This is a genomic window from Desulfonispora thiosulfatigenes DSM 11270, from assembly GCF_900176035.1.
Classification (GTDB): domain Bacteria; phylum Bacillota; class Peptococcia; order Peptococcales; family Desulfonisporaceae; genus Desulfonispora; species Desulfonispora thiosulfatigenes.
The window spans coordinates 57,672-173,014 of the sequence record NZ_FWWT01000008.1 but is presented as its reverse complement, the minus strand read 5'-3'; the positions used below and the strand labels follow the sequence as shown (position 1 = coordinate 173,014).

118 protein-coding genes, 1 pseudogene and 2 riboswitches (1 of these 121 only partly in view) are annotated in these 115,343 nt (G+C 32.3%); of the genes and pseudogenes, 102 read left to right on the top strand and 17 right to left on the bottom strand.

The features are described 5' to 3' along the window. The 15 genes from map to rpsI all read left to right on the top strand — a co-directional run. Positions 1-726, top strand: the 3' portion of a protein-coding gene (gene map, locus B8965_RS02650) for a type I methionyl aminopeptidase (protein WP_084052321.1). Its footprint begins 21 nt before the window's first position; the window shows 726 of its 747 coding nt (coding positions 22-747); the start codon falls outside the window, past its left edge; its stop codon occupies positions 724-726. Positions 727-735: 9 nt separating this feature from the next. Then, positions 736-999, top strand: a complete 264-nt coding sequence (locus B8965_RS02645; RefSeq protein WP_084052320.1) for a KOW domain-containing RNA-binding protein — start codon at positions 736-738, stop codon at positions 997-999. Between the two features lie 15 nt (positions 1,000-1,014). After that, the gene (gene infA / locus B8965_RS02640; protein WP_084052319.1) at positions 1,015-1,230 is read left to right on the top strand and encodes a translation initiation factor IF-1; all 216 of its coding nucleotides are present in this window, start codon (positions 1,015-1,017) and stop codon (positions 1,228-1,230) included. Positions 1,231-1,256: 26 nt separating this feature from the next. Continuing rightward, positions 1,257-1,370 carry a 50S ribosomal protein L36 gene (gene rpmJ, locus B8965_RS02635; protein WP_084052318.1) on the top strand — a complete coding sequence of 38 codons (114 nt, stop codon included), beginning with the start codon at positions 1,257-1,259 and terminating at the stop codon, positions 1,368-1,370. Positions 1,371-1,403: 33 nt separating this feature from the next. Then, positions 1,404-1,766 carry a 30S ribosomal protein S13 gene (gene rpsM / locus B8965_RS02630; RefSeq protein ID WP_084052317.1) on the top strand — a complete coding sequence of 121 codons (363 nt, stop codon included), beginning with the start codon at positions 1,404-1,406 and terminating at the stop codon, positions 1,764-1,766. Between the two features lie 16 nt (positions 1,767-1,782). After that, on the top strand, positions 1,783-2,181 hold the full coding sequence (rpsK, locus tag B8965_RS02625) for a 30S ribosomal protein S11 (protein ID WP_084052316.1): 399 nt from the start codon (positions 1,783-1,785) through the stop codon (positions 2,179-2,181). Between the two features lie 13 nt (positions 2,182-2,194). Then, the gene (rpsD, locus tag B8965_RS02620; protein WP_084052315.1) at positions 2,195-2,821 is read left to right on the top strand and encodes a 30S ribosomal protein S4; all 627 of its coding nucleotides are present in this window, start codon (positions 2,195-2,197) and stop codon (positions 2,819-2,821) included. Positions 2,822-2,878: 57 nt separating this feature from the next. Continuing rightward, positions 2,879-3,826, top strand: coding sequence for a DNA-directed RNA polymerase subunit alpha (locus B8965_RS02615; RefSeq protein WP_084052314.1), 948 nt, complete (start codon positions 2,879-2,881; stop codon positions 3,824-3,826). A 34-nt stretch (positions 3,827-3,860) separates the two neighbouring features. Next, positions 3,861-4,202 carry a 50S ribosomal protein L17 gene (gene rplQ, locus B8965_RS02610; protein ID WP_084052313.1) on the top strand — a complete coding sequence of 114 codons (342 nt, stop codon included), beginning with the start codon at positions 3,861-3,863 and terminating at the stop codon, positions 4,200-4,202. 119 nt (positions 4,203-4,321) lie between these two features. After that, positions 4,322-5,146 carry an energy-coupling factor transporter ATPase gene (locus tag B8965_RS02605; protein ID WP_084052312.1) on the top strand — a complete coding sequence of 275 codons (825 nt, stop codon included), beginning with the start codon at positions 4,322-4,324 and terminating at the stop codon, positions 5,144-5,146. Then, complete coding sequence (locus B8965_RS02600) at positions 5,137-6,006, top strand: energy-coupling factor transporter ATPase (protein ID WP_084052311.1); 870 nt, start codon at positions 5,137-5,139, stop codon at positions 6,004-6,006. Before B8965_RS02605 ends, B8965_RS02600 begins: the two co-directional genes overlap by 10 nt. After that, a complete protein-coding gene (locus B8965_RS02595; RefSeq protein WP_084052310.1) occupies positions 5,999-6,796 on the top strand; it encodes an energy-coupling factor transporter transmembrane component T family protein in 798 nt (265 codons plus the stop codon). Before B8965_RS02600 ends, B8965_RS02595 begins: the two co-directional genes overlap by 8 nt. 8 nt (positions 6,797-6,804) lie before the next feature. After that, complete coding sequence (gene truA, locus B8965_RS02590; protein ID WP_084052309.1) at positions 6,805-7,569, top strand: tRNA pseudouridine(38-40) synthase TruA; 765 nt, start codon at positions 6,805-6,807, stop codon at positions 7,567-7,569. Between the two features lie 130 nt (positions 7,570-7,699). Continuing rightward, positions 7,700-8,128 (top strand): 50S ribosomal protein L13, encoded by a 429-nt coding sequence (rplM, locus tag B8965_RS02585; protein WP_278336318.1) that lies wholly within the window; start codon positions 7,700-7,702, stop codon positions 8,126-8,128. Positions 8,129-8,145: 17 nt separating this feature from the next. Beyond that, complete coding sequence (gene rpsI, locus B8965_RS02580; protein ID WP_084052308.1) at positions 8,146-8,538, top strand: 30S ribosomal protein S9; 393 nt, start codon at positions 8,146-8,148, stop codon at positions 8,536-8,538. Positions 8,539-8,718: 180 nt separating this feature from the next. Here the strand turns inward: rpsI and B8965_RS02575 are convergent, their stop codons facing one another. Then, complete coding sequence (locus B8965_RS02575) at positions 8,719-9,462, bottom strand: N-acetylmuramoyl-L-alanine amidase (RefSeq protein WP_084052307.1); 744 nt, start codon at positions 9,460-9,462, stop codon at positions 8,719-8,721. A 134-nt stretch (positions 9,463-9,596) separates the two neighbouring features. On the opposite strand from B8965_RS02575, the gene B8965_RS02570 reads away from it, so the two are divergent. The 5 genes from B8965_RS02570 (at position 9,597) to carB (ending at position 17,128) form a co-directional block, all read left to right on the top strand. After that, complete coding sequence (locus tag B8965_RS02570; protein ID WP_084052306.1) at positions 9,597-10,142, top strand: hypothetical protein; 546 nt, start codon at positions 9,597-9,599, stop codon at positions 10,140-10,142. Between the two features lie 287 nt (positions 10,143-10,429). Beyond that, entirely contained in the window at positions 10,430-11,638 is a 1,209-nt protein-coding gene (gene argJ, locus B8965_RS02565; protein WP_479723336.1) for a bifunctional glutamate N-acetyltransferase/amino-acid acetyltransferase ArgJ, read from the top strand. 24 nt (positions 11,639-11,662) lie between these two features. Continuing rightward, complete coding sequence (locus B8965_RS02560) at positions 11,663-12,832, top strand: aspartate aminotransferase family protein (protein WP_341451572.1); 1,170 nt, start codon at positions 11,663-11,665, stop codon at positions 12,830-12,832. A gap of 1 nt (position 12,833) precedes the next feature. Beyond that, positions 12,834-13,901, top strand: coding sequence for a glutamine-hydrolyzing carbamoyl-phosphate synthase small subunit (carA, locus tag B8965_RS02555; protein ID WP_084052304.1), 1,068 nt, complete (start codon positions 12,834-12,836; stop codon positions 13,899-13,901). Positions 13,902-13,912: 11 nt separating this feature from the next. After that, entirely contained in the window at positions 13,913-17,128 is a 3,216-nt protein-coding gene (gene carB / locus B8965_RS02550) for a carbamoyl-phosphate synthase large subunit (protein ID WP_084052303.1), read from the top strand. A gap of 101 nt (positions 17,129-17,229) precedes the next feature. Here the strand turns inward: carB and glpK are convergent, their stop codons facing one another. Together glpK and B8965_RS12650 are read right to left on the bottom strand one after the other, a co-directional pair. Next, positions 17,230-18,732, bottom strand: coding sequence for a glycerol kinase GlpK (glpK, locus tag B8965_RS02545; RefSeq protein ID WP_084052302.1), 1,503 nt, complete (start codon positions 18,730-18,732; stop codon positions 17,230-17,232). A gap of 56 nt (positions 18,733-18,788) precedes the next feature. Continuing rightward, a complete protein-coding gene (locus tag B8965_RS12650) occupies positions 18,789-19,145 on the bottom strand; it encodes a DUF5658 family protein (RefSeq protein ID WP_084052301.1) in 357 nt (118 codons plus the stop codon). 328 nt (positions 19,146-19,473) lie between these two features. On the opposite strand from B8965_RS12650, the gene B8965_RS02535 reads away from it, so the two are divergent. Then, the gene (locus B8965_RS02535; protein WP_084052300.1) at positions 19,474-21,021 is read left to right on the top strand and encodes a BCCT family transporter; all 1,548 of its coding nucleotides are present in this window, start codon (positions 19,474-19,476) and stop codon (positions 21,019-21,021) included. 64 nt (positions 21,022-21,085) lie between these two features. Further along, positions 21,086-23,134, top strand: a complete 2,049-nt coding sequence (locus B8965_RS02530; RefSeq protein ID WP_084052299.1) for a CocE/NonD family hydrolase — start codon at positions 21,086-21,088, stop codon at positions 23,132-23,134. Positions 23,135-23,257: 123 nt separating this feature from the next. On the opposite strand, the gene B8965_RS02525 is transcribed toward B8965_RS02530, so the two are convergent. Then, positions 23,258-23,797, bottom strand: a complete 540-nt coding sequence (locus tag B8965_RS02525) for a hypothetical protein (RefSeq protein WP_084052298.1) — start codon at positions 23,795-23,797, stop codon at positions 23,258-23,260. A gap of 140 nt (positions 23,798-23,937) precedes the next feature. On the opposite strand from B8965_RS02525, the gene B8965_RS02520 reads away from it, so the two are divergent. The 4 genes from B8965_RS02520 to B8965_RS02505 all read left to right on the top strand — a co-directional run bounded on the left by B8965_RS02520 (position 23,938) and on the right by B8965_RS02505 (position 26,233). After that, on the top strand, positions 23,938-24,330 hold the full coding sequence (locus tag B8965_RS02520; RefSeq protein ID WP_207651162.1) for a YcxB family protein: 393 nt from the start codon (positions 23,938-23,940) through the stop codon (positions 24,328-24,330). A gap of 96 nt (positions 24,331-24,426) precedes the next feature. Then, positions 24,427-25,008, top strand: a complete 582-nt coding sequence (locus tag B8965_RS02515; protein WP_159446253.1) for a phospholipase D-like domain-containing protein — start codon at positions 24,427-24,429, stop codon at positions 25,006-25,008. A gap of 11 nt (positions 25,009-25,019) precedes the next feature. Next, the gene (locus B8965_RS02510; RefSeq protein ID WP_084052295.1) at positions 25,020-25,412 is read left to right on the top strand and encodes a phospholipase D-like domain-containing protein; all 393 of its coding nucleotides are present in this window, start codon (positions 25,020-25,022) and stop codon (positions 25,410-25,412) included. Positions 25,413-25,627: 215 nt separating this feature from the next. Next, complete coding sequence (locus tag B8965_RS02505) at positions 25,628-26,233, top strand: hypothetical protein (RefSeq protein WP_084052294.1); 606 nt, start codon at positions 25,628-25,630, stop codon at positions 26,231-26,233. A 5-nt stretch (positions 26,234-26,238) separates the two neighbouring features. Here B8965_RS02505 and B8965_RS02500 read toward each other — a convergent pair whose 3' ends face one another. Next, a complete protein-coding gene (locus B8965_RS02500) occupies positions 26,239-26,451 on the bottom strand; it encodes a transcriptional regulator (protein ID WP_084052293.1) in 213 nt (70 codons plus the stop codon). 237 nt (positions 26,452-26,688) lie between these two features. Between B8965_RS02500 and B8965_RS02495 the strand changes: the two genes are divergently transcribed. From B8965_RS02495 to B8965_RS02425, 15 genes and pseudogenes are all read left to right on the top strand, one after another. Further along, positions 26,689-26,901, top strand: coding sequence for a 4Fe-4S binding protein (locus B8965_RS02495; RefSeq protein ID WP_084052292.1), 213 nt, complete (start codon positions 26,689-26,691; stop codon positions 26,899-26,901). Positions 26,902-27,005: 104 nt separating this feature from the next. Then, a complete protein-coding gene (locus tag B8965_RS02490; RefSeq protein ID WP_159446252.1) occupies positions 27,006-28,637 on the top strand; it encodes a stalk domain-containing protein in 1,632 nt (543 codons plus the stop codon). Positions 28,638-28,697: 60 nt separating this feature from the next. After that, the gene (locus B8965_RS02485) at positions 28,698-29,627 is read left to right on the top strand and encodes a VgrG-related protein (protein WP_084052290.1); all 930 of its coding nucleotides are present in this window, start codon (positions 28,698-28,700) and stop codon (positions 29,625-29,627) included. A 169-nt stretch (positions 29,628-29,796) separates the two neighbouring features. After that, complete coding sequence (locus B8965_RS12905; RefSeq protein ID WP_084052289.1) at positions 29,797-30,960, top strand: LTA synthase family protein; 1,164 nt, start codon at positions 29,797-29,799, stop codon at positions 30,958-30,960. Further along, positions 30,948-31,607 carry a sulfatase-like hydrolase/transferase gene (locus B8965_RS12900; protein ID WP_084052288.1) on the top strand — a complete coding sequence of 220 codons (660 nt, stop codon included), beginning with the start codon at positions 30,948-30,950 and terminating at the stop codon, positions 31,605-31,607. Before B8965_RS12905 ends, B8965_RS12900 begins: the two co-directional genes overlap by 13 nt. A gap of 94 nt (positions 31,608-31,701) precedes the next feature. Continuing rightward, positions 31,702-35,133: a pyruvate carboxylase gene (locus B8965_RS02470; protein ID WP_084052287.1), complete on the top strand. Its 3,432-nt coding sequence runs from the start codon at positions 31,702-31,704 to the stop codon at positions 35,131-35,133. A gap of 216 nt (positions 35,134-35,349) precedes the next feature. Then, entirely contained in the window at positions 35,350-35,583 is a 234-nt protein-coding gene (locus tag B8965_RS02465) for a hypothetical protein (protein WP_084052286.1), read from the top strand. A gap of 27 nt (positions 35,584-35,610) precedes the next feature. After that, the gene (locus tag B8965_RS02460) at positions 35,611-36,276 is read left to right on the top strand and encodes a DUF975 family protein (protein WP_084052285.1); all 666 of its coding nucleotides are present in this window, start codon (positions 35,611-35,613) and stop codon (positions 36,274-36,276) included. A 63-nt stretch (positions 36,277-36,339) separates the two neighbouring features. After that, the gene (locus B8965_RS02455; RefSeq protein ID WP_084052284.1) at positions 36,340-36,846 is read left to right on the top strand and encodes a hypothetical protein; all 507 of its coding nucleotides are present in this window, start codon (positions 36,340-36,342) and stop codon (positions 36,844-36,846) included. A 189-nt stretch (positions 36,847-37,035) separates the two neighbouring features. Then, positions 37,036-39,215, top strand: a pseudogene (locus B8965_RS02450) (DNA topoisomerase III). Between the two features lie 75 nt (positions 39,216-39,290). Then, positions 39,291-40,097 (top strand): histidinol-phosphatase HisJ family protein, encoded by an 807-nt coding sequence (locus B8965_RS02445; RefSeq protein ID WP_084052283.1) that lies wholly within the window; start codon positions 39,291-39,293, stop codon positions 40,095-40,097. A gap of 95 nt (positions 40,098-40,192) precedes the next feature. Next, positions 40,193-40,618, top strand: a complete 426-nt coding sequence (locus B8965_RS02440) for a Fur family transcriptional regulator (RefSeq protein WP_242941911.1) — start codon at positions 40,193-40,195, stop codon at positions 40,616-40,618. 25 nt (positions 40,619-40,643) lie between these two features. After that, positions 40,644-41,192, top strand: coding sequence for an NADH peroxidase (locus B8965_RS02435; protein ID WP_084052282.1), 549 nt, complete (start codon positions 40,644-40,646; stop codon positions 41,190-41,192). A 286-nt stretch (positions 41,193-41,478) separates the two neighbouring features. Further along, on the top strand, positions 41,479-42,393 hold the full coding sequence (locus B8965_RS02430; protein ID WP_084052281.1) for a TIGR01777 family oxidoreductase: 915 nt from the start codon (positions 41,479-41,481) through the stop codon (positions 42,391-42,393). 59 nt (positions 42,394-42,452) lie between these two features. After that, on the top strand, positions 42,453-43,619 hold the full coding sequence (locus B8965_RS02425) for an AI-2E family transporter (RefSeq protein ID WP_159446251.1): 1,167 nt from the start codon (positions 42,453-42,455) through the stop codon (positions 43,617-43,619). Positions 43,620-43,768: 149 nt separating this feature from the next. Here the strand turns inward: B8965_RS02425 and B8965_RS02420 are convergent, their stop codons facing one another. The 4 genes from B8965_RS02420 to B8965_RS02405 form a co-directional block, all read right to left on the bottom strand. After that, positions 43,769-44,431, bottom strand: a complete 663-nt coding sequence (locus B8965_RS02420) for a B3/B4 domain-containing protein (protein WP_084052279.1) — start codon at positions 44,429-44,431, stop codon at positions 43,769-43,771. A gap of 96 nt (positions 44,432-44,527) precedes the next feature. Then, positions 44,528-45,358, bottom strand: coding sequence for a MetQ/NlpA family ABC transporter substrate-binding protein (locus B8965_RS02415; RefSeq protein WP_084052278.1), 831 nt, complete (start codon positions 45,356-45,358; stop codon positions 44,528-44,530). A 12-nt stretch (positions 45,359-45,370) separates the two neighbouring features. After that, a complete protein-coding gene (locus B8965_RS02410) occupies positions 45,371-46,039 on the bottom strand; it encodes a methionine ABC transporter permease (RefSeq protein WP_084052277.1) in 669 nt (222 codons plus the stop codon). After that, complete coding sequence (locus tag B8965_RS02405; RefSeq protein WP_084052276.1) at positions 46,032-47,039, bottom strand: methionine ABC transporter ATP-binding protein; 1,008 nt, start codon at positions 47,037-47,039, stop codon at positions 46,032-46,034. The genes B8965_RS02410 and B8965_RS02405 overlap by 8 nt, the downstream gene beginning before the upstream one ends. A gap of 69 nt (positions 47,040-47,108) precedes the next feature. After that, positions 47,109-47,211, bottom strand: a riboswitch (SAM riboswitch). 166 nt (positions 47,212-47,377) lie between these two features. On the opposite strand from B8965_RS02405, the gene B8965_RS02400 reads away from it, so the two are divergent. Beyond that, positions 47,378-47,686: a YerC/YecD family TrpR-related protein gene (locus B8965_RS02400; RefSeq protein ID WP_084052275.1), complete on the top strand. Its 309-nt coding sequence runs from the start codon at positions 47,378-47,380 to the stop codon at positions 47,684-47,686. A 106-nt stretch (positions 47,687-47,792) separates the two neighbouring features. Here B8965_RS02400 and B8965_RS02395 read toward each other — a convergent pair whose 3' ends face one another. Further along, positions 47,793-48,473 carry a heparan-alpha-glucosaminide N-acetyltransferase gene (locus B8965_RS02395; RefSeq protein ID WP_159446250.1) on the bottom strand — a complete coding sequence of 227 codons (681 nt, stop codon included), beginning with the start codon at positions 48,471-48,473 and terminating at the stop codon, positions 47,793-47,795. 332 nt (positions 48,474-48,805) lie between these two features. Between B8965_RS02395 and nifJ the strand changes: the two genes are divergently transcribed. From nifJ to B8965_RS02370, 5 genes are all read left to right on the top strand, one after another. Further along, positions 48,806-52,324, top strand: coding sequence for a pyruvate:ferredoxin (flavodoxin) oxidoreductase (nifJ, locus tag B8965_RS02390; protein WP_084052273.1), 3,519 nt, complete (start codon positions 48,806-48,808; stop codon positions 52,322-52,324). A gap of 115 nt (positions 52,325-52,439) precedes the next feature. Next, positions 52,440-53,057, top strand: a complete 618-nt coding sequence (locus B8965_RS02385; protein WP_084052272.1) for a DUF3298 and DUF4163 domain-containing protein — start codon at positions 52,440-52,442, stop codon at positions 53,055-53,057. Positions 53,058-53,136: 79 nt separating this feature from the next. Then, on the top strand, positions 53,137-53,808 hold the full coding sequence (locus tag B8965_RS02380) for an undecaprenyl diphosphate synthase family protein (RefSeq protein WP_084052271.1): 672 nt from the start codon (positions 53,137-53,139) through the stop codon (positions 53,806-53,808). Between the two features lie 75 nt (positions 53,809-53,883). Continuing rightward, positions 53,884-54,270 carry a CoA-binding protein gene (locus B8965_RS02375; RefSeq protein WP_084052270.1) on the top strand — a complete coding sequence of 129 codons (387 nt, stop codon included), beginning with the start codon at positions 53,884-53,886 and terminating at the stop codon, positions 54,268-54,270. Between the two features lie 46 nt (positions 54,271-54,316). Next, the gene (locus tag B8965_RS02370; protein ID WP_084052269.1) at positions 54,317-54,895 is read left to right on the top strand and encodes a 2'-5' RNA ligase family protein; all 579 of its coding nucleotides are present in this window, start codon (positions 54,317-54,319) and stop codon (positions 54,893-54,895) included. 35 nt (positions 54,896-54,930) lie between these two features. Here the strand turns inward: B8965_RS02370 and B8965_RS02365 are convergent, their stop codons facing one another. After that, entirely contained in the window at positions 54,931-55,203 is a 273-nt protein-coding gene (locus B8965_RS02365; RefSeq protein ID WP_084052268.1) for a zinc-ribbon domain containing protein, read from the bottom strand. Between the two features lie 220 nt (positions 55,204-55,423). Between B8965_RS02365 and tatA the strand changes: the two genes are divergently transcribed. From tatA to B8965_RS02340, 5 genes are all read left to right on the top strand, one after another. Next, on the top strand, positions 55,424-55,594 hold the full coding sequence (gene tatA, locus B8965_RS02360) for a twin-arginine translocase TatA/TatE family subunit (RefSeq protein ID WP_084052267.1): 171 nt from the start codon (positions 55,424-55,426) through the stop codon (positions 55,592-55,594). A 3-nt stretch (positions 55,595-55,597) separates the two neighbouring features. Further along, a complete protein-coding gene (locus tag B8965_RS02355; protein ID WP_084052266.1) occupies positions 55,598-55,807 on the top strand; it encodes a Sec-independent protein translocase subunit TatA/TatB in 210 nt (69 codons plus the stop codon). Between the two features lie 71 nt (positions 55,808-55,878). Further along, entirely contained in the window at positions 55,879-56,370 is a 492-nt protein-coding gene (locus tag B8965_RS02350; protein WP_084052265.1) for a YajQ family cyclic di-GMP-binding protein, read from the top strand. Between the two features lie 243 nt (positions 56,371-56,613). Next, on the top strand, positions 56,614-58,290 hold the full coding sequence (locus B8965_RS02345) for a nucleoside kinase (RefSeq protein ID WP_084052264.1): 1,677 nt from the start codon (positions 56,614-56,616) through the stop codon (positions 58,288-58,290). 93 nt (positions 58,291-58,383) lie between these two features. Continuing rightward, positions 58,384-59,070, top strand: a complete 687-nt coding sequence (locus tag B8965_RS02340) for a hypothetical protein (protein ID WP_084052263.1) — start codon at positions 58,384-58,386, stop codon at positions 59,068-59,070. Positions 59,071-59,193: 123 nt separating this feature from the next. Here the strand turns inward: B8965_RS02340 and B8965_RS02335 are convergent, their stop codons facing one another. Continuing rightward, positions 59,194-59,466, bottom strand: coding sequence for a YgaP family membrane protein (locus B8965_RS02335; protein ID WP_084052262.1), 273 nt, complete (start codon positions 59,464-59,466; stop codon positions 59,194-59,196). Between the two features lie 144 nt (positions 59,467-59,610). Here B8965_RS02335 and B8965_RS02330 point away from each other — a divergent pair, with 144 nt between their 5' ends. The 7 genes from B8965_RS02330 to nth all read left to right on the top strand — a co-directional run bounded on the left by B8965_RS02330 (position 59,611) and on the right by nth (position 63,698). Further along, complete coding sequence (locus B8965_RS02330; protein ID WP_084052261.1) at positions 59,611-59,838, top strand: DUF3892 domain-containing protein; 228 nt, start codon at positions 59,611-59,613, stop codon at positions 59,836-59,838. 12 nt (positions 59,839-59,850) lie between these two features. Continuing rightward, on the top strand, positions 59,851-60,282 hold the full coding sequence (locus tag B8965_RS02325) for a CBS domain-containing protein (RefSeq protein WP_084052260.1): 432 nt from the start codon (positions 59,851-59,853) through the stop codon (positions 60,280-60,282). 293 nt (positions 60,283-60,575) lie between these two features. Then, positions 60,576-61,316, top strand: a complete 741-nt coding sequence (locus B8965_RS02320) for a flavin reductase (protein WP_084052259.1) — start codon at positions 60,576-60,578, stop codon at positions 61,314-61,316. Positions 61,317-61,383: 67 nt separating this feature from the next. Next, on the top strand, positions 61,384-61,569 hold the full coding sequence (locus B8965_RS02315) for a ferredoxin (RefSeq protein ID WP_084052258.1): 186 nt from the start codon (positions 61,384-61,386) through the stop codon (positions 61,567-61,569). A 169-nt stretch (positions 61,570-61,738) separates the two neighbouring features. Then, a complete protein-coding gene (locus B8965_RS02310) occupies positions 61,739-62,251 on the top strand; it encodes a transcription repressor NadR (RefSeq protein ID WP_084052257.1) in 513 nt (170 codons plus the stop codon). A gap of 99 nt (positions 62,252-62,350) precedes the next feature. After that, positions 62,351-63,007: an adaptor protein MecA gene (locus B8965_RS02305; protein WP_084052256.1), complete on the top strand. Its 657-nt coding sequence runs from the start codon at positions 62,351-62,353 to the stop codon at positions 63,005-63,007. Between the two features lie 70 nt (positions 63,008-63,077). Continuing rightward, positions 63,078-63,698 carry an endonuclease III gene (nth, locus tag B8965_RS02300; RefSeq protein ID WP_084052255.1) on the top strand — a complete coding sequence of 207 codons (621 nt, stop codon included), beginning with the start codon at positions 63,078-63,080 and terminating at the stop codon, positions 63,696-63,698. Between the two features lie 73 nt (positions 63,699-63,771). Here the strand turns inward: nth and B8965_RS02295 are convergent, their stop codons facing one another. Next, the gene (locus B8965_RS02295) at positions 63,772-64,500 is read right to left on the bottom strand and encodes a tRNA 2-thiocytidine biosynthesis TtcA family protein (protein WP_242941910.1); all 729 of its coding nucleotides are present in this window, start codon (positions 64,498-64,500) and stop codon (positions 63,772-63,774) included. 42 nt (positions 64,501-64,542) lie between these two features. Between B8965_RS02295 and B8965_RS02290 the strand changes: the two genes are divergently transcribed. From B8965_RS02290 to B8965_RS02270, 5 genes are all read left to right on the top strand, one after another. Beyond that, complete coding sequence (locus B8965_RS02290; protein ID WP_084052254.1) at positions 64,543-65,658, top strand: MGDG synthase family glycosyltransferase; 1,116 nt, start codon at positions 64,543-64,545, stop codon at positions 65,656-65,658. 52 nt (positions 65,659-65,710) lie between these two features. Then, positions 65,711-65,992, top strand: a complete 282-nt coding sequence (locus B8965_RS02285) for a DUF503 domain-containing protein (protein ID WP_084052253.1) — start codon at positions 65,711-65,713, stop codon at positions 65,990-65,992. 11 nt (positions 65,993-66,003) lie between these two features. Continuing rightward, positions 66,004-66,849, top strand: a complete 846-nt coding sequence (gene folD / locus B8965_RS02280) for a bifunctional methylenetetrahydrofolate dehydrogenase/methenyltetrahydrofolate cyclohydrolase FolD (protein WP_084052252.1) — start codon at positions 66,004-66,006, stop codon at positions 66,847-66,849. A gap of 89 nt (positions 66,850-66,938) precedes the next feature. After that, complete coding sequence (locus B8965_RS02275) at positions 66,939-67,658, top strand: SIMPL domain-containing protein (RefSeq protein WP_084052251.1); 720 nt, start codon at positions 66,939-66,941, stop codon at positions 67,656-67,658. A gap of 174 nt (positions 67,659-67,832) precedes the next feature. Continuing rightward, entirely contained in the window at positions 67,833-69,101 is a 1,269-nt protein-coding gene (locus B8965_RS02270; RefSeq protein WP_084052250.1) for a polysaccharide deacetylase family protein, read from the top strand. 406 nt (positions 69,102-69,507) lie between these two features. Here B8965_RS02270 and B8965_RS02265 read toward each other — a convergent pair whose 3' ends face one another. Further along, on the bottom strand, positions 69,508-69,714 hold the full coding sequence (locus tag B8965_RS02265) for a DUF378 domain-containing protein (RefSeq protein WP_341451571.1): 207 nt from the start codon (positions 69,712-69,714) through the stop codon (positions 69,508-69,510). A gap of 198 nt (positions 69,715-69,912) precedes the next feature. Between B8965_RS02265 and B8965_RS02260 the strand changes: the two genes are divergently transcribed. Both B8965_RS02260 and B8965_RS02255 read left to right on the top strand, forming a co-directional pair. Further along, positions 69,913-70,083, top strand: coding sequence for an alpha/beta-type small acid-soluble spore protein (locus B8965_RS02260; RefSeq protein WP_084052248.1), 171 nt, complete (start codon positions 69,913-69,915; stop codon positions 70,081-70,083). 91 nt (positions 70,084-70,174) lie between these two features. Then, complete coding sequence (locus B8965_RS02255) at positions 70,175-71,491, top strand: DRTGG domain-containing protein (protein WP_084052247.1); 1,317 nt, start codon at positions 70,175-70,177, stop codon at positions 71,489-71,491. A 66-nt stretch (positions 71,492-71,557) separates the two neighbouring features. Here B8965_RS02255 and B8965_RS02250 read toward each other — a convergent pair whose 3' ends face one another. Further along, the gene (locus B8965_RS02250; RefSeq protein WP_084052246.1) at positions 71,558-72,067 is read right to left on the bottom strand and encodes a sporulation membrane protein YtrI; all 510 of its coding nucleotides are present in this window, start codon (positions 72,065-72,067) and stop codon (positions 71,558-71,560) included. Then, complete coding sequence (locus B8965_RS02245) at positions 72,068-72,391, bottom strand: YtrH family sporulation protein (protein WP_084052245.1); 324 nt, start codon at positions 72,389-72,391, stop codon at positions 72,068-72,070. It abuts the gene before it with no gap. A gap of 88 nt (positions 72,392-72,479) precedes the next feature. On the opposite strand from B8965_RS02245, the gene B8965_RS02240 reads away from it, so the two are divergent. From B8965_RS02240 to B8965_RS02135, 22 genes are all read left to right on the top strand, one after another. After that, on the top strand, positions 72,480-75,914 hold the full coding sequence (locus B8965_RS02240; RefSeq protein ID WP_084052244.1) for a DNA polymerase III subunit alpha: 3,435 nt from the start codon (positions 72,480-72,482) through the stop codon (positions 75,912-75,914). Positions 75,915-76,039: 125 nt separating this feature from the next. Continuing rightward, positions 76,040-76,513, top strand: coding sequence for a phosphatidylglycerophosphatase A family protein (locus tag B8965_RS02235; protein ID WP_084052243.1), 474 nt, complete (start codon positions 76,040-76,042; stop codon positions 76,511-76,513). Positions 76,514-76,631: 118 nt separating this feature from the next. Continuing rightward, positions 76,632-77,150, top strand: a complete 519-nt coding sequence (gene coaD, locus B8965_RS02230) for a pantetheine-phosphate adenylyltransferase (RefSeq protein WP_084052242.1) — start codon at positions 76,632-76,634, stop codon at positions 77,148-77,150. After that, positions 77,137-77,367, top strand: coding sequence for a trp RNA-binding attenuation protein MtrB (gene mtrB / locus B8965_RS02225; RefSeq protein ID WP_084052241.1), 231 nt, complete (start codon positions 77,137-77,139; stop codon positions 77,365-77,367). Before coaD ends, mtrB begins: the two co-directional genes overlap by 14 nt. 19 nt (positions 77,368-77,386) lie before the next feature. Then, positions 77,387-77,587 (top strand): glutamate decarboxylase, encoded by a 201-nt coding sequence (locus B8965_RS02220; protein WP_084052240.1) that lies wholly within the window; start codon positions 77,387-77,389, stop codon positions 77,585-77,587. Between the two features lie 20 nt (positions 77,588-77,607). After that, complete coding sequence (pfkA, locus tag B8965_RS02215) at positions 77,608-78,567, top strand: 6-phosphofructokinase (protein ID WP_084052239.1); 960 nt, start codon at positions 77,608-77,610, stop codon at positions 78,565-78,567. 24 nt (positions 78,568-78,591) lie between these two features. After that, positions 78,592-80,340: a pyruvate kinase gene (gene pyk / locus B8965_RS02210; protein WP_084052238.1), complete on the top strand. Its 1,749-nt coding sequence runs from the start codon at positions 78,592-78,594 to the stop codon at positions 80,338-80,340. Between the two features lie 34 nt (positions 80,341-80,374). Then, a complete protein-coding gene (locus B8965_RS02205) occupies positions 80,375-80,995 on the top strand; it encodes a uracil-DNA glycosylase family protein (RefSeq protein WP_084052237.1) in 621 nt (206 codons plus the stop codon). A gap of 288 nt (positions 80,996-81,283) precedes the next feature. Continuing rightward, complete coding sequence (glmS, locus tag B8965_RS02200; RefSeq protein WP_084052236.1) at positions 81,284-82,390, top strand: glutamine--fructose-6-phosphate transaminase (isomerizing); 1,107 nt, start codon at positions 81,284-81,286, stop codon at positions 82,388-82,390. Positions 82,391-82,690: 300 nt separating this feature from the next. Continuing rightward, positions 82,691-84,580, top strand: coding sequence for a sensor domain-containing diguanylate cyclase/phosphohydrolase (locus B8965_RS02195; protein WP_084052235.1), 1,890 nt, complete (start codon positions 82,691-82,693; stop codon positions 84,578-84,580). Positions 84,581-84,708: 128 nt separating this feature from the next. After that, positions 84,709-85,803 (top strand): NAD(P)/FAD-dependent oxidoreductase, encoded by a 1,095-nt coding sequence (locus tag B8965_RS02190; protein ID WP_084052234.1) that lies wholly within the window; start codon positions 84,709-84,711, stop codon positions 85,801-85,803. A 14-nt stretch (positions 85,804-85,817) separates the two neighbouring features. Further along, the gene (locus tag B8965_RS02185; protein WP_159446249.1) at positions 85,818-87,161 is read left to right on the top strand and encodes a GGDEF domain-containing protein; all 1,344 of its coding nucleotides are present in this window, start codon (positions 85,818-85,820) and stop codon (positions 87,159-87,161) included. Positions 87,162-87,187: 26 nt separating this feature from the next. After that, complete coding sequence (locus B8965_RS02180) at positions 87,188-87,454, top strand: late competence development ComFB family protein (protein ID WP_278336315.1); 267 nt, start codon at positions 87,188-87,190, stop codon at positions 87,452-87,454. A 90-nt stretch (positions 87,455-87,544) separates the two neighbouring features. Continuing rightward, positions 87,545-87,750: riboswitch (cobalamin riboswitch) on the top strand. A gap of 201 nt (positions 87,751-87,951) precedes the next feature. Next, positions 87,952-91,536: a DUF4430 domain-containing protein gene (locus B8965_RS02175; protein WP_084052231.1), complete on the top strand. Its 3,585-nt coding sequence runs from the start codon at positions 87,952-87,954 to the stop codon at positions 91,534-91,536. A gap of 197 nt (positions 91,537-91,733) precedes the next feature. Next, the gene (locus tag B8965_RS02170; RefSeq protein WP_084052230.1) at positions 91,734-92,639 is read left to right on the top strand and encodes a DUF4430 domain-containing protein; all 906 of its coding nucleotides are present in this window, start codon (positions 91,734-91,736) and stop codon (positions 92,637-92,639) included. Beyond that, on the top strand, positions 92,639-93,523 hold the full coding sequence (locus tag B8965_RS02165) for an energy-coupling factor transporter transmembrane component T (RefSeq protein WP_159446248.1): 885 nt from the start codon (positions 92,639-92,641) through the stop codon (positions 93,521-93,523). The genes B8965_RS02170 and B8965_RS02165 overlap by 1 nt, the downstream gene beginning before the upstream one ends. Further along, positions 93,496-95,400, top strand: coding sequence for an ABC transporter ATP-binding protein (locus B8965_RS02160; protein ID WP_084052228.1), 1,905 nt, complete (start codon positions 93,496-93,498; stop codon positions 95,398-95,400). Before B8965_RS02165 ends, B8965_RS02160 begins: the two co-directional genes overlap by 28 nt. Then, positions 95,390-96,040, top strand: coding sequence for an ECF transporter S component (locus tag B8965_RS02155; RefSeq protein WP_084052227.1), 651 nt, complete (start codon positions 95,390-95,392; stop codon positions 96,038-96,040). Before B8965_RS02160 ends, B8965_RS02155 begins: the two co-directional genes overlap by 11 nt. 81 nt (positions 96,041-96,121) lie before the next feature. Further along, positions 96,122-96,574 carry a hypothetical protein gene (locus B8965_RS02150; RefSeq protein ID WP_084052226.1) on the top strand — a complete coding sequence of 151 codons (453 nt, stop codon included), beginning with the start codon at positions 96,122-96,124 and terminating at the stop codon, positions 96,572-96,574. 156 nt (positions 96,575-96,730) lie between these two features. After that, entirely contained in the window at positions 96,731-97,420 is a 690-nt protein-coding gene (locus B8965_RS02145; RefSeq protein WP_084052225.1) for a response regulator transcription factor, read from the top strand. Then, entirely contained in the window at positions 97,404-98,837 is a 1,434-nt protein-coding gene (locus tag B8965_RS02140) for a HAMP domain-containing sensor histidine kinase (protein WP_084052224.1), read from the top strand. The genes B8965_RS02145 and B8965_RS02140 overlap by 17 nt, the downstream gene beginning before the upstream one ends. A 262-nt stretch (positions 98,838-99,099) precedes the next feature. Then, positions 99,100-100,566 (top strand): copper amine oxidase N-terminal domain-containing protein, encoded by a 1,467-nt coding sequence (locus B8965_RS02135; RefSeq protein ID WP_084052223.1) that lies wholly within the window; start codon positions 99,100-99,102, stop codon positions 100,564-100,566. Positions 100,567-100,794: 228 nt separating this feature from the next. Here the strand turns inward: B8965_RS02135 and B8965_RS02130 are convergent, their stop codons facing one another. Continuing rightward, complete coding sequence (locus B8965_RS02130; protein ID WP_084052222.1) at positions 100,795-102,042, bottom strand: hemolysin family protein; 1,248 nt, start codon at positions 102,040-102,042, stop codon at positions 100,795-100,797. Positions 102,043-102,315: 273 nt separating this feature from the next. On the opposite strand from B8965_RS02130, the gene B8965_RS02125 reads away from it, so the two are divergent. From B8965_RS02125 to B8965_RS02060, 14 genes are all read left to right on the top strand, one after another. Continuing rightward, complete coding sequence (locus B8965_RS02125; protein ID WP_159446247.1) at positions 102,316-103,395, top strand: protein-glutamate methylesterase/protein-glutamine glutaminase; 1,080 nt, start codon at positions 102,316-102,318, stop codon at positions 103,393-103,395. Between the two features lie 179 nt (positions 103,396-103,574). Beyond that, a complete protein-coding gene (locus B8965_RS02120) occupies positions 103,575-105,002 on the top strand; it encodes an alanine/glycine:cation symporter family protein (RefSeq protein ID WP_084052220.1) in 1,428 nt (475 codons plus the stop codon). A gap of 163 nt (positions 105,003-105,165) precedes the next feature. Next, positions 105,166-105,447, top strand: a complete 282-nt coding sequence (gene flgM, locus B8965_RS02115; protein WP_084052219.1) for a flagellar biosynthesis anti-sigma factor FlgM — start codon at positions 105,166-105,168, stop codon at positions 105,445-105,447. A 10-nt stretch (positions 105,448-105,457) separates the two neighbouring features. Beyond that, positions 105,458-105,943, top strand: a complete 486-nt coding sequence (gene flgN, locus B8965_RS02110; RefSeq protein ID WP_084052218.1) for a flagellar export chaperone FlgN — start codon at positions 105,458-105,460, stop codon at positions 105,941-105,943. A 15-nt stretch (positions 105,944-105,958) separates the two neighbouring features. Next, positions 105,959-107,452 carry a flagellar hook-associated protein FlgK gene (gene flgK / locus B8965_RS02105; protein WP_084052217.1) on the top strand — a complete coding sequence of 498 codons (1,494 nt, stop codon included), beginning with the start codon at positions 105,959-105,961 and terminating at the stop codon, positions 107,450-107,452. A 9-nt stretch (positions 107,453-107,461) separates the two neighbouring features. Then, positions 107,462-108,409 carry a flagellar hook-associated protein FlgL gene (flgL, locus tag B8965_RS02100; RefSeq protein WP_084052216.1) on the top strand — a complete coding sequence of 316 codons (948 nt, stop codon included), beginning with the start codon at positions 107,462-107,464 and terminating at the stop codon, positions 108,407-108,409. Between the two features lie 12 nt (positions 108,410-108,421). Further along, the gene (gene fliW, locus B8965_RS02095; protein WP_084052215.1) at positions 108,422-108,877 is read left to right on the top strand and encodes a flagellar assembly protein FliW; all 456 of its coding nucleotides are present in this window, start codon (positions 108,422-108,424) and stop codon (positions 108,875-108,877) included. 2 nt (positions 108,878-108,879) lie between these two features. Further along, positions 108,880-109,125 carry a carbon storage regulator CsrA gene (csrA, locus tag B8965_RS02090; RefSeq protein ID WP_084052214.1) on the top strand — a complete coding sequence of 82 codons (246 nt, stop codon included), beginning with the start codon at positions 108,880-108,882 and terminating at the stop codon, positions 109,123-109,125. After that, positions 109,122-109,499 carry a flagellar protein FlaG gene (locus tag B8965_RS02085; protein ID WP_084052213.1) on the top strand — a complete coding sequence of 126 codons (378 nt, stop codon included), beginning with the start codon at positions 109,122-109,124 and terminating at the stop codon, positions 109,497-109,499. Before csrA ends, B8965_RS02085 begins: the two co-directional genes overlap by 4 nt. Before the next feature lie 104 nt (positions 109,500-109,603). Next, positions 109,604-111,415 carry a flagellar filament capping protein FliD gene (fliD, locus tag B8965_RS02080; RefSeq protein WP_084052212.1) on the top strand — a complete coding sequence of 604 codons (1,812 nt, stop codon included), beginning with the start codon at positions 109,604-109,606 and terminating at the stop codon, positions 111,413-111,415. Positions 111,416-111,418: 3 nt separating this feature from the next. Next, the gene (gene fliT, locus B8965_RS02075; protein WP_084052211.1) at positions 111,419-111,823 is read left to right on the top strand and encodes a flagellar protein FliT; all 405 of its coding nucleotides are present in this window, start codon (positions 111,419-111,421) and stop codon (positions 111,821-111,823) included. Positions 111,824-111,837: 14 nt separating this feature from the next. After that, entirely contained in the window at positions 111,838-112,236 is a 399-nt protein-coding gene (fliS, locus tag B8965_RS02070) for a flagellar export chaperone FliS (protein ID WP_084052210.1), read from the top strand. A gap of 271 nt (positions 112,237-112,507) precedes the next feature. Next, the gene (locus B8965_RS12895; protein WP_084052209.1) at positions 112,508-114,211 is read left to right on the top strand and encodes a flagellin N-terminal helical domain-containing protein; all 1,704 of its coding nucleotides are present in this window, start codon (positions 112,508-112,510) and stop codon (positions 114,209-114,211) included. A 489-nt stretch (positions 114,212-114,700) separates the two neighbouring features. Then, entirely contained in the window at positions 114,701-115,288 is a 588-nt protein-coding gene (locus B8965_RS02060; RefSeq protein ID WP_084052208.1) for a hypothetical protein, read from the top strand. The last annotated feature ends 55 nt before the right edge of the window (positions 115,289-115,343 follow it).

Genomic DNA, 115,343 nt, shown 5'->3' with positions numbered 1-115,343 from the left:
CGAGAAATTGCCTATATGCAAGATGCAGGGAAAATTGTTGCCGAAACGTTGGAGGAGTTAAGAAAAGCTGTAGCTCCAAATGTATCAACTAAAGATTTAGATATAATCGCTGAAGATTATATAACTTCTAAAGGAGCAGTTCCTGCCTTTAAAGGGTATTGTGGTTTTCCGGCTACAATATGTGCATCAATAAATGAACAAGTCGTGCATGGAATTCCTGGATTAAGGTCATTAGAACTTGGAGATATTATAAGTATTGATTGTGGTGCTGTTATTAATGGATACTATGGTGATGCGGCAAAGACTTTTGCTGTTGGTGATATATCTGAAGAAGTTAGTTCTTTATTAAACGTAACTGAAGAAAGCCTTTATAAAGGCATTGAAGAAGCTAAGATAGGAAATAGACTGTCAGATATATCAAATAGTATTCAATCTTATGTTGAATATAACGGATTTTCTATTGTGCGCGATTTTGTAGGTCATGGTATTGGATCAAGAATGCATGAAGAGCCACAAGTGCCGAACTTCGGAAATCCTGGGCATGGACCTCGTTTGAAAGCTGGTATGTGCTTGGCTATTGAACCCATGGTTAACATAGGAACCTATGAAGTAGAAGTTTTAGAAGACAATTGGACTGTTGTGACAAAGGATCATAAATTTTCGGCTCATTTTGAACACTCAATTGCAATAACGGAAAAAGGTCCGTTAATTTTAACTAAGTTATAGGTGATTATTATGACCTATAACTTACAAAGAGGGCAACTAGTTAAGTCAAATGCTGGTCGAGATAAAGGACGTTATTTCCTAGTTTATGATTGGGATTATGAATATGTTTATGTTGTCGACGGTGTTTTGCGTAAAGTTCAAAAACCAAAAAAGAAGAATCTTTGTCACCTCAGCTTTATAAAACAATATTCTGAATTAATACAATCAAGGTTTCAAAGTGGTGTTCCTATCACCAATGCTGATATACGTAAAGCTTTAAACAATTTTGAATAACGAGGGGGATAATGAATGTCAAAGGATGTAATTGAAGTTGAAGGTACTGTGCTTGAACCATTGCCAAATGCAATGTTTAAAGTAGAATTAGATAATGGGCATAAAATTCTTGCTCATGTTTCTGGTAAAATTAGAATGAACTTTATTAAAATATTACCAGGAGATAAAGTTACTATTGAACTTTCACCATATGATTTAACAAGAGGACGTATAACTTATCGTTTTAAATAAGCTCCGATAGTAGGGAGGAATAAATTATGAAAGTGAGAGCTTCTGTAAAACCTATTTGTGAAAAGTGTAAAGTTATTAAAAGACATGGTAAAATAATGGTTATTTGCCAAAATCCTAAACACAAACAAACACAAGGTTAAGATATTATTAAAGCAAGTGGGAGGTGCAACTAGATGGCAAGAATAGCGGGTGTTGACCTGCCTAGGGAAAAAAGGGTAATAATTGGTCTTACCTATATTTTTGGAATTGGAAATACTCAATCTAAAAGAATAGTGACTGAAGCAGGTGTGAATGCTGATACAAGAGTAAGAGATTTAACTGAAGAAGAAGTTAACAAATTACGTGAGATTATTGGTAGAATGTCTGTAGAAGGAGATCTTCGTAGACAAGTATCTTTAAATATTAAGCGCTTAGTCGAAATTGGTTGTTTTAGAGGGGTAAGACATCGTAGAGGTTTACCAGTAAGAGGACAACGTACAAAAACTAATGCAAGAACACGTAAAGGTAAAGTTAAAGCTGTTACTAAAAAGAAATAAGGGGTGATACTAGTAAATGGCTAAACCACGTAAAGCTACCTCAAGGGTAAAACGTAGGGAGCGTAAAAATATTGAAAAAGGTATGGCACATATAAAATCTACCTTTAACAATACACTTATAACTATTAGTGATGTAAACGGAAATGTTATTTCATGGGCAAGTGCTGGAGGAATGGGTTTTAAGGGCTCAAGAAAAAGCACTCCATTTGCAGCACAAATGGCTGCGGAGCAAGCAGCTAAAGCAGCTATGGAACATGGAATGAAAGAAGTAGAATGCTTAGTTAAAGGACCGGGTGCAGGAAGAGAAGCAGCTATTCGTTCTCTACAAGCCGCAGGGCTTGAAGTAAATATGATTAAAGATGTTACTCCAATTCCTCACAATGGGTGTCGTCCACCTAAAAGAAGAAGGGTTTAGGAGGTGTAATTAAATGGCAAGATATACAGGACCAGTTTGTCGTCTTTGTAGAAGAGAAGGCGTAAAGTTATACTTAAAAGGTGAACGTTGTTACTCGGATAAGTGTGCTATTGACAGAAGAACATATCCGCCTGGCCAACATGGTCAACGTCGTATAAAGCTAACTGAATATGGTATGCAATTAAGAGAAAAACAAAAAGCACGTCGTTCATATGGTGTACTTGAAGGTCAGTTCAGAAATTACTTTAAAAAAGCTGATAGACAGTCAGGTGTTACTGGTGAAAACTTATTAAAATTGCTTGAAAGAAGACTAGATAACGTAGTTTATCGTTTAGGATTTGCTGATTCAAGAGCACAAGCAAGACAATTAGTTCTTCATAACCACTTTACATTAAATGGAAACAAAGCCAACATTGCTTCAATGCAAGTAAAAGTTGGAGATGTTATTAAGTTAAAGGATAAAAGCAAGAAATCCCCTATCATTAATCAATTAGTTGAAAATTTAGGACAAAAAACTCCTCCAGTTTGGTTAGAGTTAGATACAAACAATCTTTCTGGTAAAGTTGTTAAATTACCTAACAGAGATGAGATTGACCTACCTATTCAAGAACAATTGATTATTGAATTGTACTCTCGGTAGTTAACAGTTACCTGGACTGTAATTGGGGTTATGCCAGGTATGACTAGGAGGGTTATTATGATTGAAATTGAAAAGCCCAAGGTTGAACGTATTGATGGAAAGCAAGATAGAAATTATGGTAAGTTTGTTATAGAACCTTTAGAAAGAGGTTTTGGAACTACTTTAGCTAATTCTTTGCGTCGTGTATTGTTGTCATCATTACCTGGTGCTGCTATAACATCAATAAAAATTGATGGAGTACTTCATGAGTTCTCTACTGTACCAGGTGTTGTAGAAGACGTAACAGATATAATTTTAAATTTAAAATCATTAGGATTTAGAATACATTCTGATGAGTCTCACGTATTGCATATAGAAGCAGAAGGTGAAGGTAAAATAACTGCAGCAGATATTAAAACAAATGCTGAGGTTGAAGTACTAGATCCTGATCTTCATATAGCTACTTTAGACACTAATGGTGTGTTGAATATGGAGTTAGTAGTTGAACGTGGAAGAGGTTACGTATCTGCTGAAAAGAATAAAAAAGAAAATCAGCAAATCGGAATAATTCCAATAGACTCGATATTTTCACCAGTTAAAAAGGTTAACTTTGCTATTGAACCAACTCGAGTAGGTCAAGATGCTAACTATGATAAACTTATTTTAGAAGTATGGACCAATGGTAGTATTGATCCAGATGAAGCAATAAGTTTAGCTGCCAAAGTTTTAAATGACCATTTAAACTTATTTATAGGTTTAACAGATAATATGGATGAAGTTGAAACAATGGTTGAAAAAGAAGAAGAAGAAAAAGATAAAGTTTTAGACATGACAATAGAAGAGCTTGATTTATCAGTGAGATCATATAATTGCTTAAAAAGAGCTGGAATTAACTCAGTATTAGAGTTAACTCAAAAGTCAGAAGATGATATGATGAAGGTTCGTAATTTAGGTAAGAAATCTCTAGAGGAAGTTGATGAAAAACTTCTTGAACTAGGATTAAGTTTGCGTTCAACAGATGAATAGACTTTCAATTCTTGGCGCAAAGGAGGTTAGGTAAATGGGATACAGAAAATTAAATCGTAATAGTAGTCAACGTAGAGCAATGTTAAGAAACTTAACAACATCTTTACTAAAAAGTGGACGTATTGAAACCACAGAACCAAAGGCTAAAGAGTTAAAAAGAATAGCTGAAAAAATGATTACTTTAGGTAAGCGTGGAGACCTAGCTGCCCGTCGACAAGCTTTAGCTTATATGACAGATGAGACAGTAGTTACAAACTTATTTGAAGAAATCGCTCCTAAGTTTGCTGAGAGACAGGGTGGATATACTCGTATTTTAAAAATAGGACCACGTCGCGGAGATGCAGCTCCAATGGCAATTATTGAATTGGTTGAATAGTTATGAATTAAGAGGTCAGGAGCATTTTCCTGGCTTCTGTTACTATAGAGCCAAATAATAATGCCTTTATAGGTTAGTAATTATCAAGAATAAGATATTTATTTTTAAAAGGTGATAATATGATTGAAATCAGAAACCTTACTCATAAATATATATCTGTTAATGATCACACGACAACCGCTGTTGATAATATGGATATAAGTATCAAATCTGGTGAATTTGTTGTTATTTTAGGACATAATGGTTCTGGTAAATCAACATTATCTAAGCATTTGAATGCTTTATTATTACCATCAGAGGGACAGGTTTTAATTAACAGTTTAAACACATCAGATGAATCAAAACTATGGGATATCAGACAGCAAGTAGGCATGGTTTTTCAAAACCCAGATAACCAGATAATTGCAACCATTGTGGAGGAAGATGTAGCTTTTGGTCCAGAAAATCTAGGAATTGAACCAATAAAAATTAGACAAAGAGTAGATGAAGCTTTAAAGATGGTAGATATGTATGAGTTCAGAGATAAGGCTCCTCATTTATTATCTGGTGGACAAAAACAAAGGATAGCTATAGCTGGTATTATTGCAATGCGTCCAAAGTGTTTAGTGTTAGATGAGCCAACTGCAATGCTTGATCCCTCAGGTAGAAAAGAAGTTATGGAAACTATCGTAAAACTCAATAAAGAAGAAGGTTTAACTATTGTTCATATAACTCATTATATGGAAGAAGCTGTTTTGGCTGATAGGGTTATTGTGATGGAGGCAGGCAAAGTAGTTTTAGAAGGAAAGCCAAAAGATGTATTTTTGGAAATTGAAACTTTAAAAGATTTAAGATTAGATGTTCCTCCAATTACAGAGTTAGCAGTTTTATTAAACAAAGAGCTACCAAATATATCAAGAGACATACTAACAATAGATGAAATGGTGAATGCTTTATGTCCATAAAAATTGAAAATTTATTCTATACATACCAGCCAGGTACTCCTTTTGAGACTCATGCTTTAAAGGATGTAAATATAGAAATAGAAGATGGAGAATTTTTAGCTGTTATTGGTCATACAGGTTCGGGTAAATCTACACTTATTCAACATTTAAATGGGTTAATTAAACCTACACAAGGGAAAATTTGTATTGATGGTTCGGAGTTATGGACAAAAAATACAAGTATTAAAACAGTTAGAAGTAAGGTAGGTTTAGTTTTTCAATATCCAGAACATCAACTTTTTGAAGAGACTGTATTAAAAGATGTCTCTTTTGGGCCAAGTAATTTAGGCATTTCACAAGATGAAGTAGAAAAAAGGGCACAAGAATCATTAAACGTAGTAAATCTAGATTTTGAAGCGATAAAAGATAAATCCCCTTTTGATCTTAGTGGTGGACAGAAGCGAAGAGTAGCTATAGCTGGGGTATTGGCTATGAAGCCAAGTTATTTAGTGCTAGATGAGCCAACAGCCGGTTTAGATCCAAAAAGTAGAGATGAAATTTTAGAGCAAATTAAATATTTACATGAAAAACTGAAAATAACCATTATCTTAGTTTCCCATAGCATGGATGATGTAGCTAAATATGCAGACCGAATACTAGTTATGCATAAAAGTGAAGTTAAAATGTTGGGTACACCACAAGAGGTGTTTAAACAACATAAAGAGTTACAAATGATAGGACTCGACATACCTACTGTAACTAAATTGCTATATAAGTTAAAAGAAAAAGGGTTAAATGTTAATACAGATATCATTAATACCATTGAAGCTAAAGATGAAATTGTTCGTGTTCTAATGAAGGGAAGTGTGACTAATGCTTAAAAATATAACTATTGGTCAATATTTCCCAGGTAATTCGCCTATTCATAAATTAGACCCTCGAACTAAAATCTTGTCAATCGTATTTTATATGATCTCTTTGTTTATAATTAATAATTTTACTGGATATTTGTATACAGTTGTCTTTTCAATTATTATTATTTTGCTTTCACAGATACCGGTTAAACTATATATTAAAGGTTTAAAACCGTTAATATTAATAATAATTTTAGCAGTTAGTTTGAATATATTTATGACACCCGGTACTGTAATTTATAAATATGGGTTTTTAAAGGTTACTGAAGAAGGATTACGACAAGGTATCTTTATGGGTACAAGATTAATTCTACTTGTTACAGTGACTTCTGTTTTAACCTTAACAACGACACCTATCTCCTTAACTGATGGAATCGAAAGTATTTTAAAACCTTTTAAGAAGTTTGGTGTTCCAGCTCATGAATTAGCTATGATGATGTCCATTGCTTTAAGATTTATACCCACGTTAATTGAGGAAACTGAGAAAATCATGAAAGCTCAAATGGCTAGGGGTGCCGATTTTGAAAGTGGAAATTTAATCAGAAGAGCAAAAGCTCTTGTACCTTTATTAGTTCCTTTGTTTTTAGGTGCATTTAGAAGAGCCGATGATCTAGCTATGGCTATGGAAGCAAGATGCTATAGGGGTGGAGACAATCGCACTAGGATGAAACAATTAAACTATTCTAATCTAGATTTTATTACATTTTTTATTATACTTTTCTTTTTTGTATTTAGTATTTATACTAGATGGTTTTAGGTGGTAAAATGAAAAGAAATATTAAACTTACAATACAATATGATGGTACAAATTATTATGGGTTTCAAAGACAAGCTGGTAGAAATATTGACACAATTCAAGGAAAGTTAGAACTATGCTTAGCAAAAGTCTTCAAGGAGCCTATAAAGGTAAGGGGATCGGGTAGAACTGATGGTGGTGTTCATGCTGAGGGACAAGTTGTTAGTTTCTTTACAACTTCAGTTATTCCAGTTGAAAAAATAGCGTTAGCATTAAATCACAGATTGCCTAGAGATATTATTGCCTTAAAAGCTGAAGAGGTAGATTTGAATTTTCATGCTCAATATCATGCATTTGGAAAAAAATATGTATATTCTTTTTATCAGGGGGTAACTCCATCTCCTTTTTACAGATTGTATTCTTATTTCGTTCCATATCAATTAGATTTTGAAAAAATGGAGGCAGCTTGCACCCTTTTAAAAGGAACGCATAATTTTAAAGCCTTTTCATCTTCAGGATCTAATGTGAAAACGTTTGAAAGAACTATCTATGATATTGATCTAATTAAGAATGGTAACCACTGGCAGGTTAGTATAAGTGGAAACGGATTTTTATATAATATGGTTAGAATAATAGTAGGAGCACTGATAGATATAGGTAGGGGCAGACTAGATATATCATGCATAGAAGAAGCTCTAGAAACTACTAATCGTAATTTATTAGGTAAAAAGGCACCACCACATGGACTCTGTTTAAAAGAAGTATATTATTCTCCTATTAATTATGAAGAATAATATTGACACAGCTGGTACCGTGTATTAGAATACTAATATGCCTATTTTGTGGTTAATGATCCAGAGCCCCGGATTGTGACACATAAACTTATAAATAATTTGGACCTTAGATATTAGGGAGGGAAAGCAAGTGCGTACTACTTACATGGCAAAGCCAAGTGAAGTTGAAAGAAAATGGTACATCATTGACGCTGCTGGTAAAACTTTAGGTAAATTATCAACAGAGGCTGCAACAATTTTAAGAGGTAAACATAAACCAACTTATACTCCGAATGTTGATTGTGGCGATCATGTAATTGTTATTAATGCAAGTGAAGTTGTTTTAACTGGTAACAAATTAGATCAAAAGACATATTATCATCATTCTCGTTTTGTGGGTGGTCTTAAGACTATGCCTTATAGAGAATTATTAAGTAAAAAACCTGAATTAGCTGTTGAGCATGCAATTAAAGGTATGCTTCCACATAATCGTTTGGGTAGACAAATGTATAAAAAGTTAAATGTTTATAGAGGATCTGAACATCCTCATCAAGCTCAAAAACCTGAAAACTTAGGTTAAGAGAAGGAGGCTTACTAGTGAATAAAGTACAATACTATGGAACAGGTCGTCGTAAATCTTCTATAGCAAGAGTAAGACTAGTACCTGGTGATGGACAAATAATCGTTAACGGTAAAGAAGTTTTTGATTACCTATGCAAAAGAACATTAGAAATGATCGTTAAGCAACCATTAATGCTTACAGAAACTGAAGGTAGATTTAATGTTATCTGTAAAGTACAAGGTGGAGGAGCAACTGGCCAAGCTGGTGCTATTAGATTAGGTATTGCAAGAGCTTTAATCGAATCTGATGAAAACTTACGTCCTGTTTTAAAATCTGCAGGTTTCTTAACAAGAGATCCAAGAATGAAAGAAAGAAAGAAATATGGTTTAAGAGGTGCAAGACGTTCACCTCAGTTCTCAAAACGTTAATATTAGCAAAAACAAAAACCCCGCAAACACTAAGTTTACGGGGTTTTCTTCTGTCTAAATGTCTATGAAAATACGCTGATTTATATCGATATCTAACGCATAACCAAAACGTAGTTAACACACAACTAAAGCAAAGTTACCACAAAATTAATATATAACTTAGTAATAATTATTACACAACTATTTTGGGCTCTTTTCAGCTAAGTGTTTAATAAGTCCAGAATGAATTGCATAAGCAATGCGATATTGGTACTCCGAGCTATTTAAAAGGTCTGATTCTTCAGGATTAGATAGAAATCCTAATTCGATGATAATAGCTGGTATTTCAAGATTTTCGAACAAAAAGGTATCTTGACGAGCGAGTGCTTGACGCTTAGTGTTTTTGAGTTGAGCAATGATTTCTTTTTGAATATTTGTCGCAATCAATTTGCTTTCTTCATTATGTGGATCATAAAAGGTTTGAGCACCTTGCCATTTAGGCGAAGGGATACTGTTGCAATGGATAGATATAAACAAGTCTGCTTCATTGTCCTTAGCTATTTGTACCCTTTTTTGTAAATCAGTACGTAACTTTTGAATTAATTTACCATTTTCATTTGGATCTACTAAGTCAGAATCATCTTCCCGAGTTAATAAAACTCTAGCTCCAGCTTCTTGGAGTATAAATTGTAACTGTTTGGATACTGCTAAATTGACGTCTTTTTCCATGATGTTATCATCATTAATTTTTCCCGGAAATATCCCACCATGACCTGGATCAATTACTACCTTTTTCCCTGCAACAACCCAAGAAAGTGTTTCCAAATGCTCAGTTTCCTTTCCATAACTATAAAATAGATAAGTAAAACATGATACTACAAAAATACTTAAAACTGTGCCGAACAATATAACCTTTTTGGAATTATAAGATAACTTAAGTTTCATCAAATCACCCTTACATAGTATAAGTAGTAATGATTATTCATTATTTGAAAAAATATGAGTAAAAAAAGGTGTCATAATATTTATGATAAAAGTAATATCTTAGAGTAAGATCAAATTTAAAGGAAATAAATATTATGAAAAAAAGATGGCTTATTATTGGTGGAGTGTTATTAATTATTGTGGCGTCTACCCTAACTGCGAGAATGAGTGATGAAAAGAGAAGTACAGTTAATTTACAGGAGTATACGTTAACTGATTTACCAATCACGCTAAGTATTCCAGCAACAACTACTGTTAAAGAAGACATTATCGAAGATAAGAGAGAGGTGGTATTTAGTAGTTATTTAAATGATAAAAAACTGAACTATTGGGGACATATTCAAGTATGGAATGTGGATAATTTGGAAAAGTTTTTAGATTCTAGTAAATCTACAAGTGTATATAATTTTATAGAATATACTAAGGAAAGGATTAAGATAAATAATCTTGAAGGGTTTTTAGTAAAGTGGACGGCAACTTTTCAAAATGATAGAACTATTACATCACAAGAGTATTTTCTAAAAAAGGAAGGCAGTAAGGAAGTGTTAAGAATTTCTTTCTTAGTTAATGGAGATAAAATAGATCAAGGTTTACATGAAGTAATTAAACAGGTTATAGCGAGTGTGAAATGGGCAAAATAGAAAAAAGAAGGCTTTGGTTAATAACCAAAGTCTTCTTTTTTTATACATGATACGCTTATTTTGTCAAAAGGAAGATGTATATATTTCGCATTAAAATGTAAAGGTCTTTTAGGATTTAAACCCATATACATAATTCAGTAATAAGTAACATTTATAATTAAATTTAATTAATTTTTTATAATTAATTAGTTTATTTACGAGAAAAGGATTGAATAATTATTCATATAAATGTATAATTATAAAAACACTAAATTAGTATATTAAAATTTAATTATATAAATGGAGGGATCAAGGTGGAGTTAATTAAAGGTGGGATAACAGCTCCCCAAGGATTTAAGGCAAGTGGTATAAGTGCCGGAATTAAAAAAAATGGCAAAAAGGACGTTGCAATTGTTTGCTCTGAAGTACTTTGTAAGGCAACCAGTGTTTATACAATAAATAAATTTAAAGCAGCTCCTTTAATAGTAACTGGGGAGAATTTAGCTAATAAAAGAGCAAGTGCTATTGTAATTAATAGTGGCGTAGCAAATGCATGTATGGGTGCACAAGGTTTAGAAGATGCAAAACAAATGGCTTTAATAACTGGAGAAGTCTTAAATATAAATGAGCTGGATGTAGTAGTAGCTTCAACAGGTGTAATTGGTGTTCCTCTTCCTATGAAAAATGTTAAAAATGGAATCATTGAAGCAGCAAAGATAGTTGCTAAAGATGGAAACATTGATGCAGCTGAGGCTATAATGACAACAGATTCTGTAATGAAAGAGTTAGCTTATACAGTAAGGATTGGAAATTGTGATGTAAAAATAGGTGCGATGGCTAAAGGATCCGGAATGATTCATCCTAACATGGCTACAATGCTTGGATTTATAACAACAGATGCAAATATAGAAGAAAATTGTTTAGATGGTATTTTGAAAGAAGCTGTAAAGGCATCATTTAATATGATTTCTGTCGATGGTGATACTAGCACAAATGATATGGTAGTTATAATGGCTAATGGTATGGCTAATAATGAGGAAATAAACACTAATAGTGAAAATTTAGATGCTTTTAAAAATGCTATTACTCATGTATGCACAGAGTTAGCTAAATTAATTGCTAAAGATGGCGAAGGAGCAACTAAACTTTTGGAAGTAGAAGTAATAGGAGCCTTATCTTTAGAAGATGCAAGATTAGGAGCTAAATCTATTTGTTCTTCTAATCTAGTAAAAACAGCTATGTTTGGTGAAGATGCCAATTGGGGCAGGATAGTGACAGCTCTTGGTTACTCAGGTGCTGAGATAGATCCATTAAAGGTTGATGTATATTTGGGAAATCTTTTAATGGCTAAAGCAGGCACGGGGCTAGCATTTGATGAAGATAAAGCCTTAGAAGTTTTAAAAGAAAAGGATGTCAAAGTTAAAGTAGATTTAAACTTAGGTACTTATAGTGCTAAATCTTGGGGATGCGACTTATCATATGAATATGTTCGAATTAATGGTGAATATCGTTCTTAAAATATTTATTTAGAGGTGAATGACATGGAAAATTTAGTAGAAATGGGAAAAGAGTATATTTTTAATAACTATGGCCGTATACCAAAGGTAATAGTAAAAGGTGAAGGCTCTTATGTGTGGGATAGCGAGGGGAAGAAGTATCTTGATTTTGTAGCAGGTATAGCAGTGAACAATTTAGGCCATTGTCCAAAGGAATTAGTAGAAGCAATTAAAGAACAAGCTGAGAAACTTCTTCATTGTTCAAACCTATATTGGATTGAACCACAAATAAAACTAGCTAAAAAACTAGTAGAAAACTCTATTTTTGATAAAGTCTTTTTTTGTAATAGTGGAGCTGAAGCTAACGAAGCGGCAATAAAATTAGCTAGAAAATGGGGAAATGGACGCTATGAAATAATTACTATGGAAAAATCCTTTCATGGTCGTACCTTGGCTACTTTAGGAGCAACTGGTCAAGAAAAGTTCCACAAAGATTTTTTACCTAAAGTAGATGGCTTTTTACATGTTCCTTTTGGGGATGTGGAAAAACTTAAAAACACTATTGGTCCTAAGACCTGTGCTGTTTTACTCGAGGTTATTCAAGGTGAAGGTGGCGTAAATGTTCCAAATGAAGAATATTTAAAAGAAGTAGAAAAAATATGTAAAGACAATAACTTATTATTTATTATAGATGAAGTCCAAACCGGGATGGGGCGTACTGGAAAAAGATTTGCATATGAAAACTTTGACTTAAATCCAGATATAATTTCTCTAGCGAAAGGATTAGGTGGGGGTTTACCGATAGGCGCAATACTTGCGAAAGATGAAATTGCAAATGTATTTAAACCAGGAGACCATGGCTCAACCTTTGGTGGTAACCCTTTAGTAACTAGTGGTAGCTTAGCCATATGTGAAAAAATCTTTGATGATAAATTCATGCAAGAAGTTGTAGATAAAGGAGAATATTTCAGAGGGAAATTAAATAGCTTAAAAGAAAAATATGCATGCATTAAAAAAGTAAAAGGTCTTGGTTTAATGATAGGTTGCGACATAGATATTAATGCACAGGACATAGTTAATTTATGTTTTGAAAAAGGATTAATTATTAATGGGATAGCAGGGCAAACTTTACGATTTGTGCCTCCATTAACTGCTACAATTAAAGAGATCGATTTAGCAATAGAGATTTTAGACGAGGCCTTTGGGGAGGTTTAATATGAACGGAAAACTAATTTTAGAAGATGGTTCATGTTTTACAGGCGAAATTTTTGGATGCGAAGGGATCATATCTGGTGAAATAGTTCTCAACACATCTATGGTAGGATATCAGGAGATTATAACAGATCCATCTTATGAAGGACAAATTGTTTTGCTCACATATCCGGTCGTAGGCAATTATGGAATTAACGATTCAGACTTTGAAACGATCAAACCTTGTATTAAGGGTTTGATACTCAGGGAAAAGTGTGAATATTACAATAATTATCAAGCTAAAGAAAGTTTGAAGGAATATTTAAATAAGCATAAAATTATCGGCATATCTGGTATAGATACACGAGCATTAACCAGACTTATTTGTGCAAAAGGAAGTATGAAAGGAATTATAACAAATAATGATTTTCCTAAAGAGGAGATAGCTCGGTTTATAGAAAAAACAGATAACAAAAAAGAGTGTTCACAAGATTCAAATTCAATAACTTCAGAAATTAGTCATATTCCAGGTAAAGGTGCAAAGGTTGTTTGTTTAGATTATGGACTTAAAAATAGCATTTTACAGGGCTTAAAAGAGCAAGATTTTGACCTTTATATTATGCCTAGAACTACAAAAGTAAGTGAGATAATGAAGCTAGATCCAGCAGGAGTGTTTTTATCTAATGGACCAGGTAATCCCAAGGATATGAATGAAAGTATAGAAACTATTAAGTCTCTGATTAATGAAATCCCTATTTTGGGGGTAGGGCTAGGTCATCAATTACTTTGTCTTTCCTTAGGGGCAGATACTTATAGACTTAAAGCTAGCCATAGGGGAGCAAATCATCCAGTTAAGGATTTAATTCATGACAGGGTATATATAACAAATCAAATTCATGGATATGCAGTTAATATTGAAGATTTACCAGGAGATTTAATAGTTACACATATAAATTTAAATGATAATACTATTGAAGGAATAAAGCATAAAAGTTTGCCAATATTTTCGGTTCAATATCATCCTAATATTAATCAAGGTTATGAAGATTGTGCCTATGTATATACAGAATTTAAAAAAGTGATAAATGGTTAGGAGGAACTTAGATGCCGAAAAGAAAAGATTTAAAAAAGATAATGGTTATTGGATCTGGGCCAATTATCATTGGGCAAGCAGCAGAATTTGACTATGCAGGTACTCAGGCTTGTAAGTCTTTAAAAGAAGAAGGTATAGAAGTAGTTTTAGTAAATAGTAATCCAGCTACTATTATGACTGATGAAAATATAGCTAATAAAGTATATATCGAGCCTTTAAACCTGGAAACATTAACTAAAATTATAGAAAAAGAAAGGCCTGATGGTATTATACCTGGTCTTGGTGGGCAAACTGGTTTAAATCTTGCCTGTGAATTATCTGATGCGAAGGTTTTAGAGAAATATAAGGTAGAATTATTAGGAACTAGTTTAACAGCGATAAAAAAGTCAGAAGATAGAGAAGAATTTAAAGATACAATGATTTTATTAAACGAGCCTATTCCAAAAAGTGTTATTATTACCAAAGTAGAAGAAGCTAAAGTTTTTGCTAAAGAGGTAGGATTTCCAGTTATAATTAGGCCAGCTTATACTCTTGGAGGAACAGGGGGAGGCCTAGCGAGAAATGAGCAAGAATTAGAAGCAATTGTGAGTTTGGGTTTACATGCAAGTAGAATTGGTCAGGTTCTGTTAGAACAAGGCATTTTAGGGTGGAAGGAAATTGAAATTGAAATTATGCGTGATAGAAAAAATAATTGCATAATTATTTGTAGTATGGAAAATTTTGATCCTATGGGAATTCATACTGGTGATAGTATTGTCTTTGCCCCTACTCAAACCCTGACGAATAAACAATTTCAAATAATCAGAAAAGCAGCTATTAAAATTATTAGGAGCCTTGAAATTGAAGGTGGTTGTAATATTCAATTTGGATTTGACCCTAAAAGTAATAATTATGTTGTAATTGAAGTAAATCCACGTTTATCTAGATCAAGTGCATTAGCATCAAAGGCTACAGGATATCCAATTGCAAAAATTGCTACTAAGATTGCTATTGGGTATAGCTTAGATGAATTAAAGAATCCAATTACAGGAACAACGAGTGCTTGCTTTGAGCCTAGTATAGATTATGTAGTAACTAAAATCCCTAGATGGCCTTTTGATAAATTTCCAACGGCTAATAGACTCCTTGGTACTCAGATGAAAGCCACGGGCGAAGTAATGGCAATTGAGCGCACCATAGAAGCGAGTCTTTTAAAAGCAGTAAGATCTTTAGAAACAGGAGAAAATGGATTGCTTTTAAAAAATTCAGGAAGTCTTTCGGATGTTGAACTAGAAAATAGATTAAAATATGCAGATGATGAAAGGCTATTCATCATAGCTGAGGCTTTTAGAAGAAATTGGCCTATTAAAGAAGTTGGACTTTTAACTCTAATAGATAAATTTTTCTTGGCTAAAATTAAAAATATTATTGATATGGAATTTAGCATAAAGAATGAATCCTTAAAACAAGAATTATTAATTAAAGCTAAAAGAATGGGATTTAGTGATGCTTATATTGCTAATCTAAAAGGCATTGATATTGACGAAGTTACTAAATTACGAATGGAAAATAATCCTAAGCCTGTTTATAAGTCTGTAGATACATGTGCTGGAGAATTTACTGCAAGAACGCCTTATTATTATTCATGTTATGAACAAGAAAATGAATTAAAGAAAAGTAATAAAGATAAGGTTATTGTTTTAGGATCAGGGCCAATTAGAATAGGGCAAGGAATTGAATTTGACTATTGTTCAGTTCATGCTGTGTGGGCACTTCGTGAAGCTGGTTTTGAAGCAATTATTATCAATAATAATCCAGAAACTGTTAGTACTGACTTTGATACATCGGATCGTTTATATTTTGATCCTTTAGATTTAGAGGATGTTGTTAATATTATTAATGAAGAAAAACCAAAAGGAGTTATTGTACAATTTGGTGGTCAAACGGCAATAAATTTAGCTGAAAAACTTAGTGCTAAAGGAATTAATATTTTCGGCACAACCGTAGAAAATATCGATATCGCTGAAGATCGCAAGAAATTCGAAAGGTTTTTAAAAGAATTAGAAATACCTCAAACTAAAGGTAAAACAGCTACAAAGGTTAATGAAGTAGAAAATATTGCAAATGAATTAGGGTTTCCTCTACTTGTTCGCCCTTCTTACGTATTAGGTGGTAGGGCTATGAAAGTAGTATATAATATGGAGGAACTTATTCAATATGTAGAGTCAGCTGTAGATATTTCTTTTAATAAACCAATTTTGATAGATAAATATATCGAAGGAAAAGAAATAGAAGTTGATGCTATTTGTGATGGTGAAACAGTAATTATTCCAGGAATAATGGAACACATAGAAAGAGCAGGGGTTCATTCAGGAGATAGTATGGCTGTTTACCCTACTCAAGATGTAAGTAAAAATATTAAAGATAAGGTAATTAAGTATACTAAGATGATAGGAAAAGGACTAAAGATTAAAGGGATATATAATATTCAGTTTGTTATAGCAAATGAACAAGCTTATGTAATAGAAGTTAATCCAAGGGCCTCTAGAACTGTTCCGATTTTAAGTAAAGTTACAGGACTTCCATTAATTAAACTAGCTACTTGGGCTATGCTTGGTAGAAAGTTTAAATCATTAGGATATTCAGAAGGACTTTGGCCTGAGCCTAATTATGTAGTTGTAAAATCTCCAGTGTTTTCTTTTGAAAAATTATCACAAGTAGAAACTTCGTTAGGCCCGGAAATGAAATCAACAGGAGAAGTTTTAGGAATAGATGATAATTTTGGCTGCGCTTTGTATAAAGCCATAACAGCTAGCGGTAAAAGATTGCCTGGTAGCGGAAGTGTCTTAGTATCGGTAGCTAAAAGAGACTTAGAAGAAGCCCTACCAATTGTCCTAGGATTAGAGTCTAAAGGATTTCAGATTTTAGCAACTAATAATACAGCAAAATTTCTAAATGAGCACGGGGTAAATGGTATCTTAGTTGAAAACCCATTAGAATCTATCAAAGAAGGTAAAGTCCATTTAGTTATAAATACTCCTTCTAAAGGAAAAAGTCAAAAAACATTAGGCTTTAAAATGAGAAGACTAGCAGCAGATAACTTTATTCCATGTTTTACATCTCTAGATACAGCGCAGGCTTTTTTAGAGACAACTGATATAAATTTCAAAGATCTTAAGTATCAACCAATTAAAGAATACTTATCCAATAATAAAGAAGGCTGGAATTATTGTAGTAATATGGTGTAATAAAAGTATTTAATTTAAATTTCTGACTATTTATTCTTCCCTACTTGATTCTAAACTATATCAAGTAGGGACATTTTTTATATAGCAAAAGAAATTATCTATTAATTGGGATTTTCCCAGTTTAACGACCTACCCACAGCCTTTGTCCATTCAGAATAAAATTTTTCCCTTAGTTCATTTTTCATATAAGGTTTAAATATTTTATCAACTGACCATTTTTCAGCGATTTCTTCTTGTGTTTCCCAAAAGCCTACAGCTAAACCAGCTAAATATGCTGCCCCAAGTGCGGCTGTTTCTATAACTTTAGGGCGATCTACGCTGACATTTAAAATATCAGATTGAAATTGCATTAAAAAATTATTAATAACTGCCCCACCATCAACTTTTAAAGCCTTGAGATTTATACCTGAATCTTCTTGCATGGCTTCTAGGACATCCCTGGTTTGATATGCTATTGATTCTAAAGATGCTCTAATAATGTGATCTCTATTAGCTCCTCGAGTAAGGCCTAAAATACTTCCTCTAGCATACATGTCCCAATAAGGTGCACCTAAACCAACGAAACCAGGAACTACATAAACGCCATTATTATCTTTTACTCTGGTAGCAAAATATTCACTATCTTTAGCATCATCAATCAATTTTAATTCATCTCTTAACCACTGAATAATAGCACCTGCTATAAATATACTCCCTTCTAAAGCGTAGGTTACTTTACCATTTAGTCCCCAAGCTATCGTTGTTAAAAGTCCATTGTTAGATGAAATTATTTTATCACCTGTATTCATTAACATAAAGCAACCAGTTCCATAGGTATTTTTAGCCATTCCAGGTTCAAAGCATCCTTGGCCAAATAAAGCAGCTTGTTGATCACCTGCTATACCTGCAATCGGTATTTCTGCTCCACCAAAGGTTTTTTCATCTGTAAGACCATAAATTTCACTGGAAGGTTTAACTTCTGGTAACATGGATAAAGGGATGTCTAATTCTTTTAGTATTTTTTCATCCCATGATAGACTCTTAATATTAAAGAGCATTGTTCTTGAGGCATTAGAGTAGTCCGTTACGTGCACTTTACCTCTAGTAAGGTTCCATATTAGCCATGTATCAACAGTACCGAATAATAATTCCCCTTTAACCGCCTTTTCTCTTGCTCCTTTAACATTATCAAGTATCCATTTTATTTTTGTTCCTGAAAAATAAGCATCGATAACAAGTCCCGTGTTTTCTTTGATATAACTTTTTAATCCTTTTTCTTTTAATTCATCACAAATATGAGCAGTTCTCCTGCATTGCCAAACAATAGCATTACAAATAGGCTTACCTGTACTTTTATCCCATACAATAGTTGTTTCTCTTTGATTTGTGATACCTATAGCGGCTACTTCAGTAGGCCTGATACCAGTTCGTTCTAGAACTTCCCGAGCCATAGCACTTTGAGTGGCCCATATTTCCATAGGATCATGCTCAACCCAACCGCTTTTAGGATAGATTTGGGTAAATTCTTTTTGAGCCATATTAATTAATTCACCTTGATGATTAAATATTATAGCTCTAGAGCTGGTAGTACCTTGGTCTAAGGCTAAGATATAATTTTTCTGCATCTAATCCCTTCCTTACATACAGTTAGTTTCTAATACATTAATAATACCATGGATTATTAACTGTAGAAATTCAGATATTGATAAAACCAGCTAATATGCAGAGAAATAGGAATTAATTGTATACTTAAGGGTATTAGTAGAATTTTTTGGAATGCCAAGCGAGTTTTAGAACGCTCTACATATTTGAATAAAGAAATAAAAATTACACAGTACAAAGTTCTAAGGATTAAACCTTGGCTCAAAGGTAGTTTCATAAATCGCACCATAAGAGCATTACTTTCCTCAAGAACTCCTAAAGAGTGCATCCCATAATAAGTTATTAAATAGTCAAGCATCATCAAAATAAATAATAAGGTTAAGATAAAATTGGCTGAAAAATTTATTTTAAAATTTAATCGTTTAGTAAGCTGCATAATAATACTCCTTGAAATCATACTTATTATGGAGTATTCCCTAGAGGGAAAAAATTAAACACCTTACTGCATCTTAGTATTTACAAGCGATATATACGTTATAGATGAGTGAAAATTATAAATTAGCTGTTAAAATATACATTTACTATAACAGAGAATAAATATATTTATGTATTATAACAAAAAGGTGTGCGTTAGGACTTGTCAGATAAACCTAAGTATAGTAACATATAACCTACAACTTATCAGATAAGGATTGAGTGCAGGTTGTAAGGTTATGTTTCCAAACCTTTTTATAATTAAAACATTTTCAACAAGGGGGAATTATATGAATAAATCTAACATTGATGCAAAAATATTTTGGCCATCGTTACTGGTGATAATAGGGGTTACTTTGGCACTAGCAATGAATACTGAAACAGCGGAACCAGTTTTAAATAATCTGTTAACTTCTATTACCTATAATTTTGACTGGTTATTTGAATATTTAACTGTTGGAGTTTTTCTGTGGTTAATTTGGTTAGCCTTTGGTAAATATGGACGTATAAAGCTAGGGGGACCAGAAGATAAACCTGAATTTTCTAAGATTAGCTGGATTGCTATGATGTTTTGTGCTGGAATGGGTACAAGCATAATGTTTTGGTCTATTATGGAGCCTGTTTACTATATGGGTGGGCCTCCCTTTGGCATTGAACCTTTTTCTAATGCTGCTAATGAATGGGCTCTTGCCTATGGTTTATTTCATTGGGGATTCACCGCCTGGGCTATTTACTGGATACCAGGAGTTGCGATTGCATACTCATTTTATGTTCGTAAACAACCTTCCTTAAAAATAAGCACAGCTTGTAAAGGTATATTAGGTAAACATGCTGATGGATTAATAGGTAAAATAATTGATATTATGATTATATGGGGTTTAGTTGGAGGACTTGGAACTTCATTAGGATTAGGTGTGCCTATGGTTTCAGAAATAGTAAGTGAAATTTTCAGCATTCCTCAATCATTTGAGTTAAGTGTAGCAATTGTAATAATTTGGACTATTATTTTTGGTACTAGTGTTTTCTTTGGGCTTAAAGGAATTCAAAAGCTAAGTGATATAAATATATACCTTGCCATAGGAATAGCAATTTTTGTATTTTTAGTTGGTCCAACACTATTTCTTTTATCAAACTTTACTAATAGTTTTGGGTTAATGATGCAAAATATTGTTCGCATGAGTTTTTCAACTGATCCTTTTGTAAAAGGTGGCTTTCCACAAAGTTGGACAGTATTTTACTGGGCTTGGTTTGCTGCAACTGCGCCATTTATGGGACTTTTTGTAGCTCGTATTTCTAAAGGTCGTACAATTAGAGAATTCATTACCACAGGTTTAGTTTGGGGCCCAATTGGTGGGTGGGTATATTTTGCTGTTTTCGGTGGGTATGCTATTCATCTAGAGACAAATGGTATAGTATCGTTAACTGATATTGCTAATACAAGTGGTGGACCAGCTGCTATTGTTGCATTATTTAAAACATTGCCTTTAAGTCAATTAATACTACCTGTATTTTTAGTTTTAGCATTTATATTTTTAGCTACATCTTTAGATTCTGCTACTTATATATTATCAGCTATTGCTACCAAAGAATTAAAAGATGGTGAAGAACCAGCCCGCTGGCATAGATTGTTATGGGCTGCTGTATTGGCTTTTATGGCTTTATCTTTGTTAAAAATTGGTGGGTTAAATGTAATCCAAACCTCTTCAGTGTTGGTAGCTATACCAGTAGTAGTTATATTCTTTTTATTAATTGGTTCTGTAATGAAATGGTTAAAAGAAGATTTTGGTTATCTTGATAATAAAGGGCCAATTTCTAGAGATGATAAAATGATGAAATAAGAAGTCATGTAGCCTATTGGTTAATATGTCTTAATTATACTGATAAATAGAAAGGTTGATATAGTTGGTTTTCAATATAAGAGATTCACAAAAACGTAGTATAATGACAGAATTTCCTAGGGAAATAGAAAAAATCAAACATATTTGGATTCCGATGTCTGATGGAGCAAGATTAGCAGCAACTATTTGGCTTCCAAAAGATGCAGAAGAAAATCCAGTACCAGCTATTTTAGAATATATTCCGTATCGTAAAAATGATTTTACAGCTATTAGAGACTCAGCAAGACATCCTTATTTTGCAGGGCATGGATATGCGTGTATTCGTGTGGATATTAGGGGATCAGGCGACTCAGATGGCATTTTATTAGATGAATATTTAAAACAAGAGCAAGATGACGCTTTAGAAGTATTAGATTGGATAGTAAAGCAGTCCTGGTCTACAGGTTCAATAGGTATGATTGGTAAATCATGGGGTGGATTTAGCGGTCTCCAAGTAGCTGCACGAAAACATCCAGCTTTAAAAACTATTATTACCCTGTGTTCTACTGATGACCGTTATGCTGATGATGTGCATTATAAAGGGGGCACTATTTTATCAAGCGATATGCTGTGGTGGGCATCAACTATGTTTGCTTATAATGCAAGGCCCCAGGATCCCGAGGTAGTTGGAGAATCTTGGAGGGAAAATTGGCTTGATAGACTAGAAAATACCCCTCCTCATGTAGAAGAGTGGGTAAGACATCAAAGAAGAGATGCTTATTGGAAGCATGGTTCAGTATGTGAAGATTATTCTGATTTAGAAATTCCCGTTTTTGCTGTAAGTGGCTGGCAAGATGGTTATACCAATGCGGTATTTAGAATAATTGAAAATGTACCCAATAGTAAGGGTCTAATTGGTCCATGGGCACATGAATATCCTGAAGTAGCGATACCAGAACCTGCTATTGGATTTTTACAAGAGTGCTTAAAATGGTGGGATAAATGGTTAAAAGGAAAAGAAACTGGCATTATGGATGGACCTAAATTAATTTCGTGGATTCAAGATAGTGAATTACCAAAGGTAAGTTATGATGAAAGACCTGGAAAATGGGTGGGAGATAAAGATTGGCCTTCTACTACAGTAAATAATAAATCTCTATGGCTAACACAAGGACAGCTTTTAAATGAAGCCAAAGAAGGCGAAGAATTTATTATTCCAAGTGTCCAGAATCATGGATTTTATGCAGGCGTATTTTGTCCCTTTGGACAACCAGGTGACTTACCCTCAGATCAACGCGCTGAAAATGGTAAAGCAGTGGTTTTTACTTCAAAGCCCTTAGACGAAACAATTGAACTATTAGGTCACCCTGTTTTTAATGTTAAGGTTTCCTCTGATCAGGAAAATGCGTTATTAGCCGTAAGATTATGTGATAAAGCGCCTACGGGTGAATCTACTTTAATTAGCTGGGGAATATTAAATTTAAACCACCTGAATTCTCATGAACATCCTGAAAAGTTAGTGCCAGGAGAAAAATATATTGTTTCAATTAAGTTAAATGCTTTAGGACAACAAATTCCAAAAGGTCACCAGTTGGAGGTAGCCGTGTCACCAACTTATTGGCCACAAGCATGGCCTTCGCCTAAACCAGTTAATTTAACAATATATTCTGGAGAAGATACTCACATCTCATTACCAGTTAGAACACCTCAAAACGAAGATGGTGCATGTGCCAATTTTGCGGGTCCTGAAACTGCCCAGGTAATGGAGATGGAAGTTTTAAGAAAGGAAAAAAGGACAAGAAACCTTTCTCAAGACATGATTACAGGTCAGTGGAAATTAGAGGACTTTTCAGACGAGGGTGAAAGAAAGTTAAGCGAAAATGGTATTGAACATGGCAGTATCAATAAAAATACCTATAGTATTAACGAAAATGATCCCCTATCAGCTCGTGTAACCTGTGAATGGGAATTAAAAGTAGGAAGAAAAGAGTGGCAAACTAAATTAAAAACCTTTAGTGAAATGAAAAGTGATGAAAAGAATTTTTATTTAACGAATACTTTAATAGCCCTAGAAAATGAACAAGAAATATTTAAGAAAACTTGGGAAACTGAAATTCCAAGGGATTTTAATTAAATTGAATCGCTTCATTGTAAAATTAAATTACCCTATAAAACAGATAAAAGGTCTGTTTTATAGGGCTTTTCATTATAATGGTAATAGTAGCAATCATTATAATATTGCCTGAAATTCAAATGTTTAAAAATCATTACCAAAACCACCACCAAAGTCATTATCAAAATTAGTATTATCGAAACTATCATTATCAAAACCATAATCAAAGTCATCATGGAAATCATTATCTAAACCATGGTCAATTCCATGATAGGATTCATCTATAACGATGTCAATACCCGGGTTGGTGTAGGGGTCGAAAGGGTCAAATTCATCTAATAGATGGTTCATATCTTCCTGTTCCATAAAATTATTTTCCATAGCGAATTCCTGTAATTGATCTAAATCCATATCTTGCATTTGGTCAATAGTCTGTTGCTCTAAGTTGTTATCATTAGTAAGTTGATCTAATAAAAACATTGTTGTCGCCCCGCCTACAGCAGCTGCCGCTACCGGGTTTTTAATTGAAGCTAATATTTTCTCTTGAAACTTTAAATTTTCTGTAAGCATTGCCATTCTTTTTTCGTGTTCTTCTTTTTGTTGCTTAAAAAGGTTAAGGACTTTTTTGACTACAACGCTAATAAGTGTTATAAATAATGTTATAAAAACCAAGATTTTAAACATATGTAGACCCCTTTCAGAATAAATGACGTTTTTCATATTTTATTAGTCTTTGTAATTATATACTAGTTAGCTATTGGTTGTTAAGATAAAGATGATAATATTGAGATGAGATGAAGGTTATGGGGTTAAAGATATTGGATATGAAAAGGATCAAATTTAAACAACCTAAACTTTATTGGGCAATTATTGCTGTATTTTTCATTATAATATGGGTAGTAGGGTTTCCTAAAAAACACAAAAGGTTAATAAGAAAATCGGTAGCAGGCATGTTAAAAGATGGAGATAATTCATCGATGATATGCAAAAATACCATGATAATTGGAGAAAATGATATAAAGGTTATTAATAAACACTCTACTGAAATAACATCAAGAGAAGGTATAAAAGAAGTAAAGGTTTATGATGATATGATACTTATTTATCTAAGTGGATTTACTGCACATATAGTTCCAACAAGATATTTAACTAAGGAAAATAAAGAGGATCTTTTAGATAAATTGGACATTTTTAGAAATATGACAATGATTCAATGAGCCAACTGTTGAAGAGTGGCTCATCTTCAAAGAGTATAAGAATTTATAAGTAGCAATATGGTGAAACTATATTATCCTATAAATCAGATAAAAGGTATGCCTTGGAATAGAATAATCTTAATTATCTTAATAGTTGTAATTTCTTATCATGGTTTTAAAACAACTGTACCAAAAGGAGCTTCTCAAAAGGGAGAAATAAGAAATAGCGAGGTTGAGTTTATTTATGATTTAACCTATGAGAAAAATGAAGCATTGGTTCATGAACAACATATTTTCCCTAAAATTAAGAAGATGATTAAAAATGCCCAAAATTTTATTGTAATAGATATGTTTTTATTTAATGATGATTATGATCATGAAAATGGTTATGAGAATATTTCTGGTGAATTAACAGATAGTTTAATTGAACAAAAGAAAAAGGTTCCAGGTTTACAAATTGTATTTATCACGGATGAAATTAATATCTTTTATGGTTCATATCCTTCGAAATATTTAGAAAGGTTAAGAAATAATGGTATTCAAGTGGTAATCACTGATTTAGAAAAAATGAGAGATTCAAATCCTTTATATTCAGGGTTATGGCGACCAGTATTTAAAAATCTAGATACAAAAGGGGAAGGGTACTTCCTAATCCCTTTAGCCCAGATTCCCCTAATGTTACGTTACCTTCATATTTAAAATTATTAAATATGAAAGCCAATCATCGGAAGGTTTTAATCACTGAAAATGAAGCCCTAGTCACCTCTTTTAATCCACATGATGCTAGTAGCAATCATTCTAATATTGCCATAGCGGTTAAGGGAGAAATAATTAATGATTTATTAAAAACAGAAAATGATGTTGTGAATTTTTCTGGGGGCAAACTTTTTAATTTTAGCGTTAATTATCCTGTGAAAGATGCAGACAAAGCACAAGTTGTTACTGAAGGTAAAATTAAACAAGAATTAATTAAAGAGATTAAAGACACTCAAAATGGCGATAAAATTCAGATGGCTATGTTTTATTTAGCAGAGCATCAAGTTATAAAGGAATTAATAATGGCTAGTGAGAGAGGCGTAGAAATATTGGAGATTATAATCTAGAGACAAATTTAAAAGTAATTTTATCAGTGGATAACCCTGAACTATAAAAGTAGAAAAATATTTTAAAAGAATATGGAATAATGAAGATGCAGAATACACCTTAGATTTTGAAGCTTATAAAGAAAACTCAGTAATAAAAAATATTTTATATAATATTCAGGAAAAGACAGGATTATCAAGTTTTTAATCTTAATCTAAGTTAGAGGTGAATTTGGGTGAATAAAAAAGCAAAAATACTTTTAATCAGCGTGCTTGGAATATTGATGATATTGCTTTTGACAGCATTAATTTTTTTGGTGAGCGTAAGAGGAGAATTTGTAAAACATTTGGATGAAAAATATCCTGACCTTTCATTTACGGTAGGAATTGCAAAGATTGATCCTATCTATGATAGTTTTTATGCAGAGGTAACTTGCTTAGATGACTATACCCCTTTCTTGATTTCTAGGGGCTTTAAATCACAGGATATTTATGAGGATTATCTTGAGTGTAAAAGCCAAAACGGGTACAATTCTAAAATTAATAATGTGTTTTATATGAGTGAGATCGAAAGTAAAATAAAAAGTGTTACAGGTTTAGGTAAAGAATTTTTTACAAATGATGCGATATATACTCAAATTAATATATATCTAGTAGATAATGCTGAACATATATCAGTTGCCAAAAAGGCTATGAATTTACTTGATGAGCACAATATATCAGCTGAAACAATAATATTGACATATGAAAAGGATAATCATGTTTACGAAATCTGGTTATCCTCAGATGATTACTCTTTAACTGAAAATGAAATAGAAGAAAAAGTAAAAAAAATCAAATGACTCCACTACCAAGGAATTTCATCCATATCATCACCACGTAAAAGAGGCAGCATTTTAGACTTAATTGGTTCGGGTACTTCTTTAAATTTTAGGTAGTCTATTTGTGTAATATCTACAGTATCAACTTTAAGTTTAAAAGCAAGCTCCCAGGCAGTATAGCTTTGGCTTTTTCTTAATTCTTTTATAGTTTTATTTCGATTCTTAAATTCAAAAAACATATTAACCAACCCCTAATCGGTAATCAAACATCTTTCAAAAGGATTCAATACAAACTATATAAAATCCTTTTATGATTAGACAGTAGTATATTGCTTTAATATGTAAAGTAAGAAAAAAATACCTTTTAGCTATTATTTAAAAAGCTTAGAAGGTATTTTTTTATTTATATGGAATTTTCATATAGGACATTTTTAGTGTATTATAGAAGCAGGAATCTAAAGAGGAGGACTTATTAAATGAAAAATGGATATGAGAGTTATTCAAACTTCGTGCAGATAGTTATTGATACAGATAAATGTATTGCCTGTTTTCAGTGTGAATTACTTTGTCCTGCAAATGCTATTACTGTTCAGGAAAAGGCTGTAGTAGATCATAAAATTTGTCGCAGATGTGGACATTGTTATGATATATGCTGTTCAGAGGCGATTTCTTTAAAAAAGAATAATTAACTAATAATAAGCTTATTCTTAATTAAAGCAGGGATTTGCAGCTTTAATTAGAGAGTAAGCTAATTTTTCTATATAAATAAACGATTACAATGAGGCGGGATGAGATGAAATACACAAAATATTTATTACTATTACTTTTTTTACTATTACCAACAAGCGCATTAGCACAAGCGGAAATTGGCATAGAAATAAATGGAAGTATAATTAAGACGGATAAACCAGCTATAATAGTTAATGGGAGAACTATGGTTCCAGTAAGGGCTATTAGTGAAAATCTTGGAGCTGATGTAGAATGGAATGGTGAAAAACAAACTGTTTTTATTAGCACAAATAATTATAATTATCCAGAGGTCTCTAATAAGGATAATAAAAAGAATATTAATCTTGTTTTAAATGGTAGAAATATTCCAACTGATCAGCCCCCAGTAATCACGGAGGGTAGGGTGTTAGTACCGCTTAGATTTATAAGTGAGGCATTAGGCGCAAAAGTTGATTGGTTAGATGAAACTAGAATAGTAAGAATTGATAAAACCTTTGAGCCTAGAGAGATTGTGAAATTATCTGAAGAGTCTATTGTGTCTCTTGAAGCATATAATACTCATGGAGATTTATTTGCATCAGGCAGTGGTTTTATTATTGAAGACTCTGGTAAAATTGTGACCAATTATCATGTAATAAAGGGCGCAACTAAAATAGATGTGATTCTATTAAACGGCAAAAAGCATACAGTTACAAATATTCTAAATTATGATGAGTACCGGGATATTGCAATTTTAAAAATAAATGCAGATAAATTAGCTAGTGTAAAGTTAGGCGATTCAGGTAGAGTTAGTTCAGGGGATAGAGTTATTGCTATTGGTAATCCGTTGGGTCTTCCTAATACTGTTAGCGAAGGACTAATAAGCAATAGCAAGCGCTTATTTGCAGGTCAAATGTTTCTACAGACTACTGCACCTTTATCTAAAGGTAGTAGTGGAGGGGCACTGATTAATAATCGCGGCGAGGTTATTGGGATTACATCAGCATTCTTTAGTACTGGGCAAAATATAAATTTAGCTATTCCGATTAATGACATAAAACCTTTTTTAAAGAATAATTTAAATATTGAGCTTAGAGACTTAATTAAACCTAGAGGGGAAACTGCGCTACCTGATGCACCACTAAACATCAATATAATATTTGACCATATAATTACTTGGGAAATTAATTATGAAAACGACATAGCTGGTTTCTATGTTTATACAAGTGATAAGAAGGACACAGGTTTTGAGAAAATAATTTTTAATAACAAAACTTCCTTATTAACTGAGCCGTATTTTTTACCTTATGTTCAGGAAAAGACCGATAAAAGGTATTATTATATAACCGCTGTTGATGCAAATGGTACGGAGTCGTCAAAGTCTGAAGTAGTAGCTGTCATTCCAGTTTTTGGAGAAGAAATATCATATCTTAATAAAGTTTATTACGGGCAAGTAGAAAAGGGACTTCCACATGGAGAAGGTACTATGTTTTGGTCCAATGGAGATATGTATGAAGGAGTTTTTAAAGATGGTAAAAGAGAAGGTAAAGGAAAACAACAATGGTTTAATGGAGAACTATATTTAGGTCACTGGCAAAATGATATGATGCAAGGTGAAGGGGCACTTTACGATCCAAACAATAATATAATTTATAGTGGTCAGTGGGTAGAAGATTATCCAGTTGATTTCAAGAATGAGAAAGAGAGTATAAATTGAATTAAGAACTGCAAATGCATGACTTACGCCAAGTTAGTCAGGTAAAATGGGGAGATAGAGATGTCAGTATCTACAAATGAAGTGAATAATTTATTAGTAAATAGTTATAATGCAAAAATAAACTCTAATTCTGAGAATAACAAGGATCAGGTAAAAGTAGCAGAAAGTCTTATGTTTCAAGCATTATTAAATCAAATTATTAAAGAGGATAGTAGTGATATAGTAACCAACTCGTTATTAACTGCTTTTGCGAGCCTTAATAACTTAGATACAGAAAGCTCATTAAATGCAATGCATAAGGTTCATCAAAGTGGTGCAATTATTAATCCTTCTGCATATACGTCCAGGTATAAAGCCCATCAAACTAGTAGTCTAGGGGGATTAGGTTCTATGTCGTCTAAATATGAATCCAACCTTAATCCAGGTGCTATTGCCAATAATCCTGGAGATCATGGCGGCAAATCCTATGGTGCGTGGCAGTTTTCCTCTAAAATGGGTTCATTAGATTCTTTTATTAATTGGTTAAAGAATAATCACCAAGATATTTATGCTACACTATCGAGTTCTAAAATAAAAGATGGTGGTAAACCTGGGCTTAATTTTGATCATGCTTGGTCTTCGATAGCTAAAACAGATAAAAGCAGATTTTTAAAGGCTCAGCATGATTATGTTAAGTATGCCTTTTATGAACAGGCTGCTAATTCTTTAAAGTCACGTTTTGGTTTTGATATTAATCAAAGAAGTGAAGCATTAAGAGAAAGTTTATTTTCTACTGCCGTGCAACATGGGGTAGGGGGAGCGGTTTCAATTTTTTCTAAACTAAATTTACAAAAAGATGATCGCACGATTATTAGCTCTTTATATAATGAACGACAAAAGGTAGATATATATTTTAAAAGTAGTTCGCCACAAATTAAAAGAAGCGTCTATAATAGATTTACTAAAGAAAAGATTGACGCCCTTAATATGTTAGATAAGGGGTTAGGCTAAATATTTGGTTATTTTTAAAAGAGATCCTTATTTAAAATGTCCTTTACAAAGAGTACACTTTAAATTATATAGGGTTTCTTTTTTTTACCTAAATTAAAGGGAATATTTAAAGGTTTAAAAATCTTTTCAACTTGTGCTATCATAGTAATAAAACAGTAAGGAGGCTAAAATGTTAGATATATTTAAAAATAAGTATGTATTAATAATGGCATTGGCGAAGATTACCTTGTTTTACTATCTACTAGGAAATAAGGTTAGCCTTGTTTTAATTTTATTATCGAGTGTATTTTTTATTAGCTTAATATATACAATTACCTCTAAAAAGACATTTTTGCTGGTTAATTTTATAATTTCTTTTTTAATGTTTGTGGATGTTATTTATATGAATTATTATAATCAATATTTAAGCTTTAGTTCTTTTAAACAGATTGGTCAATTATCAGATATTTCAGAAACTATTATGCTTTTAATTAAACCTACGTATTTTTTATTATTTTTAGATTTGTTTTTATCGCGTTTTATTCAAAAAGATACCTATAAGAAAAAGGTTTTTATAAAAGCATTTGCTCTAAATATGGTGATTATTAGTTTGTTAATCATTGATCCCTTGCAAGCTACCTCGGTGCAAAAGATAAGTAATCAAGAATTTTTTACGTACCATGTAAAAAATGCTTATAATATCCTAGTTGAGCAAAATTTAAATGATGCACGTATTGCTAAAGATTTAGAAAATAAAAAGCTAGTTACATCAGATGAAAATTCTAAACTGCATGGAGTGGCTAAAGGTAGGAATTTAATTATAATTCAAGTAGAGTCTTTTCAAAATATGCTAATTAATGCCAAATACAATAAGCAAGAGCTTACCCCTAACTTAAATAAATTAATTAAAGGAGATACAATTTATTTTAAAAACTATTACCAACAAGTAGGACTTGCTAATACTTCAGATGCTGAATTTATAAGTAATAATGCTCTTCATCCTAACATTTATGCCCAGACCTATGATCTATACAAAGATAATTATTACTATGGGCTACCATGGATATTAAAAGATGAAGGCTACAAGACACTTGCTTTTCATGCGTACAAAAAAGATTTTTGGAACCGCGCAGCAGCATATCCTAATCAAGGTTTTGATGAATTTATCAGTCAAGATGATTTTGATAATAATGAAATCATTGGTTTTGGTTTAAGTGATAGAGAGTTTTTTAAGCAATCTTTAGAGTATTTAGAAAAAGAAAAACAACCCTTTTATAGTTTTTTAGTAACATTAACGAGTCATAATCCATATGTTATGCCGATGGAAGAACAAAAAATTAAATTAAAAAATTAGATAAAAACAATATTTTTGGTGACTATTTACAATCTACTCATTATGTAGATAAAGTAATAGGAGAATTTATCGAAGATTTAAAAGTTAAAGGACTTTATGAAAATTCTATAATTGTAATTTATGGTGACCACTTTGGTTTAAGTGTTTATGATGATTCATTCTATAAAAACGTGAGTAACTTTTTAGGGTATGACTATGATTATGAAGATATGATGAATATTCCGTTATTAATACACATTCCTGGGGAAGATATTAATGAGCAGCCTGAAAACAATGGAGGTCAGGTAGATCTAATGCCTACTATTTTGAACTTAATGGGAATACAAAATATTAATCCTTATATTTATGGTCATGATTTATTAAATACAGATAATAATTTTGTTTTAGAGCAAATGTATATGCCAAGAGGTTCATTCATTAAAGATGATATAATGTTTTGTATGTCTGAAGATGGAATTTTTGAAAATGGAAGAGCTTGGAATAGAATCACGAAAGAACCCGTAGATGTAGAAAGCTGTCGTAAAGATTTCGAAAGAGTTTATAAGGAAATCGAGCAGTCAAATTATATTTTGAAAAAGGATTTATATAAAGAAGTCCTAAAAGGTAAAACGGGTAAATCTATAGAGCTGGAAAATAAAGATTTTTAGGCGAAATATTGTATACTTGACGTTAAGATATTGAAAGAAACATAAATTAAATATATGATGGACTTTATATATATTGGTACAAGGTGGTGGATTTATGCGTAATTTTAAAAGAGTTTTAGTAGCTAACAGAGGTGAAATTGCTATTAGAATATTTAGAGCATGTGCAGAACTTGGAATCAGAACAGTGGCTATTTATTCTAATGAAGATAAATGTTCTCTTTTTAGAACTAAGGCAGATGAATCTTATTTAATTGGTAAAAATCAAGGTCCAATTGAAGCATATTTAAGCATAGAAGAAATTATTGATTTAGCCCTTAAAAAGGGTGTAGATGCTATTCATCCAGGTTATGGATTCTTAGCAGAAAACACTGAGTTTGCAAAAAAGTGTGAAGAAGCAGGAATAGAGTTTATCGGTCCTAATCATATTATGATGGATAAATTAGGAGATAAAATTAAATCTAAGATTGTTGCCAAAGAAGTAGGTGTGCCTACTATTCCAGGCGTTGAAAAACCAATTAAATCAGAACAAGATGCTAAAGAATTTGCAGGTTTTTGTGGTTATCCAGTCATGTTAAAAGCAGCAGCTGGTGGTGGCGGTCGTGGAATGCGTATCGTAACTCGCGAAGAAGATCTAATTAATGAATTTAACAGTGCTAGAAGTGAAGCAAAAAAGGCTTTTGGTATTGATGATATTTTTATTGAAAAGTATTTAGAAAAGCCTAAACATATAGAGGTGCAAGTTATCGGGGATAAGTATGGTAATGTAGTGCACCTGCATGAAAGAGATTGCTCTATTCAAAGAAGACATCAAAAGGTTATCGAGTTTACGCCTTCGTTATGTTTAACTGATGAACAAAGAACAGCAATTTGTGAAGATGCTCTAAAAATAGCAAGAGCAGTTAATTATCGAAATGCAGGAACAATTGAATTTTTAGTAGATGCTCATGGAAATCATTATTTTATTGAAATGAATCCAAGAATTCAAGTAGAGCATACAGTAACTGAAATGGTAACAGGTATTGATCTAGTACAAACTCAAATCTTAGTTGCACAGGGATATCGACTGGATTCGCCAGAAATCGGGTTAGCTTCTCAAGAAGATATTAAACCTAGAGGATATGCTATTCAGTGCCGGGTAACAACTGAAGACCCTGCTAATAATTTTGCTCCTGATACAGGTAGAATTGATGTTTATCGCTCTGGTTCTGGTTTTGGAATTAGGCTTGATGGGGCTGAAGGTTTTGCAGGATCTGTAATTAGTCCATATTATGATAGCTTATTAGTAAAGGTAAGTGCACAAGGTAGAGATTTTGATGATGCGAGAAGAAAAGCAGTTCGTTCTGTAAAAGAATTAACTGTAAATGGTATTAAGACTAATGCAGCCTTTATTATTAACGTTTTAAACCATGAAATATTTAAAAAGGGTGACTGTGATACAGGATTTATTAGTAATAATCCTGAGTTATTAAATATTAAACCAAAAAGAGATTACGAACTTAGATTATTAAAGTTTCTCGGAGAAAAAGTTGTTAATGAAACAGATGGCATAAAAAGAGAATTTGATGTACCAATTATCCCAAGTGTAGAGAAACCTGCTGAACTTCGTGGAACTAAACAAATATTAGAAGAACAAGGTCCAGAAGGCGTAGTTAAATGGATTAAAGAGCAAAGAAAACTCCTTTTAACTGATAATACAATGCGTGATGCACATCAATCATTAATGGCAACAAGAATGAGAACAAGAGACATGATCAAAATAGCAAAACCTACTTCTGTTTTAGCAAAAGATTTATTCTCAGTTGAAATGTGGGGGGGAGCTACTTTTGATGTAGCGTATAGATTCTTAAGAGAATCTCCTTGGGTAAGATTAGAGGAACTTAGAAAAAGGATGCCAAACCTTTTATTCCAAATGTTAATTCGTGGAGCTAATGCTGTTGGGTATAAAAACTACCCTGATAATGTCGTTAGAGAATTTATTAAAGAATCAGCTCAAAGTGGTATGGATGTATTTAGAATTTTTGATTCTTTAAACTGGTTAAAAGGTATGGAAGTAGCCATTGATGAGGTATTAAAAACAGGAAAAATTGCTGAAGCTTGTATTTGTTATACAGGTGATATATTAGATGATAAACAAGATAAATATTCTTTGAATTATTATGTAAACTTGGCAAAAGAAATTGAAAAAACTGGAGCTCATATTTTAGCTATTAAAGATATGTCTGCATTATTAAAACCTTATGCTGCAGTTAAATTAATTAAAGCTTTAAAAAATGAAGTAGGTATGCCTATTCATCTTCATACTCATGACACAACAGGTAATGGTGTTGCAACCGTACTCATGGCAGCAGAGGCGGGTGTAGATATTGTTGATACTGCTTTTAATAGCATGTCAGGACTTACTAGTCAACCGGCCTTAAACTCTGTAGTAGCTTCACTTAAAAATACTGAAAGAGACACAGGTTTAAACTTGGAAGGAATTCAACAAATTTCTGATTATTGGAGTGACGTAAGACCGGTATATTATAAATTTGAATCAGATTTAAAATCTAGCACAGCAGAAATATATACTAATGAAATGCCAGGAGGTCAATATTCTAACCTCAAAGGTCAGGTAGAAAGCTTTGGACTTGGCTATAGATTTAATGAAGTAAAAGAAATGTATAAAACAGTAAATGAAATGATGGGCAATATTGTAAAGGTTACTCCTTCTTCAAAAGTAGTAGGAGACATGGCGATATTTATGGTGAAAAATGATCTTACCTCAGAAAATATTTACGATAAAGGTAAAGATATGGCCTTTCCTGATTCAGTAGTTGATTATTTTAAAGGTATGATTGGTCAACCAACAGGAGGATTTCCACCTAAATTACAAAAATTAGTATTAAAAGGTCAAGAATCTATCACATGTAGACCAGGTGAAATTATCCCTGCTGAGGATCTAGATGCAATTAAAAAGCTTTTAAAAGATAAATATCATCATTCTAAAGCAAATCAAAAAAGTGCTTTAAGTTATGCCTTATATCCTAAGGTATATGAAGAGTATATGGAGTACCTAGATGAATATGGTGATTTAAGTCGTATCGGTAGTGATATCTTTTTCCATGGTCTTTCTGAAGGGGAGACTTGTGAACTAGAAATAGCAGAAGGAAAAATCCTTATTACAAAACTTTTAAAAATTGGAAGTACTGATGCAGAGGGCAATAAAACATTAGCATTTGAAGTAAATGGTAATAGGAGAGAAATTAAAATTCATGATAATGCTTCGAAAATTGCCGTGCCAGAGCATGCAATTCAGATGGCTGATCCAGAGAACAATATGGAAGTGGGAACTAGTATTCCAGGAACAGTTTTAAAAGTTCTGGTAAAAGAAGGCGATGAAGTAAAGGAAAAGCAAAGCTTAATTATCATTGAAGCTATGAAAATGGAAACAAATATTACTGCTAATGTTAGCGGTACTATAGATTCCATTCTGGTAAAAGAAGGGCAACAAGTAAAAACTGGCGAATTATTAATGAAGTTAAAATAATATATAATAAATAAGATTAAAATCCGGACGTTTTAAATTGAATAAAAGCCGGCTAATGGAAACTTTAAAAGTGCCATTACCCGGCTTTTTTCTGTGTTTTCAGAGATGGGAAATTTTTATTAATATATAATATAGGAGAAAAATCAGACTAAAAACTGGTTATTACCCTTTGAAATATGATATTCTAATATTAATTGTCTAAAAGGAGGAAATATTATGTCAGCAAAAAAAGAAGTAAAATTATTTGAACCGTATGAAGTAGGCGATGTCATTGTATTTTTAACCAGTAAAACAAGTGCTAAGGTAGTAGATATAGACTGTAGATGGGAGCTAGAAGCTACGACCACAGGTTGTGAATGTTGTACTTATCAGTGGCGCTCTAGAAGTAATAAACACTTTAAATGCAGGCATATGGAGGCTCTCTTACACGTACTTAATAATGGGGAGTAGATATTATTAAGAAGGGGTGAAAAATAAATGCACATCGGAACTAAAAGGTTACAAGAGCCCTCGGAGCTAAGAGAGTTAGCTAGGGATAGTTTAGCGGGCAAGTGGTCTCTGGCCGTAGCAGTATGCTTTGTAGCCTGGATATTAGCTGATGCCTTTACGTCTGGAAATACCACGCGAGAGTCTACAGAATTATTCAAATTTGGTAATGGCTCATTTTTTATTAATTATTCCTTTACTTCTATAGGTAATATTATAAATTTAATTTTAGGAGGACCCATTGCTTTTGGAGTAGCTAGTTTCTTTCTCAAGTTGATTAGAGAAACAGAACCAGAATTTATGGATTTATTTTCAGGACTTTCGTACTTTTTAAAAACATTTGTTTTGGATATTGTGACAACTATTTTCATAATTTTATGGACACTTTTATTTATCATTCCCGGTATTATAGCCGCCCTTAGATATTCGATGGCTTATTATATCTTAAATGATAATCCTGAGTTATCTGCTTTAGAAGCGATAACTCAAAGTACAAAAATCATGATAGGGCATAAAATGAGGCTATTGACTCTGTGGCTAAGTTTTGCAGGCTGGTTTATACTTTGTCTACTTACAGTAGGAATCGGATTTTTATGGTTTATTCCCTATTTAAAAGCAACAGAAGCTCACTTTTATGAAGAACTAAAAAGCCTTTAGTTTGTGAGAATTTTATTATTAGGTGAAATTGAATAAAATATATTAAAATAAGGAGGAAATGCAATGGCTAAATTAGGAGTTAAAGGAACAAAGACCCTTAAAGGAATCCATCTTTTTTTTGTCTGTGCATGGCTTGGGGCAGGTATTTCTTTATTTATGTTAGGTTTATTTAAAGGAAGTATTACTAATGGTGATGAACTGTATGCTATGAACCTGGCTACGAAAATTATTGATGATTATCTTATTATCCCAGCCGCTATGGGCACTCTACTCACAGGAATTATTTATTCTATTTTTACCAGATGGGGATTTTTCAAATTCAAATGGATAACCTTTAAATATATTATTACAGTAGCGCAAATTTTATTTGGTTCTTTCTTTTTAGGACCTTGGCTAAATGAAGCGATTAAAATTGTAGATCTAGAAAGAAGTGCTGCCCTTCAAAATCTTACATATTTACATAATAGTCAAATGAATTTATACCTTGGAGCAGTGCAAATGTCCTTATTAGTAGTTGTCATTTTCATCTCTATATATAAACCCTGGGGAAAAAAGAAAGTGGAAGGTTAAGAGTGAATTAATGGTAACAAGGAAAGCAACAATAAAGGTTTATAATTGTTAAAATTAAATTATCTGTCTACTTTACATGAGCCAGTTCATTTAGGCTCTTTTTTTGTATTTATATTGGCAATATGTGAAAATGAAATGTACAATTAAGATAGAACCTACAAATAATGAAGTATTGAGGAGACTTTAGATATGGATAAAATATTAGTTTTAGCTGAAAAACCTTCGGTTGGAAGAGATTTAGCTAGAGTTTTAAATTGTCATAAAAAAGGAAATGGGTATTTAGAAGGTAATAAACATATAGTTACATGGGCTCTGGGTCATTTAGTTACTTTAGCTGATCCAGAAAGTTATGGAGAAAAATATGCTTCCTGGAAAATAGAAGATTTACCTATGTTACCGTCGGACTTAAAGCTTGTTGTTATTAAAAAAACAGGCAAGCAGTTTACTGCAGTTGCAGCACAAATGAAAAGAAAAGATGTAAAAGAAATAGTTATAGCAACTGATGCGGGGCGTGAGGGAGAGCTTGTTGCTAGATGGATAATAGAAAAGGCAGGGGTAAAGAAACCACTTAAACGTCTATGGATTTCTTCTGTTACGGATAAAGCAATAAAAGATGGTTTTAATAAACTTAAAAATGGCAAGGAGTATGAAAACTTATATGCCTCCGCAATATCGAGGGCTGAAGCAGACTGGATAGTAGGAATTAATGCAACGAGGGCTTTAACTTGTAAGCATAATGCCCAGCTTTCTTGTGGGAGAGTACAATCACCTACGCTAGCAATAATAAATACCAGGGAAGAGGAAATTAAAAATTTTAAACCAAGGAAATTTTATGGTCTATTAGCTAAGGGCGAAAATTTTAATTTAACCTGGCAGAATAAAGAAAATGGGGATATTAAAACCTTTGACGAAGCTAAATGTGATCAATTATTAGCAAGTTTAAAAAATAAAAATGCCGAGATAATAGAAGTTACTAAAAATTATAAAAAACTTATGCACCTAGATTATATGATTTAACAGAGTTACAAAGAGATGCCAATAAATTCTTCGGCTTTTCGGCAAAAGAAACCCTTTCTATAATGCAAAAATTATATGAACAGCATAAGTTATTAACTTATCCAAGAACAGACTCCCGTTATCTTACAGCGGATATTGTGTCTACTTTACTCGAGCGAGTTAAGGCATGTGGCGTTTTAGAATATTCCAAATTTGCTTTTAAAATCTTAAAAGAGCCGATCAAAGCTAGTAAGTCTTTTGTCGATGATAGCAAGGTATCCGATCATCACGCCATTATTCCGACAGAACAAGTGGTTGTGCCGGGTATCTTAAATAATGATGAACGCAAGATTTATGATTTAGTAATTAAAAGATTTTTTGCCGTATTATACCCACCTTTTGAATATGAAGAAACAGTTATTAAAGCCACTATCGGAGCAGAGACCTTTATGGCTAAGGGCAAAAATGTGCTTAAGGAAGGCTGGAAAGAGGTATATAAAAAAGGTGAAATCGAAGAAAAGGCAGACGATTACGGAGAACAAAGGCTCCCAAAGATAGAAAAGGGCGATATTTTTAAAATTAAAAGTCTTACTAAAACTCAAGGAGAAACTAAGCCGCCAGCATATTTTGACGAAGGGAATTTGCTTTCAGCGATGGAAAATCCCAAGAAATATATGTCCACAGAAAGTAAGGATTTAATTAAAACTATCGGCGAAACTGGAGGGCTTGGAACAGTAGCTACAAGGGCGGATATTATTGAAAAATTATTTAATAGCTTTTTAATCGAAAAAAGGGGTAAGTCTATTCATATAACCTCTAAAGGTAAGCAGCTTTTAGAATTAGTTCCAGAAGGTTTAAAAACCCCTGCTTTAACTGCAGAGTGGGAACAAAAACTAGATTTAATTGCTAAAGGAAAATTAAGTAAAAATAACTTTATTACTGAAATGAAAGATTATACTAAGCAGGCCGTGAAAGAAATTAAAAATAGTGAGCAAAAATTTAAACATGATAATATTACAAGAACCAAATGTCCTGAGTGTGGTAAACCTATGCTTGAGGTTAATGGTAAAAGAGGTAAAATGTTAGTTTGCCAGGATAGAGAATGTGGCTTTAAAAAAGGGATAAGCCAAGTAACAAATGCTAGGTGTCCAAACTGTCGTAAAAAACTTGAACTTAGAGGTGAAGGTCAAGGAAAGATATTTGTGTGTCCATGTGGTTATAAAGAAAAACTAGATATTTTTAATGAAAGAAAGAAAAAAGAGGCAAATACAAAGGTGTCCAAAAAAGATGTTTCTAAGTATCTTCATAAGCAAGAAGAGGAGTTAGCAAATCCAGCGTTGGCTGAGGCCCTTGCTAAACTTAAATTAGATTAAATAAAACAAAGTAAAATAAAATACCCCGGTTTATAACACATTGTATAATAAATATAGCAGAAAGGAATGTAAGATGTGAAAGTATTAATTGATCAACACGTTCACACGGATTTTTCACCAGATAGTAATACCTCAATGGAAAACATGGTCAAAAGAGCCATAGAATTAGGTTTAAAAGAAATAACCTTTACAGATCATGTTGATTACGATTATCCCGACATAGATGGAGTTTTATTTGAAGTTAACTATGATAAGTATATGGAGGAAATGGCAAAATTAAAAAATCGATATCCTGAAATAGAGATTTTAATGGGGGTAGAAGTTGGCTATCAGCCTCATTTAAATGAGCGGATAGATAAATTAATAAAGTCTTATCCTTTTGATTTTGTGATTGGTTCTATTCATATCTGTGATGGCCTAGATTTATATACAGGAGATTTCTTTAAAGGAAAAACGCAAAAAGGAAGCTATCTTCGTTATTTAGAAAATGTAAAAAACTGCGTCCAAAATTTTGATAACTGTGATATTTTTGGACACTTAGATGTAATTATTAGATATGGTGATTTCAAAAATAAAGACTTAAGATATGAAGAATTTCAAGAATCAATTGATGAAATCTTAAAGTTAGTGATTAAAAAAGATAAAGGTATAGAGCTTAATACCTCAGGAATAAGATATAATCTTGCTGATATGCATCCCCAAAAGGGTATTTTAGAAAAGTATCATGATCTAGGGGGGAAGATTCTTACCTTAGGTTCTGATGCTCATAATACACGGGATTTGTGTGCTGGCTTTAAAAATGCGACCCAAGAATTAAAAAACATAGGTTTTACTAAAGTAACAAAGTTTAAAGCAAGAAAACCAAGTTTTATTAGTATTTAAGAAAGAAAATTTAAAAATAGTGTTGACAAAGCAGTAGATTAATATTAATATAAACATGTAATCATTACAAAGTAGAAATCATCACAGGAGGGATATTGCAGAGAAAGGTTGGAATAAATATGACGGATATAGAAAAGTATTTAAAAGAAAATGAAATCAAACCGTCGTACCAGAGAATTAGAATTTATGAGTATTTAATAAAATATAAAAATCATCCCACTGTAGACAACATTTATCAAGAATTAGTGCAAAATATTCCAACATTATCTAAAACAACAGTTTACAATACTCTAAATATATTCTTAGACAAAAAAATAATTCAATTAATAGGTATTGAAGAAAATGAAATGCGCTATGACGCTGACACATCTAATCATGCACATTTTAAATGTAAAACATGTGGCAAGGTTTATGATATATTTCATGATTTTTCAAAGTATCCTATTAAAGAATTAGAAGGTTTTAAAATTTTAGAAGAACAGATGTATTTTAAAGGCATTTGTAAAAAATGTATAAATTAAAACATATAAAATAGGGGGATTTAAAATGAAAAAATTTATTTGTTCAGTATGTGGTTATACTCATGAGGGAAATGAAGCTCCAGAAAAATGTCCACAATGTGGTGTAAGTAAAGACAAATTCAATGAAAAACAAGATAGCGAAAACTTAGCATGGGCTGATGAGCATAAAATTGGCGTAGCTAAAGGATTAGACGAAGAAGTAGTGCAAGGATTAAGAGATAACTTCATGGGTGAATGTACAGAAATTGGAATGTACCTTGCAATGAGCAGACAGGCTGATAGAGAAGGATATCCTGAAGTAGCTGAAGCTTATAAAAGAATCGCTTATGAAGAAGCAGATCATGCTGCAAAGTTTGCTGAGCTTTTAGGTGAAGTAGTAGCTGCTGATACTAAAACAAACCTACAATTAAGAGTAGATGCTGAGCATGGTGCCTGTCAAGGTAAAAAGGATTTAGCTACTAAGGCTAAACAACTTAATTACGATGCTATTCATGATACAGTTCATGAAATGTGCAAAGACGAAGCACGACACGGCCAAGCATTTGCAGGACTTTTAAAGAGATATTTTGGTTAAGAATAATTAGATTTGATATAGCTTAAGACCTTGGTATTACTAGTGTTAATGGAACTAGTGTACCAGGGTTTATTTTTTTGTATTTTTGTTGATTTTATTAAAACTTAAATTTATGTGGGCAAATGGTGGGCAAATTGATTGAATTAGCAATACACCAAAAGTCTGTCTAATAGTTGAGCAATTTTTGGTAAAGAATATGAAGAGTAGAAGGAAAGATAAGAAATAAAGAGAATAAACAATAATAGATAAGAATAAGGGGATAAAAAACGAAAGTGGGTTGTTTATTATGAAAGTAGTTGTTTTTGGTGGAACTGGTTTAGTCGGAAGAAAACTAATTGCGTATTTACTTGATAATGGTCATGAGGTAATGATTGTAAGCAGGAATATAAATAAATCAAAAAATATATTTTCATATGAAGTATCCCATATAGAGTGGGATTATTTTACAAACCTTATCCCTGCAGGTATGGAAGATGCAGATTGTATAATTAATTTAGCTGGAGTATCAATTGCTGATAAAAGATGGAATCAAAAGACGAAGGATGCTATTTTAAAAAGCCGAATTAATGCAACTCGTGCAATAGTTCAATCTATGAAACAAAAGATAATCAATCCTAAGATTTTGATAAATGCATCAGCGGTAGGATATTATGGAGATCGGGGAGATGAAGCACTTACTGAAGAGTCAGCACCAGGAGATGATTTTTTAGCAAATGTCTGTAAAAAGTGGGAGATGGAAGCGCTAGAAGCGCAGGAGTTAGGTGTAAGAGTTGTGTTAATTAGAACGGGTATTGTCTTGGGGGATGGAGGAGTTCTTGATAAAATCACCTTGCCTTATAAGTTTTTTATGGGAGGAACACTAGGTAGTGGCAAACAGTGGTTTTCGTGGGTTCAGGAAGACGACTTAGCTAAGATATATTTGTATTGTCTAGAAAATGAGAGTGTTTCAGGACCTGTGAATGCTACCTCTCTGGAGCCCTTAACAATGAAAGAACTTAATAAGGTTTTAGGTAACGTATTAAAGAAGCCATCTTTTTTATTTATTCCTGGATTTTTAATTAGATTAGTAATGGGTGAAATGGCTGATGTTGTTTTAAAAGGTCAAAGGGCTCTACCACAGAAAATCACTAGGCTGGGGTTTGAATATAAATATCCCCAGATAAAAAAAGCTTTAGAAGAAATTATTCAGAAAAAGAATTGATTAATAATTGTATTATATTGGAATAATAATAAATATAACTACGTATGAGGTGGATGCTGATGAAGCAAGACAACCAATTTTCTTTTAATAAAATATTAATGCTTATTTTTACTGGTATTTTAATCTATTTATTTATAAGTAATTCTGGCATGAGACATGAGACTATAAATGTTTTTAAACCAGTATTAGTAGCTTTTGCTCTTGCGTATTTATTAGATAATATTGTAACTTGGTATGAGAGAACTTTAAGATTAAAAAGGGGTCAAAGTGTTTTAATTACGTGCTTAATCTTATTACTTGTGGGAATTTATGCTACTGCTATCGGGATTCCAAGTTTAATTAATAGTACAAGAAGTTTAGTTAACAATTTTTCTAAGGGAAATATAAATTTTTATTTTTTAGAAAAGTTTTTCATTAATTTAGACAATGATTATATTGTTGCTATTAATCAATTTTTTCGTGAATCTTTAGAAGAAATTTTAATGAAAGTAGGTCAGTCTACGGGTAGCATTTTAAAAGAATTGTTATCTTGGACTTCTAGTATTTTTAATACCATAATTTCACTTGTAATTGCTATTTATATGTTATTAGATAAGCATGATCTGTTAGCAAGACTTAAAAGATTAGTTTATGCATATGCAACTAAAGAGCAGGGGGATGAGGTAGTACGAATTAGTCGAAAAGCTAATGAAATTTTTTCTGGTTTTTTAATTGGAAAAATTATTGATTCAGCAATTATTGGGTTTTTAACTTTTGGTATTTTAGCCGTTTTACAAGTTCCGTATTATTCGCTAATAGGATTAATAATTGGGGTAACGAATATGATACCTTATTTTGGACCTTTTATTGGTGCTATACCAGCTATTTTAATTACCTTAATACATAGTCCCGCCCAGGCCCTTTGGGTAGCAATAGTCATAATTTTAATTCAACAATTTGATGGACTTATTTTAGGACCTTTAATCTTAGGAGATAAGGTTGGTGTCGGGCCATTTTGGATTATTACTGCGGTAACCCTGGGAGGAAGCATTTATGGTGTAGTAGGTATGTTTCTTGGGGTTCCTGTATTGGTATTAGGTAAAACCCTTTTAGAAGAGCTAGTAGATATTCGTTTAAAGGATAAACATATGGAAGATCTAGAAATCGATAAATTAACTCCTGTTAAATCAAAAAAGAAAAAATTACAAAATCTAAGTTTAAAAATAAGTAAAAGAACAAGTTATTAGGCAAATAAATAAGTAAAGACCAAATTAGTAAAAAAGTCAAAGTAATTACATACTTAAAAAGATAACCCATATTTTAGATGGTCTCTGATAATAAATAGTTCTAAGTTTAATTGTCTATTACCAGAGAGCATCGTATTTTAGGGTTGTTTTTATTTGATAATACTTTTTTGAATATTACTAGCGCTAGCGTACTTAACGAGCTTTTCTTCAAGGATATCTAAAGCCTCATTTAAATCTTCTTCTCCACTAAAAGAATTGATAAAAATTAATACTTCTTTGGTATCTAAGGTTATCATGGCTTTTTCAGAATCACTCGTAGGGCTCCCAAAATGACCTTCTTCATCAGAAAATACAGGTAAGTTTTCTAAATTAATAATATCTGATCTACCGATACCTTTATAACTTTCGCCTGCTTTTCCAACAGTTAAAATTATATTGCCCTTTATCTTTTCTAAATCATAAGCACCAAGGGAATAGAAGGTTTGTACTGATACTAAATTAATTATATCGACAATGTTATTAATTTTAAATAACCCTTTGCCTTTTAAGATTCTACGAATTAAGGCATCAGAAGATACCCGATATCGCGAAGGATCTTTACCTAATTTTTTATAGGCACTTCTAGTTTCTTTAAGATGAGGTAATTTATTAATGTCCTCAATCACATACTTATTTTCAAATTCTTTACATAAGGAGTCCATTTCATTTGCTAATAAGCTGTTATTTTCAGTTAAATTTACTTTTGCTTTAAGACAACCCAGTCTGATTTCTGGCCAGATTTCTTTTAATTCAGGCGAAATTTGGATTTGCATATTAATTCTCCTTTGAGTAAGTTAATAAAAAATTTACATAAAAAAGCGAGGTAATTTAATACCTGCGCTTTTAGGATTATAACTTATAATTATTTCTTAAAATACAGGTATAACTGCACCTTCATATTTTTCTTCAATAAACTTCTTCATTTCAGGTGAAGTTAATACTTCAACTAAAGCTTTGATAGAATCACTGTCTTTAGTTTCATTTTTTACTGCAATGATATTGGCAAACGTGTCAGCAGCTAAAGAAGTTTTTTCTTCACTTGCTAAAGCATCTTTAGCAGGGTTTAAGTCAGCATCAATTGCATAATTTCCATTAATAACAGCAAGTGATACATCTTCTAAAGAAGTACTTAAGCTAGCAGCTTCTAACTCTACAATTTGAAAATTTCTTGGATTTTCAATATCTTGAGGTGTAGCATTTAAACCTTTTTCACTATCAACTTTGATAAGACCAGCACTTTCTAATAATAATAAAGCTCTTGCTTCGTTACTAGGATCATTAGGAACAGCGATTTTATCCCCATCTTTAAGTTCTTCTAAAGATTTAAGATTTGCACTATAAATTCCTAAAGGTTCAAAGTGAACTTTCACAGCAGACACTAAATCTAAATTATGAGATTTATTAAAATCCTCAAGGTATGGAAGGTGTTGGAAGTAGTTAGCGTCAATGCTACCTTCATCCAAAGCTGTATTAGGCATTACATAATCAGTAAATTCAGTAACTTTTAACTCATAGCCTTTTTCTTTTAATAATTCCCCTGCTTTTTCTAATATGTCTGCATGAGGGGTAGGGCTAGCACCAACTTTAATAACTTTTGCTCCGTCTGCATTTTCCTTAGGTGCATCTTGGCCCCCGCAACCTACCAAACTTACTGCTAAAAGCAAGATGATAGTGATGGAAATAATTTTCTTGAAATTCATTAATAATCCTCCTTAGCTTTTTCTTATTTTTTGGGAAAGGAATTCCCCGAAAACCTGCATTATTTGTACAAGTACAGTCAGAATTACAATAGAAAACCACATTACATCAGTTTGATGCCGATGATAACCGTAACGAACAGCAATATCTCCTAATCCTCCACCACCAATAGCTCCAGCCATAGCCGAGAAACTTACCAAGGTTACTGCAGTTATTGTTGCTCCTAAAATTAAAGATGGTAAAGACTCAGGTAATAAAACTTTAAAAATAATTTGCATAGGAGAAGCACCCATACTTAAAGCTGCTTCGATTAAACCCCATGAAATCTCTTTAAGAGAACTTTCGACCATTCTTGCTACTAAGGGAATAGCACCTACAGTTAAGGGAACTATTGAGGCAGTAGTATCAATACTTGAACCTACTAACCATCTTGTAAATGGAATAATAGCAACTAATAGAATTATAAAGGGAATTGATCTACCAATATTAATGATAATTCCTAAGATTTTATTAAATGCTGGGAACGGTAATATATGTTTTTCATCAGTTACAACTAATAAAATACCTAAAGGCACTCCAATAATATGTGAAATTATTACTGATGCAAAGAGCATATAAAGAGTTTGCCAAACTCCATCAATGATTAAATTTATATTCGGGATAAAACTAAAAAATTCAAGCATGTTTTAAAACCTCCACACTAACTCCTTTACTTTCAAGAAGTTTTGAAGCTTTTTGTCTTTCGTCATCTGTTCCTTTTATATGTAGAATTAGATGACCAACCGTTGTATCTTGGATTGTTTCTATTTTACCCCATAAAATATTAGGAGATAAGTTTAATTCTTGTTGTAAAATAGCTACTAAAGGTTCTTTTGCGCTAGGTCCTAAAAAGGTTATACTAAGGATAAAACCTAGTAAATCCTTTAATACGCTAGCAGGCAATTTCTTATCATTATGTCCTAAAAAGGTTTGAGTAGTAGGATGCTTAGGATTAGTGAAAATATCTAAAACCCTACCTTTTTCCACAATATGGCCACCTTCAATAACAGCAACTTCATTACATACGGTTTTGATAACTTCCATTTCATGAGTAATTAGAACTATCGTTATTTTGAATTTTTCATTAATTGATTTTAATAATTGTAAAATTGAGTGAGTAGTTTGCGGGTCAAGGGCTGAAGTAGCTTCATCACATAGTAATATATCAGGTTCATTTGCAATTGCACGAGCTATACCCACTCTTTGTTTTTGCCCACCACTAAGCTGAGAAGGATACATATTTGCTTTATCTTCAAGATTAACCAGCTTAAGTAGCTCAGTAGCGCGTTCTAGCCTTTTGTCTTTTGGGATATCAGCTACTTCTAAAGGCAACATAATATTTTCTAGCACAGTACGAGAACTTAAAAGATTAAAATGCTGAAAAATCATTCCTATTTTTTGTCTGATTTTTCTTACTACAGGATTTTTAAGCTTAACTATATCTACATCATTAATTTTAATACTACCCTTAGTTGGTTTTTCTAAAAGGTTAATACATCTAATTAAACTACTTTTACCAGCTCCACTTAAGCCAATAATACCATAAATATCACCTTTTTTAATATCCAAACTAATATTATCAATAGCCTTAACAGAGCCTTTTCCTGTGCCGTAAATTTTAGTTAGTTCATTTATTTTAATCAAATATTACACCTCGAATCATAGATAACAAAAAACCCCTCGCTGTATACGAGAGGTAATAAACTAATATTACTACCATCTCTCAGAGTTTTTCTGCTGGAATTGGCACATTTCTGATTAAATCAGTTGTTGCCGGGTTTCACAGGGCCAGTCCCTCCACCTCTCTTGATGGTTATATGTTATTTGCTTTAAGAAAAATAATAGCATCACTATATTTATCTGTCAATAAGTTTAAGTAGGAAATACAACTAATAAGATTTAAAGCTTTAATTATGTATATTATATTGGTAAAATATTAGTATGTTAAAGTGTGAGTTAGAAATAATAAAGGAGCGAATCTAATGTATAATAATCGTTTAAAAGAACCGTTTATTGATAAATTTATAGAAGCAATATTATTATTAGAAAATACAGAAGAATGTCACCGGTTTTTTGAGGATATTTTGACAATTAGCGAATTAAAGTCAATTGCTCAAAGGTTAGAAGTAGCCAAAATGTTAGATAAAGATAGAACTTATACAGATATTGCTACGGAAACAGGTGCAAGCACCGCTACTATTAGTCGCGTTAAAAAGTGTCTAAATTATGGTGCTGATGGTTATAAACTAATTTTAAATAAAGTTCAGGCAGAAGAAATCCACGAAGAATAAAATTAACTTAACATGTTGATTAGTTTCCTTAATTAAGTAAATAAAGAACAGACTAAGAAGTAGCATAAGCTTAATCTGTTCTTTAGACATAAATTTTAGTATGTTTTTACTCAAAAATACTATAGAATAGATATAAAAAAGCTAATAAAAGAGGCTGGTGCACTAAATAAATTAGTAAGGAATGTCTTCCTAAGTAAGAGATAGCTTCAATATTTAAATTAAGATTAATTATTGACCTTTTTTGCTGGTACAAAATCTTTCCTAAAAACATTCCTAACAGAAATACTCCAAAGTAGGGAAAGAGGGGAAAGTAATCTAAGGATATGTAGTTATCATTAATTAGCCCTAGAGGGAACAATAAATTACTAGACATGGTTATATTTTTAAAGTAATATCCTATTAAAGTAATTAAAAGACCTAAAATCAGTAGTGTATATTTAGATAGTTTAATAAAAAAGGTAGAAAGAAAAATACTTAATCCTAATAAATGCAAAATACCAAATCTAATATATGTCTCGGGATCAAAGATATAAGTTGCAATTGTTATTATTAAGGCAAACCCGAGTATTTTGATACTTCTTTTATAATTGTTTTTACTTAAACTACTACTAATACCTGCTAAAATAATAAAAAGAGTAGAAGATAATTTGCCGAGCAAATAGATAAGACCTCCTTCGTAATTAAGTGAATAATCATAAAATTCTACTAAGTCAAAACATAGGTGATAATAAATCATTAAAACAAGAGCTATTCCACGTAAAAAGTCTATTTCCCATATTCTGTTCATAACTAATATTTTAACCATAAAATGCTCATTATACTAGGATAAATTAGTTTTATTTAATATATAAAAAGCAAAAATAAACTGAAAATTTTAAATTATATATTAACACACCACATAATTTAGAATTATATAATTATTTATGTAATTTTAAGTAAATATAATCATGATTATAGTAAAAAAGTAAAATAATAAGGGGGGATTAAAGGAGTTGATTTAATATAGATATTATTTAGAAAATTACAAAATATTGTAATGAACTTCACAAGACTTATTACTTGTGTGTATAATGAGATAAGTTAAATTTATTTTAATTTTACTAAGGAGTGAATTTTTTAATGGCAAAAGTAATGAAAACTATGGATGGCAATACTGCAGCCGCACATTGTTCATATGCGTTTACAGAAATTGCTTCAATATACCCTATTACACCATCTTCACCAATGGCAGAGTCCGTTGAAGAGTGGAGTTCACAAGGAAAGAAAAATATTTTTGGACAAACAGTAACAGTAACTGAATTACAATCTGAAGCAGGGGCTGCTGGTACTGTACACGGTTCTTTACAAGCTGGTGCTTTAACAACTACTTATACAGCATCTCAAGGTTTATTATTAATGATTCCTAATATGTATAAACTTGCAGGTGAACTTTTACCAGCTGTATTCCACGTAAGTGCTCGTTCATTAGCAACACATGCTCTTAATATCTTTGGAGATCATTCAGACGTTATGGCTTGTCGTCAAACTGGATTTGCTATGCTTGCAACTGGTAGTGTACAAGAAGTAATGGATTTAGGTGGAGTTGCTCACTTAGCAGCAATTAAAGCTAGAATGCCATTTTTACATTTCTTTGATGGTTTTAGAACTTCTCATGAAATTCAAAAAGTAGAAGTAATGGATTACGAACATTTTGACAGATTATTAGATAAAGAAGCAGTTCAAGAATTTAGAGATCGCGCTTTAAATCCAGAGGCACCAGTATTAAGAGGTACGGCTCAAAACCCTGACGTGTTCTTCCAAGGTCGTGAAGTACAAAATAAATTCTATGATGCTGTTCCAGATATCGTAGCAGACTACATGAAAGAAATTAGCGACATTACAGGTAGAGAGTATAAACCATTTAATTATTATGGTGCTCCTGATGCTAAACGTGTTGTTATTGCAATGGGTTCAGTAACTGAATCTTTAGAAGAAACTGTAGACTATTTAGTAGCAAGAGGAGAAAAAGTAGGTATTATTAAAATCCATTTATATCGTCCATTTTCTCCAAAATATTTCTTTGATGTATTACCAGAAACAGTTAAGAAAATTGCTGTTTTAGATAGAACTAAAGAGCCAGGCGCATTAGGCGAACCTTTATTTGAAGAAATTCGTGCTTTATTTTATGGTAGAGAGAATTCTCCATTAATCGTAGGCGGAAGATATGGACTTGGATCTAAAGATGTAACTCCAACTTACCTTAAAGCAGTATTTGAAAACTTAAATGCTGATGAGCCTAAAAACGGATTTACAATCGGAATCAATGATGACGTTACATTTACAAGTTTAAATCCTACAGAGCAAATTAATGTTGCACCTAAAGATATTACAAGCTGTAAGTTCTGGGGCTTTGGTTCTGATGGTACAGTAGGAGCTAACAAAGACGCTATTAAAATTATCGGTGATAACACTGATCTTTATGCACAAGGATATTTTGCATATGACTCTAAAAAATCTGGTGGTATTACTATTTCTCACTTGCGTTTTGGTAAGACACCAATTAGATCAACTTATTTAATTGACCAAGCTGACTATATTGCTTGTCACAAACAGGCTTATATTTATCAATATGATGTTATCGAAGGTTTAAAAGAGGGTGGTACTTTCTTATTAAACTGCAACTGGGATCCTTCTGAAGTAGAAGAGCATTTACCAGCTAGTCTTAAAAAGCACTTAGCTGAAAAGAAAGCAAACTTCTACATTATTAATGCAATTGATATTGCAGCAGAAGTAGGACTTGGTCATAGAACAAATATGGTTACTCAATCTGCATTCTTTAAATTAGCTAATGTTATTCCTTATGATGAGGCAGTAGGCTATATTAAAACGGCAATTAAAAAGACTTATGGTAAAAAAGGTGACGCAATTGTTAACATGAACAATGCAGCTGTTGACCGTGCGGCAGAAGCTTTAGTTAAAATAGATGTTCCGATTACTTGGACTCAAATAAATGTTTTAGATGAAGTAGCAGCAACTACTGATGTTCCTGAGTTTGTTAAAAATGTTATTGAGCCAATGAATCAACAACAGGGGGATAAATTACCAGTAAGTACATTTATAGGTATGGAAGATGGTACATTCCCACAAGCTACAGCTAAATATGAAAAACGTGGAATAGCTATTAAGGTACCTGAATGGGTAGTGGACAATTGTATCCAATGTAATCAATGTGCTCTAGTATGTCCACATGCAGCTATTAGACCATTCTTATTAAATGAAGAAGACGTAAAAAATGCGCCTGAAAATTTACAAACTAAAAAAGCTATTGGTAAACAATTTGAAGGTTTAGAATTCCGTATCCAAGTAAGTCCTTATGACTGTGCTGGCTGTGGAAGTTGTGCTGATGTTTGCCCAGCTAAAGAAAAAGCATTAGTGATGAAAAATCTTGATGTTGTAGCTGAAACTGAAGCTGATAACTGGAATTACCTTGAAAATTCTGTTGATTACAAAGATAACTTAATGAGTAAAGACTCTGTAAAAGGTAGCCAATTTGCACAACCTTTATTTGAATTCTCTGGTGCTTGTGCGGGTTGTGGAGAGACACCTTATGCAAAATTAATCACTCAATTATTTGGTGATAGAATGATGATTGCAAATGCTACAGGTTGTTCATCAATTTGGGGTGGATCAGCTCCAAGTATGCCATATTGCACAAATAAAGAAGGTAAAGGACCTGCTTGGGCTAACTCATTATTTGAAGATAATGCAGAATTTGGTTATGGTATGTTAATGGGTTCTAGAAAGAACAGAGAAAGAATTGCGATGGTAATGGAACAAGCAATTGAAGCTAACATATCAGCTGAATTAACAGAAGCAATGAAGGAATGGATTGCAAATAAAGATAATGGCGAAGCTTCTAAAGAAGCGACAGCTAAATTATTACCTTTATTAGAGCAAGAAGATCATGAACTAGTTAAAGAAATTTTAAAAGGTAAAAACTATCTAATCAAGCAATCTCAATGGATCTTTGGTGGAGACGGCTGGTCTTATGACATCGGATTTGGTGGTGTAGACCACGTATTAGCTTCTGGTGAAGACATTAATATTTTCGTATTTGATACAGAAGTTTACTCTAATACTGGTGGTCAGGCAGCAAAATCTACTCCAACTGGAGCAGTTGCTAAATTTGCAGCTTCTGGTAAAAAGATTAAGAAGAAAGACTTAGGTATGATTGCAGCAACTTATGGTTATGTTTATGTTGCACAAATAGCAATGGGTGCAAATATGAATCAAACTTTAAAAGCTATTAAAGAAGCTGAAAGCTATCCAGGTCCATCTTTAATTATTGCTTATGCTCCATGTGTAAATCATGGTATTAGAAAAGGTATGGGTAAATCAATGCAACAAATGAAAGATGCTGTTGACAGTGGATACTGGCATTTATGGAGATTCAACCCTCTTCTTGAAGAAGAAGGAAAGAACCCATTTGTCCTTGATTCAAAAGAGCCAACAGGTAGCTTCAGAGACTTTATCATGGGAGAAGTTCGTTATACATCTTTATTAAAAGCATATCCAGATCATGCTGAAGATTTATTTGTTCAAACAGAAAAGAATGCTTTAGCAAGATACGAAGGATATAAAAAGAAAGCAGCTCAATAATATAAATATATAAAAAGCAGGTAGGATTAATTTCCTTCCTGCTTTTTTTGCAAGCATTTTGCCCCTATTTGAATAAAATAGATAGAAAGTTATTTTAAAATAGGAGGTAAAATTTATGGATAAATCTAGATTTCCAGTTAATACAACTACTATGCGTCTAGTTAGGCCAAGAATGGATATATATTATCCAGTAGTTCATGATTATAATATTAATCCTTATGTAGCGCAAAGGGTAAATACTACAATTGCAAATAAGGTGCATGAAATGAATGTAAAGCAAGGATTTTACGAAAATCCTCAAACAGAAGTATCGGGATTCTATGAAATTAAAAATAATCAAAGATCAATTTTAAGTATTTCTTTAGGTAATTATGCATATTCAGGGGGAGCCCATGGACTTACCCTTATGGATTCTTTAACCTTTAACATGCAAACAGGTCAAAAATATGAGCTTAAGGATTTATTTAAAAAAGGAAGTAATTATGTTCAGGTTTTATCTGATATTATTAAAAAGCAAATCGAACAAAGAGATATATCTTTATTTGAAGAATTTACTGGAATAAAAAGAAATCAAGAATTTTATATAGCTGATAAATCATTAGTTATTTATTTTCAATTATATGAATTAACTGCCTATGCCTATGGAATACCTTACTTCCCAATTTCAATATATGAAATTGAAGATATTATTGATGAAGAAGGTCCATTAGGTATGATGTTTGGATCCTTTTAAAATAACCTAGAAATATGTATGGAAGACTCCTATTTGTGGAATAATACTGATAAAAAGCAATCATAAAAAAAGGTGTGTGATGATTATAAACTTTAAACGTGTGCCTAAACATATCGGTATTATTCCTGATGGGAATCGGAGATGGGCTTTAAATAATGGCTTTAATAAACAAGATGGGTATGATTATGGTATTGATCCAGGTTTTAAGCTTTATGAATTGTGCCTTGAGTTAGGCGTGGAGGAATTAACCTTATATGGGTTTACTCAAGATAATACTAAAAGACCTGCTATTCAAACTAAAGCATTTCAAAAAGCTTGCGTAGATGCAGTAGAAAAATTAGCCAATAGGGATGCTGATTTATTAGTTGTGGGGAACACATCTTCGCCTTTATTTCCTAAAGAACTAATTCCTTATACTAAAAGAGTTAAGTTTGGCAAAGGATTAATTAAAGTTAATTTTCTAGTGAATTACGGTTGGAACTGGGATTTAAACTATACTTTGAAAAACAAGGCTTTTGAAGGAGATTGGAGTCATGATTCTTTAATAAAGAGTATTGCATCTTCTGATATCTCACGTATGGACTTAATTGTACGCTGGGGAGGGAGAAGAAGATTAAGTGGTTTTTTACCTGTACAATCTATCTATGCTGATTTTTTTATAGTAGATGATTTATGGCCAGATTTTAAGCCAGAACAATTTTATAACGCACTTAATTGGTATCAAGATCAAGATATTACCTTGGGTGGATAAACAACTATTTACCCGATTAATATAATAAGTTAAAATGAACATATGTAAATATACTATAATAAAAGGGGTAAGGTTATGAGCGGTCAAGATTTCTTACAATTTAAAAATTGGGCTGTTTGTGGAGACGTTTTAAATGAAAACAAATATGCCTATAAAATTACTAAAAAGCTAGAGGAGCATGGATATAATGTGTTTAAAGTAAATCCACGCACTAAAAAGGAAGAAGTTTATACATCTTTTGATGATATTACCGAAAAGGTAGATGCAATAGACCTATGTATTCATCCGAAAATAGGCATTAACTTAGTAAAAGAAGCTAAAGAACTTAATATTAATAAAATCTTAATTCAACCAGGAGCTGAAAGTGAAGAAATTCTGAATTTTTGCCAGGAAAATGATATAATGGCCTTAGAGGGATGTGTATTAGTTGAATTAAGCAAAAAATTCCCGAAGGATGTATAATTAAAGTTGTACATAGTAAATATAATTGAATTCAGAGGTAAATATTATGAACCAATTATTTTTAGTAGCCATACCTACAGGTCCTGTTTTAGAATTAGCTAAAGATTTACGCGAAAAAATAAATAATGAATTTCATCTCTATTCATGGATAGAACCTTCTTTGCATGCAACCATTGAAGTTCTAAAAATAGAAAATAACGAAGATTTAAAAGAATGTGAACAAATTATTAGTAGCATTGTAGATAAATTTAAATCTTTTACATTAGAAGTAAAAGGATTTGAATTTTTTCCTCCACCACATAAAGCAATTACTTTAGCAATAAGGGATAATTATTTTATTGAAAACTTATCTTATTTAATCCATGAACAACTACAGGCAAAGGGACTCACTAGCCGTGAAAATTTTAGTGGTTGGAAGTTTCATATTACGATAGCAGGAGTTTTTGGGGCTGATAGAGAGTGGAGTGAAGAAGAGTTTTATAGAGCTTCAGAGATGGTTAATGATATATCTGTACAGGGCAGGTGTGTTATCGAGCGATTAGAATTATGGCGACCTATAATTTCCTCTGAGAAAAAAATCATCCAAACCTTTAATTTAAAAAGGGCAGCTGATACAGAAGAATAGTAAACAAATAAAAAAAGCCGAAATCGGCTTTTTTATTATTTTCTAAAACAATCTCTACAATATACAGGTTTTAAACCATTTGGTTTGAATGGTACCTGAGTTTCAACTCCACAGCTCGAGCATGTTGTATTAAACATTTCTTTTTCTCTTCTATTATTTACACGTTGTTTTCTTGCTTTACGGCAATCAGGGCAACGTTGAGGTTCGTTTTCAAAGCCTTTTTCAGCGTAAAATTCTTGTTCACCCGCTGTAAATACAAAGTCTTCAGAACATTCTTTACAGGCAATAGTTCTATCTTGAAATTCCATGTGGAGCACCTCCTTTCCAGGTTTAACTAGGGTATTAGGGTTTAAACCACCAATTTGGAGGTGAGTTAAATGGACCTAAACTATTCCTACACCTATTATAATTGCAAACTTATATAATAGCAAGAAAGTTCTAATTAAAAAAGAAATTGTAACTCTCTGCATTTAGGGTTAGAATAGAATAAAAGATATTTATAAATATCTTATTTTAGGGGGTGCAGCGATGTTTGGAAATATAGGTATTCCTGAGTTACTTTTAATCTTATTTTTAGTTTTAGTTGTTTTTGGACCTGGAAAGTTGCCTGGAGTAGGCAAAGCTATAGGGCAATCTTTAAAAGAATTTAAAAAATCCGTTAAAGATGATAAAGAAAATCAAGAAGAAATCGGGGGCTAAAAAATGTTTAATTTAGGTTTTGGTGAAATAACCTTGATTTTAATTGTTGCTTTAGTAATATTTGGACCTAGCAAGCTACCTGAAATAGGAAAATCCCTCGGAAATGGAATCAAAGAATTTAAAAAGGCTTCTACAGATCTCAAACAGTCAGTAATGTCTGAGGCAAATGAAACAGAAGAAACTGCAACTAGTACTCAGAATGGTCAAAAATAATTAATATAGAAGTTTTCATTATATTTTCTAGTGAAATGAGATATAATTACTGGTAAAAGGGGGTAATTATATTGGCAAAGGATCCATCTTTTGATGTAGTATCCAAAGTGGATATGCAAGAAGTAGACAATGCTATAAACCAGACTAATAAAGAGATTAGTCAAAGATTTGATTTTAAAAATAGTAAGTCCGAAGTTAAACTCGAAAAAGAAGAAATAAAAATTATTGCAGATGATACTATGCGATTAAACAGCGTAGTAGATATTTTACAAACGAAACTTATCCGTCGAAATGTTTCAGTTAAAAACTTTGATTATGGTAAAGTTGAAGATGTAGGTGGCGGATTAGTCAAACAAATGGTGAAAATACAGCAAGGACTTTCTACAGATGTAGCTAAAGAAATTGTTAAAGATATAAAGAACATGAAGCTTAAGGTGCAAGCCTCTATCCAGGAAGACCAAGTTAGAGTAACTGGCAAAAAACTTGATGATTTGCAATCTGTAATTGCGACTTTAAAAGGTAAAGAATATGATGTAGATTTACAATTTAATAATTATAGATAAGAGAAAACCTTAGTTAAATCTGTTTATTCCGATTTAATTAGGGTTTTTTATTTTGGATTTTAATAAAGTACAGCTGCATATTAGGTAAACCTATTCAAGTTTACATAGAAAAAAGAAACTTACTTATACTAGTTAAAGACACTTAAACTTTTAGATAGAAACGCAATAAAAGGGATTTGCTCTTATATCTAGAATATAGTATGAATATATATAAGTAAGTGACTGGGAGGGGGAAATAAAAGTATGAAAGTATTAAACCAGAATCTTATAAATGTTGAGGTTAATAATCAACCATTACAAATTGATCAAGGCTCAACACTTGAGGATATTTTAAAAGTAGTACCTGCGCCACTACACACTCCGCTAGCAGCCATAGTTAATGGTCAAATTCAGGAATTAACATACCCTATTTATGCAGATAGTAATATTACTTGGATAGATACAACTAATGATATTGGCATGAGGATATATAAACGAGGTCTTTTTTTAGTGTTAGCGACAGCTGTAAATAATATTTTTCCCAAGGCTACTTTAAAAATTGAGCATTCCTTGCCTCATGGTACCTATTGTGAAATAAGATGTGAAGATTTTAGGATTTTAGTTGAAGAGAATGTTAATGCTATAAAAAATGAAATGAAAAGAATCATTGCAGAAAATAGACCTATTAAACGTCAAGATATTTTCAAAAATGATGCAATTAAATTTTTCCAAGGTCAAGGTAGATTTGAAAATGCTAATAATATTAAATATAAACCAGGAGATACAGTAAGTTTATATAGTTGTGGTACTGTATTTGACTATTTTTATGAACCAGTTGCTACAAGTACAGGAGTTTTAAAACTTTTTGATTTACATAGCTATCACTATGGACTTATTTTGAGGATACCAGCAAAAAACAATCCTAACATTTTACCAACTTATCATGCCCCCCAAAAGCTTTCACAAATATTATATGAAGGTGAGCGTTGGGGTGAACTATTAGAAGTTGAAAATATTGCTCAACTTAATAATATTATTGAAACAAATCAATTAGGTGAATTTGTTCAAATTAATGAAGCCCTACATGAAAGAAATCTATATGAAATTGCTAAAAGTATTAGTGACCATAATGACGAAGTAAAGCTCATTTTGATTGCTGGACCTTCATCTTCAGGGAAGACGACCTTTGCCCATAGACTTTATATTCAATTAAGAGTTAATGGTATAAAACCTATAACTATTTCGTTAGATGATTATTTTGTTGATCGGGAATTTACTCCTAAAGATGAAAATGGTGGTTTGGATTTTGAGAGTATCAATGCTTTAGATTTAGAATTATTTAATCGACATTTAGTTGATTTGATTGATGGAAAAGAGGTTATTGTACCAAGGTTTGACTTTACTACAGGTAGACGAAAAGCAGAAGGTCATAAAGTCAAATTAGAAGCTAATCAAGTCTTAATTATTGAAGGTATACATGGCTTAAATGAAAAGTTGACCGAATCAATACCACATAGTAATAAAAGGAAAATATATATAAGTGCTTTGACTCAATTAAATGTTGACGATTGGACCCCTATTTCTAGTTCTGATACTAGGTTAATTAGACGTATTTACAGAGATATTCAATATAGGGGAACTAGTGCTAAGCAAACTATTAATAGATGGCCTTCAGTGCGTAAGGGAGAAGCAAAAAATATTTTTCCTTTCCAAGAAGAAGCAGACTATATGTTTAACTCAGCGCTCATATATGAAAAAGCAATTTTGAAAGGCTTGGTGCAACCTGAATTAGAAAAGATTGGTCCTGGAGAGCCCGAATTTCTTGAGGCTCAAAGATTAATTCGGTTACTACAATTCTTTGTTCCTGCATTCCCAGATAATGTTCCAATAAACTCTATTTTAAAAGAATTTATCGGTGGAAGTTGTTTTAGAGAAAGTTAAAGCTTAATATTTGCTTTAGCTTTTTCTAACTAATTTAATATATAAGGTTAAAAAAGAAACTATTTTTTAATCTTTTTTGTGGAGGGAAATAATATGAAGAAAAAAATTATGTTATTAACATTAATTTTGTGTTTAAGTGTAACGCTGATTTTTACGGGATGTGATGCTGCATCTACACCAGATGGACAAGATAATGAGCCAGTAAAGGATGAAAACGAACAAAATGATCAAAATGAACCAGAACCAGTAAGCTTAACAGTTGAAGATGTATATCCTTTAAATCCAGGAGATAGCTGGACGCTAAAAGGAGAAGGAAACGAATTTGCCGGATTTGAACAAAAGGTATTATATCGTGAAGATAATAGGGTGCAAACTCAGTTTAATAATGGTGGGACAACTCTTGGCAGAATCTATGAATATCAAGATGGAAAATTAAAAGTGGTATTTAATCAAGAAGAAATGTATGGAGATGAAAATATCTTAAAACAAGAGAATAATGTAGACCAGGTGATTTTAGCTGAACCAATAGAGGTAGGTAATTCCTGGGAATCAGAAAGTAATATATTTACGATTGATTCTTTAAGCGAAAAGGTTGTAGTTCCAGCAGGTGAGTTTAGCGATTGTATTAAAGTAACTGTAAAGTCGGAAAATGGAAATATAAGTTATGTATACTATAAACCTGGACTAGGATTAGTAAAACAAGAATATATTGGTGAAGAATATAAGATTACTGAAGAATTACAAGAATATACTGTACCTAGCTTTAAAAATAACAAGTAAAGTATCAGGTAAAGTTTGAATCTAGAATTGAAAAATTATAACTCTCATTTCATGTAAAATTTATAGTAGATAAAAAAGGTTTAGAAAATTACAATTTTCTAAACCTTTTTTTGTAACTTTAGGTTAAAAAGCGCCTAAACCCTCTTCTACAGTATCATTTACTGTTTCCTTAATTGTTTCTGTGATATCTTCTTTTTTCTCTGCGAATATTTCTTTATGCTTAGTTGTAACTTGGAATAAGTGCTTTACAGGACAATACTTGAAAAGTCCCTCAGCAATCTTACCAGAGCCTAAGATAGTCATACTACTAGAATCTCTAGCAATACCTACTCCTAACATAGAAAAACCTGCCCATAAACGAATAAATGCTTCCATATCGCTAATGTTCTTTTTCATAGTTAAAACCTCCTCTAACTATTAAGTTGCATTATTATCTTTTGTAAATTTCCAATATTAATTAGTTGAAAATATAGGTAATTAATTTTATTAGTATAGATTTTTTATAAAATACACATATTAAGAGTGCTGGAGGGGATTTTGATGAAAAAAGAAATCGTTGCAGTAAGTAAAGATCCAGATGGTACTATTATTGCAGTAAAAACAGATGACAACATCATTTACAGCTTAAATCAAGCAATTGATGAAGTAGAAAAGGGTAATTTTACTGGAATGGAAGTAGTTAGTCGTGAAGGAACGAAGTATTTACGAACTTATCCAGATGAAAGTCTGGATAATAATCTAAGCAATTTAAATAATATCATTAATTAGGAGGTAGTTTAAATGAAAGTAAAAGAATTGATGACTAAAGATGTTTCTTCGGTATGTCCTGAAGATTCAGTAATAGAAGCTGCGAGAATTATGAAGCAAAGAAATGTAGGTAGTATCCCAGTATGTAGTCAAAATAAAGAAGTTCAAGGTATTTTAACGGATAGAGATATAGCATTAAGAGTAGTAGCAGAAGGCAAAAATCTTAATGATGTAAAAGTAAGTGAAGTTATGTCTAAGTCACTTAAATCAGCTTCTTCAGAAATGAGCGCTCAAGATGCAGCAAATGAAATGTCAAATAGTCAAGTTAGAAGATTACCAGTTATAGAAAACAATCAAATGGTAGGAATGTTATCTATGGGTGATTTAGCAACACAAAATATCCACGTAGATGAAGCAGGCCAAGCTTTAAGTAAAATATCACAACCAAGTAAGCCTTTATCTTAAGTATTGATTTTAAGCTGATATATTTATCTGACGAGTTTTAAAATTAATGATATGCTCCCTTGTAGTAGACAGGTAAAAAAACTGTTTACTACAAGAGGAGCTTTTATATTTTGAGGAATTTTAAACACATTGAATGTTTATGTGTTACAGATAGAGGTTTATAGTATATATTTAATATTCTTACACATTTAATTCTCCTTTATTGAAATTTAAGTTCATAGCATATATATTAAAGATAGATGAATTTTCCTGTTTGTTTAGTAAAAAGAAAAAACTATTAATGGAGGTTTGAAATGTTAACTAAAAAATGGAAGTGTACAGTATGTAATTATATTCATGTTGGTGATAATCCTCCTGATAAATGTCCAGAATGCGATTATGGTCCAGAAGTTTTTGAATTGTTAGGAGAGATTGAACTTTCTACTAGCCCAGAAGAACAAAAGGCTATTCGAAATGCATTATTTAAAATTCAATATGGTTTATTTATGGTTGGATCAGCTAAAGATGGAAAAATTAACGGACAAATATGTAATACTGTATTTCAAATAACTAGTAGTCCAGTAAGGGTAGCTGTGGGTATTAATAAAAATAACCTTACTCATGAACATATTACAGCATCTGGAAGTTTAAGTATTTGTATTTTAAGTGATGATTGTTTAGATATTGTAAGTAGATTTGGCTATAATTCGGGCAGAAATATAGATAAATTTGAAGGTATAGAACATTCTTTAACTCAACTAGGTAATCCTGTTATCAAGCAATCTATTGCGTGGTTTGATTGTAAAGTAGAAAAATCTATAGATTTAGGTAGTCATACTTTATTTATAGTAGACGTTATTTCAGCTCAGGATACAGGTGAGCAAGGAGCAACTACATATGAACGATATCGTGAATTAAAAAATCAAGATAAAGAAAAGGCTACTGGTGATAAGTGGGAGTGTGTTGTTTGTCAGCATATTCATGTAGGTGAAAAGCCACCTGAAAAATGTCCTATCTGTAAGCAAGGGCCAGAGAAGTTTAAAAAAATTGGTTAGATGTATAAAACATTGGTAAAATGGGAAATGTATATATATGTTTATATTAAAAAAAGGGGTGTTGAAGATGAATTTATATGTTGACCAAGAATTATGTATTGCTTGTGGCTCTTGTATTGCTCTTTGTCCAGAAGTATATGATTGGAATGGAAGCGGTAAGGCCGATGTAATTGCAGAAATAACTGCTGAATTAAAAGACAGTGCAGTAGAGGCTAAAGATATTTGCCCTACGGATGCAATTATAGAAGAATAAAAAATATGCTATCTCATAAATATGGGATAGCATATTTTTTTATTAAGATAATAAGTAGTAAAATAATTACATCTTTATCATATTATATAGAAAGATGATAAAAACATATCATTTGAGTTTGCAAAATTATTAATTATACGGCATAATTCAGATAAGGGAGGTAGTAGAGATGGCAGAAAATCGTCGAGTTATTATTATGGATATTTTGCAAAATTCCTTCAAACCTGTTAAAGGCGGAGATTTAGCAGAAAAGCTAGGGGTCAGTAGGCAAGTAATAGTGCAAGATATAGCTTTGTTACGCGCTCAGGGCGAAGAAATCGTCGCTACTCCTCAAGGATATTTTATTGCTAAATCACAAGATAATAGTAGAGTTAAAAAAATTTTACCTTGCATACATGAAACTTATGAAGACATGAGAAAAGAATTAGAAATAATAGTGAAAATGGGTGGTAAGGTTTTAGATGTTTATATTGAACACCCCCTTTACGGAGAAATTAAAGGTAATTTAATGTTGGAAAGTATAGATGATGTAAATAACTTTGTTGATAATCTCATAGAAAAAAAAGCAGAGCCTTTAGCTGTCTTGACAAAAGGAGTTCATTTGCATACAGTTGAAGCTAAAACAATGGATATATTAGAAAAAATAGAAATAGATTTAAAGAAAGCGGAGTTATTATTATAAGATTAATGGAGAGGGAATAAATGTTTAAGTTTATATTGACATCACTAGTTAATAACATATATTATAAAATACATTCCCCTTCGAGAGGAGGATGTTTCAATGAAGTTTAAACGTATCAATGAAGATAAAATTCAAATCATTATCAGTAGTGAAGATTTAGAAAGAAAACAAGTGAAAAAGTGGGACCTCATGCCAAATAGTCCCAGAGCACAGGAATTATTTCAAGAAATGTTAGAGCAGGCTTATAACGAATGTGGTTTTGAAGTCGATTCAGATACTCAGTTAATGGTCGAAGCATATCCAATGACTTCCGAGAGTTTAGTCGTTATTGTTACTAAGTTAAAGCAAAAACAAAAAAGGCATACTAACAAAGAAAAAAACTTACTCTTTAGAACCGCTGACGAAATGATGGAAGATATAGAACAGTTTGAAGATTATATGAGTGACCTAGATGAGAGCGAAGAAGAAGATTTAAGTCCCTATTTAAGTAAGGATTTAGTATATGCATTTGCAAGTTTTGAAAATGCAGTTCAACTAAGTAAAACCATGACTTCTGATTTTGAAGGAGTTAGCTCTCTTTATAAGTTTAAGAACAGTTACTATTTAGTATTTAAAATAGCTGAACAAGTTTCTGAATATCAAAGAGTGAGAATAGGGGAATATGGACAAAGCAAAATTTATGATAGTAGTTTTCTAGATGAACACGGTGAGTTATTAATTAAAGATAATGCAATTAATGTTTTAGGTTCATTATAAAGTTTTTTTAAGAGTCTTATTAAATAAGACTCTTTTTTCAATTCTTTTAATTAGAAAGGAGTTTGCCTAGATGAAAAAGAAAATTATAGAAAGATTAAAAGAACTGTATCCAGATGTGAAAACGGCACTTTTTTATAGAAACCCTTTTGAGCTACTAATAGCCACAATTCTTTCAGCTCAAACTAATGATAATCAAGTTAATAAGGTTACCATAACCCTTTTTGATAAATATCCTAGTCCTGCTCTTTTAGGAGCTTTAAAACCTGAAGAATTAGCAGAGTATATAAAAACAATTGGACTGTATAAAAATAAAAGTAAAAATATTATTGCTACTTGTAACTTACTAGTAGAAAAACATAATGGACAAGTACCACAAAATCGAGAAGATTTAATGAACTTACCAGGGGTAGGTCGTAAAACGGCTAATGTAGTATTAAGCTGTGCATTTAATATCCCATCTATTGCCGTAGATACACATGTATTTAGAGTGAGTAATCGTTTAGGATTAGTGGCAGGAAAAGACACCTTAGAAACCGAAAAACAACTAATGGATGTAATCCCTAAGGAATCTTGGTCAGATGCTCATCATTGGTTAATTTGGCATGGTAGATTGGTCTGTAAAGCTAGAAATCCTATGTGTGAGGAGTGCCAGCTAAGAGGTCTATGTAATTTTGAGCAAAAGAAAGGGTAAACTATCAGTGAACGGTTTTCAAAGATAATTTACCCTTAAACTTAGTTATTAGTTATTAGTTATTAGTTATTAGTTATTCAGTATTAGTTTGGCCTTTCCAGATAGTATTTATAATAGCACTTAGCATATGATCTTTGACTAACGGGTTATTTTTTTTCATATCACTAAGTAAATCTTTAACTTCTTGGCGTTTAGTTTTTCCATTTGCAGGACAGTTATTAACCACTATTGGAAGGTCAAACTTTTTAACTAGATAAATAATATCCTTTTCAGCTATAAATATTAAAGGTCTAACCACAGTTAAATCAATTCTACTTAGATAAGTGCTCGGGGCAAAACAATGAATCCTACCTTCATAGTGAAGGCTTAGCATAAAGGTTTCAATAGCGTCATCACTGTGATGACCAAGTGCAACCTTGTTACAACCTAATTCTTTAGCAAAATTATTTAAAGCCCCTCTACGCATTTTTGCACATAAGGAACATGGACTTTTTTCTTTACGTTCATCAAAAACAACTTTCGCTATATCCGTATTTTTGATATGGTAAGGTATATTTAAGCTTTTACAATACTTTTCTACAGTAGAATAATCATTTTCATAACCTAAATCTAAAGTAATTGCGATAATATTAAATTTTACAGGGAGGATTTCTTTTAAGACAGCTAAAGAGTTAAGTAGAAAAATACTATCCTTTCCTCCTGAAACACCCACCGCAATGGTGTCATTATCTTCTATCATATTATATTTATACATTGCCTTTTTTACTTTTGTAAACATGGGATGCTTATAGTTGCGCCACATTAAAGTCACCTTCTTTTTTATGATTTCGAAAGGAGATATATAGTGCTAAAACCTCTTAAAATATTAATCTTTTCAGTATCTATTGGTTCAGGTCATGATAGTGTTGCCTATTCGTTAAATGAAGAAATAAAGTCAAGGTCAGAAAGATCAGAAGTAAAAATAGTAGATACATTTCACTATATTAATACATTATTTAATAAAGTGGTAGTAGGAAGTTATATGGAGACCTTAAAATTTACACCTAAACTTTGGGGTTACCTATATCAACAAGCTGAAGAAGGAGACGGTTTAGTAGATTTAGGACAAGTTCTCTCCCATTTATTATCACCTAAAATGGATAAACTGTTGCAAGATTTTAAGCCAGATGTAATTGTCTGTACACATGCATTTCCTGTGAGCATTTTATCAGTTTTAAAAAAGAAAGAAAAAATAAACGCACCTTTGATTGCCTGTATTACAGACTATACAGTTCATAATTTCTGGGTACAGCCACAAGTAGATTTATTTGTGATACCAGATATAGATTTAATAAACCCTTTAATCAAAGAAGATATAGATACTAAGAAAATTAAAGATTATGGGATTCCAATAAGAAAACAATTTAAAGAAGTATATTCGAAACAACAGATGCGCACAGAATTGAATCTAGAGGACTGCCCTACTGCCCTTATTATGGGTGGAGGACTAGGTCTTGGAAATATTAAAGAAATCACAAAAAAATTATTAAAAGAATCAGATCTACAGGTTATCGTTATAGCGGGAAAAAATGAAAAATTAAAGGCTGATCTAGAAGAATTAAAATTCCAAAATAAATTACATATTTATGGTTATGTTACTAATATAGCAAAGGTAATGTCTGCTTGCGATATTTTAATCAGTAAGCCAGGTGGAGTTACGATAGCAGAAGCTCTGACTATGAAACTTCCTATTTTAATATTGTCTTCTTTACCAGGCCAAGAAGATAGAAATACTCATTTTTTATTAAATAGGGGATTAGCAGTAAAGGTTCGGAAAATTGATGATTTAATTACTGAGATGAATTTATTATTAGAGAATCCGGTAAAAATTAAACAAGTAAAAGAAATGGCATCTTATTTAAAAAAACCAGAATCTACGAGCAAAACGGTAGACGACATTTGGACTATGGCGCAGGAATAAGATTAAGATAACGAGAATTAATAAAATAATAATTTAACAAAGGGTGTTTTAAATGTTTATTGGTAGTTTAATTGTTAAAATACATATTTCGTATGTGCACTCTTTAAAGGAAAAAAGAAGTATCATCAAAAGTATTATGGCTAAACTTAGGAATAAGTTTAATGTTTCCATAGCTGAAGTGGCTGAAAATGATCAGTGGCAAATAGCTGTAATTGGTATGTCTATAGTTAGTACAAACAAACAAATAATTGATAAGCAAATGTCTGAAATAATTGATTTTATCGAAGCAAATTATGAGCTAGAAATAACTGAAATAGATAAAGATATTTTTTAGGGGGAGTTTTAATGGAGGCAAAGTTAATTAGTGGAAAAGAAATATCACAAAAGATTAGAACAGAAATCAAAGAAAAGGTACAAGCACTTAAAGCAAATGGAGTCATTCCTGGCTTAGCTGTTGTATTAGTAGGAGAAGATCCAGCATCCAAGGTTTATGTAGCGAGTAAAGAAAAGGCGTGTACTGAAGTTGGTATGCATTCAGAAATTCATCGTATATCTGAATCTACAAGTCAAAATGAATTGATAGATTTGATTGATAAATTAAATAAAGATAGTAAAATTCATGGTATTTTGGTGCAATTGCCTTTACCAAAACATCTAGATGAAAAAGAAGTGATTTTAAAAATATCCCCAGAAAAGGATGTAGATGGATTTCACCCGATAAATACAGGTAAATTGCTAGTAGGAGAAAAAACATTTGAGGCTTGTACTCCTAAAGGGTGTATGAGATTAATTAAAGAAACTGGGATCGAAATAGCTGGGAAAAAGGCAGTAGTGGTAGGTAGAAGTAATATTGTAGGAAAACCTATCGCCTTAATGCTATTAGCCCAAAATGCCACAGTAACAATTTGCCATTCAAAAACAAAAAACTTGTCCGAGGAAATTAAAGCAGCAGATATATTAATAGCTGCTATTGGAAAACCTAATTTCATTACAGCCGAGATGATTAAGCCAGGAGCAATAGTAATTGATGTGGGTATAAATCGTTTAGAAAATGGTAAGTTAACTGGAGACGTCGAATTTGAAGGAGCAAAAGAAGTAGCAAGTTTCATTACACCAGTGCCTGGAGGGGTAGGGCCTATGACGATAGCCATGCTTTTAGAAAATACTTTAGAGGCGGCGCAAAGTATTTAATTTCTCCATGAATAAACGGGATAAAATAGAATAATCAGGAAACTTATTCTATTTCATAAACGTCTATACTTAAGAAAGGGGAGATTTAAATGAAAATATGTCGAAAGTTATTGTTGTTAATTATGTTAGTATTATCTATGGCTATGTTTACTGGTTTTGCATCAGAGGAAAGCGTAAAAGATCTTTCTACGGTAGATGTTGTGGGGACAGGTAAAATATCAGCAGATCCTGATCTAGTTAGCATCCGATTTGAAGTAAGCACAGAAGGAAAATCTAAAAACATTATGGATGAAACTTCTGCTAAAACAAAGAAGGTTATTAACTTGCTAGAAAATTCAGGAATAGACAAAAAAGAAATTAAAACCGAAAATATTAATTTTTATCCCTTAACTAGATGGAATAATGATTTAGAACAAGAAGAAAACACAGGTTATAGGGCAACTAACTATATTATAGTTACTACTAAAAACCTAGCTAAAACAGGAGAAATTATTGATATAGCAATTAAAAATGGTGCAGAGAGCATGAGTGGCGTAGAGTTTATTTTATCAGAAACAGGACAACAAAAGCTCTTAAATGAAGCAATTGTAAAGGCGATTAATGATGCTAAAGCTCAAGCAAAAATGGTTACTACAGCAATTGGATCTCAAATAGTTAAAATTAAGAATATCGAAGTGCAAAAAAACTTTAATTCATATCCTGTTTTCATGACAAATGAAATGTCTAAAGCTGAAGATAGCTCGATACCTATTGAACCTCAAAATATTGAATATCAGGTAATGGTAAAAATAACTTATATCATAAAATAAAAAAATAATCTAAAATATAATATAACAAGGCGAGCCTAATTAAAAGGTTCGTTTTTTTGTAACGGTTTTGTAAATAACTTGTCACCTTTTTGTATTTTTATTAGTTGTCATAAAAGAACTATTTAAGATATAATATTAATTATTACAAAAAATACATTATTAGGACGGGATTTCATGAAAAAGAGAACAGACAAAAATATTAAAAACATCAAAATAGTAAATTTACTAGTAATGTTAATTGCTATTACTATTATTTTTTCTTTTCCTAAGCCCTCAGAAGGCGAAGTTGTCTCCGCCGCAGAAAACACTAATACCCAAGTGAAAAATGTTGGTCAACCATCAGTACCTAAGAATATTAAAGAACCTGTTAAAAAGGCTAGTGGAAAAAAGATAGCCTATCTTACTATAGATGATGGTCCATCTTATGCAACAAACGAACTATTAAATTTACTCGCTGAATATGATGTTAAGGCGACTTTTTTTATGCTAGAGCCAAGAATGAAACAACATTCAGACACTTTAAATAGAATGGTAAAAGAAGGTCATGCGTTAGGAATGCACGGGGTTACACATGATAAGAATAAATTTTATAAATCTAAATATACGGTTGTACAGGAAATGACTCAAGGTAAAGAATATATTAAAAAAGTAACTGGAACTGATGCTTACTTGATTCGTGTGCCCTATGGGAGTCACCCCCATATGAAACCCTCCTATATCCAAGCAGTTAAAGAAGCAGGATTTCAAATGTGGGATTGGAATGTAGATACAAGAGATTGGGCTTATAAAGACAAAAGATTAGCCACTAAAGCTATAGAGCAAATAAAAAATTTACAGCATAGAAATATTGAACCTGTTATTTTAATTCATGACATGCCAACTACGGTAAAAAATTTACGTCCTCTTTTAGAATATCTTGCTAATAATTTTGAAATGAGAACTTTAGAAAATATAAAAGAGCCACTTATTTTTGGTAGTACAACTGCAAGTAAACCTAAGGTAGATAATGGTATCAGGGTAACTGTGCCAACCTTCCCTGTAACTATTAATGATATGATTGTGGATAACACAAAAAATAAATTTCCTATTTTAATTTATAAGGATATAACTTATTTACCTTTAACTTGGGATTATTGTGGGGCTTTAGGAATTAATATAACCTGGGATAACACCAACGGATTAGGCCTTAGTAAGAAGGAAACAGCGAGCGATATTTTAAATCAAGATTTAAGTGGTAATAATACTTTAGGTAAAGCATATTATGCACAATTAGCTAATTTACAAATCAAGATAAATGAAAATAATATTAATAAAGATGAAGAATATCCTTTTTTAAATTATAAAGATATTACTTATATGCCTTTGACTTGGAAATATGTTACTGAGGAATTTGGGTTGCAAATAAACTGGAATGAAGAAAAAGGATTAAGCATTAAAAAATAAAAGTATACAGAAAAAGTCCACCTTTAAATTTAAAGGTGGATTTTTTCTTTCAGTATCGCCAATTCTATCCTATTAGGTTCTAATCATCTTTTTTGTGCTAATTGCTCTATCTGTTGTTTCCCAATATGGACATCTTTCCTTTATGGAACAATTGCAGACTACTTTCTTCCAACAGTTTTCGCACCTTTTCAAGTTTAGCACCCCCAAAAGATTATTTTTTATCTTTTAGTAAGGATCAAGTATTTGGTGATAAAACATAGTATGTAAGAAGCAGCTAAAGAGTGAACAAATTCTTAAAAATTTTTGCCTATAAGAAAAGAGGCTGTGATATTTTTATTTTCACCAGCCTCTTTCCTATTTTAATACTTATTAGTTTTATTTGTTAGAAAAGAATTATTAATAACTTTTAACGATCAGTAACCTTATCTTTAGTAAATAATAAGGAGATTGCATATAATCCAGCAATACCTACAAGAGAATAAACTATCCTACTTAACCAAGAAGTTTGTCCACCAAATAAAGTGGCTACAAGATCAAAGTTAAACAGACCAATAAGTCCCCAGTTAAGTGCACCAATAATAACTAAAGTCAAAGCTGTTTTATCCATTTTCATCCCTCCTTCTTAGATAGTTTGCGAAAAATACTAATATTTATTCAAAAAGAAAAAAATAACTTAGTAAAGTAATAACATGATTAATTAAAAGAAAATGGTAAAAGATAAAAACAAAGAAATTTAAAAAATTAGGTTTAGAAATAATCATCTTTAGGGGCATTAAGTATAAGTCTAATTTAATTATCGAGGGTGAATGAGATGAAGAAAAAAGTATATGTAACTAAAGATATTTTAAAATTAGAAGTTGCTGAAGAATTAGGTTTAACACATAAAATAAAAGAACTCGGTTGGGGTGAGTTAACGGCTGAAGAAACAGGTCGAATAGGAGGCATAATGACTCGAAAAATAAAAGAATTTGACTGGAAATAGGTTCCTGTTATAATACAGTAACCTATTTTTCAAAAAAAGTATTACAATAAGTTTGTTGTTTTGTTATAATTAAAGAAGATATTAAAGGGTGGTGAAGAAAATAGTCCTAACTAAGCATGAAATAATTATTCAATATATAAAAAATTTAGAAATAAGTACAAAGGTATCAGTGCGCCAAATAGCTAAAGAGTTAGATGTTAGTGAAGGAACAGCCTATAGGGCTATTAAAGAAGCGGAAAATAAAGGATTAGTAAGTTCGATTCCAAAGGTTGGAACTATTCGGATTGAGGAAGAAGAAGAAAAAGAGTTAGAAGATTTTAGTTTAAAAGAAATTATTATAATTGTTGAAGGTGAAGTTTTAACAGGACAAGAAAATCTAAGCATGACTCCAGAACAATTTTTAATCGGAGCTTCATCAAAAGAAATTTTTGAACGTGATGTTGAAAAACCTGCGCTATTAATTGTTGGTGATAGAGTCGATCTGCAATTAGCAGGCTTAAATTATGGATCAGCCTTATTAATTACAGGAGCGGTAGATGTTAAGGAAGAAGTCTTAAAAAAGGCCAAAGAACTAGGTCTACCTATTATTAAATCTCCTTACGATACCTTTTTAGCAACTTCTATGATTAATAAAGCCGTTTATGAAAGATTAAAGGCGAAAGAATTAGTTAGAGTAGAAGATATAATGACGAGGAATATTAAATATATATCACCAGATGCTACTGTTTTTGATTGGCATGAATTAGCTAAAAAAACGGGGCGTAGTAGATTTCCAGTAGTTGACCAATATGGAATCGTTGTCGGTATAGTTACAGCTGTTGATATTGCAGGAGTAGAGCCAGAAACGAGTATCTTAGCAGTAATGAATGCCGATGTTTTAACTGCTGAGCGAAAAACGCTTGTAACTCATTTATCAAGACTATTAGTATGGGAAGGGTTTGAGCTGGTTCCTGTTGTCGATGAACAAAAGCATCTTTTAGGAACTATTAGCCGGAGGGATATTTTAAAGGCTTTTCAGCAAACGCAAAGACAACCTAAATTTGGAGAAACTGTAGACAATCTTACCCTAAGTGGCTTTAAATTAGAAGAATGGGAGGGTGGAGTTAAGCTATCTGGGGAAATAACTCAGTTTATGGTTAGTGAACTAGGTACAGCAAGTATAGGTACGGTAGTGATGATTATGAGTACTGCAGCGTACATAGCTATTCGCAAAAAGTTACGTTGGGATGCAATTAATGATACCTTTACAATTCATCAAATGAATCCACCCGCTGTTGGAGATAAGGTTGAAGTTTTAACTACTATTTTAAAATCAGACAAAAAAACATGTATGGTAGAAATTGAATTTTATAGCGATTCTGAATTAAAAGCAAAAGCTATGACTACTGCAAAAGCAGTACGAAAATAAAAATGAGCTCTATGCCCACTATAAAATGGCCTTTACAAAGGATGCATTTTACTGAGCATAGAGCTTTTACATATTTTCAATAGGTTGTTTAGGTTCATTAAATTTTGCAAATACATAATAAGTCAGTTTTTCTGAAATAAGTAAACCTCTTACTTCTAAAGTGAAACTATGCCCTTTGAGCGAAACATTTCTCTTTTCAATAATATTCCATAAAACCTGGGGATCCAAGTCCTTTACTTTTTTACCTCGAATATTATTTACCATTTCGCGTATTTGTTGTTCTATTTCGCAATGCAAACTTTCTTTATCAGGAAATTCTCTTTTAGTTAATTCTAGTTCAATGATAATTTCCTCAACAATTAGCCATCTTTTAGTATTAGATACTTTATCCTCTAATATTTTCATTTGACCTTCTTTTTCTAATAATTTTCCTTCTAATATTTGATTTTGATTATTAATATTATCTAGATGATACCCAATGGCAAGACTAGTTAAAGCAGCTCCAATCAAGATACCAATAATCCAGGCAGCCATTATTTGCGAAAAACTAGCATTTAAAAAAAAGGTATTTTTCATTTAACGATTTCCTGTAAAAGTATAAATTAAGTATATTCCAAATTCAGCCCCTGTAAGAGAACTAACCACATAAAAAAACTGTTTTCCAAGAGATCTGATGTCCCCTGAAAATATTCCTGACCCAAATGCTTCGTAAGGTGTAAAGGAACCACCAATTGCAGCCACAACTGCCCAAATTTTAATATCCTCCGCCAATTTTCTCATAGTGGAATATGGCTCATCACCAGTTATAATAGTAGATAAGGATCCAATTAAAGAACCACCCAGAATTAAGCCTAAAGCAGTACAAAAAATGAAAAGCAATTTGTTTGGAAAAGAAAACATATATTTACCTACTTTATTTTATTTGTAGTATATATGTATATCTGTTTTAATTAAAATTATGAGAGAAAATAAAGGATGTGGATATATTATGAAGTCATTTGTTCATTTACATGTGCATACATCCTATAGCCTATTAGATGGGGCATGTCGAATAGATAAAATGGTCAAAAGGGCTAAGGAATTAAATATGCCCGCTATTGCCATTACAGATCATGGCGTAATGTATGGAGTAATTGATTTTTATAAGGCTTGCAAAAAAGAAGGAATAAAACCTATCATCGGATGTGAAGTATATGTTGCTCCAAATTCTCGTTTTGATAAAAGACCAAATATAGATGATAGAGCCCATCATTTAGTGTTACTTGCTAAAAATAATATTGGGTATCAAAATTTAATTAAATTAGTTTCTTTAGCTCATACAGAAGGTTTTTATTATAAACCTAGAGTTGATAAAGACATATTAGCCCAGTATAGTGAAGGTTTAATTGTGACCAGTGCCTGCCTTGCTGGTGAAATAAATGCCTTATTAATGGGAGAAAAGTATGAAGAGGCTAAAGAAGTAGCCCTATGGTATCAAGAAACTTTTGGAGCAGAAAACTTCTATTTAGAATTACAAAATCAAGGACTAAGTGAGCAAGATAATTTAAATAGATTAATTGCAAATATTAGCAAGGAAACGAATATTCCTTTAGTAGCCAGTAATGACGTCCATTATATTGAGAAAGAAGATTCAAAATTACAAGATGTTTTAATGTGCATTCAAATGGGAAAAACCTTAGGAGATGACTCTAGATTAAGATTTGACTCAGAAGACTTTTACCTTAAAAGCTATGACGAAATGAATTTAAGATTAGGAGAATATCAAGATGCTCTCAATAATACGGTTAAAATTGCGGAGATGTGTAATGTGGACTTTACCTTTGGCCAAAACCATATGCCTAATTTTGATATCCCCGAAGGCTACACTTTAGAAACATATTTAGAAAAATTATGTGTTGATGGTTTAAAAGAACGATATGAAAATATAGATGAAACAATTAAAAAAAGGCTAGAATTTGAATTGCAAACAATTAATAAAATGGGTTATCCTGGCTATTTTCTCATTGTATGGGACTTTATTAATTATGCCAAAAAACAAGGTATTTATGTAGGACCAGGAAGGGGCTCGGCTGCAGGTAGTATAGTTTCGTATACACTTGGAATTACAGATATTGATCCCATTAAATATGATTTATTATTTGAAAGATTTTTAAATCCAGAAAGAGTAAGTATGCCCGATATAGATATTGATTTTTGTTATGAAAGACGCGGAGAAGTAATTGATTATGTAGTAAGTAAATATGGTAAAGAAAGAGTATCGCAAATTATTACTTTTGGTACAATGGCGGCTAGAGCAGCAATTAGGGATGTTGGGAGGGTTATGAATATTCCTTTAGGCATAGTAGATAAAGTAGCAAAGCTAGTACCTAATGAAATCGGGATAACCTTAGAAAAGGCAATCAACATTTCTCCAGATTTAAGACAATTAATAGAAGAAAATGAACAAATTAAAGAATTATTTTATACCGCAAAAGGTTTAGAAGGTATGCCAAGACATTCTGGTACCCATGCAGCTGGACTAGTTATTTCTAAAGAACCTTTAGATACTTACTTACCTTTACAAAGAACTAGCGATGAGGCAGTAAGTACCCAGTTTGCTAAAGAAAATGTAGAAGAAATTGGTCTTTTAAAAATGGACATGTTAGGACTTAGAACTCTAACTGTAATTAATAAAGCTGTAGAATTAATTCATAAAAATAAAAATATCTTAGTTGATTTTAAAAATACAGATTTTGATGATGAGAAAACTTATGAATTATTAAGTGCTGGAAATACTATTGGCGTATTCCAACTTGAGAGCTCGGGTCTAAGGGCAATTTTAAAAGATCTAAAACCAGCCCATTTTGAAGATATTATCGCTTTGGTGGCTTTATATAGACCAGGACCTTTAGGGAGCGGTATGGTTGAAGATTTCATCGCTAGAAAACATGGAAAAAAATCTACCGAGTATTTACATCCTTTATTAGAACCTATTTTGAAAGCAACTTATGGGGTAATTTTGTATCAAGAACAGGTAATGAGAATTGCCAGTGATCTAGCAGGATTTTCCTTAGGAGAAGCGGATTTATTAAGAAGAGCCATGGGTAAAAAGAAACCAGAAATAATAGCAGACCTAAAAGAACAATTTATTAAAGGTGCAGAAAAAAATAAAATAGATAAAGAAATAGCTACTAAGATTTTTGAACTAATAGAATATTTTGCAGGTTATGGATTTAATAAAAGTCATAGTGCAGCTTATGCATATATCTCGTTTCAAACTGCTTTTTTAAAGGCCCATTATCCTAGAGAGTTTATGGCAGCCCTTTTATCAAGCGTGATGGAAACAGCTGATAAGGTGCCTTTTTATATTGCTGAATGTCGAAATATGGGGATTAATGTCTTGCCTCCTGATGTAAATCAAAGTACCGAAAGTTTTATTGTTGATGATGAAAACATCCGCTTTGGCTTAGCTGCTGTAAAAAATGTAGGTAAAGGAGCTATCCAAGACATCATAAAGGCGCGTGAAGAAGGTGGGTTTAAATCTTTACAAGACTTTTGTGCCAGGGTAGATTTAAGCCATGTAAATAGAAGAGTGATAGAAAGCCTAATTAGATGTGGTGCCTTTCATTCTGTGCCCGGAAATAGAGTACAATTAATGCAAGTTTTAGATGATTGTTATGAAAGAGGTCATTTAATTCAGAAAGATAAAAATAGTAAGCAAGTTTCACTTTTTGATATCGGAGAAGAAGCAGGATTTACTTTAGAATTTGATGAAGTGAAACTGCCAAACGTAGACGAGTTTGAGATGAAAGATATTTTAGAAATGGAAAAAGAAACTTTAGGATTTTATGTAAGTGGACACCCTTTAGATGAATATATTGAAGTCTTAAAGACCAAAATAAAGCTAAGGATTGACGAAATAGAGGAAATACATGATGGAAGAAAAGTTGTTTTAGGTGGCATTCTAAGCTTTGTGAAAAGAAGCATCACGAAAAAAGGTGAGATGATGGTTTATTCTGTTTTAGAGGATTTAACAGGTTCCATAGATGTCTTAATTTTTCCAAGGGTATTACAAAAGTACTCTAGTCTTGTCCAAGAAGATATGCTTTTAGCTATTAAAGGAAGAATAAATTTACAAGAAGATAATCCTAAACTCTTTGCCGAAGATCTAGTTCCACTTAATAATCTCGAACATGAATCAGATAAGCAAATTTTGCAAAAGCTATATTTAAAAATAGATACCCAGCAAATTAGTCCTGAGCAAACACAGAAAATAATGGATATACTCATGAAATATCCTGGAAAAATGCCGGTTTATTTATACTACTTGCCCGAAAAAAAGCTAATTCAGTTAAAAAATAATTACTGGGTAACGTGGCAAGAAGAATTATATACGGAATTATTAAATATTCTATCTAAAAAAGAGATATCACTAACCACATAGTTCTAGAGGATTTCTGCTGTTTAATAATTAATTATCTGATATTTATAGATAGGATCATTCTATTATTTTTCCTCTATGCATAATTATGAGAAATACGGGTTAGTCAGGTAAAAGGGGGAAATTAAATGAAAGATAAAGTTAAAGAACAATTAAGAGATCGTGGGGTAGAATTACAAGATATAGCTGATATAGTGCATACTTTGCAAATTGCCTATTACCCTGATTTATTAATGTCTACTTGCCTTGATGCAATTGATGCAGTTTTAGAAAAAAGAGAAGTTCAATATGCTGTATTAACAGGAATAGCTTTAGATATGGCAGCAGAACAAGGTAATTTACCCGAGCCTATTTTAGGGACTGTACAAATAGATGAACCTTTATATGGTGTTGATGAAATTTTAGCTATGGCAATAACTAATATTTATGGAACGATTGGAATTACTAGTTTTGGTTATTTAGATAAAATGAAAATTGGTATAATTGGAACCTTAGATTCCTCTAAAGAACAAGTGAATACCTTTTTAGATGATTTAGTCGCCGCTATAGCTTCAGCTAGTGCTGCTAAGATAGCTCATGCTAAAGAAACAGGACTTGTATAATTTTACAAGTCCTGTTTCTTTAGATTAATTTTAAGATATTGCAGGATAATAAGGGTATTAATAGAATTATTGTTGTGATACATAGCAATTAGGTAATTATTTTTGGAGGTTGGTTTTATTGACTACAATAGCAGTATATCCAGGAACATTTGACCCGATAACTTATGGTCATTTGAATATATTACAAAGAGCAGCAAAACTTTTTGATAAAGTTATAATCGCCGTAGCAGCAGATAATTATAAGGATAATATATTTACATTAGAAGAAAGATTACAGCTTATCCATAAATGTTGTGGGGATATTTGTGATGAAAATATCAATAATATAGAAGTTGAGTCTTTTAGGGGTTTACTAGTACCTTATCTTGAAAGTAAAAATGCTACTGCAATTATTAGAGGTTTAAGGGCGATTTCAGATTTTGAACATGAGATGCAAATGGCATCAATGAATAAAACTCTTAATAAGCAAATAGAGACTGTATTTTTAATGTCAGATACAAATTATTCGTTTGTAAGCTCGACCATCATTAAAGGTGTAGCTATAATGGGCGGAAATGTAGAGGAATTAGTACCTCCAATCGTCAGTGAAGCTCTTAAAAGAAAATATGAGGTAGGTGGAAAAAATGGCCGGAGATAATGAAAAGTATATTGTAATAAAAGCTATGGAAAATGGTGTACATATTAGCGGACTTACTAGGGGAAGAGATACAAAATTTCATCATACAGAAAAATTAGATGGTGGAGATGTAGTTATTGCCCAATTTACCGAGCAAACATCCGCAATGAAAATAAAAGGAAAAGCATTAATTTATACAGAACATGGAATAATAAAAGCAGGAACTCTAGACGAATAAGGAAGGTAGGTAATGCTTTATGTGGACTATAATCTATATAGCACCAAACCGAATTATCGCCGAACAGATAAGTACGCTGCTTAAAGGAGAAGGACTCTTAGTTAATCTCAAATCAATGGGAGTACCACATTTAGGTGATTCTGGAGCAGTAGAAATTTCTGTACCTGAATCAGAAGCTGAAGAAGCAATAGAAATAATAAATAGTTCAATATCATTTTAAATAAAGAGGGGGACTATTAAATGAAAAAAATCGCTGTTTTAACAAGTGGTGGTGATGCCCCAGGGATGAACGCTGCGATAAGGGCTGTTGTGAGGACTACAATTTATAATGGTTGTGAAGCAGTTGGGATAAAAAGAGGCTATGCTGGATTGATTGATGGAGATTTTACAAAATTAGATTTAGGGTCAGTAGCAGATATTATTCAAAGAGGTGGAACTTTTTTACATACAGCTAGAAGTGAAGAATTTATGACTAAAGAAGGTAAAGAAGAAGCCCTTGAAAGTATTCGAATCCATAAAATTGATGGACTAGTTGTAGTAGGTGGAGACGGTTCCTTTAGAGGTGCTCGAGAATTATGTGAATTAAATGTTCCTGTAATTGGAGTTCCTGCAACTATTGATAATGATATTTTTGGAACGGACTTAACCATAGGATTTGACACAGCAGTAAACACTGCCTTAGATGCTATTAATAGAATTAGAGATACTGCTACCTCGCATGAGAGAATATTCTTGATTGAAGTAATGGGGCGTAATTCAGGATGGCTAGCACTTGAAGCAGGACTAGCAGGTGGAGCAGAATCAATTTTAGTTCCAGAAACACCTGTAGACTACGAGACGATAGTAAAAAGATTACAAAGAGGATTAGATAGAGGAAAAAGACATAGCATAATTTTAGTTGCTGAGGGTGTAGGTTCGGCTTTTGACGTAAAAAGAAAAATTCAAGAATTAGCAGATTATGATATCCGAGTAACTGTTTTAGGTCATACTTTACGTGGAGGTACCCCTAGTGCCACAGACCGGATAATTGCTAGTAAAATGGGAGCCTTTGCAGTTAACCTCCTGTTAGATGGAAAAACAGATTTAATGGCAGGTATGGTAGGTAATCACGTTGTGGGGATACCACTTCAAGAAATTATCGGCAAGAAAAAAGGAATAGATGAGTATGTACATAATTTAGCAGGAATACTTGCAATATAATTGTAGCAGGAAAGGAGGATAATGATGAAAAAAACAAAAATTGTCTGCACAATAGGTCCAGCAAGTCAATCGGTAGAAACATTAGTAGAATTAATCAATAATGGCATGAATGTAGCTAGACTCAATTTTTCACACGGAAATTATGAAGAACATGCCGAGAGAATTGGAGCTATTGCTAAAGCTGTAGAGATAACAAAGAAGCCAATTGGGATTATGCTTGATACCAAAGGACCTGAGATTAGAATAGGTCTAATTAAAGATGGCAAGGCTAATTTAATAGCAGGAAATGAAATTACCTTAACCACTGATGAAATAGAAGGTGATGAGTCTAGAATTTTTGTAAATTATGCTGGTTTACCACAGGATGTAAAGCCAGGAAATCAAATTCTTTTAGATGATGGAATTATTTCTTTAGAAGTATTAAATGTAGAAAAATCAGAAATAAAATGTAAGATTTTAAATAGTGGAGAAATTTCTAACCGTAAAGGTGTAAATGTGCCTGATGTCAGAATTAATTTACCATCTATTACGGAAAAAGATATTGCAGATATTAAGTTCGGGATTAAATATGGTGTAGACTTTATTTCGGCATCCTTTATTAGAAATGCCCAAGATGTTTTAGCTATTAAGAAAATATTAGAAGAAGAGAACGCAGATATAGATATTATTTCTAAAATAGAAAATCGCCAAGGTGTCGATAATATTGATGAAATCTTAGAAGTATCTGAAGGAATTATGGTTGCAAGAGGAGACTTAGGAGTAGAAATTCCAACGGAAGAAGTACCAATAATTCAAAAGATATTAATAAAGAAGTGCAATAAACTTGGCAAACCTGTAATTACAGCTACGCAAATGTTAGATTCAATGATGCGAAACCCTCGTCCAACAAGAGCAGAAGCTAGTGATGTAGCTAATGCAATTTTTGATGGCACAGATGCAATAATGTTATCAGGGGAGACGGCGGCAGGAAAATATCCCGTAATATCCTTACAAACAATGACACGTATAGCAGAAAAAACAGAGTCAGCTATTAATTATGATGACCACCATAGATTTAAAGAAATAAAGACTCGTAAAACTACAACTGATGCTATTAGTCATGCAACTTGCTCTACGGCTAGAGATTTAAGAGCAGCTGCAATTATTACCGTAACCAAAACAGGTTTTACAGCCCGAATGATATCTAAATACAGGCCAAAAGCTACAATTGTGGCAAATACACCATGTATGAGGGCACTGACCAAGTTATCCATAGTATGGGGAGTAAATCCTATTTATACTGATGAGGCTAATGGGACAGATAAAATGATCGAACAAGCCATAGATACAACATTAGAGGCAGGATTTATTAATAACGGTGATTTAGTTGTAGTTACAGCAGGTGTACCTGTGGGGCTAGCCGGAACAACTAATATCCTAAAGGTAGAAGTAGTAGGTCAAATAGTCGCACTAGGTACAGGAATTGGCTATAATTCTGTAGTAGGTAAAGCAAGAATAGTTAATAATCTAGAAGATGCTAAACAGCTAGAAGAAGGGGAAATTTTAGTTACTTTTGGAACCACTGCTGAAATGGTACCATATATGAAAAAAGCAGCAGCGGTTATCACAGAAGAAGCAGGAATTACTTCTCATGCTGCAATAGTTGGCTTAAATATTGGGGTATCGGTAATCGTAGGAATTAAAGATGCTAGAAATAAATTTAAAAATGGCGAAATATTTACCTTAGACGTAAATAGAGGTGCAGTTTATCGAGGTATAGCAAATGTAATATAAAAGCCCTGAGGGGCTTTTTTTATTGGAGGATGAAATGGATAAATTAAGTAAAGACTTAGATTATTTACATGAATATTTTAGTGTGCAGGGTGTTAATTTAGCTATAGCAGAGTATATTTTTATTTTAGAAAGTCCTCATGTAGAAGAATTAAAATATAAATTACCCGTAGCAGGTAGCTCAGGGAAAATGATGACTAAACATTTATTCCCAGAGGAATACAAAAAAAAGCCCTTACCATTAGGGTTATTCCTAGATTCTGAGAGTGGGGAAAATGAAAAAGTTCAAAAAATAGGTATAACTAACATTTGTGAAATCCCAATGCAGAAATTAGCGTATCCAGAAGACGTCCAAGAAAAGTATCAGCAAATCTTAAGTATTCTAGAAAGGTTAAGAAAAAATGTTAAAAGATTAAGTGACAAAGAATTAATAATTAAAGAAATTTTACTTACTAAGTTTAAAATTAAAATTCAAAGCGTACAAAAAGACACTTTACTCATTCCTTGTGGAAAAACAGCCGAATATTACCTAAAACAAATGATTAATGAAAAGGACTGGAATATTATCTGGGAAGTACCACATCCCTCTTATGGTAGTTGGTCCAAGAAAAAATATCAGACCAAAATTAAGGAATTGAAAAAACTAGTTAATTTATAGTAGCAATCTTTAAGTCTATGCATAGAGTAAGGGTGAAACTAGAAAAAATGTCCTATTGTTAATTAAAGGCAGAAAGGTTATACTGTAGTGTACCGTATTTGAACTAAGCACAGTGGTATGAATAAGCGCCTGGACCAGTACATGGTTGACGAGGGGGAAGTTTAATCGAAAATTCGGCGGATGCTTCCCGGTTGCTGCATGACCGAAAAAGATATCTTAAATCCTAAAAGTAATTTTAGGGACAAAGGGTATTAGATGCAGTGTGCTTAAACTTAGGAGGATTTTTTAATGGTAAAGTTAGATGAAAAAAATGGATATGAGCATTTTATGCTTAAAGAAATCCATGAACAGCCAGCAACTGTAAACAGAACATTAAATGGAAGAATCGAAAACAATAAGGTGACATTTCAAGACTTTGAAATATCCTTAGAAACAGCAAAAAAATGGAATAAGGTGTATATTGTTGCCTGTGGAACGGCTTACCATGCAGGACTAGTAGGAAAAAAACTATTCGAAAAATTATTAAAAATGCCAGTAGAAGTAGACATTGCTTCTGAATTCGCGTTTCGTGAACCATTAGTAGATGAAAAAACTTTAGTAATTGTTGTAACCCAGTCCGGAGAAACAACAGATACCTTAGAAGCCTTAAGAGAAGCAAAAAGCAAAGGTGCAGATGTTATGGCAATTACTAACGTAGTAGATAGCACAATAGCTCGTGAATCAGATTATGTAATCTATATCTGGGCAGGATCAGAAGTAGCGATACCTTCTACTAAAGCCTATACCGCAATGCTAATAGCTGAGTATTTATTAGTATTATATTTAGGTCAAATAAAAGGAATAATAGATGAAGAAACATCAGCAAAAATCATTAAAGAATTACAACAGCTACCAAAAGAAATTGAAAAGATTTTAGCAGAAGTTGATAAATTTGAAAAAATTGCACAAGAGTTTAAAGATAAAGAAAACGTATTCTTTATTGGACGTGGATTTGACTGGGCAATAGCATTAGAAGGAGCACTAAAGTTAAAAGAAACTTCTTATATTCATGCTGAAGCCTATCCTTCAGGTGAATTTAAGCACGGAACAACAGCATTAGTTAATGAAGGTACTTTAATTATTGCCGTTTGCACTCAAAAATCTATCTATGACAAAACCTTAGCTAACATTAAAGAATTTAGTGAAAGAGGAGCAAAGGTTGTAGCTATTGGCGTAGAAGGGGATACTGAATTGGCGAAATATACTGAAGAAGTAATATATATCCCAGAAGTTGATAATTTATTATTACCAGCACTTGCGGTTATGCCTTTACAATTAATCGCTTACTATATTTCGAAAGCAAAAGGCTGTGAAATAGATCAGCCGAGAAATTTAACAAAGGCAGTAATTGGATAAATAAGTATCGATCATAAACTACATTATTATTTGCAAAAAAATGTGACTAATAATAGCCAATGAAAAAATAATACAATAGTTTTAAGGAGCCCGTGCGGGTAATCAGAGAATTCTGGTTACCTTCACGGGTTTTTTGTACCTTCCCCCCTGGATAATATAGGTATAAAATGATATAATATGAAGTAGTATTATTAAAATTGTCGAAATTAATTATATTTAACTATTATAGTCTAAAAGATAAGAGCAGTTTTCTGACTTATAAAATCGCTGATTTTATAAAAGGAGTGAATTTTTCGAAAAATGAAAAAACAACGAAAAAGCACATATCTTAAACTAAAGCGAGCTTTAAAGGAAAAAGAAGAATTATTAGATTTATTCTTTAGTCAATCGCAGGATGGTTTTTTCTTTATGATAATAGATGAGCCGGTTTATTGGAATGATGAAGTGGATAAAGAAAAGGTAATGGATTATGTTTTTGCTCATCAAAGAATAACCAAAGTTAATAGTGCTATGCTTAAGCAGTATGGATACACCAAGGACGAATTTTTAGGACTAACTCCTAATGATTTATTTGCTTATAACCCTAATTATGGTAAGGAATTATGGGTAGAATTTTTTGATCACGGAAAAGTCCATTTTGATACTGATGAACGTAAAAAAGACGGTACTCAAATATGGATAGAAGGAGATTATACCTGTCTTTATGATGCCCAAGGTAGGATTATTGGTCACTTTGGTATTCAGCGTGAGGTAACTGAAAAGAAAACTATGGAAAAGGAGTTAAAAAGGATAGCAGAATCTCAAGCATTATTATTAGATAATATTGATCATCATATTTGGTATTTAAAAAGCTATGATACTTATGGACTTGTTAATAAAGCCCATGCAAATTTTTATAGACTAAACATTGAGAAAGTAGAAAATCAATCAATTTATAATTTCATGTCTAAAAAGGAAGCGGATAGATGCATAGAAAGTAATAAAAGAGTTTTTAAAGAGCGAAAAAAAATATGTACTGAAGAAGAATTAACAAATTATAAAGGTAAATTAAGAACTTTCTCAATTGTCAAAACCCCTTATATAGGTAAAGATGGAAATGTAGAGTATGTGATTTGTTGTGCAGAGGATATCACTGAGCGCAAACAAAAGGAGGCACAATTAAAACATTTAAGTCTTTATGATCAACTAACAGGTCTCTATAATCGCAATTATTTTGAAGCGCAAATTAAGAAATTAATAGATGTTAATAGTCATCCCATATCGGTAATATCTTGTGATTTAGATGGGCTTAAAATAATTAATGATACAATAGGACATGAAAATGGAGACAAATTATTAAAAATATGTGCAGATATATTACGAAAATTCTTGCGTACTGGGGATACTTTAGCACGTACAGGTGGAGATGAATTTTCTATCTTGTTAAATAAGACCACAAAAAGAGAAAGTGAAAAAATAGTTAGCGAAATTAGAAATAGTGTAAATTATTATAACTTAAAAAATCAAGATCTTCCTCTTAGCCTTTCTTTAGGAACTGCCACAACAACTATTAGTTGCAAATCATTAAATGATACATTAAAAAAAGCAGATGAAAAAATGTACCATGAAAAATTAATTCAAAAAAGAAGTAGTCGTAGTCAAATTATAGACTCATTAATGGCAGCTTTGGCAGAAAAAGATTATATTACAGAAGGACATTCGCATAGAATTTCGGAATATTGTATAGAAATTGGTGAAAAATTTAATTTAGCTTCAAATATAATTACAAATCTTAATCTTTTAGCTCAAGTTCATGATTTAGGAAAGGTAGGAATACCAGATAGCATTCTTTTAAAGGCTGGCCCCTTAACAAGTGAAGAATGGGAGATAATGAAAAAACATTCTGAAAAAGGCTACCGCATTGCCATTTCTTCACCAGATCTTGCAAAAATTGCCGATTTAATTTTAAAACATCATGAAAAATGGGATGGTACGGGTTACCCATTAAAGATAAAAGGAGCTAAAATTCCAATAGAGTGTAGAATATTAGCTGTCGTTGATGCCTTTGATGCCATGACAAGTAATAGGCCGTACAATAAACCAAAGAGTAAATCAGAAGCTATAAAAGAGTTAAAAAGATGCGCTGGTACCCAATTTGATCCAGATATAGTTAAATTGTTCTTGAGGATATTAAGTAATGAAAAAGACTAAAATGAAGTGTAAAATAATAGTATAAGTTTTGATAATCGTTGCTGTTAATAATTATTATTAATTCCTGTATATATCCGGGTTAATTGCAAATAATGAGAAGACATTACTTAAAATAGAAGGTGTTTATCATGAAAGTTGCAATTATGGGTGCAGGATTAGCGGGCTTAGCTTGTGCGATAACTTTAGAAAAGTTTGGCATAGAGCCAATTATCTTTGAAGATAGGGAACAAGTAGGGGATAGATTTAAAAATGGCGAAATTATTCTTTCCTTAATGAATAGACCGGTGAGAGATGCTCTAGCTTATTTATCTGAAAACTATGAAATTTTTTTAAGTCCTATTGGCAATATCAAGGCAATGAATGTCTTTTCTGAAAATAATCAAGCAACGATAGAGGGGCAACTAGGCTTTAGTAATATTAGAGGACGTCATCAAGATTCTATGGAGGCTCAACTTGCTAGACAAGTAAAAAGTAAAATTTTCTTTAATTCTAAGTTTACTTATGAGGAATTACTAAAAGATTTTACGCATGTTATTTTAGCTACAGGTGATGCGGCTTATGCTAAGGAAATTCAAAATTTTAAGGAAGATTTAACAGTTACGTTAAAAGGAGCAATAGTAGAAGGAAATTTTAATTGCTTTAAGGTAGCCTCATGGCTTGATAGTAGATTTGCACCTCAAGGGTATGGTTACATGATTCCTCTTTCAAAAACTGAGGCAAATATCGTGATTGCTTACCCAGAGTATCCCGAAAATCAGAAGAACAATCTTGAAGAAATGTGGAAATTATATTTTCAAAAAGTTTGCAAAGATATTAAACAAGACTTAAAGATAGTGGATAATTTTGAAGTGAACAAATATATTATCGGAACTTGCCAATATCCACGTATTGGAAATACCTTTTTTGTGGGGAATAATTTTGGTTCTATTATGCCTTTTCTAGGTTTTGGTCAATATGTGGCCATTTTAACAGGTATTTACGCAGCCATGGATCTATGTGGACAAGGTAGCTATGAAGAATTAACTAAACCTTTAAAAAAAGCTTATACTAATTCTTTAGTTTTACGCAGGGCTATGGAAAAGCTAGACAACAAAGCTCTTGATACATTAGTAAAATCTTTGGATAGTAAAATTATTGAGAAAGTATTTAACACTAGTAGCTTTGATCCTTTAAGGTATGTTAGCTATATTTTAAGACCCTTAGTTAAAAATACTTTGAAATGAATCGATGTGGTTTTATGAACGAGTTAGTAAAAAAGGTTAAAATAGTTTTTATTGTCTGTCTTATTTTAGCAACCTCATTGACTTACCTAAGCATTTACGTGCCCATGAAGGATGTCCTAAAAAAGAGCGAATTAGAAAACTTATCCTTAATGGCACAAGCTAATAAACATATTTTAGAGCATAGGCTCGAGCGTTGTAAAGAGGGTTCTGCTAGTATGTCTAGCAGAACCATGATAAGGCGTAAAGCGCTAGAATATAAAAATAACCTTATTAGTATTGATGAGTTAAAAGATTATACTAATCCCTTATACTATGATGGAATTAAGGCTTTAGAAAATGTAATAGGGGCATATAGGGTTGTAGATAACCAAATCATTGCCAAGCAAGGAATTATAGATGAAAAAAGGATTAAGGACTTAAAAAAAGTCCAGAGCTTAACCTGTAAGATCGAAGATCAAGATAAATATCAGGTTATAGTGTATTCACCCATTAAAGAAAATGAGTTGATTTTAGGTTATGATATAGTTTTTTATGATATTAATCCAATTATAGAAAAATTAAATAAAAATCATATCCAATCCTTAGTTTTAGAGCAAAAAAAAGCGCAAGTTTTACTAAATAACAAGGACACTTCGTTAAGTGAAAATTTCTCTTTAATTACGGACGGTAATTACACTGGATTTATAAGTAAATTAGCTAGCACGGATAAATACATATATACAAAAATGAATAATGATATTTTATTTAGGCCTATACAAAGAGTTCTTCGTATTACATTCATAGGATTTGCAATTAGCATACTATTTTTTATATTTTTAACTAACTGGTTAATTGTGAAAAATGCCAAAAAACTATTATCTCGAGCTGAAAAAGGACAAGAAGAGTATAAAGAATATGCCCTTAAAGATCCATTAACAGGAGTGTACTCTAGGTGGTTTTTTGAACAATGGATAAATAGTGAAGTTGATAAACAAGAACATGAAAAAAGCCTGTATACATTTATTATGATAGATGTAGATAATTTTAAAAGTATTAATGATAAAAATGGGCATACCATCGGGGATAAAGTTCTGCAAAAAATAGCAGAAATTTTAAAGTCTTCAGTTAGAGATGGAGATTTTGTGATCAGATATGGTGGGGACGAGTTTTTATTAATCCTAAATAAATGCTGTAAGAATTTTGCGAATGATATTGTGCAAAGAATTCAAACTAACATACATAATTTAGATGATTTTAAATTTAAAGTAGATATATCTTTTGGAATTCAAGAACTAAAAAATAAAAATGAAATATTTGAAGTTCTCAGACTAGCTGATTTAAAAATGTATGAGTGCAAGAAAAGAAATAAAGGAAATTAACTCTATATAGGCAGGGGATTAATATGATGAAAAATTATATGGAAGATGTAGTTGAAGAAATATTAACGAGGGTTTTGAAGGAATATAAAGATATATGCAAATGTGAGAAATGTATTGAAGATGTAAAAGCGCTTACCCTAAATAAATTTTATCCTTTATATGTTGTAACTGAGCAAGGAAATACTTATGCGAAATTACATGAACTAGAAATGCAATTTCATACCGACATTCTTAAAGAAATTATCAAGTCAATAGAGATAATTTGTAAAAATCCTCGGCATTTAAAAAGCTAAAATTTAAATTTTGGCTTTTTTTTAATTAGAAGAGAGCAATTTTTTAGAATAGTTGTAAAAAACCTAAGACTTTGATATATTTAAATTAAATAAATACGCAAAAAATAGGTTTATTTGTAAAGTCTTTTTTGAAAAATTTAACTTTACAATAATTAAAAGGGAAGTGGGTGTGAGTCCCACGCGGTCCCGCCGCTGTAATAGAGTAGTCTTTTCTATGAGCCACTAGTTTAAAACTGGGAAGGCAGAAAAGATGTTGATACTTAAGCCAGAAGACCTGCCTATTTTGTAACACCATTAACTCTACGGGAGATAGGGGGTGACTTAGCTGTAAGTAATATGCTTATTTAAGCATATTTTATGGCTGGTTTTCTGACCTCTAAAACAATTGTTTTAGAGATTTTTTATGTAAAGGATTATTCGGTGGAAAAGGACAATCTTTTATACAAACTAATTGTATGTATATATTGTCATAAATCAAATTATTAAGAGGTGGAAGAATGCATTATAAAAATAACTTTAAAAATAGTATAGCAATCTTATTAATGATAACTATACTATTAAGTTTTTTACCCGTAGGAGCATTTGCTGATACAGCAGATATTACTACAAAAACACCACAACAATTAGCGCAAGAAACAACAGCGGAAATAGTTAAATATTACGCGAGTAAATCTAGCTTAACTTCGTGGGATGGATTTTCTTGGGATCAATTAGGAGGACTGAAAGGAGCGGGGGAGGATTTACAAAGTGAAAAGTGGAAAAAGAAACTCCCCCTGTGGAAAAGTGAAGATTTAACTGATAAGTCTCAAGAAACTGATTATGCTGCAAAAATTTTAGGGTCGCTAGCCAAAGGAGAAAATCCTAAAAATTTATGGAATGGTAGAAATGTTGTTAGCGAATTACAAAACAAACAAAATAAGGAAGGATCTTTTGGTTTAAGTAACAGTCATGTTTGGGCGATGATTGCTCTTGATGCAGCGAGTGGAGAGTATGATGTAGATAAGGCTCTAAATCACTTAATAGCTCAGCAAAAGGCTGATGGTGGGTTTAATTTTTTTGGTCAAGATGGTGATGCCGATAGTACAGGAATGGTTTTAATTGCTTTATCTAATCATCAGGAGAACAAAAATGTACAAACTGCGATTGCTAAATCTTTAGAATTTCTGAAAAAAGATCAACTTAGTAGTGCAGGTTTTAGATCATGGGGAACAGAAAGTTCTAATACTATTGCAACAGTTATTTCTGGTCTTGTTGCTGTAGGAGAAAATATATTTACGGATAAATGGCAAAAAAATAACAAGACAATGCTTGATGCTTTATTTGCATTTCAATTAGATGATAAAACTTTTATGTACACTTTCCCATCAAAAGGTGAACCAAAGAAGTCTGATTCTTTTGCTACCAGCCAATCCTTTATTGCTTTAGGTGATATTAGTAATGGTGATAGTGTGTGGAAAAGATTAGACAAAGTAAATCATAGCCCAGGGGATACTACTCCAAATAATCCAAGTGAGAAACCTAATGATGATAAAGATAACCCACTAGGTGATAGAGTAAATGTTCATCTTCGCATAGAAGGAATTAAGAGTAATATTTTAGATAAAGATATTAATGCTCAACCTACAAAAGGGAAAGTAACAGCACTAGATGTTATAAAAAAGGCTTTAGATGCTGAAAAGATAAGTTATAAAATTCCAACAAATCAATATGGTGCCTACATTCAAAATATTCAAGGAGAAAGTGCTGGAAAATTTGGTGGTTATGATGGCTGGATGTATCTAGTTAGTGGTAAACCTTCCAATGTAGGAATAGGGGAACAAGTTATTAATGAAGGCGATGAAATAATCGTTTATTATGGTATGTTTGCCCCAGACACATTAGTACCAATTGTAGATATTTCGCCAAGTTCACCTCAAAAAGGAGATAATTTAGAAATTACCGTAAGTTCTAATTATTTTGACTGGAACTCGAATAAAGATGTAAATGTCAAAGTTACGGGAGCAACGGTAACCTTTAATAATCAGGAATATACTACCGATGATAGTGGAACTGTAACGATACAAGCTAAAGATATGAATTATGGAGAAAAGTATTTTTTAAAGGTTAGCAAAGATGTACAGGATAGTTATCCGAGAATTGTGAGAACGGGAGAAATCCCGGTAGTGTATACTAATAAAACAGATAGCACCGGTGGTAATGACAATACTGATCCTAACGTAAAAAAAGTTAGCCTTTACGTTAAAGGTGATAAAGGTGTAATTTTAACAACTAAACAGGTTGAATTAAGAAAAAATGATACGCCTTTTAGTATTTTAGAACGTGAATTACCAGGACAAGTGCAGTTTAGTGGTTCGGGATCAAGCATTTATGTTCGTGGTATCAATGGTCTTTTTGAATTTGATAAAGGTCCAGAAAGTGGCTGGATGTTCGCTGTTAATGGTGACTTCATTCAGGGTAGTGCAAGTAATTATGAGCTGGAAAACGGTGATAGTGTTGAGTGGCTCTATACTTTAAATATGGGTAAAGATGTAGGGGATAAAAATACAAGTGGTTCACCTGGGACTATAGTAGATCCAGTAAAACCTGGAGAAGTCGTAAAACCATCAGCAGAAGTACAAAAGGCGGTATCAGACAAAGTCAAATTTACTACTAAAAGCATATTAGCACAGGATAATATTTCTGATTGGTCGTTATTTGCTTTAGTTCGTAATAATGAAAAAATTCCAGAAAAATATATAGATTCTTTAAAAGATACGCTTAAAAATAACAAAGGTGAATTTAGAAAAATAACAGATTTAGAAAGAACTGTTTTATTAGCGAGGTCACTTGGCTTAAATCCACTTAACATTGAGGGTATAAATCTTATTGAAAAGGTTTACAATCATAGTAACCTTGAAAAGCAAGGTGTCAATGGTGTTATTTTTGCTTTAATTGCTTTAGATAGTGGAAATTATGACATTCCAGCAGGGTCTAAATGGACAAGGGATAATTTAACTACAACAATTTTAACTTATCAACATTCAGATGGTAGTTTTTCATTAGCGAAAAATGGAGAGAGCGATCTTGATATTACAGCTATGGCAGTACAAGCACTTGCTAACTATAAAAATCAAGAAACTGCTCAAAAGGCCATCGACAAAGCCTTAAATTATCTTGCTACGAATACTAAAAGTGAAAACTGTGAGAATGTGGCTCAAATTATTATTGCTTTAACTTCTTTAGGAATTACACCTGAAGATAGTAGATTTATTAAAGATGACAAGACATTATTAACAAGATTATTAAGCTTTGCAAGAGAAGATGGGAGCTTTAGTCATGTTAAAGGTGGAGCAAGAGATGAAATAGCAACCGAGCAAGCTTTAACTGCCCTTGTTGCTTATGAAAGATATTTAAAGGGACAAAATAAAGTTTACTTTTTATCTAATGATAAGTTAGAGCCAAAACCAGAGAAACCTGAAGTACCATCTGGAGGTTATTCTGATGAAGCAGAAATATCTAATTGGGCTTTTAATAGTGTCCTAAAAGCAAAAGAGTATCAGCTTATGAATGGCACAGACTTAGTTAAAAACACTTTTGAAGGAAAAAGAAATATCACTAGAGCTGAGTTTGTAAGTTTATTATTAAATTTATTAGATAAAAAAGAAAACCAAAAAGTTATAAGTACGCAAAATAATATAAATAAGCAAAATAATACTATTAAACAAAATAATACTTTTAATAAAGTGTATAAAGATGTAAAACCTGGAGACTGGCATTATACTGCAGTCATGACAGCTAGGGAAAAAGGTTTAGTAGTAGGGGTATCTCCTGACGAGTTTGCATCACAAAAACCTATCTCTAGAGAAGAAATGGCGGCTATCCTTGTTAGAGCCCTGAAACTAGATACTTCTTTTGATAATGACAATACTGAAGCTAGTATAATTAAAGATAATCTTCAAATCTCTGATTGGGCAAAGGATTCTGTCTTAACTGTGTTTAAGGAAAAAATTATAGTGGGGGATAATGGATATTTTAGTCCTAAAAAACCGACCACTCGTGAAATGGCAGCAGCCATAGCTGTAAGATTATATGAAAAGAAGTAAAGTTAAGGGAGATCTTTCTCCCTTCTTTATTTTTAAAAAGTAAAAAATATAGATAATGAAAAAGATTTTATAATATAGACAATGAAAAAGGATTTATAGTAGAAATAAGGAAGAAAATTTTAAAGTATAGAAAGTTAAATAGGATTTATCGTATTCTATAATGTATTTTTCGTAGATATAAGGAGGAAAATTTAGTTATGAGGGATTTAGAAATAAATAAGAAAACAAAAGAAAAAGGACAGGAGATAAAGCAAGATAGACAGATTAACCAGCAGATAAACCGAGCAAAGAATAATGAAAATATAGCTAGTAGTAGGACCGGAAAAATTAAAATTATTTCTACGCTATTACTACTATTTTCTTTTACCTTACTAGTTTCCTGTGGTAATAATAGTGAAAAATCTTTAGAAGAAAACAAACTCCAAGAGTCTACAAAAACTCAAGGGACAGAGGTACAAGTAAATTTACAGGATAAGAGTAAATCTAAAAGTTCTCAAGATGCAAATGAGCAAGCAGGTTCAAAAAATCCTGATTTAACTAAAAATAACCTTGAGAACACAGCAAACGCAAAAGGCACAGATTCAGCAAAAAACAGTAATTCGACTACGTCAAATAATAAAGGTCAAACAAATAATAAGAACAATAACCAAGTTCAAAGTAACACTCAACAAAGTAATCCAACACAAACTAATTCTCAAAGTCAAATTAAACCCCAAGCCCCTATTAATCCTCCAGCTCAACCTAAAGCAGAAATGATTAGTGTATCTATTATAGGACCAAAAGAAACAGGGAGTATTTTAGGTAGTACAAAGGTTAAATTTGCAGAAAAAGATACAGTTTTAGATATTTTATTAAAGATTACTAAAGAAAAACGAATTCAAATGGAGTATACAGGAGCAAAAGGTTTCGCATATATTGAAGGAATTAATAATATCTATGAATTTGATCATGGGCCTGAAAGTGGCTGGGTTTATCGCGTAAATAGTACCTTTCCAAACCAAAGTGTAGGAGCCTATAAAGTAAAGCCAGGAGATAAAATTGAATTTTTATATACAATTGATTTAGGACGAGAATTTAATAAAGGTATAGGGGTAAATCAATAGTGCAAGGTTTTTCAAACAGGCATCCTTTAGTTATTTTTGCTTATTATCTCTTTCTTATTATCTTTGCAATTTTACTTTTTCATCCAGTTTATTTGAGTATAGCCTTATGCTCAAGCTTTATTTTTAATTTAATTGTCACTGATAAAACGAGTTTATTTAAATCAGGGAAGTTTTATTTGAATATGGCGATTGCAGTTTTTTTGATTAACCCAATATTAAATCATCGAGGCGCCACAATTTTATTTTACCTTTTTAATAATCCAATTACCTTAGAAGCTACTATTTATGGACTAATAATGAGTTTATCTTTACTGACAATTTTAATGATCTTTCATTCATTGCAAAAGGTTTTAGATCACCATAAATTTTTATATTTATTTGGCAAACTTATACCTACTACGGCATTTTTAATTATGATGACGATTCGTTTTGTGCCTTTATTAAAAAGAAGATTAGAAGAAATAACCCTAGTGCAAAAAACAAAAGGGGTAGACACTTCTGTAGGTACCTTAAAAAAGAAAGCTAGGGATGGAATGCAACTTCTAAATGTATTAGTCAACTGGTCTTTAGAAGAAGCCTTACAAACTGCCGATTCTATGAAAGCTAGAGGTTATGGATTAACCCAAAGAACAAGTTATTTAGTATATAAAATGAAAAAACGAGACATAGGTTTATTAGTTTTTATTCTTATTCTTAGCTTGGTTACAATGTATGGCTGGTTTCAGGGTTATTCTAGCTTAAATATTTATCCAGAATTACAAAGAATCTCATTTAATATACTCGATATGTTTTTTTATGGTGTTTTTTTACTCCTAAGTTTTATACCTGTGATTGAAGAAGGAAAGGAAGCTCTAGTATGGCAATTATGGAAATTAAAAACCTGAATTTTCGCTATCCTGGGGAACAGGAAAATGCGTTAACCGGGGTCAATTTAATGATAGAAGAAGGAAGTTTTGTAGTATTATGTGGGCCCTCAGGATCTGGGAAAACCACGTTATTACGCAATTTAAAAAAAGAGATAACTCCCATCGGGGAAAAAACAGGGCAAATTTTATATCAAGATAAAGAACTGGAATCATTAGATTTGCTAAAATCGATTAGTGAAATAGGCATGGTTTTTCAAGATCCCGAAAATCAAATTGTTTTAGATACTGTAATCCAAGAACTTGCCTTTTCATTAGAAAATTTAGGACTAGCACCGGAAGTGATTAAAAAAAGAACCTCTGAAATTGTTACCTTTTTTGGTTTAGAAGATTCTTTAGATAAGCTTATTCATGAGTTATCAGGTGGTCAAAAGCAAATTGTTAATTTGTGTTCGGTATTAATGTTTCAGCCCAAGGTACTTCTTTTAGATGAGCCCACTTCTCAATTAGATCCCATTGGGGCAAAGAAATTTATTAAAATGCTCTATGACTTAAATCAAGAACTTTCTCTAACAGTTATTTTAAGTGAGCATAGACTAGAAGATGTTTTTCCCCTGGCCGACAAAATTGTCTACTTAGAAGCAGGAAAAATAAAATATCAAGGTAATCCAAAGCAAATTAGTAAAACTATAATGGAAAGTAAGCAAACTAGGGATTTAGCCTTTTTACCTGCAATTGCCCGAATGTACCAAAACTTAAATAATACCAGCAAAATAAAGACAGAGCAAATTCCACTCACAGTACGAGAAGCAAAACAATTTATTAAAGAAAACAAACAAGTGATTAAGTCAAATAGTAGAAGCGGTGCTAATGAACAAAATAATAACAATGAGCATAATATTAGTAATAAATTAAATGATGGTGTAAATAATAAATTTAATAATAAATCAGAACATAATAAGTTCAAAGTTATTCGGTCAAAATCCCCCACCCCTGATCCATTACTAAAATGTCAAGAAATCTATTTTAAATATAGTCCTAAAAGCCCTTTAATATTAAAGGATCTTTCCCTGACTATTGAAGCAGGAGATTTTTTAGCTGTTTTAGGGGGAAATGGAGCAGGTAAGTCCACTCTGTTAAAAGTTTTAGCGGGGCTACTTTCACCGCAAAAGGGTAATGTTTATTTACACAATAAAAAATTAAAGCAGATAGATAATCCAGAAAAATATCAAAAAATAGGTTATGTTGCTCAAAATCCTTTGCTCCATTTTACGCTGGACACGGTGGAAGCCGAGCTAGAGCACTCTGGGGTTAAAGTTAATAACGTAAATACTCAAAACAGCTTAAATACTAAATTTATAAATGCTAAACTTAGAAACGACCAACTAATTCAAGGTAATCAGGTTAGCCAAATTACTCGAGAGCAAATTATCACTTTATTTGATTTGCAAAACTTATTTTCAAAGCACCCCTATGATTTAAGTGGAGGGCAGCAGCAAAAACTTGCCATTGCTTGTGTGCTACTTAATAATCCTGATATTTTATTACTTGATGAACCTACTAAAGGTTTAGATCCTATCTCTAAAGTAAATTTTATGCAGATTCTGAATAAATTACGTCAAAAAGGCTTGACCATAATTATGAGTACCCATGATGTTGAATTTACAGCTGGGTATGCCACGAAGTGCGCACTTTTATTTAATGGTGAAATATCTTTTAGCGGAAGCCCTACGGATTTTTTTAGTAGTAATTATTATTACACCACAGCTATCAATAGAGCTATAAGAGACTATCTGCCGACAGCTTTAACAGAAACAGATGTGATTAAATTGTGCAATACAGCTGATAGTCATAAGAACGATATAAATAATAAAGATGTGAAAAAAGATGATTTTTAAAGATATGACTTTAGGTATAGTATGGACGTCAAATTATTATTTATTAGTAGCTGTTGCACTTATGGTTTTATCTTTTATTCCTTTAATACGCAAATTTGAAGCTAAAAAGCTAGAAGCAAAAGAGATTGTAATAATTGCGATCTTAGCTGCTATTGCTGCTGTAAGTAGAATACCTTTTGCGGCATTACCCAGCGTTCAACCTACTTCGTTTGTAATTATTATGACTGGAATTGTCTTTGGCAGGGAGACCGGATTTTTGGTAGGGATAGTTAGTGCGTTTGTTTCGAATATTTTTTTAGGACAAGGACCCTGGACACCCTGGCAAATGTTTGCATGGGGTTTAATGGGGTTTACGGCGGGATATTTTCAGAAAAAAAACTGGTTCAATAGCTCCCCCAAATTATTAATCTTTGGTTTTGTCTGGGGTTTTATTTTTGGCTGGATAATGAATTTGTGGTTTTTAGTTGGTTTTATTTCTCCTTTTTCTTGGAAAGGCTTATTGACGGCCTATTTAGCTAGCTTTTATTTTGATTTAGCCCATGGAATTTCAAATGTATTTTTCTTAAAAGTATTTGCGCATAAATGGGAAAAAATGCTCCAGAGAATTAAAAGGAAATATGGCTTGTTTATTAAAAATTAATTTTCTATTGACATTTAGCTGACACATTCACCTGTTAATCTAACAATGTAATCAAATTAATTACAAAAGGAGAGGATTACATTGAAAAAAATATTATCCGTACTTGCCACAGGTGCTTTAGGCTTAAGCTTGCTAGCACCAACAGCATCTTTTGCTGCAGATACTGTAAGCAAAACAGAGGTAGAAAACAACAAGCCTGGGATACACCGAGCATTTAAACAAAACCTTGCTGACCATAAAAGACCAGAAATGAAACTAGATGACGCAACTAAGGCGAAGTTAACCGAAATTAGAGAAAAGGTAAAAGTAGGAGAATTAACTAAAGAACAAGCAAAAGCGGAAATAGAAGGGTTAGGAATTAAATTTCCTGATCATAAAAAACCAGAAATGAAAATAGATGAAGCAACCAAGGCCAAGTTAACCGAAATTAGAGAAAAGGTAAAAGCAGGCGAGTTAACTAAAGAACAAGCAAAAACACAAATGGAAGAGTTAGGAATTAAGAATTTTGGACCAGGTAAAAATTTTAAAAAGTAATTAGGTAAAACTTAATAATGATAAATAGAAAAAACAGTAATAGTTAAACATGGAACATGACTTTCTTTAAAAGAAGGTCATGTTCCTAAATTTATGTAAAGCTTTTTACTTTTAGATCTAGAATGAGTAAAATAAAATAGGGGAAGGAGCATTAATATGAAAAAAATATTAATTATTGAAGATGAGCCTGCAATTTCTCGTGTTTTGAAATTATATTTAGAAAAAGAAAAATATCAAGTATTTCAGGAATTTAATGGAGATGAAGCCGTTCAAAAATTTGCAAGCTTAGATCCAGATCTTGTTTTATTGGATATTATGCTGCCTAATAAAGATGGCTGGAGTATTTTAGAGGATATACGTCAAAAAAGCTCTTGTCCAGTTATTATGTTAAGCGCACTTGGGCAAATTGACAATAAATTAAAAGGTTTAAAAAATGGTGCAGATGACTATATAACTAAACCTTTTATTGCCGAGGAAGTTATTGAAAGAGTAAGAGCGGTATTAAGAAGATCGGCTCATGAATTTATGGATAACGAAGATATTAGATATTTCGGTAATTTAAAGGTCGACTTTAAATCTCATAGGATTTTTCACCAGGGATTAGAACTTACTTTTATTCCCAGGGATCTTTCCCTAATAATTTTTTTTGCAAAACACCCTAATCAGACATTTACGAGAGAGCAGTTAATTGATAATGTGTGGGGAATTGATTTTGAAGGTAGCGATAGAGCGGTTGATTTGGCTATTAAAAGAATTAGAAATATTTTAAAAAATTGGGCATCATCAGAAGGTACGATAAAAACTATTAGAGGATTGGGGTATCAATTTTGTGTTAAAGGAAAATGACAAGAGAGTTCCCTTACTGCGTTACTGGACAACGAGATATTTGGTTACTTTATTAATTGGCTTAATACTTATTGGAATTATTTCTACTTTATTTATAAAAAATAGTACCATAAAAAAACGTATAGACATTATGCATATTTTTGCTTCTGAAATAGCAGATATAGTTATTGATAATAACGGTCAAATGAATATTAATTTTAAGCTTGCAAGAATCATTGAAAAAAGGGATAGATTCTTAAAGTTAGATAAAGGTTTTATAATGGTTTTGGACAAACGTGGGCAAATAGTTTATGGTAAATCACCTATCATAGATAAAATAATATTGGATAATACATTCTTATCTTTAGAAGATACAGAACATTACAAGAAAATAAAATTTAGTAATAATAAAGTTTTTTATCAAGTAACACATAAAATTGAAACGGTTAATAACGAAACCCTTGGTTGGGTTATTATGCTCAATCCTGAAAGAAGTATTATTAAAAGTCCTGAGGAAATGAAACTTCTAGTGATGATGCTAATTGGTTTAGCTATTCTCGGGTGGTTAGTAATATACTTACTTACCCGCAAACTATCTAGGCCTATAATGGATTTAAAAGAAGCTATGAATAAAGTTGATAATGGTAATTATGATATACATTTAGATAATAATCATAAGCAAAAAGAAATATACGAATTAATGAATTCTTTTGAACAAATGACTATTCGATTAAAAAGTTTAGAAAGGCTGCGTACAGAACTTTTAGCAGGTATTACCCACGAGTTAAAAACTCCAGTTACTTCAATAAGCGCCCTGCTCCAAGCTATGAAAGATGGGGTTGTTTCTAAAGAAGAAGAAAATGAGTTTTTGGAGATGTGTTATGAGGAAACAAATAGACTAGAAAAAATGATTGAAGATTTATTAGATTATAACTCCTTTGCAGTTGGGGCTATAAAAGTAGATAAAGAAAAAGTTGATATAAATTTACTTATTAAAGAAATTACCTATCAATGGCATATTGGACAGGAAGACGTGGTAGAAGTAAATACTGTTTTACTTGAGAAGTCTATTTTGATTCAAACTGATCCTAATCGTATCCGACAAATCTTATATAATTTATTGAATAATGCTAAACAAGCTCTTAGGGATAAGGGAAAAATAGAGATAATTATGCATCAAGAAAATAATGAAATTCGAATTGATATCAAAGATAATGGGAGGGGGATTCCTCTAGGGGAGCAAGATTTAATATTTGAACGATTCTATCGAGGAAAGGAAAAAATGGATAATATCAGAGGATTAGGATTAGGGCTTGCTTCTAGTAAATTAATGGCTCAGGAATTAGGGGGTGACTTGATTTTAAAAGAAAGTTCTATCAAAGGCACAATCTTTACTTTAATAATTGCTAAACCCACAAAGAAAACAACTTTTACGTAATAGAGATTTAGTTCATAAAATAATTTCCTGCCCAATAGGATGCAATTTGCATTTTATTTTTTAGGAAACAAAATTTTAAAAAGGAATTTTACTCTTTCTGTCAAAAGTATATTAAAAAGGATTATTTTAAAGTTTAAACATGATTTATTTTTTAGAGTATGTTAAAATTTAAGCACGATTTATTTTAAAAGAAGGGAAGTGGTACGAAGATTAGCCGAACCATGAAAGAATAATCTAATTATAACTAAACGAGGAGGGCAAGATGAATAAAATAAAAGTGGACAAGTTAAAATTACACAAGACAAAAATATTAACCTTAGTATTGGTACCAGTTTTACTAATTGGCTTATTGACAGGTTGTACGCCTGCAGAACTAGGATTATATGATCTGCAAAAGGAAATGAGCAATTTAAATGTATATGAAACTACTGGTGAAGTAGAGATTAAACTTGATCAAATCCCGAAAGAAATGCAAGAAGAAATGGGCGAAAAGGATCTAGCAATGCTGCAAACTCTTTTAAAGTTCTCCACTTTAAATTATGAAATGCGCGTTAATGTCGAAGATGAATTTATGGATGGAAGCTTTTATTTAAAAAATAAATTTACAAATGGCAAAGAAAAATTAATTTCGTACACAATTAAAGGCGATAATATTTATTTAAAAGTAGATGATTTAAAGATAATTTTAGAGAGATTTAGTGATAATGAAGAAATTAAAGACTTTTTAGCAGCAGTAGGTGATGCTAAATATATTCACATTAATAGTCAAAAAGATTTAGAAACTCCTTTATATGGCGATGGTCAAATTAAAAAGCAACGTGATATATCTATTAAATTATTAGATGGTCTAGTACACGAGGTTTATCGTGATTTTGAATTAGGGATGATTGAGCAAAAGGGAGATACGTATATTGTAAAACTTGATGCTAATAGTCTTACTAATTTCTTAAAACCATTTTTACTATATTCTTTAGAAAATAGTAATAAGGTAGGAAACTTTGCTAAAAACTTCATTACAAACTTAAATGCTGAAGAATTAAAAATGTTTCAGTTAACTCCTGAAATGCAAACAGAAGCAGTTAAGGGAATTGATGAACTGTTAACTAATATTAGTGCTGACAAAGAAGAAATGAAGGCTCAAATCAATCAAATGGATGCCTTTATAAATCCTATGATTAAAGAAACTTTAGGCGATTCAAAAATTGAAACTAAAATAACTAAACTAGCTGAAGGTAACTATTCTTCAGAGCAATCAATTAAAATTCATATTAAAGACCCTGCAAATAAGGATGAATCTTTTAATATGTCACTTACAGAAAAAGCAACAAGCAAAGTAATTGAGCCGTTTGAATATTCTTTCCCAAATAAAGATCTTACGAGCTTAGAATTAGTAGCTAAAAAAATGCCACCAAAAATGAATGTTAGTATAGATGGCAATTTTTACACATTATCAAAAGGACTAGACACAGATTTTGCAGAAGTAGAAGCTAAGATTATTAATGATAGAACTTATTTACCTCTTCGTCAGATAGCAGAAGCTTTTGATGAAAAGGTAGTTTGGGACGAAACTGCTAAAGTAGCTTTTATAGAACGTGGTGATAAACGTACAGAGATCACAGGTACTATTATTGAAAATACTACTTTTGTCCAAATTAGAGATTTTGAAAAAGTAGGTTACGGTGTGAAGTGGAACGCAAAAACGCAAATGGTAACTATTAAAAAGAAATAAAAACACAAACAATATTAGGTCAAGCTTATCCTATAAATTAGCTACCTAAAATTGTTATAGCAAAAGCAATAATTGCTCAAATTAAAAGGGATTTTACTAGTTTAAGTAAAATCCCTTTTTTTATACAGATTTAATTAATTTTGATCGGACTTTATGCTTAATTATTGCTTGAGCAAATGATTAAGCTATTCTTACCTATAACAACTATCTAATCTTATTTATGTGTTTTTACGTTAGCATCCTTAATTTTTCAATTCGATTTTTTTCGATTTCTTCAATGATAAATTGGATATTATTGTGTTCAATCTTTTCCCCCATACTAGGGAATCTGCCTAAGATATCAATTACAAAGCCACCAATAGAATCAAAATCCTCTGACTCCAAGTGAACCCCAATCAATTCATTGACTACATCTATTCGCGTACTTCCCCGGAGAACATACTCATCTTCTTTAATTACTTCAATTTCATCTACTTCTTCGTGGTCATATTCATCTCTGATATCACCCACTATTTCTTCCACGAGATCTTCAATGGTTATAATACCATCAGTCCCACCGTATTCATCTAAGACAATAGCCATAGGAATATGCTTTGTTCTCATTTCTGCAAATAGCTCAGAAGTACGTTTAAATTCATAGGTGAAAAAAGGTTCTCGCATGAAATTCTTTACGTTAAAGGTTTCATTATCACCCTCAAAGAAAATGAAATCCTTAATATATAATATTCCCACGATATTATCATTATTTTCCTCATAGATAGGAAGGCGAGAGAATTTTTCTTCTTTAAAAATAGTAAGAATTTCATCATAGGTTGAATTTATATCTACTGATACAATATCCATCCGTGGAGTCATGACATCCTTTGCCTGTGAATCCCCAAACTCAAAAACATTGTCAATCATCTTTTTCTCGTCGTTTTCTAAAACACCTTCTTCATGACTTACTGTAACCATTGTTTTTAATTCATCTTCTGTAATAAAAGGTTGCTTCTTCGGAGCCTTACCACTTATTAACCTTACAATAACATTTGTTAAAGATATTAATACTATGATAATAGGGTTTAAAATGGTAGCAATAAAAGCTATTACTCTTGATACTTTTAACGCAACCTTCTCTGAATTTTGGGTAGCTATAGATTTTGGCACAATTTCACCAAAAATTAACACTAGAATAGTCATTATTCCAGTTGCAATACCTACACCCGTACTTCCCCAAGTATCAATTGCTAGAGAAGTTGCTAATGCCGAAGCACCAATATTAACAACATTATTTCCTACTAAAATAGATCCTAACAATTTATTTGGATTTTCTATTAGTTTACTAATTAATTCTGCTCCTTTAACACCTTCATCTACCATATTTCTAAGTCTTATTTTACTAAGGGACATTAAAGAAGTCTCTGATGCAGAGAAAAAACCAGAAAAAAATAGTAAAACAAGTAAGGCTATAAATTGCCACGTGACCCCAGGTTCCAAATTTACCACACTCCCATTAAATTTTTATAAATTTTTAGATAATTATACCATAAATTCATAATTATATTAAGACTTAAATGTACAATAATCAATAGTTATATTATATAACTATTATATGATATTTTCACAAACAAATAATAACAATTTTAAATAATTTTATTTTTCTAAAGGATAAGTGAAAACACCTTTTAGAATATGTTAATATAATACTTAAGAAGATATAATATTATGAACATTTACATAAAAAAAATCAGGATAAGGGGGTTTGATTTTATGTCACCGATAAAAGTAATGGTTGTTGACGACTCAGCCTTTATGAGACGAATAATAATTTCCACCTTAGAAAAAAGTAATGAGATTGAAATAGTCGGTTATGCACGTAATGGTGAAGATGCCTTGAACAAAATAAAAATTTATAAACCTGATGTAATTACCTTAGATGTTGAAATGCCGATTATGAATGGTATTGAAACTTTAGAAAAATTAATTTGCGAAAATCCACTTCCTGTAATTATGATTAGCTCCCTTACTACAGAAGGGGCTAGCCTAACCTTACACGCTTTAGAATTAGGTGCTGTTGATTTTGTAGCTAAACCTGAAAAAAGAGAGGAAATGGCTCTATTAGAAGAAGAACTAGTACATAAAGTAAAAATTGCGGCTAGAGTAAAAGTAAATAAAAAATGCACAGTTCCTGGGACAATCAAAAAGCCAGAGCTATCTCCAGAAAAAATCAAGCAAGATAAAATAAATCAGGATAAAAAAATCGATGTAAAAAATAAAATAGAAGTAGTCGCAATTGGAACGTCAACAGGTGGACCTCCTGCTTTACAAAAATTGTTACTTTCTTTACCTAAAAATTTTCCTGTAGGAATCGTAATTGTCCAGCATATGCCAAAAGGATTTACGGGACCCTTAGCTACTAGGCTAAATAAACTGTGTGAGATAGATATTAAAGAAGCCGAAGAAGGAGATAAAATTGCTCCAGGAAAGGTGTTAATCGCTCCAGCTGGTTATCAAATAGACTTTAAGCGAACTGGAAAAGAAGTAATCGTAAATTTAAAAACTGTGGCACCTATTCAAACTCGCTTTAAACCTTCCGTGGATGTGATGTTGCTTTCTTTAAAAAAGGTGTATGGAGGAAACTGCTTAGGTGTAATTTTAACCGGCATGGGTAGTGATGGTACAATAGGATTAACAGAATTAAAAAAATTAGGCGCCACCGTCCTTGCCCAAGATGAAGCATCTTCAGTCGTCTACGGGATGCCAAAAAGCGCCGTTGAAGCAGGTGTGGTAGATAAGATCCTGCCCCTGTCTCAAATCGCAGGCGAAATGCAAAAGATAGTGAGAAAATAAGCTAGGAAATAAGCCCCTTAAATAAAAACTTAAGCGTATCAAATTAATGTCTATTAATACTTTTTTCGTATTAATAGACATTTTAATTTTCTTAGTAATATTAAATATATTGTGAAAAAAATCTTTTTTTGATAAAATTTTATTTATGTTTAAAAAAATTGTCGAAAAGAGGTGTAGTTTTGTTAGATTTATTAAATAGTTTTGTTTCTTTTTCTAATAACATACTTTGGTCATATGTACTTATTGCTATGTTACTAATCCTAGGTATATATTTTACAATTAGAACAAATTTTGTTCAATTTAGATTGTTTGGGGAAATGTTTAGATTATTAGGACAAGGAGCTAGTAATTCTGTTACTTCTAAAGAAAAAACTAAGAAAGTTTCTTCTTTCCAAGCATTTTGTATTAGTACTGCTTCAAGGGTAGGCACTGGTAATTTAGCTGGTGTAGCAATAGCTATTTCCATAGGTGGACCTGGAGCGGTGTTTTGGATGTGGTTAATTGCTTTAGTTGGTGCTGGTTCTAGTTTTGTCGAAAGTACCTTAGCTCAAATTTATAAAGTCCATGATAAAAATGGTTATCGAGGTGGACCTGCTTATTATATGGAAAAAGCTCTTAATAAAAGATGGATGGGTATAATTTTTTCAATATTAATAACAATAAGTTTTGGACTTGTTTTTAATTCTGTACAAGCAAATACAATTTCTTTTGCGTTTGAAAAAGCTTTTGGTATAGATAGATTGGTTATGGGTATTGGTTTAATGATCTTTACTGCAATAATAATTTTTGGTGGAGTAAAAAGAGTAGCTAGAGTAGCTGAAATAATTGTTCCAATAATGGCTATACTTTATGTGTTTGTTGCTTTTTTTGTGGTTATTAAAAACTTTTCCGCTATTCCAGAAATGTTTAGTTTAATTATAAGTAGTGCTTTCGGCTTTAAACAAGCAGTAGGTGGAGGAATTGCTGCTGCTTTAATGCAAGGTATCAAAAGAGGACTTTTTTCTAATGAAGCAGGAATGGGAAGCGCGCCTAACGCTGCTGCAACAGCTGATGTAACTCACCCAGTTAAACAAGGCTTAATTCAAACTTTAGGCGTATTTACAGATACTCTATTGATTTGTAGTGCAACAGCATTTATTGTTTTATTATCAGGAGCCTATAAAATAGAAGGCTTAGAAGGTATCCAAATTACTCAAGAAGCATTAAGCACACATATTGGTTCTTTAGGCAATGGTTTTGTTGCTTTATGTATTTTACTTTTTGCTTTCAGCTCTATTGTTGGAAATTATTATTACGGAGAAACAAACATTGAGTTTATTAAAACTAATAAAGTTTGGTTATTTATTTATCGCTTAGCTGTAATGGGTATGGTTATCTTTGGCTCAATTGCAAAAGTTCAAATTGTTTGGGATTTAGCTGATCTCTTCATGGGTCTAATGGCAATAATTAATTTAATTGCTATTTTCCTACTTGGCAAAATAGCCTTTGCTGCTTTAGATGATTATGTTAAACAAAAAAGACAAGGAAAAGACCCAGTTTTTCATGCTAATAGTATTAAAGGTTTAAAAAATGTAGAGTGTTGGGATGAAGTAGAAAAAGGATTATAAGATATTAGGTCAGATTATCTATTGTTGATAATCTGGCCTTTTTTGTATTAAGAATATGCGCTATTAATCCTTTAAAAGAGCAAATAGCGCATATTTATACTAAACTTTTTTTGTTAATTGCCGATATATAAAGTATAAGATAAATTATGAAGCAGGTGAATTTATGAAAATCACGGGAAATATTCCAAAAAATATAGGAAACATCTATCAAAAACAGCAAAAGGCAGCGCCTACTAAAAAGACAGCCGAAACAGATGTGAAAAAAGACAGCTTAGAACTATCTAATGAAGCAAAAAAAATCAGCGAATTAGTGCAAAAGACTAAAGACTTCCCCGAAATTAGAGAAGAAAAAATCAAAGAAATTAAAGAACAAATTAAAAATAATACTTATCAGGTTTCGCCAGAACAATTAGCAGCCAAAATGCTTAGTAAAAATAGAATTTGAGGTGTAAAAGGTGACTATTGAAATAAATGAATTATTAACTATTTTAGAACAGCAAAGCAATGTGCTCCAAAATTTAATAAATCTAGCAGAGAGTCAAGTTGAAATCTTAAAGGTTAATAATATCGAAGAATTAAAAAGGCACACCGTTCTTCAAGAAGAACAAGGTCGTAAACTGGCTCTTTTAGAACGAGATCGCGGGGTACTCTTAGTTAAATACCAAAATCAGTATCAGATTACTATCACAAATATCACGGATTTAGCGAGCCATTTATCGCCAGAAGATTTACAGAAATTAACCAATATTTCGGAAAAAATTCTGATAAAGCATGAAAGATTACACACAGCGCAAGAATTAAATAAGCTTTTATTGAAACAAGGACTTAGTTATTCCAAGAAAATGCTAAAGAACATTTTAGGTGAAGATAATGGGGTCTATGGTAAGAGCGGTACAAAAGAAAATAGTAAACATCAGTTAATGATAGACAAAAGTGTATAAAATAGGGGTGGAAAAATGAGCGGATTATTTTTTGGGATAAATATAGGAGTAAAGGGTTTAATGGCTCAGCAAGCAGCAATAAATGTAACTTCACATAACGTCGCAAATGCTAACACGCCTGGCTACACGAGGCAGAGGGCCTTTATGGAAACAAGTATCCCTATTTCAGGACTTGGTAAAGGTCAACTTGGTAGTGGGGTAGAAATAGCAGAAATTCAAAGATTAAGAGATGAATTTATTGATTATCAAATTAGAAATGAAACTTCAAAACTGGGTACTAATGAAGCCAAAAGTGATGCTTTATCGCAAATAGAAACAGTATTTATGGAACCTTCTGAAACAGGCTTTAATGAATTAATGAATGATTTTTGGAATGGCTTTCAGGAATTATCAAAATATGCCGAAAGTTCTCCCATAAGAACCACGGTAAAAGAGGTCGCCGTTTCCTTAACCGATGCTTTTAGACATATGAGTAAACAGTTAACTGACTTTCAAACGGATACAACTAAAAACATGGGCATTAAGGTCATAGATGTAAATTCCCTGGGCAGACAAATAGCTAGTTTAAACGATAAAATTGTAAATATTAAAATGAGCGGTGATAATCCTAATGATTTATTAGATAAAAGAGACACGCTCTTAAATCAGTTATCAGGTCTGGGAAATATTACAACCACGCCTAGGCTTGATGCAAATGGGAAGCCTACCGGAGCACTAGATGTGAAGTTTGGAGATCAGAAGTTAGTAGATAATATTACATCTAATGACGTTGAATTTACTGATGGTAAATTAGTTTTAAAAGAAAAGGATGGTAAAACCACGGATATTAAACTAGCTGATGGTGAATTAGCTGGAATGCTCGAATTAAATAAAACCGAGGGTACTGATTTAGGCACCGATTCCATCCAGTTTTATAAGAATAAACTTGATAGCCTAGCCGTAGGAATTGCAAAGGCAGTTAATGAGGAGCATAGAAAAGGAACTAACCTCAAAGAAGAAACAGGCATAGATTTCTTTGTGTTTAAAGATGAAAAAGGCGACCCAATTACAGATCTAACTAAAATTAGTGCTGCTAACATCTACTTAAACTCTGATATAGAAAAGGACGTTTCTAGAATAGCAGCCGCTGCTACGCCATCAGACCCAGGTGACTTTGCCAAAGGTAATGGCGAAATAGCTCTGAATATAGCAAAACTACAAAGCGCAGCTTTAAAAATAACTGGTGGTAATTTAGAAGTAACCACTGGTGGAGGCGGAACTAATTTTGCCGACTACTATAAAGACATGACCGCAGAACTAGGAGTAGCCACCAAAGAAGCTCATAGAATGACCGAAAATCAAGGCGTATTAGTAAATCAATTAGAAATGCGTCAAGAATCCTTAATAGGTGTATCCATGGACGAAGAAATGGCGAATTTAATTAGCTTTCAACATGCTTATCAGGCAAATGCCAAAGTAATTAGCACCATGGATGAATTGTTACAAACAGTAATCAATATGGTAAGGTAGGTGAATTAAATGCGAGTTACAAATAAAATTATGACTAATACGACTTTAAATAATATTAATACTAATTTAACAAGATTACAAAAATTAAATGAGCAAATGTCTTCAGGCAAAAATGTCTCGCGTCCTTCGGATGACCCTATTGCAGTAGCGAGGATTATGAGTTTTAAAACAATTCAAAGTAATCAAGAACAATATGACAGAAATATGGATGATGCTATCGGGTGGCTAGATACCACAGATGGTGCTTTAATGAATGTCAATAAGGTTATCCAAAGAGTCAGAGAGCTTGATATCTATGGGGCAAATGGAGTAATACCAGATGAATCTAGAGAAGCAATCGCCATGGAAATAGATAAATTAGTAGAGGAAATGGCCCAAATTGGTAATGTGAGTTACGGCGGACGATATATCTTTGGCGGAGGTCATACCACTGAGGCGCCGTTTAAAGTAAATAAAGATGGTAATGGAGAAGTAGAAAGCGTAGATTTTATTAAATCTGACTTTGATAAAAATAAATTAAATGATACCTATAAATTAGAGTATGAAGTAGAAGCAGGCGTTAATATGAACGTTTCCGTTGGAAAATTAACCTTTCATACAGGTGCTGACGGCAAGCCAGGTTTAAATAGTATATTTAGTGAAATGATTAATTTGCGGAAAAATCTACAAGCAGGTAATGGCGAAGAAATCACAAAAGCAGTCGGAACCTTTGATAAACTCCATGATAACCTACTTTCAGAAATTGCCTCCGTGGGAGCAATGAGTAAAAGAATGGAAAGTGCCAAAGAGAGGTCCTTTAACTTCCAATTAGATTTAAAAAACACTCTCGGAAAAATAGAAGATGTCGACTATGCAAAAAAAAGCATTGAATTTAAAAGTCAACAAGCCATTTATGAAGCAGCGTTAATGACCAGTGCCAAAGCAATCCAACCTTCATTAATCCAATTTTTGAAATAAGCAGGTGAAAAGATGAAAATCAAGACCGACCGCTTTGGGGAACTAGAAATAAGGAAAGAGGATATTTTAAATTTTGCCACAGGTCTTTTAGCCTTTGAACATTTACACAATTTCATTTTAGTAGAAGTGGCAGAAAATCCTGTTTTTAAATGGCTCCAATCAACCGAAGATTCTGAAATCGCCTTTTTAGTAGTAGATCCCTTTGTCATTAAAGGGGATTATTCCGTATATTTAAGTGAAAATATTCGTACGGAATTAGAAATCACAGCCGAAGAAGATGTGATAATTTATACCATTGTTAGCGTACCCCTAGGTGGTCTGAAAGATGCGACCACAAATTTAATGGGACCTTTAGTGTTAAATGCTAAAGCCCACAAAGGCAAACAAATTGTCTTAGAAAATAAAGAATTAACGATTAAATACCCTCTCTTTCCAAAAGTAGAAACTAAAAAAGTGTGCGGAGGGTAATTATGTTAATTTTAACTAGAAAAAACAATGAATCTTTTTTAATCGGGGAAGAGATTAAAATATCCGTGCTGAGTATTGAAGGAAATAAAGTAAAAATAGGAATCGAAGCACCGAGGGATATTTCTATTGTGCGAGAAGAAATCTATGAAGCCGTAAAAAGTGAAAATATCACCGCCGGAAAAATAACTACCGCCGAAATTGATTTTAATTTATTTAATTCTACACCAAAAGGAGACGAGGAAAAATGAAAGTAACCTCTATAAATAGTAATTCTCCCGTGTATAATGATGCTTTTAAAGAAACAAATCGCAAGCAGGAAAAAGAAAATATCCAAGTCGTAAAAAGTAAAGACACCGCAGGTAGCGAAGAAAAAAAGTATAACGAAGAAAATAAATATAAAGCCGAGCAAATAATTAAAGCAATCGAAACGGCAAATAAATCCTTAGAACTCACAGAAACTCGTTTTGAATACTCTATTCATGAAAAAACTAAAGAAATCATGGTTAAAGTAATTGATAAAAACAATGATGAAGTAATCAGGGAAATCCCTTCGGAAAAAATATTAGACATGGTTGCCTCCATGTGGGACCTTGCGGGAATATTTGTGGATGAAAAAGTTTAAAGCAGAGTAAAAGGTGTAAAGCATAAAGTAGATTAAAAATATAAAGCATCATAAAATCAAAAAGTATACTCACAAGATAAAAAGAAAGGAGATAAAAGGTAAAGATGAAAATTGGTGGCTTAGCAAGCGGCATGGATACTGATAGTATCGTCAAAGATATGATGAAAGTAGCCAAAATGCCTTTAGATAAATTAAACCAAGAAAAACAATGGCTCGAGTGGCAGCAAGAAGATTACAGGGAAATCAATAAGTCTCTATTTAGCTTTCGGGATAAATTATTTGATTTAAAATTACAAGGAACCTTTCAGGCTAAAAGTGCCTCGACCTCACAGGATAAGGTAGCCACTGTAACGGCAGGTAATAGTGCCACTCCAGGTAATTATGAATTACAGGTAAATGAGTTAGCCAAAGGGGCATTTAGAACTAGTACGGGAAAAATAGACACAGGTTATATAGAAGGTCAAACCCTAGCCGAACAATATAGTGGAGCCGGCTGGACCAAAACCACTGAAGAAGGCAAAGAAGTAATTAAAGGTCAAATTAGAATAAATGATAAAGTGACTATTGAATTTGATGCTGAAACAGATAGCATCAAAGATATTGCTGCTAAAATAAACGAAAAGATGGAAACCACAGGAGTAACAGCTGTTTTTAATGCTGATACCAATAAGTTCTTTTTAGCCAATGTAGATAGTAGCTTTGGTAAGGAAATAAAAGTAGAAGGTATAGACCTTGAAGGTACAAATAATGGTGCAAAATTATTAACTTCTTTAGATGCCCAAATGTCTACAATTAAGGGACTTGCGGACTTTGAGACTAAGCTAAAAATTAACGGCACGGAGATTACGTTTAATAGAGCAACGGATAGTTTTGAGCAGATAGCCAAGAAAATCAATGAGCACGAAAAGGATACAGGGGTTAGAGCCTCTTATGATAAAGGTACGGAGAGATTTTTCTTTTCCACTAGCACAACAGGTGCAGATGCTAAAATTGATTTTAGCGGCACAACAGATAAAGGCTTAGAGTTTTTAGATACTATTAAAATCGGGGCTACTATGGAAAGTGGGACAGATAAAGGGAAAGTAGCAGGGCTAAATGCAAAGGTTACCTTAAACGGCACAGACTTTGAAATGGCCGAAAATAAATTCACAATTAATGGACTCACCTATGAGTTAAAAGGTGTAAATACTACCGAAAATCCTACGACTAGTATAGTCATTACTAATGATACCGGAGCTGTCTTTGACAAAATTAAAGAATTTGTGGAAGACTATAACAAACTCTTAGAGCAAGTAAATGGTAAAATGGACGAAAAGAAATACCGTTCTTTCCATGCTTTAAGTAAGGAAGAAAAAGAAGCCATGACCGATAAAGAAGTCGAGCTCTGGGAAGAAAAGGCTAAAAGTGGTACCCTCCGTAATGACAGCACTTTACGAGATTTACTAGGAAAAATGCGCATGGCTACTTCTTCTTATTTAAAAGATATAGATTCAGAATATAATTCTTTAAAATCTATTGGCATTGCTACTCAAAACTATTATGAAGGCGGAAAGCTTCATTTAGATGAAGATAAATTAAAAAAGGCACTTAATGAAGACCCCGATGCCGTGCAAAAAATCTTTACTTTAAAAGGTGAAGACGATAAGTCCCTAGGAATAGGAGATAGCCTTTACGATATTGTCAACAATGGTACAAAAGCCGTAGTAGAAAAAGCAGGTCGTGTAAGTATCAAAGGAGTAGATGATAGCTTTTTAGGTAAAAGGTTAAAGAATATGCAGAAATCCATCGCAAGCTGGGAAGATCGCTTAGTGAGAATAGAAGATCGCTATTGGAGTCAATTTACCGCCATGGAAAAAGCACTCTCCCAAATGAATTCGCAAAGTAGTTGGCTTGCTCAGCAATTTAGTCAGGGGTAGGGTATGAATAATTATTTAGATAACCTAAAAGAAAAAAAGAACCTAATGCTGGAATTTTTAAGTCTAACCGAAAAACAACACGAAATTATTACCGAACAAGATTATGATCAGCTTTTTACCGTGCTAAATGAAAAACAAAGTATCATGGAAAGAGTAAATATTCTCGATTTAGAATTTCAAAAATATACATTACCTAAAGATGATATAACTAAACAACTCTTTCAGGAAATTAAAGCCCTAGTGGAAAAAGCGATGCACATAGATGATAAAAACATCGAGCATTTACAAACAAATCGCGATGAAATTGCTGCCAAGATAAAACAAGCTCATAAAAATAAGCAAACCCATTTTGAATATCAGGGTAAAAATAAAAGTATCGAAGGAATCTTAGTAGATAAGAAAAAATAGCAAGGAGGTAAAGCATGAATACAGCCTTAAATGCCTATCGTAAAAACCAAGTGCAAACAAATTCGCCCGAAAAATTAGTCCTGATGCTCTATGAAGGAGCAATTAAATTTATCTCTAAAGGCATGACCGCAATCGAAGAAAAAAACATTAGTGAAGCTAATACCAATTTAGTCAAAGCCCAAAATATTATGAGTGAACTCATGGCTGGGATAAACTTTAAAGCCGGCGAAATTGCCACTAATTTGCATTCTCTCTATGAATATATGCACCATCAATTAATGCAGGCAAATTTAAAAAAAGATAAAGAAATTGCAGGGGAAATTTTAATTATGGTCAAGGACTTACGTGATTCCTGGGCCCAGATGTTAAAAGAACATAAACCCCAAACCAGCACCCAAAGATCAGCGCTTTAACATACATCAGAAATAAAGATTAATGATAATGATTTAAAATGAAGGTTTCACTAAATTAACTTCAAATATAATAAAAAAACTTAAAGTTTTTACTAAACTTTTTGAAAACAAAACCGATATAAAGAGTGTAAGACAAAAAAACAGATAACCTTTTCAAAGATTTTAAACTAAAGATAAGATTTTTAATCTTATAAAAGGATATAAATCTTCGAAAAGTTATCAATATAGGCGACAAGGACGTCGCCCCAAAAAAACAGGGAGGTTTTTACAAATGAGAATTAATCACAATATCGCCGCACTTAACACTTATCGTCAGATGAGCGGTGCAACTAATGCTCAAAGCAAATCAATGGAAAAATTATCTTCAGGTCTAAGAATTAACCGTGCAGGAGATGACGCAGCAGGTCTTGCAATTTCTGAAAAAATGCGTGGGCAGATTCGCGGTTTAGACCAAGCAGCAAAAAACTCTCAAGATGGTATTTCTATGATTCAAACAGCTGAGGGTGCTCTAAATGAAACCCATAGTATTCTTCAACGTATGCGTGAACTAGCTACTCAAGCATCGAATGACACAAATGTGGATGTTGATCGAAATGAGATCCAAAAAGAAATGAACCAATTGACTTCTGAAATAAACAGAATAGGTAATACTACAGAGTTTAATACTCAAGCACTTTTAAAGGGTGATGGTGGAAAAACATTAGATGGTATTGGTGTTGCTGTAGCAAGTTTAGGTAATCTTACTGGTGGGGAAGATATAAAAACTGTGGAAGCAACAAGTACAACTGTAGTAGGTACAGCTGCTGATGCTACATCTACACTTAAAGTTACCCTTAACGGTCAAGCGATAGATATTAGCTTTGCAGCTGCGGATACTTCTAGTAAACCATCTCATGAAGGATATAATGTTACACAAAACAGCGCTTCAGTAAATATTGATGGAAGTCAAACTGTAGATGAAACTGCAGCAGGTGCTAGAGATGCACTACAAAAGGTTATAGATAGTAATGATGTATTAAAAGGTAACTATGTAGTGTCAGGGACAGGCGCTAATGTTACAGTATCAGCTGTTAAAGGCGGAAAATTTGAAGGTTCTGCAGGTGATATAGCTCTTGCAGTTGCTAGTGGTACCGCGAATATAAGTACATTAGGAACTATAGGACCTGCTAACAAAGGAACTACAACTGCTGCAGTTCAAGCGACTAAGACATTAACCATGCCTGCAGATGCAGATGTTGCTAAGGGATTAGAAGGAAAAGGGATTACAATAGGAGATGTAACTCTTGAATTCTATGATGCAAATAAAGGAGCTTATAAAGGTGACGCACAAGGTATTAACATCAATGGAGTTACTACAAAGGAAGGCTTAACAAATGCTATAGTTGCTCAGGCTAAAATTGATGGTGTTACATTATCAAATGCTACTAACGACTTAAAGGTAACGGCTAATCAAGGTGGAAAAGCAGGTAATAATATTACAACTGCAGATGGTGGGGTTCAAGAAAACTTTAAATCTAACTTCCAAGTTGGTGCTAACCAAGGTCAAAGTATGACTATAGAAATAAAAGATATGAGAGCAAAAGCATTAGGATTAACAGGAAAGTCTGGAGATGATGGTTTTACATCTGGAAATTCTGTAACTAATGGAACAAATAATACTGTAGTAGAAGCAGCATTAGATGTATCATCTCATGAAACAGCATCTGCATCTATTACTAAAATAAATGATGCTATAGAAAAAGTATCAGCTCAAAGATCTGAATTAGGTTCATACCAAAACAGACTAGAGCATACAATTAAGAACTTAAGTACTTCTTCAGAAAACTTAACAGCAGCTGAATCACGTGTACGTGACGTAGACATGGCTAAAGAAATCATGGAAAGTACTAAAAATGGTATCTTAGCTCAAGCAGCTCAAGCAATGATGGCTCAAGCAAATAGCATGCCTCAAGGAGTATTACAACTCTTAAGGTAGTTATTTACAGGGTCCCTTAAAGGGTAACCTTTAAGTGCAAATCGGGTGAATTGCTGGAACTTCCTTAGAGCTATCCTCCCTACAACGTAATCTGAAAAGATAAGCGTGAAAGGTTAAAAAGAGGTAGATTGGATAATCAGCAGCCGAGCTCCTGCTTCCGAAAGGATGGAGAAGGTTCAACGACTAGGATGTACTACCTAAAGCTTTAGGCTATGGTGATGAGATCCGTAGGGGTAAGAGGTTCCCCGAAGTACCCGACAATCAAAAAATATTTTGGTTGAAGATATAGTCTGGCATATATTGAAAGGTATATGATGATCCGCAAGCAAATCAACAGCCTCAAGGAGTATTACAATTACTTCGTTAATTTTAAACTATTTCAAGGAGGCTCTGGCTATGCTAGGGTCTCTTTTTCTATTTAGAAATGTAAATAAAGAAAAATAAAATATATATTATAACCTTGATACTAAAAATCAAGGAGTGAAAAAAATGAGTAAAACAAAGTTAAGTATAGTCCAAATCCTAGACTCAGATGACTATGATACAGTAGTAAGATATGGCCTTGAACATGGTAATTTTGAAGGAGTAATCCAAGTAGATGTCCCTTCCGAAAACAGCTGGGTAGATGATGAAACAGAACCCTTCCTCATATTCTATACAGGCAAACAACCTGCCCCAGATCTCCAATTGAAAGCAATAGCAGCTGAACTAGTAAAGGATCATTTCCTGGATGATCTCCTGGAAATGTACCCTACTCTAACAAACTATCTTGCAGAAATAAGTATAGAAGAAGATTCAGAAACAAAAAGAGCAGCAACTTCTCAAGGAAAAAATAGACCTTCAATAGAATCCCCACCTAATGAATACCTAGTAGTAGAAATTACTGACCCCGATAATTTTTCCTTTTGTGCTGAACAAGGCATGAAATACTCAAAGCAGTACTCAAGATGCCTCTACTATCTTGATGACCAAGCATACCTAGACCGCCATTTCCTCATCTTCTATAACGGCTGGGACAACCACCCAGACATCCAGATGCAGCACGAACTAGTACAGAAGAAAAAGCAGCAGCAATAGCACTAGCTACAGCAGTAGGGGCTAATCCCAGACAAATAGTTTGGGCTATTTTTGT

Coding starts and splice junctions, on each gene's coding strand:
- B8965_RS02645 (WP_084052320.1), top strand. CDS start 736: ATGACCTATAACTTACAAAGAGGGCAACTAGTTAAGTCAAATGCTGGT.
- infA (WP_084052319.1), top strand. CDS start 1,015: ATGTCAAAGGATGTAATTGAAGTTGAAGGTACTGTGCTTGAACCATTG.
- rpmJ (WP_084052318.1), top strand. CDS start 1,257: ATGAAAGTGAGAGCTTCTGTAAAACCTATTTGTGAAAAGTGTAAAGTT.
- rpsM (WP_084052317.1), top strand. CDS start 1,404: ATGGCAAGAATAGCGGGTGTTGACCTGCCTAGGGAAAAAAGGGTAATA.
- rpsK (WP_084052316.1), top strand. CDS start 1,783: ATGGCTAAACCACGTAAAGCTACCTCAAGGGTAAAACGTAGGGAGCGT.
- rpsD (WP_084052315.1), top strand. CDS start 2,195: ATGGCAAGATATACAGGACCAGTTTGTCGTCTTTGTAGAAGAGAAGGC.
- B8965_RS02615 (WP_084052314.1), top strand. CDS start 2,879: ATGATTGAAATTGAAAAGCCCAAGGTTGAACGTATTGATGGAAAGCAA.
- rplQ (WP_084052313.1), top strand. CDS start 3,861: ATGGGATACAGAAAATTAAATCGTAATAGTAGTCAACGTAGAGCAATG.
- B8965_RS02605 (WP_084052312.1), top strand. CDS start 4,322: ATGATTGAAATCAGAAACCTTACTCATAAATATATATCTGTTAATGAT.
- B8965_RS02600 (WP_084052311.1), top strand. CDS start 5,137: ATGTCCATAAAAATTGAAAATTTATTCTATACATACCAGCCAGGTACT.
- B8965_RS02595 (WP_084052310.1), top strand. CDS start 5,999: ATGCTTAAAAATATAACTATTGGTCAATATTTCCCAGGTAATTCGCCT.
- truA (WP_084052309.1), top strand. CDS start 6,805: ATGAAAAGAAATATTAAACTTACAATACAATATGATGGTACAAATTAT.
- B8965_RS02575 (WP_084052307.1), bottom strand. CDS start 9,462: ATGAAACTTAAGTTATCTTATAATTCCAAAAAGGTTATATTGTTCGGC.
- B8965_RS02570 (WP_084052306.1), top strand. CDS start 9,597: ATGAAAAAAAGATGGCTTATTATTGGTGGAGTGTTATTAATTATTGTG.
- B8965_RS02560 (WP_341451572.1), top strand. CDS start 11,663: ATGGAAAATTTAGTAGAAATGGGAAAAGAGTATATTTTTAATAACTAT.
- carA (WP_084052304.1), top strand. CDS start 12,834: ATGAACGGAAAACTAATTTTAGAAGATGGTTCATGTTTTACAGGCGAA.
- carB (WP_084052303.1), top strand. CDS start 13,913: ATGCCGAAAAGAAAAGATTTAAAAAAGATAATGGTTATTGGATCTGGG.
- glpK (WP_084052302.1), bottom strand. CDS start 18,732: ATGCAGAAAAATTATATCTTAGCCTTAGACCAAGGTACTACCAGCTCT.
- B8965_RS12650 (WP_084052301.1), bottom strand. CDS start 19,145: ATGCAGCTTACTAAACGATTAAATTTTAAAATAAATTTTTCAGCCAAT.
- B8965_RS02535 (WP_084052300.1), top strand. CDS start 19,474: ATGAATAAATCTAACATTGATGCAAAAATATTTTGGCCATCGTTACTG.
- B8965_RS02525 (WP_084052298.1), bottom strand. CDS start 23,797: ATGTTTAAAATCTTGGTTTTTATAACATTATTTATAACACTTATTAGC.
- B8965_RS02520 (WP_207651162.1), top strand. CDS start 23,938: ATGAAAAGGATCAAATTTAAACAACCTAAACTTTATTGGGCAATTATT.
- B8965_RS02515 (WP_159446253.1), top strand. CDS start 24,427: ATGCCTTGGAATAGAATAATCTTAATTATCTTAATAGTTGTAATTTCT.
- B8965_RS02510 (WP_084052295.1), top strand. CDS start 25,020: ATGAAAGCCAATCATCGGAAGGTTTTAATCACTGAAAATGAAGCCCTA.
- B8965_RS02500 (WP_084052293.1), bottom strand. CDS start 26,451: ATGTTTTTTGAATTTAAGAATCGAAATAAAACTATAAAAGAATTAAGA.
- B8965_RS02495 (WP_084052292.1), top strand. CDS start 26,689: ATGAAAAATGGATATGAGAGTTATTCAAACTTCGTGCAGATAGTTATT.
- B8965_RS02490 (WP_159446252.1), top strand. CDS start 27,006: ATGAAATACACAAAATATTTATTACTATTACTTTTTTTACTATTACCA.
- B8965_RS02485 (WP_084052290.1), top strand. CDS start 28,698: ATGTCAGTATCTACAAATGAAGTGAATAATTTATTAGTAAATAGTTAT.
- B8965_RS12905 (WP_084052289.1), top strand. CDS start 29,797: ATGTTAGATATATTTAAAAATAAGTATGTATTAATAATGGCATTGGCG.
- B8965_RS02470 (WP_084052287.1), top strand. CDS start 31,702: ATGCGTAATTTTAAAAGAGTTTTAGTAGCTAACAGAGGTGAAATTGCT.
- B8965_RS02465 (WP_084052286.1), top strand. CDS start 35,350: ATGTCAGCAAAAAAAGAAGTAAAATTATTTGAACCGTATGAAGTAGGC.
- B8965_RS02460 (WP_084052285.1), top strand. CDS start 35,611: ATGCACATCGGAACTAAAAGGTTACAAGAGCCCTCGGAGCTAAGAGAG.
- B8965_RS02455 (WP_084052284.1), top strand. CDS start 36,340: ATGGCTAAATTAGGAGTTAAAGGAACAAAGACCCTTAAAGGAATCCAT.
- B8965_RS02435 (WP_084052282.1), top strand. CDS start 40,644: ATGAAAAAATTTATTTGTTCAGTATGTGGTTATACTCATGAGGGAAAT.
- B8965_RS02430 (WP_084052281.1), top strand. CDS start 41,479: ATGAAAGTAGTTGTTTTTGGTGGAACTGGTTTAGTCGGAAGAAAACTA.
- B8965_RS02425 (WP_159446251.1), top strand. CDS start 42,453: ATGAAGCAAGACAACCAATTTTCTTTTAATAAAATATTAATGCTTATT.
- B8965_RS02420 (WP_084052279.1), bottom strand. CDS start 44,431: ATGCAAATCCAAATTTCGCCTGAATTAAAAGAAATCTGGCCAGAAATC.
- B8965_RS02415 (WP_084052278.1), bottom strand. CDS start 45,358: ATGAATTTCAAGAAAATTATTTCCATCACTATCATCTTGCTTTTAGCA.
- B8965_RS02410 (WP_084052277.1), bottom strand. CDS start 46,039: ATGCTTGAATTTTTTAGTTTTATCCCGAATATAAATTTAATCATTGAT.
- B8965_RS02400 (WP_084052275.1), top strand. CDS start 47,378: ATGTATAATAATCGTTTAAAAGAACCGTTTATTGATAAATTTATAGAA.
- B8965_RS02395 (WP_159446250.1), bottom strand. CDS start 48,473: ATGAACAGAATATGGGAAATAGACTTTTTACGTGGAATAGCTCTTGTT.
- nifJ (WP_084052273.1), top strand. CDS start 48,806: ATGGCAAAAGTAATGAAAACTATGGATGGCAATACTGCAGCCGCACAT.
- B8965_RS02385 (WP_084052272.1), top strand. CDS start 52,440: ATGGATAAATCTAGATTTCCAGTTAATACAACTACTATGCGTCTAGTT.
- B8965_RS02380 (WP_084052271.1), top strand. CDS start 53,137: ATGATTATAAACTTTAAACGTGTGCCTAAACATATCGGTATTATTCCT.
- B8965_RS02375 (WP_084052270.1), top strand. CDS start 53,884: ATGAGCGGTCAAGATTTCTTACAATTTAAAAATTGGGCTGTTTGTGGA.
- B8965_RS02370 (WP_084052269.1), top strand. CDS start 54,317: ATGAACCAATTATTTTTAGTAGCCATACCTACAGGTCCTGTTTTAGAA.
- B8965_RS02365 (WP_084052268.1), bottom strand. CDS start 55,203: ATGGAATTTCAAGATAGAACTATTGCCTGTAAAGAATGTTCTGAAGAC.
- tatA (WP_084052267.1), top strand. CDS start 55,424: ATGTTTGGAAATATAGGTATTCCTGAGTTACTTTTAATCTTATTTTTA.
- B8965_RS02355 (WP_084052266.1), top strand. CDS start 55,598: ATGTTTAATTTAGGTTTTGGTGAAATAACCTTGATTTTAATTGTTGCT.
- B8965_RS02345 (WP_084052264.1), top strand. CDS start 56,614: ATGAAAGTATTAAACCAGAATCTTATAAATGTTGAGGTTAATAATCAA.
- B8965_RS02340 (WP_084052263.1), top strand. CDS start 58,384: ATGAAGAAAAAAATTATGTTATTAACATTAATTTTGTGTTTAAGTGTA.
- B8965_RS02335 (WP_084052262.1), bottom strand. CDS start 59,466: ATGAAAAAGAACATTAGCGATATGGAAGCATTTATTCGTTTATGGGCA.
- B8965_RS02330 (WP_084052261.1), top strand. CDS start 59,611: ATGAAAAAAGAAATCGTTGCAGTAAGTAAAGATCCAGATGGTACTATT.
- B8965_RS02325 (WP_084052260.1), top strand. CDS start 59,851: ATGAAAGTAAAAGAATTGATGACTAAAGATGTTTCTTCGGTATGTCCT.
- B8965_RS02320 (WP_084052259.1), top strand. CDS start 60,576: ATGTTAACTAAAAAATGGAAGTGTACAGTATGTAATTATATTCATGTT.
- B8965_RS02315 (WP_084052258.1), top strand. CDS start 61,384: ATGAATTTATATGTTGACCAAGAATTATGTATTGCTTGTGGCTCTTGT.
- B8965_RS02310 (WP_084052257.1), top strand. CDS start 61,739: ATGGCAGAAAATCGTCGAGTTATTATTATGGATATTTTGCAAAATTCC.
- B8965_RS02305 (WP_084052256.1), top strand. CDS start 62,351: ATGAAGTTTAAACGTATCAATGAAGATAAAATTCAAATCATTATCAGT.
- nth (WP_084052255.1), top strand. CDS start 63,078: ATGAAAAAGAAAATTATAGAAAGATTAAAAGAACTGTATCCAGATGTG.
- B8965_RS02295 (WP_242941910.1), bottom strand. CDS start 64,500: ATGTGGCGCAACTATAAGCATCCCATGTTTACAAAAGTAAAAAAGGCA.
- B8965_RS02285 (WP_084052253.1), top strand. CDS start 65,711: ATGTTTATTGGTAGTTTAATTGTTAAAATACATATTTCGTATGTGCAC.
- folD (WP_084052252.1), top strand. CDS start 66,004: ATGGAGGCAAAGTTAATTAGTGGAAAAGAAATATCACAAAAGATTAGA.
- B8965_RS02275 (WP_084052251.1), top strand. CDS start 66,939: ATGAAAATATGTCGAAAGTTATTGTTGTTAATTATGTTAGTATTATCT.
- B8965_RS02270 (WP_084052250.1), top strand. CDS start 67,833: ATGAAAAAGAGAACAGACAAAAATATTAAAAACATCAAAATAGTAAAT.
- B8965_RS02265 (WP_341451571.1), bottom strand. CDS start 69,714: ATGAAAATGGATAAAACAGCTTTGACTTTAGTTATTATTGGTGCACTT.
- B8965_RS02260 (WP_084052248.1), top strand. CDS start 69,913: ATGAAGAAAAAAGTATATGTAACTAAAGATATTTTAAAATTAGAAGTT.
- B8965_RS02250 (WP_084052246.1), bottom strand. CDS start 72,067: ATGAAAAATACCTTTTTTTTAAATGCTAGTTTTTCGCAAATAATGGCT.
- B8965_RS02245 (WP_084052245.1), bottom strand. CDS start 72,391: ATGTTTTCTTTTCCAAACAAATTGCTTTTCATTTTTTGTACTGCTTTA.
- B8965_RS02240 (WP_084052244.1), top strand. CDS start 72,480: ATGAAGTCATTTGTTCATTTACATGTGCATACATCCTATAGCCTATTA.
- B8965_RS02235 (WP_084052243.1), top strand. CDS start 76,040: ATGAAAGATAAAGTTAAAGAACAATTAAGAGATCGTGGGGTAGAATTA.
- mtrB (WP_084052241.1), top strand. CDS start 77,137: ATGGCCGGAGATAATGAAAAGTATATTGTAATAAAAGCTATGGAAAAT.
- B8965_RS02220 (WP_084052240.1), top strand. CDS start 77,387: ATGTGGACTATAATCTATATAGCACCAAACCGAATTATCGCCGAACAG.
- pfkA (WP_084052239.1), top strand. CDS start 77,608: ATGAAAAAAATCGCTGTTTTAACAAGTGGTGGTGATGCCCCAGGGATG.
- pyk (WP_084052238.1), top strand. CDS start 78,592: ATGAAAAAAACAAAAATTGTCTGCACAATAGGTCCAGCAAGTCAATCG.
- B8965_RS02205 (WP_084052237.1), top strand. CDS start 80,375: ATGGATAAATTAAGTAAAGACTTAGATTATTTACATGAATATTTTAGT.
- glmS (WP_084052236.1), top strand. CDS start 81,284: ATGGTAAAGTTAGATGAAAAAAATGGATATGAGCATTTTATGCTTAAA.
- B8965_RS02195 (WP_084052235.1), top strand. CDS start 82,691: ATGAAAAAACAACGAAAAAGCACATATCTTAAACTAAAGCGAGCTTTA.
- B8965_RS02190 (WP_084052234.1), top strand. CDS start 84,709: ATGAAAGTTGCAATTATGGGTGCAGGATTAGCGGGCTTAGCTTGTGCG.
- B8965_RS02185 (WP_159446249.1), top strand. CDS start 85,818: ATGAACGAGTTAGTAAAAAAGGTTAAAATAGTTTTTATTGTCTGTCTT.
- B8965_RS02180 (WP_278336315.1), top strand. CDS start 87,188: ATGAAAAATTATATGGAAGATGTAGTTGAAGAAATATTAACGAGGGTT.
- B8965_RS02175 (WP_084052231.1), top strand. CDS start 87,952: ATGCATTATAAAAATAACTTTAAAAATAGTATAGCAATCTTATTAATG.
- B8965_RS02170 (WP_084052230.1), top strand. CDS start 91,734: ATGAGGGATTTAGAAATAAATAAGAAAACAAAAGAAAAAGGACAGGAG.
- B8965_RS02160 (WP_084052228.1), top strand. CDS start 93,496: ATGGCAATTATGGAAATTAAAAACCTGAATTTTCGCTATCCTGGGGAA.
- B8965_RS02155 (WP_084052227.1), top strand. CDS start 95,390: ATGATTTTTAAAGATATGACTTTAGGTATAGTATGGACGTCAAATTAT.
- B8965_RS02145 (WP_084052225.1), top strand. CDS start 96,731: ATGAAAAAAATATTAATTATTGAAGATGAGCCTGCAATTTCTCGTGTT.
- B8965_RS02135 (WP_084052223.1), top strand. CDS start 99,100: ATGAATAAAATAAAAGTGGACAAGTTAAAATTACACAAGACAAAAATA.
- B8965_RS02125 (WP_159446247.1), top strand. CDS start 102,316: ATGTCACCGATAAAAGTAATGGTTGTTGACGACTCAGCCTTTATGAGA.
- flgM (WP_084052219.1), top strand. CDS start 105,166: ATGAAAATCACGGGAAATATTCCAAAAAATATAGGAAACATCTATCAA.
- flgK (WP_084052217.1), top strand. CDS start 105,959: ATGAGCGGATTATTTTTTGGGATAAATATAGGAGTAAAGGGTTTAATG.
- flgL (WP_084052216.1), top strand. CDS start 107,462: ATGCGAGTTACAAATAAAATTATGACTAATACGACTTTAAATAATATT.
- fliW (WP_084052215.1), top strand. CDS start 108,422: ATGAAAATCAAGACCGACCGCTTTGGGGAACTAGAAATAAGGAAAGAG.
- csrA (WP_084052214.1), top strand. CDS start 108,880: ATGTTAATTTTAACTAGAAAAAACAATGAATCTTTTTTAATCGGGGAA.
- B8965_RS02085 (WP_084052213.1), top strand. CDS start 109,122: ATGAAAGTAACCTCTATAAATAGTAATTCTCCCGTGTATAATGATGCT.
- fliD (WP_084052212.1), top strand. CDS start 109,604: ATGAAAATTGGTGGCTTAGCAAGCGGCATGGATACTGATAGTATCGTC.
- fliT (WP_084052211.1), top strand. CDS start 111,419: ATGAATAATTATTTAGATAACCTAAAAGAAAAAAAGAACCTAATGCTG.
- fliS (WP_084052210.1), top strand. CDS start 111,838: ATGAATACAGCCTTAAATGCCTATCGTAAAAACCAAGTGCAAACAAAT.
- B8965_RS12895 (WP_084052209.1), top strand. CDS start 112,508: ATGAGAATTAATCACAATATCGCCGCACTTAACACTTATCGTCAGATG.
- B8965_RS02060 (WP_084052208.1), top strand. CDS start 114,701: ATGAGTAAAACAAAGTTAAGTATAGTCCAAATCCTAGACTCAGATGAC.